Consider the following 115,343-nt stretch of genomic DNA (forward strand, 5'->3'; position numbering starts at 1 on the left):
AGCCCTCGGCGTTGTCCAGCGTCAGTACGAACGGCGGCAAGCCCTCGCGCATCAGCAGGTAGCTGACAATCAGCGACCCACTGCGGTGATTGCCTTCGACGAACAACTGCGGCCTGCTGAGGACTCGCACGTAGACACCGGCGGCGCGCTTCCACACCGATTCACTGTGGTGCCTGCAGTACCAGCCGTATAAATCCTTGATGCCACCCTCGACATTGTTGAAAAAATGCTCTTCGGTGGCCGCCAGGTGTTGGGCGTATTCCTGCCGGCGAACCGGGTCTTTGCCGCAGAGCACGGTGGCATTGATCTCCAGCATCAGGTTCAGTTGCTGGAGGTCGAACAGGTCAATACCGCGCGCAACATAGTCGTCAATCAGGGCGTAGCCTTCAAGCACATTCTGCAGCACTTCGTCTGTCAGCGGGTCGCGTGGCTCGGTAAAGTCCCGGCTAAGCTGGGCAAAACGGTTCTGTACCTCGCGCAGTGCGCGTTCAATCGCGGCCAGATCAAGACGATGCGTTGCAGACATTGGCAATCCTGAAAAACGCTGCATGAGTCGGTCAGCTGAACTTGCCGCTGATGTAGTCCCCGGTCATTTGTTCGCGTGGGTTCTCGAAAATCTGCGTGGTGGCGCCCATTTCAACCAGATAGCCGGTGCGCGTGCCCTGGGAGATATCCACCGAGAAAAACGCGGTGGTATCGGCCACACGAATCGCCTGCTGCATGTTGTGGGTCACCAGCGCGATGGTGTAGTCCTTCTTCAACTCGACCATCAGTTCTTCAACCCGGCGCGTGGCAATCGGGTCCAGTGCCGAGCAAGGCTCATCCAGCAGCAACACTTCCGGCTCGGTGGCAATGGCGCGGGCGATGCACAGGCGTTGCTGTTGGCCGCCGGAGAGCGACAGGCCGCTGACCTTGAGCTTGTCCTTGACCTCATCCCACAGCGCGGCGCCTTGCAGCGCGTGCTTGACGCGGTCGCCCAGGTCGCCCTTGTAACGGTTGAGACGCAGGCCAAAGGCCACGTTGTCAAAAATGCTCATCGAAAACGGGTTGGGCTGCTGGAAAACCATGCCGATGTAACGGCGCACGACTACAGGGTCAACGCCCTTGCCGTACACGTCCTGGCCGAGGAAATGCACATGGCCCTCGAAACGGAAGCCCTTCACCAGGTCGTTCATGCGGTTGAGGCTGCGCAATACAGTCGATTTGCCGCAGCCGGACGGGCCAATGAAACCGGTGATCTTGTTTTTCTCGATCGGCACATGGCTGTCACGCACCGCCATGAAGTTGCCGTAGAAAATCTTGTCCAGCTTGCAGTCCATGACCACAGGCGACTGGGTGATAAACGGAGCGGCTATTTGCGCGGATGACATGTTCAAAATTCAGGTGCTCCCGTTCTTAGTACTTGGGCTTGCCGAAAATACGGCTCACGATATTCACGACCAGTACGATCATTACCAGCACCAACGAGGCCGCCCAGGCGAGCTCCAGCTGGTTGTCGAAGGGCATGCCGGAGAAGTTGTAAATCAGCACGGCCAGGGAGGCCGTCGGATTCATGACTGCCAGGCTGCCGTCGTGGTAGATCCAGTAGTTGCTGAACAGCGCGGTGAACAACAGCGGTGCGGTTTCGCCGGCGGCGCGTGCCACGGCGAGCATCACGCCCGTGAGGATCGCGGGCATGCCGGTGGGCAAGACGATTTTCCAGATCACCTGCGAACGGGTGCAGCCCATCCCGTAGGCGGCATCCTTCATGATCTTGGGCACCATCTTCATCGACTCTTCGGCCGTCAGCACCACGATAGGCAGCATCAGCACGGCCAACGCCACGCCACCCGCCGGTGCCGAGTACGTGCCGGTGGTCATCACCACCAGGGCGTAGGCAAACACACCCGCCAGAATCGACGGCAAGCCGGTGAGCATTTTCGCGGCAAAGCGCGAGGCGTTTGCCAGCTTGCTGTCCGGCCCCAGTTCAGCCAGGAAAATCGCCGCCATAATGCCAACCGGCACTGCGATGGCGGCCGCGATACCGACCATGACGAAGGTGCCCGCCATGGCATTGCCGAAACCACCGCCGGTCTCGAAACCGGTGGGCGGCAATTCGGTGAACACTTCCAGGCTCAAGCGTGCACCGCCACGGGTGATCAGCATGTAGAGCACGGAAATCAGCGGCACGCTGGCCAGCAACGCCCCGAACCACACCAGGGTAGTCAGGACCAGGCTGCGCAGGGCACGGCCTTCGAACCGGCGCTGCAGGCTGGGCATGGCGGTGATAGGCGAAGAAAGGTCAGTCATTGTTTAGTCCCCCGCTGGGCGTAGACCATGATCATCGAACCCATGACGTTCACCAGCAACGTGATGAACATCAGCACCAGTGCGGCGTACATCAGCACTTCGATCTCGTTCGGGCCGGCTTCGGGGAAGTTCAGCGCCAACAAGGCCGCCAGCGTGTTGGCCGGTGCAAACAGCGACAGAGAAATGTTGTTGGCGTTACCGACCAACATGGCCAGTGCCATGGTTTCACCCAAGGCGCGGCCCAGGCCCAGCACCAGCGAACCGAAGATGCCGGTCGCGGCGGATGGCACCATTACCTTGAGAATCGCTTCCCAGTGGGTGGTACCCATGCCATAGGCGGCTTGCTTGGTTTTCATCGGCACACCCGTGAGGGCGTCCTGGGAGACGGCAGCGATGGTCGGTAAAATCATGATGGCCAACACCAGGGCTGCCGGAAGCAAGCCCGGCCCGCTCAAGGAGGTGCCGAAAAACGGGATCCAGCCGAGCTCGCTGTTCAACCACGCGGTCAGCGGGCGAATCGCCGGGATCACCACATAGATCCCCCACAGGCCGTAAACGACGCTGGGGATCGCGGCGAGCAATTCGACGATGGTGCGAAACACTGCAGCAAGCTTGGCGGGCAAAAAGTCCTGAGTCAGGAAGATCGCCATGCTGACGCCAAAAAAACCGGCGATCAGCAACGCGATGAAGGCGCTGTACAGCGTGCCCCAAATCGCCGGCAGAATGCCGTATTTACCTTGGTTAACGTCCCAGACGCTGCCGAAGAGCACATCAAAGCCGTGCTTTTCCATGCCTGGAAGTGCCTTGCGCCCTACTTCGAAGACCAGCGCGAATACCAGCGCCAGCACCAGCACCACGCCTATGCGTGCAAGTGCACGGAAGGTGCGGTCAACCAGGAAGTCCTTCGTGGACGGCGGCTGGCACGCAGAATCCGGGTTATCCGGTACGACAAAAGGTGTGTTCATGGGCTAATTCCGGAACAAGGGGGGAACGCTCCCGGCAAGGATGAAACCCTCACCGAGAGCGGCCTGGCGAGCCTTACTTAATGTTGGCGGACGCTTTACGAACTTGTTCGACCACCGATGGCGGCAGCGGGATGTAGCCCATCGAATCAGCGATTTTCTGACCTTCAGTCAAGCTGTACTCGACCATTTCACGCATGGCCTTGGCTTTGGCTGGGTTGCCGTTGTCCTTGCGGAAGATCATCCAGGTGTAGGACGTGATCGGGTAGGACTTGGCGCCATCCGGATCCGGCAGCCAGGCCACCAGGCTTTCCGGCATTTTCACCGCAGCCAGGGCTTCGGCGCCGCTTTCGGCGTTCGGTACCACGTACTTGCCGGCCTTGTTCTGCAGTTGGGCAAAGTCAACCTTGGCCAGCTTGGCGAAGCCGTACTCGATGTAGCCGATTGCGCCTGGGGTCTGGCGTACGGTGGCGGTCACACCATCGTTCTTCGGCGACTTGATGAATTTGTCGCTGGCGGGCCAGTTAACGGTGTTGCCTTCGCCCAAGTCCTTCTGGAACTCAGCGTTGATCGCCGCCAGGTGCTTGGTGAAGACGGCGGTGGTGCCGCTGGAGTCTGCTCGCACCACGACGGTGATCGGCATGTCAGGCAGTTTCAGGCCTGGGTTGGCGGCAACGATCTTTGGATCGTTCCACTTGGTGATCTTGCCCAGGAAAATGTTCGAGTACACATCGCGAGGCAATTTGAGTTCTTTAGGATTGCCCGGCAGGTTAAACGCCAGCACGATTTCACCCGCGGTCATCGGCAGCAGTTGCACGCCTTCGGCCACCTTGGCGATGTCTTCGTCTTTCATGGCCGAGTCGCTGGCGGCGAAATCGACGGTCTTGTTCAGGAAGTCCTGTACACCCGCACCGCTCCCCTTGGACTGGTAGTCAACCGTGACACCTTCGGTTTTCTTGCTGAAATCCTTGAACCAGGTGAGGTAGATCGGCGCTGGGAAACTCGCACCGGAACCGGTCAGGCGGATGCTTTCGGCGGCAAACACCGAGGTGGCACTGAGAGAAACCGCAACGGCGAGTGCAGCAGACTTCATCAGACGTTTCATTAAGGAAAATCCTTGTGATTTCGGGCTCGGCAACTCTGCAACAATCTTGTTACGGTTTTATGAACGTGCAGTGGCAAAACGCCCAGTTGTCCCCCTCTCCCGCCACAACACCGCATTTTGTGGTCATTGGTTCGTAACAAAATGCGACTAAGACTTTGCCATCCCCCACGACGCGAGTTCCGCCATGTCCTCACTAGAAGACACCTTGATACAGCGCATCCACCGTGAATTGCTCGATCACAGTGACGAAGAGCTGGAACTGGAATTATCCGAAGATGGCCATGACCTGAACGCGCTGTTTGATGAGCACGTCGGTGAAGGAAGCGAAAAAGCCGCACGCCGCATTTATTTCAGCGAACTGTTCCGCCTGCAAGGCGAACTGGTGAAATTGCAGAGCTGGGTGGTCAAGACCGGCCACAAGGTGGTGATCCTGTTCGAAGGACGGGATGCCGCCGGCAAGGGTGGCGTGATCAAGCGCATCACCCAGCGCCTGAACCCGAGGGTCTGCCGAGTGGCTGCGCTGCCGGCGCCCAATGACCGTGAACAGACGCAGTGGTACTTCCAGCGCTACGTCTCACACCTGCCGGCCGCCGGCGAAATCGTGCTGTTCGACCGCAGCTGGTACAACCGCGCCGGTGTCGAGCAAGTCATGGGTTTTTGCAACGAGGACCAGTACGAAGAGTTCTTCCGCACCGTTCCGGAGTTCGAACGGATGCTCGCCCGCTCCGGTATCCAACTGATCAAATACTGGTTTTCGATCTCCGACCAGGAACAGCACCTGCGTTTTCTCAGTCGCATTCACGACCCGCTCAAGCAATGGAAGCTCAGCCCCATGGACCTTGAGTCGCGTCGGCGCTGGGAAGCGTATACGAAGGCCAAGGAAATCATGCTCGAACGCACCCACATCGCCGAAGCGCCGTGGTGGGTGGTACAAGCCGATGACAAGAAGAAAGCCCGACTCAACTGCATCCACCACTTGCTCGGGCAGATGCCGTATGAAGAAGTCGAGCTGCCGGTGATCGAACTGCCGCAGCGCGTGAGGCAGGAGGATTATTCGCGCAGCCCGACGCCGCCGGAACTCATCGTGCCGCAGCTTTACTAGCTCAGTTGCTCACACAAGAAAGGCACACTGGCGAGCCTTGACGTGGGGTGAAAAGCCAGCACCCGCGTGGCAACCAGCAGGTAAGCAATCTCCTCGGAAGACATGAACGCTATGCCTCCGAGGATTTCAAAGGCGCGCGTGCTGATGCGATTGATCGCCTCCTGCACGGCAAAGCGGGTGGCTTGCGCGCGCGCCAAGTCGCTGCGTAGAAATCGATTCTGGTCGATCGCAATCGCCAGGCCACGAATCGCCATGGTGGCGCCCTGCAGATCAATGAGCAGCAGGGCCCGATCATCCTGGGAGCCTTTGTTGGACGCCAATGCACGCGACGCCAGCGCGGACGCCATGCCCAGGTATGACGCCGAAGCGAGTAATTGGAACCAGATAGCAAACAGGTGCTCACCGGTACCCTGTTGAACGTCGTCCAACTGGTTATCCACGGCCTTGCTGAAGTACATCATGGGCTCCGGCACCAACAGATTATTGAAGATGACTTCATTGCTGTCTGCCGCCTGCAAATGCGCTACCGACCAGAATGGTTTGCGTTGGATACTCGGGTCGTCCGCCAAGCCCATACCGATGCCGATATGGGTCTGACCCTCAGGGTCAAGGTAGTTGACGCCAAACGTGATCACGTCGAAGTGATGCGTCATCGTGCAAGGCTTCTTACTGCCATTCACCACATAACCCGCGGCTGTTTTTTCAACGGACAGCGTCGATTCCAGGATATTGGCCTGCGCCCGCCCTTCGGCAAACCCCGAGGCCACCAACAGGTTGTCGCGTGCAATAATACTGAGCAGCCCCTGGATATCTGGAAAGAACTGGCTGGCTGCCATCATGCCGGCGACCGTGTGGTGGTGCATGGTCATCATCACCGCCAATGAAGGGCAATGGGCGCCGACCCATGTAAGCACTTGCGCCAGTTTTGTTGCACTCACGCCCTCACCGCCAAGTTCCTTTGCGATCGTAAGCCCTGGACGACCGAGGGTTCGAAACAGCGTCGCCAGTTGTTTGGACTCTCCCCGCTCAAGTTCAATAAGCGACGCTGCTTCGAGCACAGTCACCAACTCGGGAATCCACTCGAATGCGGCGGCTCTTTCTTCTTTCAAACACATACCCATTGAATCCTTTAAATAGCAGCCACGTATCAAAACGATTTTTGCGGTTTCAAATAATGCCGCGCATAACGGCTGTCCAACTTCGACAACGGCAACAACATAAAGAAGTCCGCCACGTTAAACTCTTTATCCCACGCCGGTTCACCACATACCCAGCCTCCGCTGCGCAAATAGCCTTTGAGCAAGGGCGGCAGGCGAGGCACATGCCCGGGCTCATACTCATAAACAGGAAAAGGCTCATGGGGGGCGACGCGATAGTCAGCAGGCGCCATCTGCTCCGGCGTAAAGCCCCGAAACAACGCTGCGGCATTGTGGCCACCGTCCGACAGGCTCACACTCGCGCAGCCCATCAAATGATCACAGTCCTCACGCACCATGTAACGCGCCAGGCCCGACCACAACATCATGATGACGCTGCCACTCCGGTACTCCGGGTGGACACAGGCGTGCCCCGCTTCAACGGTTCTGGTGCGTAAAGACTCCAGCCCACTGAGGTCGAACTCTTTCTCCGAATAGTAATGTCCCATGCGCCGTGCAGCGGTCGGGTTCATCAAGCGATAGGTACCTACCACGGCTGAAGTCTTAGTGTCTCGAACCACTAAGTGGTCGCAATAGGCATCGAACTCGTCGATGTTCAATGCTTCAGAATTAGCGAGTTCAGACAACTGGAACGCTTCGGAAAAAACACGATAACGCAGGCGTTGCACCTCACGTATTTCTTCCTGCGTAGTGGCAATACTAACTACTAACTCTGCACGTTGGGGTTGTACACTTGCATATTCATCACTCAACACCAACTGAGGTTGCATACATGTTCCTTTAGGTCGCCACACTGCAAACAGGCCAATAGTGAGCAAGACACTAACATGCAATTTTATATCGACAGCGTAAGGAAACTCCGAAAAAAGTAGCGATCTTTTAACGGCATTATCTTTTTAACCCAACCATTATTTAAACCCGGACTTGTTCGAATTTTCACCGTGATTTCAGGCCGCGCGGTCCCCTGTGACGAGCACGCTCGCCACAGGTAATTGCGCAGGCGTTACAGCGGGGAACTGCTGACCACACGCAGCGCCAGCCCCTCATACGCATCCAGCGTAATGCTGAACTCGCCTTCCGCCGTCAAATCCCCCTCGACCCGTTCGTTGATGATGTCCACCACCATCCCCGCAGCGATATCCGGCAGGTGCAGGGTCTCGGTGATCGGCGTGGCGCCGAAGTTCAACGCAGTGATTTGCGTGCCTTTGCCGGCCGGCAATTCGTGGACCATCACCAACAGCCCTGGGTTTTGCACTTCCGGCACCTGGATCTGGCGGCTGGCGGCGATGTCGTAGGCCCGGCGTACCGCAAGGATTTTCTGCAGTTGCGAGGCGAAGGACTCAGGGTCCTGCAATTGGCTGTTGAGGCTGCCATACAAGCTTTTCGAGCGCGGCATATGGCCGGCGGATAATTCTGCGTCCGGGTTCAGGTCCACCAGGTCATAGGCGCCGCGATGAATCCAGCGCGTGTCGCCATCCTGCATCAAATGCTCGACCTCTTCGGCGGCCAGCGGCAGCGCGCCCACCAAGTCCCAGCCCGACAAGGCAAACACACCAGGCTGCATGGCGTTGTACATCACCAACAGCAAATGGATCTGGCGAATCTGCAGAATATCCGCCGCCGTAATGGCCTCCAGATCTCGAATCCCCAGCGCCGCCGTGATGATGCTGGCGGTGGTGCAGGACACGCCATTGGTCACAAACTTGAGGTTGTAGGGGGCATGTTCGCCGGTCAGGCGTTCGTACATCTGTTCGCGAATGTGCTCGCGCAGGATATTGCCGGGGAAGGTCTGGCCCTGGTACAGGAAGGTGTCATGGGCGTGCAGGGTCCAGAAGTGCACCAATTCCAGGGTCAATTCATCGTGATTCTGCAACGCATGGATCAGCGAACCGGGATCGATGCCCTGGCGGTGCATTTCGCGCAGCATCAGGCGCAAGAACTCGGCGTCGCCCATCAGCAGTGCATGCTGGTACGCCGGGCGGGTGATGAAGTCGTAGGACAGATCGGCACCGCCGTGAGACATGGACGCAATGTCATCCACGGTGAGGTTCAACTCCTGGAAGCTGAAGCCACCGGCTTTGCGAATCGCCCCGCCCAGCAGTTGGTTCCCGGTGATCGACAGCGGATGGCTCTCGGACCAGGCCGTGCCGTCCAGCTTGCGTTCCACGCCGAGAAACCCGTTGGCGTCCAGGCGCAGGATCTTCGCCCCCATCACGTCGATGGCATGCAGGGCATCGCCGATGATCATCTGCTGCGCGGCGAAGGTCGGGTCCAACCAATTCAGCGACGGTTGGCCTTCCTTGAAGTAATGCAGGTACACCCAGCGGCGCGGCTTGCCATCCACGCCCAGCACCACGTTTGTGGCGCTCCAGTCGGTTTCCTTGACGCCGGGTTCAAAGAAGATCACGCGCTGCAACTGGCCGACGATGTAGTGTTTGTCACGCAACGCATCCACCTGGACGGGGCTGAGGTTCTGCGCATCGCGGCCCTCTGCGACGTCAGGAAGCAATGGCCAATCTTCTTCGCGGATCTCCACCATATGGTAAAGGCCGGGATAGTCCTCGTACGCCATCTCGGCCAGGCGAAAATCCGCGCCCTTGCCGGTATGGGACGGGATTACGTCGTCGATGATCACCGCATTGTGCGCCGCCGCCATGCGCGTCAACGCCTGCAATTGCGCTTCGGTGCCCAGTTGCGGGTCGATCTCGAAACTGATGCGGTCGAAATTGCCGTCGATGGTGGGCGTGTGCTCCGTGCCGTTCAGGCCGCCGGATTTTTTCAACGGGCCGTTATGGATGCCTTGAATGCCGATCTTCGACAAGGCATGCCACAGCGCTTCATCCCCCAGCGCCTCCAACACCGTGCCGCCTTCACGGGTCACAATCGACGCCGGGTAGGCGGTAAACCACACGGACGACAAGGCCGAGGCATCCCGTGGCCGCGTGTGCGCATAGGGTTGCTGCCACAACCGGCCCTGGCCCGAATAGAGCTTGGCCCGCTGGCGTGCCGCGTGCAGCATCGATTGTTCCACCAGCCAGTTCACATGGTTGTTTTCAGCCGCCGTCATAAGCCTGATACCTGTCGTCGTGAAGCATTACTCGTGAACATATGAGGGTTGTGCGGGCCATTCGTTGCATTGCGCTGGCCGCACTGACACAAAGCAACCACCGTTCGGGCTTGCTGTGGTGAGCAGGCTTGCCCTGCGCCGGGCTGCGAAGCAGCCCCTTGGGTCGGCGGTGAACCCGTTGAGGGACAAGCCCCCCTCACCACAGGCAGCCTGCACACAGTTGGATGTTCATTAACACCCCAGCAGGTAGGTGCTCAGGTCTCCCGATACTGCCTTGGCGTAAACCCCGTCGAGGCCTTGAACTGGCGAGTAAAAGCACTGTGGTCGGTGTACCCGCACTGCAGCGCCACCTCGGTGATCGGCATGTCGGTGTGCAACAAGCGGTGGGCATGCTCCAACCGCACCTTCTGGATCATCTGCCGGGGCGTGAGGTGGAACACGCGTTTGCAGTAGCGCTCCAGTTGCGCCACGGAAATGCCTGCGATGCGCGTCAGCTCACCCAGGGTGACGCGGCGGTTGAAATGCGCGCGGATGTGCGCGTCGACGGCCGCCAGGCGTTGGTAGGCCGGGTGACTTTCGCTGGCGGTTTGCAGGTCCACCGAGATGCCCGCCAGGCCGATGATTGCGCCCATGTGGTTGTACAGCGGCCACTTGTGGGTCAGGCACCAACCCGGTTCACGGGTGCCATAGAGGTGCAATTCCAGCTGGTCCTCCAGTACAAACCCCTGCTCCAGCACGCGCTGATCCTGTTCGGTGTAACCCGGCCCCAGTTGCGCGGGGAACACTTCAGCACTGGTCTTGCCCAGCAACGGTTGCAGGTGCTTGAGGCCACAGCGCTGCACCAGGGTGTGGTTGGCGAGCACATAACGGGCCTCGGTGTCCTTGATGAAAATCGCCGCATTGGGGATCACATCGAGCATCGGCAGTAACTGCGCCACGCCGGTCAATAGCTGCTCGATGCTGTGGGGCCGATTGGCCTCAGGCCCTTGGCAAAGGGTCGCAAACGCGCTCTGCATCATGACGGTTGATCCCCACTGACGGCCTCGACGCGTAGCAGATTGCCCGATGCCCGAGGCGCTGTCGAGCGGTGCAAACTGTGCTGATTTCGTCATCGTTGTCGGCAAAAAACATCAATCGCGCCGCCGTTCATGAGTTCACTGTAGGGGCACTGCATGCCTATCCAATAACTCACAAGAAGGCGACGCTATGTCAGGTCAAGGCAAGTTCAAGAAGCAACTTTCATTGATGGACCTCACCTTTATCGGGCTGGGCGCCATCTTTGGTTCGGGCTGGCTGTTTGCGGCCAGTCACGTCTCCGCCATTGCAGGTCCTGCAGGCATCATTTCCTGGCTGATCGGTGGTTTCGCGGTGCTGCTGCTGGGCATCGTGTACTGCGAACTGGGCGCCGCATTGCCGCGCGCCGGCGGCGTGGTGCGCTACCCGGTCTATTCCCACGGCCCACTGCTGGGCTACCTCATGGGTTTTATCACGCTGATTGCGTTCTCCAGCCTGGTGGCCATCGAGGTGGTCGCCTCGCGCCAATACGCTGCGGCGTGGTTTCCCGAGCTGACCAAAGCCGGTTCCAGCGACCCGACCACCCTCGGCTGGCTGGTGCAGTTCGCCCTGCTGTGCCTGTTCTTTATCCTCAATTACCGCAGCGTGAAAACCTTCGCCATCGCCAATAACCTGGTGAGCGTGTTCAAGTTCATTGTGCCGTTGCTGGTGATTGGCGTGCTCTTCACCTTCTTCAAGCCGGCGAATTTCCAGGTGCAGGGTTTCGCGCCGTTTGGTCTGTCAGGCATCGAGATGGCGGTGTCGGCCGGCGGCGTGATTTTCGCCTACCTGGGGCTCACGCCGATCATCTCGGTGGCCAGCGAAGTGAAGAACCCGCAACGCACCATTCCGATTGCGTTGATCCTTTCGGTACTGCTCTCGACCGCCATCTACGTGTTGCTGCAAACCGCATTCCTCGGTGGCGTGCCCACGGAAATGCTTGCCGATGGCTGGGCCGGGATCAGCAAACAACTGGCGCTGCCCTATCGGGATATCGCCCTGGCGCTGGGCGTGGGTTGGCTGGCGTACCTGGTGGTGGCCGACGCGGTGATCTCCCCCAGCGGCTGCGGCAACATCTACATGAATGCCACCCCACGTGTGGTGTATGGCTGGGCGCAGACAGGCACGTTCTTCAAGATTTTCACGCGTATCGATGAGAAATCCGGCATCCCCCGCCCGGCGCTGTGGCTGACCTTTGGCTTGTCGGTGTTCTGGACCCTGCCGTTCCCGTCCTGGGAAGCGCTGATCAATGTGGTGTCCGCCGCGTTGATCCTCAGCTATGCGGTCGCCCCGGTCACCGTCGCGGCACTGCGACGCAATGCACCGCAAATGGCGCGCCCGTTCCGGGTCAAGGGCATGGCGGTGCTCGGCCCTCTGTCGTTCATCATCGCCGCGTTGATCGTGTATTGGTCGGGCTGGAGTACGGTTTCCTGGCTGCTCGGCCTACAAATCCTGATGTTCGGGGTGTACCTGCTGTGCGCGCGCTGGGTGCCGACCGCGCACCTCAACCTCAAGCAGCAAGTGCGCTCATCCGCGTGGCTGATCGGCTTCTATGCGGTGACCCTTTTGCTCTCCAAGCTCGGCAGCTTTGGCGGTATCGGCGTACTCGCCCACCCGTTTGACACCCTCGTCGTCGCGGTCTGCGCGCTGGGCATTTACTACTGGGGCGCAGCCACTGGCGTGCCGGCCCATCTGGTGCGCCTGGAACACGAAGCCGATGAAAGCGAAGCGGTCGACGAGCCCCTCGACCGCGCCCCGTTGACCCCGGCCACCCACTGATTCTGGAGCGTTTTATGAAGCGATTGCATGTGATCGACTCCCACACCGGCGGCGAACCTACGCGCCTGGTGATGAACGGTTTCCCCACGCTCATCGGCAACACCCTGGCTGAGCAGCTGAATAACCTGCGCAGCGAGCATGATAAATGGCGCCGTGCCTGCATTCTGGAACCGCGTGGTAACGATGTTCTGGTCGGCGCGCTGTACTGCGAGCCGGTCACGCCGGGCGCCGTCTGCGGCGTGATCTTCTTCAATAACGCCGGCTACCTGGGCATGTGCGGGCACGGCACGATTGGCCTGGTCGCCTCCTTGCACCATGTGGGTCGCATCGCACCCGGCGTGCATCGCATCGACACGCCTGTCGGCTTGGTAGAGGCGACATTGCACGAAGACGGCGCCGTGACCCTGGGCAACGTGCCCGCTTACCGCCATCGCCACCAAGTGCCGGTGGAGGTGCCGGGCCACGGGGTGGTGCTGGGCGATATCGCCTGGGGCGGCAACTGGTTTTTCCTGGTGTCCGAACACGGCCAGCGCTTGCAGATGGACAACGTCGATGCCCTCACCGACTACACCTGGGCGATGCTCAAGGCCCTTGAAGACCAAGGTATCCACGGTGCCGACGGCGCGCTGATCGACCATATCGAGCTGTTCGCCGACGACGACCACGCTGACAGCCGCAATTTCGTCATGTGCCCCGGCAAAGCCTACGACCGCTCACCGTGCGGCACCGGCACCAGCGCCAAGCTGGCCTGCCTGGCCGCCGATGGAACACTTGCGCCCGGAGCAACCTGGACACAAGCGAGCATCACCGGCAGCCAGTTCGAGGGCCGCTATGAGTGGGGCGGCGAACGCGTGCGCCCCTTCATCACCGGCCGCGCCTACATGACCGCCGACAGCACCTTGCTGATCGACGAACAGGACCCTTTCGCCTGGGGCATCTGAGCCCGGGCCACCTTTAACTGAACGATTGCAGGAGTTAGCACAATGAGCGACAACATCTTCACCGGCTGCATCCCCGCCCTGATGACCCCGTGCACGCCCGCGCGTAAGCCGGACTTCGATGCCCTGGTTGCCAAGGGCCGCGAGTTGATCGATATCGGCATGAGCGCCGTGGTGTATTGCGGTTCCATGGGCGACTGGCCGTTGCTCACCGAGGCCGAGCGCCAGGAAGGCGTGGCGCGGCTGGTGGCGGCCGGCGTGCCGACCATCGTCGGTACGGGTGCGGTCAACAGCCGTGAGGCAGTGGCCCACGCGGCCCACGCCGCCAAGGTCGGCGCCCATGGCCTGATGGTGATTCCGCGCGTCTTGTCCCGTGGTGCCTCGGCCACCGCGCAAAAGGCGCACTTCTCGGCGATTCTCAAGGCCGCGCCGAACCTGCCGGCCGTGATCTACAACAGCCCGTATTACGGCTTCGCCACCCGCGCCGAGCTGTTCTTCGAACTGCGTCGCGAACACCCGAACCTGATCGGCTTCAAGGAGTTCGGCGGCGGTGCCGACCTGCGCTATGCCGCCGAACACATCACCTCCCAGGACGATAACGTGACCCTGATGGTCGGTGTCGACACCCAGGTGGTGCACGGCTTCGTCAACTGTAACGCCACGGGTGCGATCACCGGCATCGGCAACGCACTGCCGCGGGAAGTCCTGCAACTGGTGGCACTGAGCAAAAAAGCCGCCAAGGGCGACGCCAAGGCCCGCCGCCAGGCACGTGAACTGGAAGCCGCGCTCGCGGTGCTGTCGTCGTTCGATGAAGGCTGCGACCTGGTGTTGTACTACAAACACCTGATGGTGCTTAACGGCGATAAGGAGTACGCCCTGCACTTCAACGAGACCGATAAGCTCAGCGACGCTCAGCGCCGTTACGCAGAAACGCAGTACGTGCTGTTCCGGCAATGGTACGCCCATTGGTCGGCGGAACAGCACGTCGCCTGAGCCCTTGCGTGCCGCTGCGGCGCTCGCAGCGGCCACCCTCTTTTTTCCAGGACGATTCCATGACTCTGACAGGCAAGATGCTGATCGGTCAGCACGCCACTGGCGGCAATCGCGAGCCTATCCGGGCGATCAATCCCGCCACCGACACAGCCTTGGAGCCGGCCTACCTGGGCGGCGACGGCGAACAGGTCGCGCAGGCGTGCGCCTTGGCGTGGGCCGCGTTTGATGGGTACCGCGAGACATCGCTGGAGGCGCGCGCAACGCTGCTTGAAGCCATCGCCGCGCAGATCGAAACATTGGGCGATGAGCTGATCGACCGCGCCGTTGCCGAAACCGGCCTGCCCCGCGCGCGCATTCAAGGCGAACGCGGGCGCACCTGCGGGCAACTGCGCACGTTCGCCCGCACCGTCCGCGCCGGGGAATGGCTGGATGTGCGGGTCGATACCGCGCAACCGCAGCGCCAGCCGCTGCCCCGGCCAGACCTGCGTCAGCGCCACATCGCGTTGGGCCCGGTGGCCGTGTTTGGCGCGAGCAACTTTCCGCTGGCGTTTTCCGTGGCCGGAGGCGACACCGCCTCGGCGTTGGCGGCCGGGTGCCCCGTAATCATCAAGGCCCATGGTGCTCACCCTGGCACCAGCGAACGGGTGGGCCGGGCGGTGGCCCAGGCGGTCAAAGCATGTGGGCTGCCGGAGGGGGTGTTTTCGCTGTTGTACGGTTCGGGCCGCGAGGTCGGCATTGCGCTGGTCACCGACCCGCGTATCAAGGCCGTCGGCTTTACCGGTTCTCGCAGCGGCGGCCTTGCGCTGATCCAAGCGGCGCAGGCGCGGCCGGAGCCGATTCCGGTGTATGCGGAAATGAGTTCGATCAACCCGGTGTACCTGTTCCCGGCGGCGTTGGCAGCCAGGGCTGAGGCGTTGGCCGAAGGTTTTGTCGCTTCGTTGACCCAAGGCGCCGGGCAATTCTGCACCAACCCTGGACTGGTGATTGGGGTACAAGGGCCGGCTTTGGATCGCTTTATCAAGGCTGCGGGTGAACGGCTGCCGACCTGTGCAGCACAGACCATGCTGACACCGGGGATTGCCAGTGCCTACGCTTCAGGTGTGGCGGCAATGACGGAACATGCCAAGATCGCCGCCAAGGGGCTGGCGGCAGAAGGTCCCAACCAAGGCCAGGCGCATCTGTTCGTGACGCAGGCACAGGCTTTTTTGGCCAATGAACACCTGCAAGCCGAGGTCTTTGGCGCCGCATCCTTGATAGTCGTCTGCGCCGATGCCGAGGAAGTCCGCCAGGTTTCCGAGCATCTCGAAGGCCAACTCACGGCCACTCTGCACCTGGACGAAACCGATTTGCCAGACGCCAAGGCCCTGTTGCCAGTGCTTGAGCGCAAGGCCGGCCGCCTGCTGGTCAACGGCTGGCCGACCGGCGTGGAAGTGTGTGATGCCATGGTCCACGGCGGCCCCTTCCCAGCCACCTCGGATTCGCGCAGCACGTCGGTGGGCACGGCGGCGATCCAGCGTTTTTTACGCCCCGTGTGTTATCAGGATTTCCCCGATGCGTTGCTGCCCGCCGCGCTCCAGCACAGCAACCCTTTGCTGCTGCGACGCTTGCTTGACGGCCAGAGGGAGGCATAGGCGATGTCCGATCCCGATATCGTAGTGGTCGGCGCCGGTATTGTCGGCGTCGCCTGCGCGCTGCAACTGGCGCGCCTCGGTCGGCACGTGGTGGTGGTTGACCCGCAGGCACCCGGCAGGGGCGCCTCCTATGGCAACGCCGGGCACCTGGCCACCGAACAGGTGTTCCCGATTGCCGACGTGTCGATCCTCAAGCGCTTGCCCGGCATGCTGCTGGACCCCATGGGCCCGTTGCGCCTGGATTGGAAATACCTGCCTCGCGCCCTGCCCTGGTTCCTGCGCCTGCTGTGGAACCTGCGTCCGGCGAGCTATCAGCGCACGGTCGCGGGTATACGCACGCTCAATGAAGGCAGCCTGGGCGCCTGGCAGCGCTTGCTGCACAGCATCGGGCGCCCGCAGTTGCTGCGCGAGGATGGCTCGCTGTTGGTGTTTGAACAGGCCGACTCCCGCCCGGCCCTCGAGGCCCTGCAACGGCGCATGCAGCAACAGCAAGTGCCCGTGGTGTTCTGGTCTGGCGATGCCATTCGCCAGGCCGCGCCGCAACTGAGCGAGCACCTCCAGGGCGGGCTGTTTTTCCCCGGCACCGGGCACTTCATCGACCCTTACCACGTGGTGTGCGAACTGGTCCAGGCCGCCAAGGCCCAAGGCGTGCAATTCCTTCAGCGCGAGGTGAAGGACGCACGCCTTGAGGAACATGGCGTCTCACTGACCACCGATCAGGGCCCCTTGAGCGCCCGCCAGGTACTCATCGCCTGCGGTGCCCACTCGGCCAAACTCACCGCCGCGCTCACCGGCAAAAAAATCCCGCTGGACACAGAACGCGGCTACCACCTGATGCTGCCCCACGAGCAGCATCGCCTGCCATTCGCCGTCACCTCCCTGGAGCGAAAATTCATCATGACCCCCATGACCGACGGCCTGCGCCTGGCCGGCACCGTCGAATTCGCCGGCCTCGACCGCCCGCCGAACATGCAACGCGCCTGGCAACTGCATCGGCTGAGCAAGGGGTTGTTCCGCGATGATTTGAATACACGGGATGCCACCCCGTGGATGGGGTTTCGGCCGTCGTTACCGGATTCGCTGCCGATTATTGATCGGGTGTGTGAAGGGAGAGTGTTGCTTGCGTTTGGGCATCAGCATTTGGGGCTGACGCAGGCGGCGGTGACGGCGGAGATGGTGCGAGAGTTGGCGGGCAAGGATCAAGTGCAGTCACTCACGCCTTATCGTCTGGACCGATTCTGACAACAGCACACGCAGCCTATGTAGTGAGCGGGCTTGCCCCGCGCCGGGCTGCGCAGCGGCCCCAAAACCAGACGGTGAGGAGCACCTGACACACCGCGTTTTGTATTGATTGGGGCTGCTGCGCAGCCCAGCGCGGGGCAAGCCCGCTCACTACAGGAGGAGTCGAGTGCAATCACTTCACCAACCGCTTCTCCTTAGAGGGGCGATATCCGAAATACGAGCTATAGCACTTGCTGAAATGACTCGGCGAAACAAACCCGCACGCCACCAACACCTCCACCTGTGACAGCTCGGTGTGCTGCAACAGCCGCCGCGCTTCGGTCACGCGCAGTTCCATGTAGTAGCGCTGCGGTGTCGTGCCCAGTTGTTCCTTGAATAGGCGCTCCAGCTGGCGCCGGGAGCGGCCGGCGTAGACGGCCAGTTGGTCCAGTTCCAGGGGTTCTTCGAGGTTGGCGTCCATCAGCTTCACCACCTCACGCAGGGGCGCGCTGACGCTGACGTTTTCGGTGGGTTTGATCCGCCGGTAACGTGACTCTTCGAAAGCCAGGATGTCTTCGATGCCTTCGACCAGTGCCTTGTCGTGCAGCCCCTTGATCCAGTCCAACGCCATGTGGAACGCGCCGGAGGGGCTTGAAGCCGTGAGGCGGTCGCGGTCGATCACGTAGGGTTCGCTGGTAACGTGCGCAGCCTTGGACACTTCGGCCAGGGCTGGGCGGTGTTCAGGGTGGATGGCGCAGCGATAGCCTTGCAACAAACCGGCGCGGCCGAGGAACCAGGCGCCATTCCACAGACCGGCGAGGCCGATACCGTGCTCGGCGGCGGTACGCAGCAGGTGGATGAGGTCTTCACTGGCCTTGAGTTCAGTACGGAAACCGCCGCAGACCACCAACAGTTCCAGGTCTTGCAGGGCCGCCCCATCAAGGCGCGCGTCGGGGCGGATTACCAGGCCCAGGTCGCTGATGACTTCGCCATCGTCCAAACCGAAGGTGCGCGAGGCGAACAGTTCGGGGCGCAGCAGGTTGGCGGTGACCACCGTGTCGAGGGTCTGGGTAAATGCGGGCAAGGAGAAGTGTTCGAGCAACAGGAAGCCAACGCGAGTGACCGAGGCCGGCTGCTGGGTTTCATTGAGGTAGCGCAGGTTTTTGCCTTTCATGCCACCGCTGAATTGACGTCTTTCCATCGAGGGTTTGCCCACTCTTATTGTTGATGCAATGTGCACCATCTTAGGGGCAAACACGTGAGTTGTCTCAGGCGCTGATCTTGAGCAAACCACAACCACATAAAGCCCGCAGCAGAACAGTGGCAACGGCATCTGATACGGTTTTTTCTTCGCTATCTGCGTCTGTATCGAAACACTGTTTGGGCGGACAATAGCGACATTCCTACCCCCTTCCCTTCGGAGGCCTTATGACCAAGATGGCACTTTTCCTGTTCGGCTTTTTGGTGTTGACCATCGGCATCGGCCTGCTGGCGACCATCTCCCCCGTGTGACGCTCAACCGGCAAAAAACATCGGGTACAGCGACAGCACCAGCAGCCCCGCCATCGACACATTGAAGACCCTCAACCAGCGCGGCTCACGCAACACGTTGCGCAAGCCGCTGCCACACCCGACCCACACACACACGCTGGGCAAGTTGACCACCGCGAACACCAGTGCAATCACCAGCACATTGGTGACGTAGCCTTCGGCCGGCGTATAGGTGGTGATAGCGCCCAACGCCATGATCCAGGCCTTGGGGTTCACCCACTGGAACGCCGCCGCGCCGAGGAACGTCATCGGCTTGCCCTGCGCATCATCGCTGTCGGACATACCGCCCGCCGTCGCGATCTTCCACGCCAGGTACAACAGGTACGCCGCGCCGACGTAGCGCAACACCGTGTACGCCCATGGGAACAGCTTGAACACCTCGCCCAACCCCAGGCCCACCGAGATCACCAGCAGCATGAACCCTATACTGATCCCCAGCGCATGGGGCATCGACCGGCGGAACCCGAAGTTCACGCCAGAGGCGAGCAGCATGGTGTTATTGGGGCCTGGCGTGATCGAGGACACGAAGGCGAACAGTACAAAGGCTGACAACAGGCTGGTAGACATGAACATGACGCGGCATCCGAACACAGGTGATAGGCCTGTGACAGTAAAGGCTTATGGACCGCCCTGACCCGTACAGCCACAGTACGATTAAGGCATACACTTTTTTGCCAAAGCTTTCACAAACCTTTCACAGATGGGCGCCTATGGTAAATCCAGCTCCTAATGAACATCCTTTTAGCCCGCGCTCCCCACGCGGGCTTTTCTTTGCCTGGGATTTTTCACGCGGGGATAAACGCCTCTGCCCAAACTGCGATTGGCAGGCAAAAAAAAGGCAAGCCATTCACCATGGCTTGCCGCTATTTTTGCCTGTCCGTTAACGCGGACCGCCACCACCGCCTGGGCCACCTGGGCCACCGCCCTGACCATGTCCGCCACCATGACCACCACCGCCACCTCCCGGTGGCATGAATACCCAGCAGCCCGACAAGGTCGACAACAACGCGACAACCACAGCCGCCTTGGTTAGATAACTCAACTTCATGACCACACTCTCTTACTTGACGAGATTAACTTCTCGCTGGATAGGACAGTGCGAACCGAAAGGCGTCACGGCTATCGTGTAACGCGATGGTAGGGTTTGTATGCGTGACGGTACAACGTGAAGACCGCTCCAGGGTTACCTCAACCCTTTGCGCAGACCTGGCAACCGTGAGGTCGAGTCAAAGTACGCAAATCAATTACCATGAGCCTTCATTCATGGAAACGATTTCCACAAGACTCGCCGGGGCCGACCAATGAGAGACCTACCTCCAACCGCCACGCTGCGCGCTTTCGAAGTTGCCACCCGGCACGCGACCTTCACCTCGGCTTCAGAGGAGTTGCATGTAACCCAGAGCGCCGTCAGTCATCAGTTGAAGCACCTCGAAGACCTCTGGGGCCTGCAGCTGTTCCAGCGTGGCAAGTCGTTGCGGTTGACCCCCGCCGGTGCGGCCCTGGCGCCCATCGTGCGCGAGTTTTTCATGGACCTGGAGGCCACACTGTCTGACCTCAGGGAACAAAAAGGCAGGGTCCGGCTCAAGGTCAGCGCCACCTACTCCTTCGCCCTGAAATGGTTGCTCCCGAGGTTGCCGAGCTTGTCGCAACAGCATCCGGAGATTCTGATAACGCTGGAGACCAGCGACAAAGCAATCACGTTTTCCAGCGCAGATTCAGACGTGGCGATCCGCCTGGGCAACGGTAATTACCCCGGCCTGCACTCGGAGTTCATGCTCAGGGAGCAGATATTTCCGGTGGCCAGCCCTGACCTGCTCAACCGCTTTGGCACCCCGCAGGAGCCCGCCGAGCTGTTGCGTTACCCGCTGCTGACGCGCGACGGCGCAGACTTGGTGCCCAAGTGGGAAGCCTGGTTTGAACACGTCGGCGTCGGGAGTTGCGCGCTCAACGAAAGCGTCAGGTTTGCTGATACCAACATGACCATTGAGGCGGCATTACTGGGCCATGGCATTGCTTTGGCCCGTAGCGGCCACGTCGAAGCTGAAATCAACGACGGTCGCCTGGTGAGGCTGTTTGAGGTGCCGTTCGCTTCACCGGTCGCCTACTTTTTTGTCTGCCCCAAAGGGATCGAATCCCAGCCTCACATCATCAGTTTCCGTCACTGGCTGCTGGCCGAATCAATCCAAGCCCAGCAGCGCTATCGATAAAGCATGAATAATCACTCATGCCAGGATGAGCGGACTTCGCTTTCAGGCCCAGCCATAATGTTACTTAATATGGCGCATGCCTTTTCCTATCGTTCTACTCATCCTCTTCGCCGCGCTCCTGCATGCCAGCTGGAACGCGCTGTTGCGCGCCGGCAACGACCGGCTGTGGTCAATGACCGTGATGTGCCTGGCGGTGGCCGTCGCCAGCACGGTCATTGCCTTGTTCCTCACGCCGCCCGCCGCCGCCAGCTGGCCGTACGCGGTCCTGTCGGGCGTGTTGCACGTCGGTTACAACCTGTTCCTGGTGCGCAGCTACAAAGTCGGCGACCTTGGGAAAACCTACCCGATTGCCCGTGGTTCCTCGCCCATTCTGATCACCCTGTTCGCCTTCGCATTCGCCGACGAGACGGTCAGCGCAGGCGCGCTGATAGGCATCGTATTGGTGTCAGGCGGCATCATTTCACTGGCGTTCAAACAGCGCAGGCTGGCCGTCCCCAGCCTGCCTTACGCCTTGGGCACGGGCGTTTTCATTGCGGCCTACAGCGTGACGGACGGCATCGGCGCAAGGCTGTCCGACGCGCCGTTGGCCTATACCGCGTGGATGTGTGCGCTCTGGGGCATCATGATGCCCCTGGTTTACGTTGGCCTGCGCGGCACGCGCAGCCTGCTCACGCCGCGCCCAGGTTTCATCACGGCCTTCCTGGGTGGGCTGGTCTCCCTGCTGGCCTATGGCATCGTTATCTATGCCATGTCAGAGGCGCCGATGGGCGCCGTGTCGGCGTTGCGCGAAACCAGCGTAGTGTTCGCGGCGTTGATCGGTTATTACTTCCTGGGCGAGTCACTGACTGTCCGAAAAGTCCTCGCGTGCGTGGTCATTGCGACCGGCACGATCCTTATCGGCTGAACACTCAGCCCTCCTAAAAGGCGCAAGCAATGGATACTGTCTCTTCAGCCCCCCTCATTTTGATCACAGGCGGCAGCCGAGGTGTCGGCGCGGCAACGGCGCGGCTGGCGGCTGCGCAAGGCTACGATGTGGCAATCAGCTTCGTCAGCAACGAGGCCGCCGCCCTCGGCGTGGTGGCCGATGTGCAAGCATTGGGGCGACGCGCCCTGGCCATTCGCGCCGACAGTGCAGACCCAGAACAGGTCGCCCACCTGTTCGCCGCCATTGACGAGACGTTTGGACGTATCGACGTGCTGGTCAACAACGCCGCCATCATTGCGCCTCAATCGCGCTTCGAAGACCTCGACTTCGCCCGTATGCAACGCATTTTCGCAATCAATGCCATCGGCCCGATGCTGTGCGCACAGCACGCCGTGAAACGCATGTCGCTGCGCCACAACGGCAAGGGCGGCAGCGTAATCAACGTATCCTCGGGCGCCGCCCGGCTTGGCAGTCCGAACGAATATGTCGACTACGCCGCCTCCAAGGGTGCCCTGGAGACATTCACCATCGGGCTGTCCAAGGAAGTCGCGCGCGAAGGCATACGCGTCAACTGCGTACGCCCGGGGCACATCTACACCGACATGCACGCCAGCGGCGGCGAACCTGGCCGCGTGGATCGCGTCAAGGACAGCATTCCAATGGGCCGGGGCGGAGAACCCGAAGAAGTGGCGCGGGCCGTGCTTTGGCTGGCCAGTTCAGAGGCGTCGTTTATCACCGGGACCTTTCTGGATGTGACTGGGGGGAAGTAACCTGTAACACGGGTGTCGGAAAGAGATTGATGGGGGGAATAGATGGACGATTTGATACAAGGGCTCGATGGGCCCAGGACTGCACAGCAGGAATTGTTCTACGACCTGGAAGATGCGGCGGCGGTGATTGGGTGGTCGGTGGTTGAATTGACGGCGATGGCGGGTAGCGACAGAACGCCGGATGAGGCCGTGGCGTTGATGAAAATATGCGCGTTGTTGGCCGTGCAGCAGAAAAAAATGAAGGCTTATGCGAGTGAGGTTAAGGAACAACGGATCGTGAGAGCGTAAAGCGGATGGATTTACTTTCAGGAGAGTCGACACCCTCACCTGCTTGCGCTCGTGCTTAGAAAAAATCTGGCAATCAATAAGTAAACGTATAACCCCTGACCATTAAACCCCATAGACGCTAGCTATGGGGTTTCCATGAGTGGTGGTCCGCTATCGACTCAGTCAGCGCCTTTCTGCATACCCAACGGCAACGACGCCACGATCTCAGCACGGCACGTTTCGAGTATTTCATCCGCCAGAGCAGAGTCATCCGGGCACGCCCGCGACAACATCACTGCGCCGATTGCATGCGCCAGCAGGTCGATCATTTTTGCGCGAACGTCTTGCTTCGTCGTATCCGGACCCGCCGGGTAATTTTCCTCGAGTGCTGCGAGGGTGCTCTCTACGCCGCTGGCGAAGGTCGCCTTTAACTCATCTGACTGGCGAGCAGCATCGCCACACAGCGCCGCCATGGTGCACCCGCCGCTCCTGCCGTCTCTGTGCTCGCGCGACACATACATGTTGACGAACCCCGTAACGTCGAGGTGGCAGGTATTGGCCAGGGATTGCGAAAGGCTGTTTTCAGCGGCCTCGGCCATCAAGTCTGCTTTGGAACCGAAGTGTTTGTAGAACCCTCCCTGGGTAAAACCGGCAGTCGCCATCAGCTCTGCCACCCCGACGCCATCGTAGCCACGCTCACGAAACAGCGCTGACGCCGTCTCCACAATATGAGCCCGGTTGGCGATGGATTGCGTTTTGGTGATCTTCATTTTGCGCTCCTGTGCCTCCTGAACAATGGCCTGACTATACTCTGATGTCGGTCATAATCAAAAATATTGACATCTTTGATTATGATCGACATCATAAATCCCGTACTGCAAGCCTCTGCCACTGCGGCGCAGGTCGCCGTCATTGATCAACGAGTATGGAATCGATATGAACGACAAGACCTTGTTTGAACCCTACACGCTCGGCTCACTGACGCTTTCCAACAGAATCGTAATGGCACCGCTGACGCGGAACCGTGCGGGCGCGGGCTTTGTTCCGAGCGAGCACGCTGCGACCTATTACAGCCAGAGAGCCTCTGCAGGCCTGTTGATTTCCGAGGCCACGCAGATCTCACAGCAGGGCCAGGGTTATCAAGACACCCCCGGGATTTATACGCAGGCACAGATAGACGGATGGCGTTCTGTCACAGAAGCCGTTCACGCGAAGGGCGGACGTATTTTCCTGCAACTGTGGCATGTGGGGCGTGTGTCCCATACCGACCTTCAGGAAAATGGCACAGCACCGGTGGCGCCCTCTGCGCTCCGTGCAGCGACGAAGGTGTTCGTCAACCATCGTTTCGTGGATGTTTCTGAACCTCGGGCGCTCGACATCAGCGAACTGCCCGGCATCGTGGGCGACTTTCGTCGCGCCGCGTTAAACGCAATTGCGGCTGGTTTTGATGGTGTAGAAATCCATGGTGCGAACGGCTATTTACTTGACCAGTTCCTCAAGGACGGCGCGAATGTGCGCACGGATGCCTACGGTGGCTCGGTTGAAAATCGTGCGCGCTTGTTGCTGGAGGTTGCGGCGGCGGTAGTGAGCGAAATCGGTGCTGAGCGCACGGGCATCCGCCTATCGCCAGTGTCGCCGGCCAATGGGGTGTCCAGCACCGACCCGCAAACCCAATTCGATTACCTCGTCGATCAACTCAACGCCCTCGGCCTGGCTTACCTGCATGTGGTCGAAGGTGCCACTGGCGGGCCTCGCGACGTGGCGCCCTTCGACTTCGGCGCCTTACGCCAACGCTTCAATAACACCTACATCGCCAACAATGGCTACGACCTGAACCTGGCCACGTCGACACTGACTGAAGACAAAGCCGACCTCATTGCCTTCGGCCGTCCGTTCATTGGCAACCCTGATTTGGTAGAGCGACTCCAGACCGATACGGCTTTATCCGCCTTTGACCCGGCCACCCTGTATGGCGGCGGCGCCGCGGGCTACATCGACTACCCGCCACTGACTGAAAGCGGCCAACGCCACCCCTGAACGTCACCTTTGCGAACGTTCCCGCCCTACATCCACAACAGAGAATCAAGCCATGAGCCTCCCTAACACCGTCCTCATCACCGGCGCCTCGACGGGCATCGGCGCCACCTATGCCGAGCGCTTCGCGCAACGCGGCCACGACCTCATCCTGGTCGCCCGCGACAAAAATCGACTGGAGGCGCTGGCAGCGCAACTGCGCGATAAACACAAGGTCGCCATCGAGGTACTTCAGGCTGACTTGACCCACAGCAGCGACCTGGCGGCTGTCGAAACGCGCCTGCGCGAGGATGCCAGCATTGGCATCCTGGTAAACAATGCGGGTGCCGCGCAATCCGGCAGCTTTATCGAACAGTCCACCGACAGCGTTGCTCAACTGGTGACGCTCAACACGACCGCGCTGGTGCGGCTGGCCAGCGCCATCGCCCCTCGCCTGGCCCAGGTCGGGGACGGCGCGATTATCAACATAGGTTCAGTGGTGGGCCTGGCGCCGGAGTTCGGCATGACGGTCTACGGCGCGACCAAGGCCTTTGTACTGTTTCTATCCCAAGGCATGAGCCTGGAATTGACGCCCAAAGGCGTCTACGTGCAAGCCGTCTTGCCAGCCGCCACGCGTACCGAGATCTGGGAACGTGCAGGCATCGACATCAATACCCTGACTGACGTGATGGAGGTCGGCGATCTGGTCGATGCGGCGCTGGTGGGTTTTGATCGTCGCGAGCCCGTGACGATTCCTCCCTTGCAGGATGCCGCCCGCTGGGATGCCTTGCAGGCTGCACGTCAGGGTTTACTGGCGCAGATTCGACAATCCGATGTCGCCGAGCGATACACCGCCACTGCATAAATACGACCCATATCAAGGGGCTGCCATGCCTAATGCCAGTCGTTTAAGGGTGAGCACCGTACCTGTGGCGAGGGAGCTTGCTCCCGCTGGGTCGCGAAGCGGCCCCAGCTGTTGGTTTCAAAAGACTGGGACTGCTGCGCAGTCCAGCGGGAGCAAGCTCCCTCGCCACGGGTTACTTTTCGCTCTTGCAGCTTCTTAGCTGACTGGCATTAGGCTGCCATGCCCCTTTTTCATACCAAATCTTGACGCGGATCCCTGAATAACAGAGGCGGTCAAGTTCCATTGAACGCCATGAGAGCTGAATCAAAATGAAGGCATTCTCGATCGACCGTTACGGCAAAAAGAATGGACGCATCAGCGAAATGCCCGCCCCTGAAGTGGGCGCCCATGACGTGCTTGTTCAGGTGCATGCCACAAGCGTCAACCTGCTCGACGCGAAGATCAGGACGGGCGAATTCAAACTGATCCTGCCGTACTCATTCCCGCTGATATTGGGTAATGACCTGGCGGGGGTGGTGGTCCGCGTAGGAGCCTCCGTGCGGCGCTTCAAGCCGGGTGATGAGGTGTACGCACGCCCTCCTCAGGCGCGCATAGGCACCTTCGCGGAACTGATTGCGGTAGATGAAAACGCACTGGCATTGAAACCTGAAAACCTCAGCATGGAAGAGGCCGCCGCCCTCCCGCTGGTTGCGTTGACGGCGTGGCAAGTGCTGGTTGACAGCGCCAGGCTGAAACAGGGTCAGAAGGTCTTCATCCAGGCGGGCTCCGGCGGCGTAGGCAGCGTCGCCATCCAGCTCGCCAAGCATCTGGGTGCCTTTGTCGCGACGACCACCAGCACAGCTAACGTGGAGTGGGTCAAGGCACTCGGGGCAGACGTCGTGATTGACTACAAGACGCAAAAGTTTGAACAAGTTCTCCAGGATTACGACGTCGTAATAAACAGCCTGGGCGCGGATGAACTGGAAAAATCGCTGAGCATTCTGAAGCCGGGAGGCCAACTGATATCCATCTCCGGGCCACCGACGCCGGCGTTTGCCCAAGCGCAAAAGTTGCCCTGGGTACTGGGCCTGGTGATGCGTCTGTTGAGCAGCGGTATCCGCAGGAAAGCGCGAAACAAGAAAGTCAGTTATGCGTTCGTATTTATGCGTGCCAGTGGCGCGCAGCTGGACAAGATAACGGCGCTGGTTGAGTCCGGCAGTATCAAACCGGTGATCGACCGCACATTTACCTTCGACTCGACCGCCGACGCCTTGAGCTATGTCGAACAAGGAAGATCCAAGGGCAAAGTCGTCATAAAAGTCAAATAACTATCGCCTCCTCTTCGTCCACGAAAGACGTTTTGATTGAGCCGCACACTTGGAGCAGCAAATGAGTACATCTTCCGAAAGAACCGCGATCGTGACCGGCGCCTCATCGGGCATTGGTCGCGCGACCGCTGAGGCGCTGGTACGGGCGGGATACACGGTGTTCGGCACGAGCCGCAAGGCCACCGACACGCCAACCCAGGTGACCATGCTCGTCTGTGATGTGACCGATGACGACGCTGTCAGCGCCCTCGTTTCCACTGTACTTGCGCGGACCGGGCGGATCGACCTTCTGGTCAACAATGCTGGCGTCGGCCTGCTGGGTGGCGCGGAAGAGTTCTCGATCTCGCAGGTGCAGGCACTGTTCGACGTCAACCTGTTCGGCGTAATCCGCATGACCCATGCGGTATTACCGTCAATGCGGGCAAAGGGCCAGGGACGCATCATCAATATCGGATCGATCTTGGGGTTAGTGCCCGCGCCCTACTCCGCTCATTACTCAGCGGTCAAACACGCGCTCGAGGGCTATTCGGAATCCCTTGATCACGAGGTGCGCGCCTTCAATATCCGAGTCTCGATTATCGAGCCGGCATTCGTAAGAACCGTCTTCGATCAGAACAGCATAGAACCGGACTCACCGCTGAAGGAGTACGACCAGGCGCGCGCCGGGTTCAAGGCGCTGCTGGCCGATGTGATGCCCAACGCCGATCGTCCAGAAGTCGTAGCGACGGTAGTCGTAGAAGCGGCGAGCGATATTCACCCCAAGCTTCGCTACACGGCCGGGAAGGCAGCGAAACAAATCAGCCTGCTGCGCCGCTTCGCTCCCGCCGGGGTGTTTGATAAGAGCTTGCGCAAGCAATTCCGGTTGCCGGTTTGAATCCTGGGTCTCATGACGCACCTGCGAAACCTGTGTAGTCGAGGCAGCCGACGCCCTTGCTAGTACATTTCGCCCTCCGCCAAGGCGCAAGGTACGGCAGCGCTTCTCAAATCCCAGGCAATATAGAGCCCCGTAGATCATTGACCTACTGGGTTTTAAGAGTGGAGGCAGAGGTCGGAATCGAACCAGCGTAGCCGGATTTGCAATCCAAAGGTGAGAGGAGTGTTGGGCAAGGACTGGCGGGTACTTGGTGTACCAAAACCACAGCCATGTCGCTAGGCCACAGACCGCCCCCCCTCAGGAAGGTTACGCTTGGAGTTTTGGGACTGTTTTTGGGCCTTGTCGCCATGCTTGCAAGGTGTCTAGAAAACCCGGGGCGATTCAGTACGATAGGCAGAAAACGGCCAAAAGCAGACGCTTATATTCGGGCTGGATTCGACCATAGTAGACATTCGATGCAGCGAATAGAGCGAGTTCCGGTCACAGAATTCTAACCTCCACTGGGACATTGCGACTCTTGGCAGTAAAGCTCTGCGGATGAACAGTTGCACCTCACCCAGAGGCCGAATTTTTCTTCACGATCGTGAATTCCCAAGCGCGATGTCTTTTTGATATCATGAAGGTCACTCGAATTCGAGCTTTATGAAAGTATAAAAGTCAAAACTAAAAGGGATTTTATATGCTGCGGGAAATTGACGATGTAGAAGCTATTTTTTATTGCACGGAAGATGAGGGTGACTTTTTTGATAGAAAAGCTTTCGCAATACAGCCTGCAAAAATACAGAAAATTGTAGTAGCGTTTGCTAACTCCGACGGTGGAGACGTTCTTATCGGTATCGCAGATGAAAAAACCGATGCTAATCCACTTAAACGTTGGGTCGGAGCTGACTCGCGCGAAGCTTTCAATCAACACATAGAGTCAATAGTATCTCTAAATCCTTCTGTGGATTTTAGATTTACTTTCCTGAAACGAAAATCCATGTCCAGAGCTTACGTTCTTAAAGTCACTGTAAATAAGGGACTAAAAGTTCACGAGACAGCGGATAAAATAGTTTATGTAAGAAAGGGGGCGCAATCACTTCCAGTTAAGGGCAGCATTAAGCTGATGGAGTTAGCGCACGCTAAAGGCACCATTTCCGCTGAGGACATGGATGTGGTGACCGCCAAAGTAGACGATATCGAAAAGAGCGCCGCGCTATCAGGTTACCTATATCAGTTACCGGTAACAAACAAGGATCCTTTAGACTTTTTATTGCAAGAGCATCTTATCCATGACGATTCCTGGATTCCAAAAGCATCATCGGTTCTTTTATTTGCTGACAACCCTTCTTCGATGATGGCGCACCAGTGTGCAATTAGAATTGTTAGGTACGACACAAGGGAGGATGAAATTGATCGGGATGCTTTGACCTCGGATAACGTTAGCGTAGAGGCCTCGCTCTATCAGCAAATATTGCAATCTTTCGAGATTATTAAGGGATTTCTTCAAAAGTGTTTTGCTTGGACGCTTGAGGGATATCAGCCAATATCGTTTCCCGACGAAACCATTTGGGAAATTCTGGTAAACTCGGTTATTCACCGAGACTACTCCATATCTGACAATGTTCTAGTCAGTATATTTAATAACAGGATTGAATTTAAAAGTCCTGGTCGGCTGCCAGGGCTGGTAACTGTCGACAATATTCTTGACAATCGCTCATCAAGAAACCCTAAAATTGTACGCTTGCTGTCTAAGTATAGCGCCATGCCAAACAAAGACTTAGGTGAGGGTATGAATACTGCCTTCCAGAAAATGAATGGATGGGGATTAGTTAATCCCGTAGTTCAAGAGTCTGGAAATTACGTTGTGGTAACTCTGTATTACAGAACCAACAAGCCAGTCGAAGAGTTGGTATTAGGCTTCATCGATAATCACGGTTCGATCAGCAATGCTCAACTACGCGATCTCGCCGGCATTCTATCTTCAGAGCAAGCAACGTCCGTGTTTTCTGGAATGCGGGAGAAAAGCCTCATTCAGCGGCTAGATGGATCAACGGGTACTAAAGTTCGTTGGATTCGCCATATTTCATAGTTATATTTACCCTCGGCTTGCCCTGTATGAAGTACCAGAGAACAAGGCTATCTGGCAGCGTCGTGGTGCTATGCAAATACCATCGTTACCACGTTTCGTCACTAGCTGTATGAAGTGTGCTCCCACTTGGATCTTAATGCCACCATCCGCGTGATAGGGTTGCTAGGCATAGAGTTCACTATATAGGCGAGGATCGAGAGTGATTACTTCGAACTCCCTACTTATTCTTCTATGGTATGGGGCATACGATACATAGGCAAGAAATTTTGCGAAATCAGCAGACTTTGCCCTGACGACCGCTGACCTAAGGTCTGAATAACTTCACAATAAAATCAATACATAATGCACCAAGGTACATGTCTTTGAGTGTTTAACTTTTGAGAGGCGGGAAACTATGGAAAGTGCACCAGCAGAACAGCATACAACAGACAATCTATTTTATTGCAAGGTCGATACGTTCCGTGCAAGCAAAGATTATTTGCAAGGAGGCTTATGCGTAAGATTCATAGGTATAGAAGTAGCGAGCCAAAATACTTTTAATCATGAAGAGGGAGTCGAGACATTTATTATGGATGTTGATCTCTGGAAATTTGCAGAGATTCTTCACAAACGAAAATCGAATAGAGATACTCGGGATTTTATATATGCTTTCGAGGGTCTTTCAGAGCAACACAATCGTTGGTATTTATTACGTATAAATCCAAGTAATTATGCACTCAACTACTTTTACTCAACATTCTCGGAGGATCCACCTAGATATTTTGAAATAAAGGAGCTTGGAGTGGTTGGGGATCCAGGGTTGGACGTCAGGCCACCAAGCCAATCACTTTTCTCGATAAGAGCATCTATGATCTCGTCCGGGAAATGGGTTGTGAATAATCCGGAAACCCTTTTATTGGATCTGCGCTTGGAGGATAAATATTTCGGCGGCAACTTCGTATTAGAGTCATTTCATGTGGGCCAGGGAATGTGCTCAATAGTTCACAATGGCACGTGGGGGATGCTTCTTGATATGGGGGCAGGAAAGCCGGTTCTTAGGCCTAAATACCCTAAATTGAGTAACGATCTACACCTTGTGACGGATAAATTGGACGAACTAAACCTCCTGATTTCGCACTTTGACTCGGATCACTGGAGGATTCTAGCGTGGGATACGAAACTGAGGAATAAAATTAAAAAAATCTATGTTCCTTCCGGAGATAGGCCACCAGTTTTCAATGATAAAATTATTAAGAAAAAAATTGTTCAAGTAAGTAACACCTTTATAAGGCTTGCAGTAAACGTGTTCCTTCGAATTTATAGAAGCGATCCTAGCCAACTAGACAGCAATGGCCAATGCTTGGTTACTACTTTCTACAAAGACGGCAAGCTTGCCTTAGCCCCTGGTGATTACGCTTATCATCGGTTCGCTACCGATGCCAATACGAGTATTCAGGAACTGCTCAGCGAGGTCTATAGTGCGGTAATTGTTCCTCATCACGGGGATTTAGCAAGTGCTAGGTCCGTTGTTGACTGCGTGCCCGGATCTCCCGCGTTCTTTTCTGCCGGGACACATCAGGGATATAACCACCCGACTACAGTCTCTGTGAACGAGCATCTTCTGAAAAACTTCATCGCTATTGAGAAAAACACAGAAGAAAATATAGTGCGTAAGCTTTTGATGTGAGCACGGCGGGGTTGATTATATCGAATGCGAATAGGTGATTATCGACTTTATACCGAACGAGATTCGGGAAGGCAGAATAAGTCGAGCGTCCGCTTCTGATCCAGGCTGTGTGAAAACGCGCTAAACACCTCGAAAACTGAGAGTCGCGAACGTTGCCTTTGGAATCAGCGGGCGGAAGAGCGAATTAGCTTAGTCAGTGACATAGAAGTTCGTAATGCCGTTTGGGCCGCATCGGTGGCCCAAACGGCTACTAACTGGCGAGCCAGGCGGCTGGATTCACGCCCTGATCGCCTCAAGCAGTGCTGCAATGCCGAAGATGCTCATCATTCGCTTGAGGTTGTAGGCGAGCACATGAAGGCTCATCTCAGTGCTCACCCTCGGCAAGGTTTTGGTCAGGAAGTGGGTACTTCCCATCCAGTATTTGAGCGTTCCAAAAGGATGTTCAACGGTCTGTCGACGAACCCTCATCATCGCTGGATCATGTTCTAGCCGAACCTGCATCGCGTCGACTACCGCCTCATGTTCCCAGCGCTTCACACGGCGCTCCTTACCCGTCGTACATTGCTTTTGCATTGAGCAGGACTGGCAGCCCGAGAAGTAGTAACAATGCAATAACATGCCGTCTTCCATCGACGAATCCCGCCTGGTTAGTAACTGCCCCGCAGGGCATCGATACTCGTCCGACGCAATAAGATAAATGAAATCCTGCTTGCCGAATCTGCCTTCGGCTTTGCTGCCAGATGTGAGGGGTTTCGGTACGAAGGTAGTGATGCCGGCTTGCTCGCAAGCAAGGATTTCCAGACCTTTGTAATAGCCTCGGTCGGCCACCACCGTTAGCAATTCAGCCTCGATTTCTTCACGCGCTTGGTTCGCCATATTGCTCAGTTGCCCACGATCATTACCAACGTTGGTCACCTCATGGGCAACGATCAGATGGTGTTTGTCGTCGACAGCTCTTTGTACGTTGTAGGTGCCTCGGCCGCTCGTGGCCATTGAGCGTGCATCTGGGTCTGTGAGGGAGATCTGCTGGTCTGGACTTTCGTGGAGCTGCGCCTCGATTTCCTTGAGTTTCTGCATCTGCTTTTTCAGTGTTTCTATCTTTTCTTTAAGCCGCTCTGCTTTGGCCTCGGCCACTTCGGGCGTGGCCCGATCCGCCGAATCCATCGCCGCCAGATAGCGATCAATGCTCTGCTCAATCTGCTGCATGCGTACCTTCACCTTGCCCTGAGTGAAGTTGCGGTCGCGATTATTGACGGCTTTGAATTTGCTGCCGTCGATGGCGATGATCGACTGAGAGAAGAGATTGAGGTTGCGGCAAAGAACTACGAACTGGCGGCATACGCTGCGAATGGCTTTTCCGTTGTCTTTGCGAAAGTCGGCAATGGTTTTGAAGTCCGGAGCCAAACGCCCCGTTAGCCACATCAACTCGACGTTGCGCTCGGCCTCACGCTCAAGTCGGCGGCTGGACTGAATCCGATTGAGATAGCCGCAGATATAGATCTTCAGCAACACCGCTGGGTGGTAGGCCGGACGACCCGTTGCGGCAGGATCGACGCCCTCAAAACCAAGTGCGCCGAGGTCGAGTTCATCGACGAAAACGTCGACCACTCGCACTGGATTTTCTTCGGCTACATAATCGTCCAAGCACTCCGGCAGCAGCGTCACCTGCGTCCGAGTCTCACCCTCAATGAATCGTTTCATGATCGCCCCCGATACGATCTAGACGAACAAAAGCTTAGATCATCCTCGGCGTATTCCGACTTTTGGCCTTAAAGCAAAGCTCGCTTTCATCTGGATTGAAGACGTTACCGGAGGGGATTGGTCAGATATTGGCAAGCTGGGGAACAATGGATTTACCCATGCAATTGACTGCCGCAAAGTATTTACGGCCGCTTGAATGAGACAACCTTGCGTGGCATTCGCAACAATACTCGTCACGGTATTGGCCATCAGGTTTGAAAAATAGCTTGGCCTCGTTGAGGTCGGTTATTAAAAATCCTTCAGATTTCAAAATCTGTTCAAAACGATCACGTAGTGAAGAGAGGGCGGTGGGAAGGTGGGGATGACTGAGAAGCTCCTTCGGGTATGGGGTCGCACTCAGTAGATCCACCGTCGCGATCGATTCCCCGGTCGCTTTGAGGGCTTGCAACAGATGTGGGTGTACGTAAGACAGACTGCTCGCAGCGTGATGCGCAATACTTTGACAGACACTACTGAGGCGGCGACGGGAAGGCATTCATTCTTCCTGATTTGGTTTGCGAACTGCGTCGAGCTGCTGGATTCTTAGAGACCATATGGTGCCTCAAAACCTGGTCGAATGCCCCCATGGCCGAATCGTTCTAAAAATGTGTTTTCACACAGCCTGGGCCGTTAGTGGACGCTCAGGCTCTTTAGTCTCAAGCACAATCCCACGTCCAATCGGAGAGGGGCATAACGATAACGGCGTCTTAAATTTCCCGAAAAAAGGTAGGGATGCGGAAGCGATCCGAAAAGTTGCGGAAGCGATGACCAAACCGTAGACAATAAAAAACCCCGTAGACGTTAATCTACGGGGTTTCTAAGAGTGGAGGCCGAGGTCGGAATCGAACCGGCGTAGGCGGATTTGCAATCCGCTGCATAACCATTTTGCTACTCGGCCTCAAACGATCAGTGCCCCAACTGCTAGCACTCACCGCATAAAAACTTGAGTGGGCTGTATAACCCTGCCTCTACTCTAACTCATTGAATACATTGAAGTTTTTAATGCTTCGTTGCGTTCGATGGGCGCCATTATGTACGTATTTACCAACGCGTGCAACCCCTTGATTTCAAAAATATTTCGTAATGCCATCAAGGGGTTGCGCGTCTGCCCTACTCCTTGATGCGCAGTTGCTGGTACTGCGGGTCGGCCTTGATTTGGGCTTCGGTGAACGGCAGCGGGCTGAGTTTTTTCTGGGAGAACGCTTGGGTCTGGTCGTTGGAATGCGCGGAGGCTGGGTTCGTGGACTCGGAGAACGCAAGTACGCCTTGGGCATGCGGGCCCTGGTCGTCGAAGGTAACGATTTGCAGGTAGCTGCTGCCGCTGACCACTTCGCGCTTGCCGTCGGCGCGGGGCACGGTTTGCATGGCGTTGTAGATCCCCAGTTCCTGCGGGCCACCGTGGATTGGGGTTTGGCCGGAGACTTGGATATCGCCCCATGTGCTGTCGGCAGTCAGGCCCAGTTTTTCGACCTCGGCAGTGGAGGCCAGCATGGCTTCGCGCAGCGCTTTCGCCACGGGTGCGCGGTCGATCGCCAGGCCGCGTGGGGTGGTGAGCGGCTGGGTCGGGTCGAAGGCGACGCGCCAGGCGTCGGGGATTTGCTGCAGCTGTTGCACCAGGTTGATGAAGTGCACCAGGCCTATGCCGCTGTCGAGGTTGGCGCGTTGGTCCCAGTTTTTCAGGCTGGAGCACAGGGGTTGCAGGACGTTGGCGTCGGCGCCGAGGTGCTTGGCGCAGAAATCGAGCAGGTCGGGCATGACTTGGCCGGCCAGGTACACCTCGTTGTCCATCACCATGTTTTGCAGGTCGGTGACGCTGATCGGTTTTTGCAGGGATTGCAGGCGCTGCAGGGCAAAACGCGCGCGCGGGCCAAGGCCGATGTGGTCCTGGCTGATTACCGGGGAGAAGCCCGTGAGCGGCGCCTTCGGGTTGGCCAGCCACGCCGAGTCGTTGGAATGCTGGACGTAGTCGGTGCGTTGCAGTTGCGGCAATTGGTCGGCCGCGAAGATCCCAGGCTGGGCCGCGCGCGGGTCGATGTCCCAGGCGCAGGCGCTGTGTGCACCGTCGAGCAGGATCAGTTGCAGGCCGGCACGCGGGTCGCTGCACTGCGCCAGTTTGGCCGCGCTGACGTTGGGCACCACCGACTGGTTCATGTACAGGCTCTGGCCCTGGTCATCCGCGGCCAGGGTGTTGACCCACGGGATGCCTTGCAGGGTGTGCACCGAGGTTTTCAGTTCATTGAGGCTGGCGGCGCGGTTCATCGCGTACCACTGTTGCAGCACGCGGTCATTGCCCAGGTTGGCGTCGCGCAGGCTGAAGGCGTAGTGGCTGTCCCAGTCGAGCTTGCCCGGCCATTGCACCACCGGGCCGAATGGCGAGCTATAGACGGTGTGCGACTGGTCCTTGAGGCTGCCATCCGCTTGCTTGACCTGTACGTTCACCGTGGTTTTATCCAGCGGCACCGACTTACCATCAAGCATATAGCGCGTGGCGTCCTTGGGATCCAGGGTCAGGCGGTACAGCGTGAAGTGCTTGGACGTATCCACCGTATGGGTCCACGCCACATGCTGGTTAAAGCCGATATTGATGACCGGCAGGCCCGGCAACGCAGCGCCCATCACATCCAGCTGACCGGGGATGGTCAGGTGCATCTGATAAAAACGCATGCCGCCTACCCACGGGAAATGCGGGTTCGCCAATAGCATGCCGCGCCCGTTGAACGAGCGGTCACGTCCCACCGCCACCGCGTTACTGCCGCGATCGAAGGCGAAGCGCTGCTGGTTGGCGGCAGCCAGCTCAAAAGCCTTCGCGTTGCGCGTCACAGAGGCTGTCGCTTGAGGTGGCGTCGCGCCGACCAGGGCTTCGGCGAATTGCCCCACGCCCCCCTCTACCAGCAACCTACGGGTCAATTTGACCAAGTCCTCAGCCACCAATGGCCGCACCCAGGCCGCCTGGCACTGTGCCGGAGCGCCCTGCTCTTTCAGGTAACGGTTGTAGCCGGCCACATAGCCTTCGATACGCTGCTGGATCTGCGGGCTCTGCGCTTTCCAGAACGCGGCGACCGCATCCGGCGGGTTGAGCCAGTTGAAGAACACATCGCTGGCCAGGTTGTTGCGCTCTTCCAGGGTCGCCTGTTCGGGGCCGAAGAACCGGGCACGCTGCCCATTCACCGTGACGACTTCATTGGCCAGCAGGCACAGGTTGTCCTGGGCGTAAGCGTAGCCAATGCCGAAGCCCAAGCCACGCTCATCATTGGCGCGGATATGCGGCACGCCGTAACTGGTACGACGGATATCCGCAGACGCTTGCGTCACCTGCTCCCGCGCCGTGGCAGCCAGGCTCAACCCCAGCAATACCCCGGCCACACACACCCTGGACAACCCATTGGAAATAATCACGCAGACTCCACCGTCAGATTTAACCGCCTCACAAGGGGCAATAACCCCACCGTAAGAACGCAAACCAGCGGGAATAATTTAGCGTGGAGGGAGAGTTAGTTGGGGCCGCGCGGATGTGACAAAACGGATACCGACGAAATTTCTACATCCTTCACTTCATGATTTCGCTCGCTCGTTCGTCTTATTAACTAAGAGCGCTCATTTTTTCCTGATCAGGCTCTGAAAAGGAGTTTTTGCATGTACAACCCGCAAGTGCCCACGGATGGACATTCATCGGCTGCCGAGGCCAATTTCGGCAGCGGTACACAGGCATTCGGCAAAGTGCCCGAACAGCAAGGCAACCAGCGTATCCGCCATTTGCTCAAGTGTTTTGGCTTGCGCACCAGCCTGATCCGGCTGAAGGTCATCGACGCCCTGCTCACCGCCGCCGACAACCAGCGCACCCTGGGTGTGCGCGGCGTACACAGCCATTTATTGGAGCTGGGTATCCCGCTGTCGTTTCTCAGCGTGCGCGAGGTGCTCAAGCGCCTGTGCAGCGAGGGCGTGATCACCCTCAATGCGGATAAAAGCTACAGCCTCCATGAAGAGGCTGCCAAGGTGCTCGAAGGTCGCGCCTGATGGGCGCCCTGTCGCTTAGAGCTTGACCTTGCGGCGCATGATGCCGTTGATCACCACCACGACCACTGCGACGGCAATGGCGATGGTCTGGAATGTCTTCTCGCTGATAACCCCGGTGTTCTGCAAATAGGACAGGCCAAACATCGTCGCCAGTACGGCCAGGGCAATCAGAATCGAGTACTTCAAACGCTGCTTTTGTGTCATGACGGGTTCCTGAACTTGAAGAATAGAGCCGGTGTGAATCGCCGGACCTGCGCGGCAGATAAGCGCCAGCACGTCAGGCAGGCGCTTATGGTACAGGCGATGAAAAACTTTGGCTCGACCAATCAGCCCGCATCCACCTCACGCCGTAACCCGGTGCCGGGCTGGGCGCAAAGTGCTACCAGCCAATCCACAAACACCCGTACCCGCTGGGACAATTGGCGATGCGGCGGGTACAACGCCGACAGTGCCATGGTTGGCACCTTCACCTGGGGTAATACTTCCACTAAAGATCCCTCGGCCAATTGACGCATCGCGTGATAATGCGGCGCCTGGATCAAGCCGAACCCGGCCTCACACGCGGCGAAATAGCCGTCGGAACTGTTCACCGCCAAGCCCTTCGACAGGTTCAACGTGTGCAAGTGGCCGCCGACCTGGAACTCCAGGCCAAACCGTTTGCCACTCGCGCTGGAGACGTATTCGACCATCTGATGGTTGGCCAGGTCATCAAGCGACGCGGGCACTCCCCTGCGCGCCAGATACTCCGGACTCGCCAGGGTCAGTTGATCCATCATCGCCAACGGCCGCGCCACCAGCGACTCGTCCAGCGCAAGGCCGCCACGCAGCACGCAATCCACACCCTCACGGATCAGGTTCACCGGGCGGTCGTTAAGGCCGACCTCCAGTTCGATCTGTGGGTAGCGCGCGGTGAACGCGGGCAACGCAGGGATCACGATCAACCTTCCGATTCCCGAGGGCATGTCCACGCTCAACGTGCCGCGTGGGTTCTGTCGCAGGGTGGAAAAGACCGCCTCGGTTTCTTCCAGGTCGGTCAGCAGTTGCACGCATCGTTGGTAATACGCCGCACCGTCCAGCGTCGGGCTGACTTGCCGCGTGGTGCGTTGCAACAGTTGCACGCCCAAGTGCGCTTCCAGCTGCTTGATCAGCACGGTCACCGACGCGCGCGGCAGTTGCAGGCTGTCGGCGGCCTTGGCGAAGCCACGCAGTTCGACGATGCGTGTGAACACGCGCATTGCGTTGAAACGGTCCAAAGGCAGCTCCTCGAACTGATTATTCAGATAATACGAATAGTGATAGTGCTTTTAGCCGGTTTATCCCGATTTTGTCGAGCGTGACAATGCAGGCCTTCCCACCCAAGGCGCTGAAACCATGCACACACGTCAACTCGGAACAAACGGCCCGCTCGTCTCCGCCATCGGCCTCGGCTGCATGGGCATGAGCGATTTCTACACACCCGGCAGCGACACCCGCGAAGCCACCGCGACCCTGCACCGTGCGCTGGAGTTGGGCATCAACTTTCTCGACACCGCCGACATCTACGGCCCGCACACCAATGAACAACTGATTGGCCAAGCCATCGCCGGCAAACGTGACCAGGTGTTCCTGGCCAGCAAGTTCGGGATTGTGCGCGACCCGGCACACCCGGCGCAGCGTGGCGTGAACGGCCGCCCCGACTACATCCGCGAGGCTATCAACGGCACGCTGCGACGCCTGGGCGTGGAGACCCTCGATCTGTATTACCAGCACCGTATCGACCCGGACGTCGCCATCGAAGAAACCGTCGGTGCCATGGCCGAATTGGTCCAGCAGGGCAAAGTGCGCTACCTGGGCTTGAGCGAAGCCTCGGCCGCGACGCTTGAACGCGCGCACAAGGTGCACCCGATCAGCGCGTTGCAAAGCGAGTACTCGCTGTGGAGCCGCGACCAGGAACACAACGGCTGCCTCGCCGCCTGCCGGCGCCTGGGCATCGCGTTCGTGCCTTACAGCCCGCTGGGCCGTGGTTTTCTAACCGGTGCGCTGAAAAACCCGGATGACTTCGGTGCCGATGACTACCGTCGGTTCAGCCCGCGCTTCCAGGGTGAGAACTTTGGCAAAAACCTCGAACTGGTGAAGCAGGTACAAACGCTGGCAGCCGACAAAGGCGTGAGCGCCGGACAACTCGCGCTGGCCTGGGTGTTGGCGCAGGGTGACTTCATCATTCCGATCCCCGGCACCAAGCAGCGCAGGTATCTGGAAGAAAACGCGGCGGCGGTGTCGATCAGCCTCAGCCAGGCAGAGCTCGCGGCACTGGAGGCGATCTTCCCCATCGAGGCAACCGCAGGCTTGCGTTACCCCGAGGCGGTAATGGCCATGTTGGATATCTGAATAAAATGCCAGTCAGTTAAGGGTAAGCACCGTACCTGTGGCGAGGGAGCTTGCTCCCGCTGGGTCGCGAAGCGGCCCCAGCTCTTTGTTTCAAAAGACTGGGACTGCTACGCAGTCCAGCGGGAGCAAGCTCCCTCGCCACGGGTTACTTTTCGCTCTTGCTGCTTCTTAACTGACTGGCATTACACTCACCCGGCGCTCTTTTTTCTTGCACGACCGTACCTAAAGCTCCGCCTTCCCAAGCCGATAGCCCTACGAAGCTCTAACAAAGCCGCGTCGACAATAAACGCTTCGTAAGGACGACCTCATGCCCCCACTGCGCTCTATCCAAGCCCGCTATACCCTGTTCCTGGTGCTGTTCGTCCTGGTGTTATTTGTGTTGACCGTGGTGGGCATCGGCCAGCTGGTCGCGCCCACGCTGCGACAGACAGAAGAACAGGTGGTGCTCAACCGCATCGCCGAGGTCGCCGAGCAGATTCAGGGCGAACTGAACAAGGTTCAGTCCCAACAACGCACCATCACCCAGACCATCCCACTGCTCGACAGCGATGCCATCGACAAGGTCCTGCCCGGCCTGGTCGACCAGTATGGCGAGCTGAAAGTCTTCGGGGGCGGGATCTGGCCGTTGCCCAACCAGCGCACACCGGGGCGTAACAAACACAGCACGTTCTGGCACCGAGATGCCTCGGGCAAGCTGGCGGTGAATACGTTCTGGAACAGCGACCCCGCGCCCAACTATTACGACCAGAGCTGGTACAAAGGTGGCTTGGCCTCGCCGCGCGGTCAATGTGCCTGGGCGGCCGCCTACAAGGACGACGCCAGCCAGGAGCCGCGCACCAACTGCGCCATGGCCATCCAGCGCGACGGCGTGCCTTATGGTGTCGCGACCATCGACGTGACCCTGGGCTTCTTCAATGACCTGGTGGCCAGCAAAGAGAAAGACATCGGCGGGCAAATGCTGATCGTCGAAGGTGACGGCAAGATCATCAGCAACAGCACCCGCATCAGCGGTCCGGTGGTGCTGAAGAACATCAGCGAACTCACCGGCACTTCGGCGTTTGCGGCCCAGGTCAGCAAAGCCCTGGCCCACCGCGACCAAGCGCTGCAACGCAACGAGTTCGACAACCAGGGCGTGGCCAGCACTTTTTACATGCGCCCTATCGGTGGCACGCCATGGTTCCTCGCCACCGCCCTGCCCACCTCACTGATTACCGCCCAGCGTGATGACGTGCTGGGCACCCTGGCCTTGCTGCAAATCCCTATGGTCCTGCTGCTGGTGCTGCTCGCCGCGTATGCGATCCGCCAACTGGTGCAGCGCATGAAGTCGCTGAAAACCAATATCGACGCACTGTCCGCCGGCGATGCCGACCTGACCCGACGCATCACCATCCGCGCCGAAGACGAATTGGGCGCCATCGGCCACTCGGTGAACCGCTTTATTGTCTACCTGCAGAACATGATCGGCGAAGTCACCCAAGCCACCGGCGCTATGTCGTCAAGCCTTGAGCAACTGCAGCGGACGTCGGCGCACACCAACCAGATCCTGGTACGGCATGCCTCGGAAACCGACCAGACCGTCACCGCCATCACCGAAATGAGCTCCACCGCCGACACCGTTGCGCAAAACGCCGCCGAAACCGCAGCGTTCACCCAGCGCGCCAACGAACACGCCGACCGTTCCCGCGTGGTCGTCGGTGAAGCCTCCAACAGTGTCAGCGCGTTGATCGGCGAAGTGTCCAGTGCGACCCACAGCGTGGAAAACATGCGCCAGGATGCCGCGCGCATCACCGAAACCCTCGGTGTGATCGGCGCAATCGCCGGCCAGACCAACCTGCTCGCCCTCAACGCCGCGATTGAAGCGGCGCGTGCCGGTGAGCAAGGCCGTGGTTTTGCGGTGGTGGCCGATGAAGTCCGCGCGCTGGCCGCACGCACGCAGGCCAGCACGTCGCAGATCAACGAAATGCTCACCCGCCTGACGGCAGGCGTGAGTTCCTCGGTCGCCGCGATGGAAAACACCCAGGCCAGCTGCCAGTCGGCCGCGGATGCCACGGCGCGGGTGAACACCGGGCTGGATGAAATGGCCGGCTCGGTCAGCCACATCAATAACCTCAGCACCCAGATCGCCACGGCCGCCGAGCAGCAAAGCGCGGTGACCGAGGAGATCAACCGCAGCATGGTGCAGATCCGACAAATGGTCGAAGAGTTGGTGCAGAGCGGCCATGCCACTGAAACCAATACTCAAAGCCTGCTGGACGCGAATGGTCGGGTGATTGCGTTGATGGGTCGATTCAAGGTGCAGTGATAAACGGCTGAAACACTCCCGTGCAATGTGCGGGAGTGGGACTATTCTGACAGTTCAAGGTGATTACTACTGCCACACAGGAGGTGTGCCATGCGCGCAGCCGAGCAGTCGGTCCGCTTGGAGCGGATCAGTCAGGAACGCTTTATCCAGGCCCCCATCGACGCCGTTTATGACTACGTGACCCAACCGGATCGCTGGCACGAATGGCACCCCACCTCCCTCAGCGCCGATACGGGCACCACCGGTTCTCTCCCGCCCGGCGCACGTTTCACCGAGTTCATCGATTTGCTGGGTGTGCGTGTGCCCTTGAGTTACCGCGTGCAGATCGCGCGGCGCCCCGGCGAATTCAAGACCGTGTTCACTTCCCTGGCCGTCGACGGCTCGATTCACTACTTCCTGTTGCCCCATCAAGGCGGCACGCTGTTCAAACGTGTATTGACCTATGAAACCGAATTGCAATTGGCCACCTTGCATGAACGCATGATTGAACTGTCGGCAGTGGCCCTCGGCCAGCTCAAACATCGCCTGGAAAACCCACCTCTCGTATAATTTGGAAACATTACCGCCACACACACCCCTCGGTGGAAGCTGGCTTGCCTGCGCTGACGTCGTCATGATCGCCTGCATCCTGACGACGTTCACCGACCAACGAGCCCCACCATGAAAACCCGATTGCGATTGGCCCTGCTTTCAACCCTCTTCACCGCCACCCTGGCCCAGGCTGCCGACCTGATCCCTATTGACGTGCACCGCGACGCCAACTGCGGTTGCTGCAAAAAATGGATCAGCCATCTGGAAAGCAACGGTTTCAAGGTCAATGACCACGTCGAAACCGACATGAGTGCGGTCAAACAACGCCTGGGCGTGGCGCCGCGCCTGGGCTCCTGCCATACCGCCGTGATCGACGGCAAATTCGTCGAAGGCCATGTGCCTGCCGAACAGGTGCTGGCCTTGCGCAAACGCAACGACCTGCTGGGCGTCGCCGCGCCGGGCATGCCCATGGGCTCGCCCGGCATGGAGGTGGAAGGCCGCAGCGAGGCCTATCAAGTCATCGGCCTGACCCGTGAAGGCAAAGATGTGGTGGTGGCGCAATACCCGGCACAATGATCGCGGGCTACCTGGGGTTGTTTTTCGCGGCGTTTGGCGCCGCGACATTATTACCCCTGCAATCGGAAGCGGTATTGGTCGGCCTGCTCCTCAGCGGCCATTACAGCCTGTGGCTGTTGCTGGGCATTGCCACGTTGGGCAATGTGCTGGGCTCAGTGGTGAACTGGTGGCTGGGCCGCTGGGTGGAGCACTTCAAGCAACGGCGCTGGTTTCCCATCAACGACAAGCAACTGGAAAAAGCCCGCAACCATTACGAGCGCTGGGGGCATTGGACGTTGCTGCTCAGTTGGCTGCCGATCATTGGCGACCCGCTGACACTGGTGGCCGGGGTGATGCGCGAGCCACTGTGGCGATTCCTGCTACTGGTGACCCTGGCCAAAGGCCTGCGTTATGGCGTGCTCGCGGCGATCACCTTGCAGTGGGTGTTAATCCCCACTTAATCGTCTCGCAACAGCATCCGAATACCCTTCTCGGAGCCCAGCCAATGCCTCTGATCCGCGCTTTTTGTATCGCCGGCCTGCTCACAGCCACTGCCGCCCCGGTGTTCGCCGCGACCTACGGTCCCGAACTGCAAGGCTTCGAATACCCCTATCCGCTCAAGCATTTCGCGTTTCAATCCCAGGGCAAGTCCTTGCAAATGGGCTATATGGACGTCCCCGCCAAAGGTCAGGCCAACGGTCGCAGCGTGGTGCTGATGCACGGCAAGAACTTCTGCGGCGCCACCTGGGAAGGTTCGATCAAGGCCTTGAGCGACGCCGGCTACCGGGTGATCGCGCCGGACCAGATCGGTTTCTGCAGTTCCAGCAAGCCCGATCATTACCAGTACAGCTTCCAGCAACTGGCGCTTAACACCCACCAACTGCTGGAAAAGCTCGGCATTCAAAAGGCCACCCTCCTCGGCCATTCCACCGGCGGCATGCTCGCCACGCGCTACGCCCTCATGTACCCCGAGCAAACCGAACAGCTGGCGATGGTCAACCCGATCGGCCTGGAAGACTGGAAAGCGTTGGGCGTGCCCTCGCTCAGCGTTGACCAGTGGTATGAGCGGGAGCTGAAGGTCAGCGCCGAAGGCATTCGCAACTACCAACTCAACACCTATTATGTCGGGCGCTGGAAGCCGGAGTACGAGCGGTGGGTGGACATGTACGCCGGCCTGAGCAACGGCCCCGGGCATACGCAGGTGGCATGGAACTCGGCGTTGATTTACGACATGATCTTCACCCAGCCGGTGTACTACGAGTTCAAGGACCTGCAGATGCCCACGCTGCTGTTGATCGGCACGTCGGACAACACCGCCATCGGCAAAGACATCGCGCCGCCGGCGGTCAAGGCCAAGCTTGGCGACTATGCCGTGCTGGGCAAACAAGCGGCCAAGCTGATCCCCCATGCAACCCTGGTGGAATTCCCGGGCCTTGGGCACGCACCGCAAATGGAAGAACCCGCCCAGTTTCACAAAGCACTGTTGCAGGGCCTTAACGCCCTTTAGTCCAACCTTTTTCGAGGCACTCGTGAATGTCGGTACAGATCGCAGTCATTGATGATTGGCAGAATGTGGCCAGTGGCGTGGTGGATTGGTCGGTCCTTGCGGCCGTGGGCCAAGTGCATTTCCTGCACGATTACCCGGCGGATACCGCCACCATGATCGAGCGCTTGCAGGGCTTCGAGGTCATTTGTGTGATGCGCGAGCGTTCTACCTTCGACAAAGCCCTGCTGCAAGGCCTGCCCGCGCTTAAATTGCTGGTGACCGGCGGCATGCGCAACGCCGCGATCGACATTCCCGCGGCCAAGGCCTTGGGTATCCAGGTCTGTGGCACCGACAGCTATAAACACGCGGCGCCGGAATTGACCTGGGCGTTGATCATGGCTTCCACGCGTGACCTGGTGGCTGAAGCCCATTCGCTGCGCGCCGGCCACTGGCAGATCGGCCTGGGCGGCGATCTGTATGGCAAGACCCTGGGGATTCTCGGGCTGGGCAGTATCGGCCAGAAAGTCGCGCAGTTTGCCCAGGTGTTCGGCATGCGTGTCATTGCCTGGAGTGAAAACCTCACCCCGGAACGGGCCGCCGAGTCAGGCGTGACGTGGGTCAGCAAGCAAGCCTTGTTCGAACAGGCGGACATTCTCACCGTGCACCTGGTGCTCAGTGACCGCACCCGTGGCTTGGTGGACACGCAAGCGCTGGGCTGGATGAAGCCCAGCGCGCGCCTGGTCAACACCGCGCGCGGGCCGATCGTGGATGAGCAGGCGCTGGTGCAGGCCCTCGAAAACGGCCGCCTGGCCGGTGCGGCGCTGGACGTGTTTGCCCAAGAGCCGCTGCCCGCGGATCATCCCTTCCGCCGTTTGCCAAAGGTACTGGCCACCCCGCACGTGGGCTACGTGAGCGAGCAGAATTACCGGCAGTTCTACGCGCAAATGATCGAAGACATTCAAGCCTGGGCGAACGGCGCGCCCATTCGCACCCTCGGCTAACGCACCAATGTAGTGAGTGGGCTTGCCCCACGCTGGGGCGCGAAGCGGCCCCAAAACCAAACACCTCGGTGGCACTCATTGCACAGAGTACGCCCTAGCAAGGAGCGCTTCGCACTCCGGCGCGGGCGGTGCGACGATTCGACAAGCCCGCTCACTACAACCCCTTGCCCACTACAAGTGGCATAACGTTAAAAGTATTTTGTCCTACAAAATCTTCTCGAAAACCCTACAGGCTCTAGGATATGTCCTAGACTGATGACCGATGGGTCCGTTTCAAAACAAAAGCCCCGCGAAAAAATCGAAACTTTACAACTCTGCCATAGGTCAGGTTTAGGGTAAGGCGCGCACATGCGGTTCATACCAGATGCCGTCTATCCATTCTTTTTGAGCTAACCGTGCAACTGGCATACGCCTTGCCCCAACTATTCAAAGGGCGTTATGCGCTTGCGCCTGGCCGCAGGATGCGGTCATCGGAGCTAGTGGCAGCGGGCCATTAGCCGACCAACACGTGGAGAGAACTATGATCAGTGCCGCTGCAAGTATTCAGGGAGAGCGTGTTAGTCAGCCAGTTGGCGGGTCGACCTCTTTGGTTGACCTCAACACGGTGCGGCCGGTCCCGAGTCACAATCCCAATCGCAAGAAAGTGCTGTTTGTCACCTCCGAATTCGCCGATCTGGTGAAAACCGGCGGCCTGGGCGATGTGTCCGCTGCCCTGCCCCGCGCCATGGCTCACCTGCACGACGTGCGGGTGCTGATCCCTGGCTATCCGCAGGTGATGGAGAGCGACAACCCGATCCATATCATCGGTGAACTGGGCGGCCACGCTGCGCTGCCGCCGTGCAAGATCGGGCGGATGGACCTCAAGGACGGCCTGGTCATCTATGTACTGATCTGCCCCGAACTCTACGAGCGTGAAGGTACGCCCTACGGCGCCAACAACGGCCGCGACTGGCCGGACAACCATATTCGTTTCGCCCGCCTGGGCCTGGCCGCCGCCGACATGGCCGCCAACCTGGCGCAGATCCACTGGTGCCCGGACCTGGTGCACGCCCACGACTGGCCCGCTGGCCTGGCGCCGGCCTATATGCACTGGCGTGGGTCACGCACCCCGACCCTGTTCACCATCCATAACCTGGCGTATCAGGGCGTCGTCAGCCTGGCTTCCACGCCGGAGCTGGGCATTCCACCCCACGCCTTACAACAGGAAGGCATGGAGTTCTACGGCAAGATGTCGTTTCTCAAGGCTGGGATGGCGTATTCCAGCCATATCACCACCGTGAGCGCCACCTACGCCCAGGAAATCACCACGCCTGAATTCGGCTGCGGCCTGGATGGCTTTTTGGCCAGCAAGACCCAGCAAGGCTTGCTCAGCGGCATCCCCAACGGCATCGAAGACAGCTGGGAAACCTCCACCGACCCCCACCTGACGCACAACTTCAATATTGGCGATTGGGAAGGCAAGGCGGTGAACGCCGCGCAGGTGCGCAACCTGTTCGGCCTCCACGACTCGACAGGGCCGCTGTTCGCCGTGGTCTCGCGCCTGGTCTTCCAGAAAGGCCTGGACCTTACCGAAGCCGTTGCCAGCTTTATCGTCGAACAAGGCGGCCAGATCGCGATTATCGGCCGGGGTGAGCCGGAAGAAGAAAACGCCATGCGTGAACTGGCGCTGCGCTTCCCAGGCCAGATCGGCGTGCGCATCGGCTTCAACGAGACCGACGCCCGGCGCATGTTCGCCGGCAGCGATTTCCTGCTGATGCCGTCGCGTTACGAGCCCTGCGGCCTGAGCCAGATGTACGCCCAGCGCTTCGGTTCGCTGCCCGTCGCACGTAACACCGGTGGCTTGGCTGACACCATTGAAAACGGTGTCACCGGCTTCCTGTTCAATGAATCCACGGTCGACAGCTACAAAGAAGCCTTGAGCCGCGCGTTCAAGGTGTTTGCCTTCCCTGGCTTGCTCAACGCCATGCGCTGCCGGGCGATGACCCAACCGTTCAACTGGAGCCAGGCCGTGGAACCCTACGCCGAACTGTATGAGCAACTGGTGGCTAAGGCACTGGGGAAATCCGCTAAATAACCAAAGGGAGGTTTTTATAGATGCCGTTACGGACTCTGGAAACCTGGCCCCACGGCGCAATCATGCTGGACGCGCAACACACGCGTTTCGCCTTGTGGGCGCCAGACGCGTTTTATGTCAGCGTTGAATTGGAAAACGGCAAGTCCGTCGCCATGCTGCCCCAGGCAGAAGGCTGGTTTGAAACCGAAATAGCGTGCCCGGCGGGCACGCGCTACCGCTTCAATATCGATGGGGAGATGGACGTACCCGATCCCGCCTCCAGGGCGCAGGCCTCGGATGTGCACGGTTGGAGCGTAGTGGTCGACTCACTTGCTTATCAATGGCGTCACAGCAATTGGCAAGGCCGTCCCTGGCACGAGGCAGTCATCTATGAGCTGCACGTCGGTGCCATGGGGGGTTATGCCGGCATTGAGAAACACCTGCCACGCCTGGCCGAGCTGGGCGTTACCGCAATTGAATTGATGCCGTTGGCGCAATTCCCCGGCGATCGCAACTGGGGCTACGACGGGGTCCTGCCCTATGCACCCCAAGCCTCCTACGGCACCCCCGAACAGCTCAAGCACCTGATCGACAGCGCCCACGAACATGGCCTGGCGGTGATTCTCGACGTGGTCTACAACCACTTCGGGCCCGACGGCAATTACCTGGGCCAGTACGCCAAGGGGTTCTTCCAGGAAGACGTGCACACGCCATGGGGCGCCGGCATCGATTTCAACCGGCGTGAAGTGCGGGACTTCTTCCTCGATAACGCATTGATGTGGTTGCTCGAATACCGCTTCGACGGCCTGCGCCTGGACGCGGTACACGCCATCGATAACCCGGAGTTCCTGAAGGAACTGGCGCACCGCGTGCGCGAGCAGGTGGACACAGGCCGCCATGTCTGGCTGATGCTCGAAAACGAGCTCAACCAGGCCGGGCTCCTGCAGCACGATTTCAACGCGCAATGGAATGATGATTTCCATAATGTGTTGCACGTGCTGTTGACCGGCGAAACCGATGCGTATTACAGCGACTTCGCCCAAGACCCGACCGCTAAATTGGCCCGCTGCCTGGGCGAAGGCTTTATCTACCAAGGCCATACAACCCGGCATGGCCATGTGCGTGGCGAACCGAGTGGGCATTTGCCACCGAGCGCGTTCGTGGCGTTCCTGCAAAACCATGACCAGATCGGCAACCGTGCCCTGGGCGAGCGCCTGCATCAGCTCTGCTCGCCGCAGGCCTTGAAGGCGGCGACCGCCCTGCTGCTGCTGTCGCCGATGATCCCGCTGATGTTCATGGGTGATGAGGTCAACGCCAGCGAGCCTTTCCTGTTTTTCACCGATCACCATGGCGAGCTGGCCGAAGCGGTGCGTGAAGGTCGACGCAATGAATTCAAGGATTTCGCCGCGTTCCAGGACCCGGAGCGGCGCGAACGCATTCCCGATCCCAATGCCCTGCCGACCTTTTTGCAAACCACGCCCAGCTTCGACGAGAACGAACACACCCAGCTCTATCGCCAACTGCTGAGCCTGCGCCACCGACATCTCGTGCCGCACCTGCCCGGCAGTGTCGCGCTGGGCGCTCAGGTCCTGGCCGATCACGCCGTCAGCGCCCGTTGGCGCCTGGGTAACGGCAGTGTGCTGCGGATTGACCTCAACTTGAGCGCCGTGCCGCTGGATCACCCCGCCACGGAGCGGGTCCTTTTTGAAACGCCTGCCAACGCCGGCGCAACCCTGCCGCCGTACAGCGCACGCGTCACCCTATCCCCTGTTGGAGAGCACCCTTGAGTGAAGCGAACCTGGAAATCCTCGCCAGCCGAGCGGGCCTGGCCGTCGATTGGATCGACGCAAACGGCCGCCCGCAACGTGTAACACCCGACGCCCTGCGCGCCGTTCTCAAAGGCCTGGGCCACCCGGCCGACAGTGACGCAGAGATCGACGCCAGCCTGCTTGAACTGGAGCGGGTGCAACAAGACAAACACCTGCCGCCCTTACTGACCATCGACAGTGGTGACGGCCTCGACCTGGCGCGCTACTTCGAACCGGACACCCTGTGCCGGGTCAGCCTGGAAGACGGCGACACCCTGGAACTGCGGCTCGATGGCAACGCCGTCCTGCCAGGCGTCATTGCCCTGGGTTATCACCAAGTGCATATCGCCGATCAGGTCTTCACCCTGGCCGTCGCCCCCACGCATTGCTACAGCGTCGCCGAAGCGGTCGATACCCAACCGGCCCGCGCCTGGGGCCTCAGCGCGCAATTGTATGGCCTGCGCCGCCTGGGCGACGGCGGTTTTGGCGATACCCTGGCCTTGGAGCACCTGGCTCGCTCGGCGGCCGAGCGCGGCGCCGATGCCCTGGCCATCAGCCCGATGCATGCGATGTTCAGCGCCGACACCGGGCGCTACAGCCCGTATTCGCCATCGAGCCGCTTGTTCCTCAACAGTTTGTACGCCTCCCCGGGCTGCATCCTGGGTGAACGCGAAGTGCGCAACGCGATCAAGTCCCTAGGACTGGAGGATGAACTGCACGCGCTGGAGCAACACACCTTGATCGACTGGCCCGCCGCTGCCAAGGCCAAGCAACGCCTGTTGCGTGCACTTTATGAAGACTTCCGTCACGGCCAGCACCCACAACACGCCGACTTCCTCAGTTTCCGCCAGGCCGGTGGCGAGGCGCTGGAAAACCATTGCCGCTTCGAAGCCGTGCAAGCGGCTCGCGCAGCGGCGGGTGAATCACTCGACTGGCGCCACTGGCCCGAAGACTGGCGCAGCCCGCAGAGCCCGGCACTGGCGCAGTTCGCCGAAGACAATCGCGACGAGATCGGCTACTTCGCCTTCAGCCAATGGCTGATCGCCCGTTGCCTTGAGCGCGCGCAACAAGCTGCGCGCGGCAGCGGCATGGGCGTGGGCTTGATCGCCGACCTCGCCGTGGGCGCCGACGGCGGTGGCAGCCAGGCCTGGAGCCGCCAGGATGAATTGCTGGCAGACCTGACTGTCGGTGCGCCGCCCGACATTCTCAACCGTGCCGGCCAGGGCTGGGGGATTTCCGCCTTCTCGCCCGAAGGTCTCAAGCGCAATGGTTTTCGCGCCTTTATCGAAATGCTGCGCGCCAACTTTGCCCATGCCGGCGGCTTGCGCATCGACCATGTGATGGGCCTGCAACGCCTGTGGGTGATCCCCATGGACGCCTCGCCGCGCGAAGGCGCCTACCTGTATTACCCGGTGGATGACCTGTTGCGGCTGTTGGCGCTGGAGTCCCACCGTCACCAGGCCATTGTGCTCGGTGAAGACTTGGGCACGGTGCCGGATGGCCTGCGTGAAAAACTCATCGCGCGCTCGATCCTGGGCATGCGTGTGTTGCTGTTCGAGCAAAACCACGAGGGCCGGTTCACGCCGATCCTCGACTGGCCGGACAACGCCCTGGCCACCACCAGCACCCATGATTTGCCGACCCTGAACGGTTGGTGGCACAGCCGCGATATCGACTGGAACATCCAGCTCGGCCTGATCGACGCGCCCACGGTGGAGCAATGGAGTGAACACCGCCTGCGCGAACGCCAGGCACTGCGCCAGGCCTTGAGCCAGGACCCGCAGAACTTTGTCGAAGAAATCCGCAATGAAACCGACCATATGATCGACGCCAGTGCGCGCTACCTCGGCCACACCCGCGCGCCCTTGGTGCTGTTGCCGTTGGAGGATGCCCTCGGGGTGGAGGAACAAGCCAACCTGCCCGGCACCACCGACACCCATCCCAATTGGCGTCGCCGCCTGCCGGGCGAGGCGTCCAGCCTGCTCGACAATGCCGGTGCCGCCCGCCGCCTCGAGCTGTTGGCCGTCGCGCGCAACCAAGCCTATGAGCGTGACCGATGAACGCACTGCCCCTGCGCGCGACCCAGCGCCTGCAACTCCATAAAGGTTTTACCCTCGATGATGCGGTGCCCCTGGTGCCGTATTTCGCCCAGTTGGGCATCAGTCACCTGTATGCCTCACCGCTGCTCAGCGCCCGTGCCGGGTCCATGCACGGCTACGATGTGGTCGACCCCACCAGCGTCAACCCGGAGCTGGGCGGCGAACCCGCCCTGCGCCGCCTGGTCGCCGCGCTGCGTGAACACAAGATGGGCCTGATCCTCGATATCGTTTCCAACCACATGGCCGTGGGCGGCGCCGACAACCCTTGGTGGCTGGACCTACTGGAATGGGGGCGACTGAGCCCCTACAGCGAGTTCTTCGATATTCAATGGCACTCGCCCGACCCGCTGCTCAAGGGCCAATTGCTGATGCCGTTCCTCGGCAGCGACTACGGCGAAGCCCTGCAAGCCGGCACCCTGACGTTGCAGTTCGACGCCCCCCACGGCGCGTTCTACGTTGAGCATTACGAACACCGCTTCCCGATCTGTCCAAAAGACTACGCGGCGATCCTGGGCACCGAGGCGCCGCTCAAGCCCCTGGCCGAGCGCTTCACCGCCCTCGCCCATCAGGAAGACGCCTACCACGAGGCGGCGTGGCTCAAACAGGCCCTGGCCGAACGCGCCACCGAGGTGCTGCCGGCCATCGAGCAGCGGCTGACCACCTTCGACGGGCGCCAGCCCGAAGGCTTCAAGCGCCTGCATCAACTGCTGGAACAACAGGCCTACCGCCTGGCCAGCTGGCGCACGGCGGCGGATGACATCAACTGGCGGCGCTTCTTCGATGTCAACGAACTCGGCGGCCTGCGCGTAGAGCGTACCGCGGTGTTCGAAGCCACCCATGGCAAGATCTTCGAACTGATCAGCGAAGGCTTGGTGGATGGCCTGCGCATCGACCATATCGACGGCCTGGCCGACCCGCGCGGGTATTGCCGCAAGCTGCGCCGTCGCGTGGATTCGCTGGCGCCGGAGCGGCACTTGCCGATCTTCGTCGAGAAGATCCTCGGCGAGGGCGAAACCCTGCGTGAAGACTGGCAAGTGGACGGCACCACCGGCTACGAATTCATGAACCAGTTGTCGCTGCTGCAACACCAGCCGGACGGCTTCGAACCGTTGGCCGAGCTGTGGACACGCCACAGCGAACGGCCTGCGGCGTTTATCGAGGAAGCGCGGCTGGCACGCCAGCAGATCCTCAATGGCTCCCTCGGCGGTGACTTTGAAAGCGTGGCCCAGGCCCTGCTGCAAGTGGCGCGCGACGACGTGATGACCCGCGACCTGACCCTCGGGGCCATCCGCCGGGCCTTGCAGGAACTGATCGTGCACTTCCCCGTGTACCGCACCTACATCAGCGCCCGTGGCCGTAGCGCCGCCGACGACAAGGTGTTCCAGCAGGCCATGGACGGCGCGCGCACGACCTTGGGCGAAGGCGACTGGCCGGTACTTGAGCACCTGGAAAATTGGCTCGGCGGCCAGCCTTGGCGCAATCGCCCGGTGGGCCGTGAGCGCAAGATCCTCAAGCATGCCTGCGTGCGCTTCCAGCAACTGACCTCGCCCGCCGCCGCTAAAGCGGTGGAAGACACCGCGTTCTATCGTTCGGCGGTGCTGCTGTCGCGCAACGACGTGGGCTTCAGCACCGAACAGTTCAGTGCGCCCTTGGCCGACTTCCATGCGGTCAACCAGCACCGTTTGCAGACCTTTCCCGACAACCTGCTGGCCACCGCCACCCACGACCACAAGCGCGGCGAAGATACCCGCGCGCGCTTGGCCGTGCTGAGTGAGTGCGCGCCGTGGTACGTCGAACAGGTCGAGCATTGGCGCAGCCTCGCCGCGCCGCTGCGGGTTGACGCGAATACGCCGTCGGCCGGCGATGAATTAATCCTCTATCAAGCACTGCTGGGCAGTTGGCCGCTGGACCAGGACGCCGACTTCGAGGGTTACCAGCAACGCCTGTGGCAATGGCAGCAAAAAGCCCTGCGCGAAGCCAAGTTGCAGAGCAGCTGGAGCGCGCCCAACGAAGCATATGAGCAAGGCGTCGAAGCCTTCCTCTCGCGGCTGCTGCTCACTGATGAGGGGCGCGAACTGCGCACCGCGATTGGCAACGCCGCCCAGGTGATCGCCCCGGCCGGCGCGCTCAATGGCCTGGCGCAATCCTTGCTTCGCATCACCGTACCGGGTGTGCCGGACCTGTACCAGGGCGACGAGTTCTGGGACTTCAGCCTGGTGGATCCGGACAACCGCCGCCCGGTGGATTTCAACGCACGGCAACAGGCGCTGGATACTCCGCCGGACCTCGGTGAACTGTTGTTCAACTGGCGCGACGGGCGCATCAAACAGGCGATGATTGCTCAGGTGCTGGGCTTGCGTAAAGCCCATCCCGAACTGTTCCGCAGCGGCGCATATACACCGCTGGAAGTGGTCGGCACGCACGCCGAGCGGGTTGTCGCTTTCGCCCGCGAGTATCAGGGCAAATACGTGCTGGTGGTGGTGCCACGCTGGTCGCACGCGCTGCTTGAAAACGGTGTGCACCCTCAGGTCAATGCGCGGGTTTGGGGCGATACACGGGTGAAATTACCGTTCGCCGTGACAACTCAAAACTGGAAGGGACTTTTTCATACAGGCGCAGTCACACCAAACAAGGAGCTGTTGATCAGCACTGCCCTGGGGGATTTCCCGGTCAATGTCTTTATCAATCCTGATGATCAAGAAAGCTGAAATTTTCTGCGAGGAGCATTGTGATGAGTACTGAAGACAAACGCATACGCGAACTGGCACATCAGATCTGGGAGTCTGAGGGCAAACCCCACGGCGATGACGCGCGACACTGGGAGATGGCGCGCAAGCTGGCGGAAGCCGAAGCGCTGACGCCGAGCAAGCCCAAGCCCACTGCCAAGCCCAAGGCAAGCGCACCCAAGCCCCCGCCAAAAGCCAAGCCGGCCGCACCGGCCGCCAGTAAGCCAGCACCACCGGCGGCGAAGAAACCACCTGCGCCGAAAAAGCCCAAGCCTTGAACCCGAGCCTCTTGCCGGCGCCGTCGGCAAGGGGTGATTTCATTTTCCATATTGTCAGCTGAAATTTCGTCAGCACGGCCGCACTCGGCCTGAAAAAAGACCTTTGCAGGAGCAACACAATGAGCAAACCCGACAAAACCCCACCGACGCCGGACAACGAACCGTCGCGGATCCGTGAAGGTTTGCCCTTCCCGCTTGGCGCGACCTGGGATGGCCTGGGCGTCAACTTTGCACTGTTTTCGGCCAACGCCACCAAAGTGGAGTTGTGCCTGTTCGATGATTCCGGCGAGGTCGAGCTGGAACGCATCGAACTACCGGAATACACCGACGAAACCTTCCACGGCTATCTGCCCGACGCCCACCCTGGGCTGATTTACGGCTACCGCGTGTACGGTGCGTATGACCCGGCCAACGGCCACCGTTTCAACCACAACAAATTGCTGATCGACCCCTATGCCAAACAGCTGGTGGGCGAACTCAAATGGTCCGAGGCGCTGTTCGGCTACACCATCGGCCACCCAGATGACGACCTGAGCTTCGACGAACGCGACAGCGCGCCCTTCGTGCCTAAGTGCAAGGTGATCGACCCGGCCCACACCTGGGGCAACGATCAGCCGGTAAGGGTGCCGTGGGACCGTACGATCATCTACGAAACCCACCTGCGCGGCATCAGCATGCGTCACCCTTCCGTCGGCGAGTCCGTGCGCGGCACCTGCGCCGGGCTGATGGAAGATGACGTGCTCAAGCACATCCGCCAGCTGGGTATTTCGTCGGTAGAACTGCTGCCGGTGCACGCCTTTGTCAATGACCAGCACCTGCTGGAAAAAGGCATGACCAACTACTGGGGTTACAACAGCATCGCGTTTTTTGCTCCCGACCCACGCTACCTGGCCAGCGGCAAAATTGCTGAGTTCAAGGAGATGGTCGCGCACCTGCACGAAGCCAAGCTCGAAGTGATCCTGGACGTGGTCTACAACCACACCGCCGAGGGCAACGAGCGCGGTCCGACCCTGTCGATGCGCGGTATCGACAACGCTTCGTACTACCGCCTGATGCCGGATGACAAGCGTTTCTACATCAATGATTCCGGTACCGGTAACACCCTGGACCTGAGCCACCCGTGCGTGTTGCAAATGGTCACCGACTCGCTGCGTTACTGGGCGACCGAGATGCACGTCGACGGTTTCCGCTTCGACCTGGCGACCATCCTTGGCCGCTACCGCGACGGGTTTGACGAGCGCCACAGTTTCCTCGTGGCCTGCCGCCAGGACCCGGTACTGCGTCAGTTGAAGATGATCGCCGAGCCCTGGGACTGCGGCCCCGGCGGATACCAGGTGGGCAACTTCCCACCGGGTTGGGTGGAATGGAACGACCGCTTCCGCGACACCGTGCGTGCATTCTGGAAAGGCGACGACAGCCAGTTGGCCGACTTTGCCGCCCGCATGACCGCTTCCGGCGAGATGTTCAACCACCGTGGGCGCCGCCCTTACAGCTCGGTGAACTTCATCACCGCCCATGACGGGTTCACCCTGCACGACCTGGTGTCGTACAACGACAAGCACAACGAAGCCAACGACGAGAACAACCAGGACGGCAGCAACAACAACCTGTCGTGGAACCACGGTGTCGAAGGCCCGACGGACGATCCGGAAATCAACGCGCTGCGCCTGCGGCAGATGCGTAACTTCTTCGCCACGCTGCTGCTGTCCCAAGGCACGCCGATGCTGGTGGCCGGTGACGAATTTGCGCGTACTCAGCACGGCAATAACAACGCCTACTGCCAGGACAGCGAGATCGGTTGGATCAACTGGGACCTGGACGAAGATGGCAAGGCGCTGCTCAAGTTCGTCAAGCGCCTGATCAAGCTGCGCCTGGCCTATCCGATCCTGCGTCGCGGGCGCTTCCTGGTCGGCGACTACAACGAAGACATCGGTGTGAAGGACGTCACCTGGCTGGCGCCGGATGGCAACGAGATGACCACCGAACAGTGGCAAGACAGCAACGGCCGCTGCCTGGGCATGCTGATGGATGGCCGCGCCCAAGAGACCGGGATTCGCCGCCCTGGCGCCGATGCCACCTTGTTGCTGGTGGTCAACGCGCACCACGACATGGTCAATTTCCGCCTGCCGTCGGTGCCCCAAGGTGAATTCTGGACCTGCATGCTCGACACCAACGAGCCGGCCGTGCGCGGCCAGGAACGCTTTGACTTTGATCACGAGTACGCGGTGACCGGCCGCTCGCTGCTGCTGTTCGAACTGCAGCGTGACGACGAGGTGTGAGATGGCTTTGCATGGATTCCTTCAGGGCTACCGGGGCTATGCGGACACGCAAGCCCTGGGCGCGGCCCTGAAGGCGCTTCAGGAGGAAGGCCTGGACCAACTGCCCTTGCCGGGCAGCGGCCAGACACTGGCGCGGTTCAGCCGCTTGGCGCAGGTGGCAGGCCATGACCTGCGCCTGTGCAAGCTGTTCGAAGGCCACACCGATGCCTTGGCGATTATTGCCGAGCTCAACAGCCCCTTGCCGCCCTTGGGCAGCACATGGGGCATGTGGGCGGCCGAGCCGCCAACGGCCAAGGTGCGTGTGCTGCAAGAGGGTCATCGCCTCAGGGTACAAGGGCGTAAAGCCTGGTGCTCCGGCGCGGCGGTGGTCAGCCATGGGTTGATGACCGCCTGGGATGAAGAAGATCGGCAGCAGTTGGTAGCGGTGCACATGGATCAACCCGGCATCACCGTCACTGACGAGGGCTGGAACGCGGTGGGCATGGCCGCCACCGGCAGTGTGGAGATTGTGTTTGACGGGGCGTGGGGGCTGGCCGTTGGTGGACCGGGCGACTACCTCGCCCGCCCCGGTTTCTGGCAAGGCGGCATCGGTATCGCCGCCTGTTGGTACGGCGCGGCGCAACGGCTGGCGGAAGTCTTGCGCGAACATTGCGGCAAGCGCCCCGAGCCGCACGCCCTCGCCCACCTCGGCGCCGTCGACAGCGTATTGAACAGCGCTGCCTGCGTACTGCGCGCCAGCGCCGAACAGATCGACCGCGCACCCAAGGCCGACGCCAGGGAACTGGCTCAGCAGACCCGTGCCTGCATCGAAGACGCCGTTGAGCAAGTGATGCACCACGTCGGCCGCGCGGTCGGCGCGGGGCCTTTCTGCAAGGACCCGCATTTTGCCCAATTGATGGCGGACTTGCCGGTGTATATGCGTCAGAGCCATGCCGAGCGCGACTTGGCAGGCCTCGGAGCATTGGTCGCAGACGACTCCACAGGGAGGTGGCAGTTATGAAACCCAACCCGATTGTGGGCCAGGGCACGCCGCTGCATCACTGGCAGGCCTCAGCGAAAATGGCCGAGCTGCCCCACATCAGCGTCGAACAATTGGTTCCCGAAGGGCATCGTGCCGTGATCATCGCGCCCCATCCGGATGATGAAGTGCTGGGGTGCGGCGGGTTGATGCAGGGATTGGCGGCGCTGGGCCGGCCGATCCAGCTGATTTCGGTGACCGATGGCAGCGCCAGTCACCCCGGTTCGCAGCGCTGGTCGGTGGAACGCCTGAGCGTGGTGCGCCCTCAAGAGTCCGCCCAGGCCCTGCATCGCCTCGGCTTGCCACTGCACAGCCTGAAATGGCTGCGCGCAGGGTTTGCCGACAGCCAGGTGGCCGCTCGCGAAGCGGAACTCGCCGCGTTTATCCAGCGCTACCTCAAGCCCACCGATGTGGTGTTCACCACCTGGCGCGAAGACGGCCATTGCGACCATGAGGCCGTCGGCCGTGCCAGCGCCAAGGCTGCCCAGGCGGTAGGCGCCACCCTGTATGAGTTGCCGGTGTGGACCTGGCACTGGGCAACCCCGGAAAACAGCCTGGTGCCCTGGCACCGCGCGCGCAAGATCCCGCTGACCTGCGAAGCCGTGGCCCGTAAGCGCCACGCCATCCATGCGTTCGCCAGCCAACTGGAAGGCGACCCGCAGATCGGCCTGGCGCCCGTGCTCGCGCCCTATGTGGTGGAGCGCCTGTTGCAACCCTTTGAAGTGGTATTCGTATGAGTGTGGCTACGCCTTACTTCGACCAACTGTTCGCCGAAAACGACGACCCCTGGGCCTTTCGCCAACGCTGGTACGAACGACGCAAACGCGCGATGACCTTGGCTATGCTCACGCGGCCTCGCTATGCCTCGGTGTTTGAACCGGGTTGCGCCAATGGCGAACTGAGTTTCGAGCTGGCCGCCCGCTGTGATCGCCTGTTGTGTTGCGACACTGCCTCGGCGGCCGTGGCCCTTGCGCGCAGTCGCTTGCTCGGCTTCCCCCATGCCGAGGTGCAGCAGAGCCGTTTGCCCGAGCAGTGGCCCACCGGCCGGTTCGAGCTGATCGTGCTGAGCGAGTTGTGCTACTACCTGGATGCCGAAGACCTCTGCCGGTTGATCGATCGCGCCCGCGCGTCGTTGACCGCCGACGGCCAGTTACTGGCCTGCCATTGGCGTCCACCTATCGCAGGCTGCCCGCAAACCGCCGAAGAGGTGCATGCCTTGCTGCAGCAACGATTGGCGATGCCGCAGGTGGCCAGCTATCACGAACATGACTTTCTGCTCGACCTGTGGAGCTGCGATGGCACCTCGGTCGCTACCCTTGAGGGCCTGCGATGATCGGCATTCTGATCCCGGTACATAACGAAGAGGCGTTGCTGGGCGACTGCCTGAAAGCGGCACTGATCGCCGCGGCCCACCCTGGCCTGTTGAGCGAAGCGGTGACTATCCTGGTCGTGCTCGACAGTTGCAGCGATGGCAGTGCCGCGATTGCACAGGCCTACCCGGTGCAGTGCCTGGAAGCCCAGGCGCGCAATGTGGGCCATGTGCGGGGTGTGGGCGCACGTCACCTGCTCAATCAAGGTGCGCGCTGGATCTCCTGCACCGACGCCGACAGCCGGGTGGCGCCCGATTGGCTGGTGGCCCAATTGGCACTGGGAGTGGACGCGGTATGCGGCACCGTGACCGTGGATGCCTGGAGTGAAGATTTCGACCCTGCGGCGCAGATTCGCTATCACCAAGGCTATGAGGCCCGGGACGGTCATCGGCACATCCACGGTGCCAACCTGGGGGTAAGCGCCGGCGCTTATATTCGCGCCGGGGGTTTCGACCCCCTGCCGTGCCATGAGGATGTCCAATTGGTGCGCAACCTTGAGTTGTGCGGCGCCTCTATCGCGTGGAGCCACACCCCGCAAGTGATCACCAGTGCGCGCCTGGACGCTCGTGCACAAGGCGGTTTCGGCGACTATTTGAAGACCCTGATGCACGCCACTTAAAAAAACGACGTTACAAAATGTGAAACCCGGCAATCCTTGTCTATGCTGAGGACGCCTTGCTGGCATTCCTGGAGTGGAATGCCATGCCATCACCGCGGCGGAGCCTGCGGTGAATAAAAGAGCGTCGTCCCGTCAACGGGGCACGACCCAGCATCAACCGACAAGGATGTGACACCCATGAAGCTTGCTTCCTTAAGCGACGGCCGTAGCGGCCCTGCTCAAATCTGGAACAGCGCCCCACAGCTGGCGCAAATCCCGCCCATTACCCCTTCCGCTTTAGTGCCGCGCGGCGCACGCGTGGTGATTGTCGCCCCTCACCCCGGCGACGAAGTATTGGCCTGCGGCGGCTTGCTGCAGTTACTCAGCACGCGGGAACATCCGCTGCAACTGATCTCCATCACCGACGGCAGCGCCAGTCATCCAGGTTCCAACGTGTGGCCAGCCAGCCGCCTCAGCGTGATCCGCCCCCAGGAAAGTGCCGAGGCCCTGCGCCGCCTGGGCATGCCGCTGCACAGCCTGAAGTGGATCCGCGGCGGCTTTTGCGATAACGCCCTCGCCGCCCGCGAACCGCAGCTGAGCCCTTTCATTGCGCGCTACCTGCAACCGGGTGATGTGGTGTTCAGCACCTGGCGCAATGACGGCAATGAGGACCACGACGCCGTCGGCCGTGCCAGCGCCAAGGCCTGCAGCCTGGTCGGCGCGCAGGTGTACGAACTGCCGATCTGGGCCTGGCACTGGCCTGCCCGCGAAGGGGCGATCATCCCCTGGCAACGCGCGCGCAAGGTGCGCCTGGACACCTGGAGCGTGGCGCGCAAACTCCATGCCGCCCATGCCTACGCCAGCCAACTGGCCGGTGACCCGGAGATCGGCCTGCCACCGATGCTGGCCCAGGTGTTGCTGGAAAGAATGCGCGAGCCGTATGAGATCGTGCTTACGTAGGCTCCCCACTCGTCTACACCTGTCAGTTCTGACAGTAGCGCCCTGCGCGATGTGTGGCTAGGGTGCAAAACAGGCTGCACAGGTTGAGGTGCAGTCGAGAAAGCCATGCCAACCCTTTGCACTGGCCGGTGTTTTCAGAACTGGGTAATCCGCTGTCCCTGCTCCGTATCGCGCATCACGTTGTCATGGTCTGGCCCGTACCTGCCTTTGCAGGTGCCGGGGCACCTTCCCCTCAAGTGAGGACGGATCATGCGCATGCGGACACTCTCGTGGTTGTACCTGATCGTCATGGCGGCGGTGCCTGGCGCCTCTAATGCGGCGTGCACCCTCAACACCACGGCCGGCGATGACACCTCTACCTGTGATAGCGCCACGGCTCCTGGGTTTGCCGACACGGGAGGCAACAACACCCTCACTGTCACGCAGACGGGCCGGATTACCGGCAATGTCACCTTTGGCGCCGGCAATGATCTGGTGGATGTGAACGGACCCAGTGCCGGGATTGATGGGAACCTCGACCAGGGCGACGGCGCCAATATCTTCAGGCTCAACCTGGGGAACATAACGGGGTCCGTGACCCAGGGCGCGGGCACGGACGTGGCACAGATTTCGGGTGGCCAAGCCGGTGCGGTGCGCCAGGGAACGGGTATCGATAATTTTTCCATGAGCGGCGGCACCGTTGCCCTGCTGGAGCAGGGCGACGGCCTGGACGACTTCTTCATGAGTGGCGGAACGATCACCGGGGCGTTCGAGGACGGTGACCGTGCCAGGATGACCGGCGGCAGCATCGGGCGCGTCGATATGAAACTCGACGACAATATTTTTGATATGTCGGGAGGCCGCATCATTGGCAACCTGGTGACCGGCTTCGGCAACGACACCGTGCTGATTTCAGGCACGGCGTTCGTGGGCGGCAATATCAGTGTCAGCGGCGGTAACGATCAAGTGACCGTTTCGGGTGGCGAGGTCAATGGCCAGATACTGCTCAGTTTCGGCAACGACGCCTTCATCTGGACGGGCGGCAATCTGCATTCATCCGTGCTGATGGGCGCCGGGGACGACAGCGCACGCCTCCAGAACCTGACGGGTTCTCAAGTGGCCGCCGCGCAACTGCTGGAGGGTGGCCTGGGCAACGACACGCTGACCCTGGACACCACCACCGTCGGGAATCCGCAACTGTTGACGCAATGGGAAACCATTCAGCTGGACAACGCTTCAACGCTGACGTTGGGAGGCACGCTCAAGCTGGGTGACAGTGGGACAGGCACCGGCACCCTGGGGCTGGATGGCACAAGTCGGCTGCTGGTCAACACGGGCGTGATCGAAGCTTTTACCGCCGGCCAGTGGGTTGCCGTCAACAACAGCGGCCTGATCGATATGACCACCGGCAGCGCCAGCGCCCGCGATACCTTGACCATCAACGGCAACTACACCGGCAACAGCGGGCGACTGGCCCTGCAAAGCGTTTTGGCCGGCGACGGTTCACCCAGCGACAAACTGGTGATCAACCAGGGCACGCTAGGGGGCACCACGGCAATCAGCGTGACCAACCTGGGCGGCGCAGGCGCAGCGACGTTGCAGGATGGTATCCAAGTGGTGCAGGTACTCAACGGCGCCACTGGCAGTGCCGCTGCCTTTCGCCTGGCAGGCCCGGTGTCCGCAGGGGCGTTCGACTATCGCCTGTTCAAGGGCGGTGTCACGGCGGGCACGGCCGATAACTATTACCTGCGCTCCAGCGTCCCGGTACAGCCCACCGACCCCATCATTATCGTGCCCTTGCCGGGCCCCGGTGAGGAGCCCCTGCCCCCCAACCCAGGCGTTGAACCGATCCCCCTCTACCGCAAAGAAGTGCCGATCTACGCGGTGCTGTTTCCGGCTGCGGACCAGATCGTGCGCGCCATGCTGGGGACCTATCACGAACGCCTGGGCGACCAGGGCCAGCAACTGGCCGGCAACAGCCCAGTGGGCTGGGGTCGATTCTATGGCAGCAGCAGTCGCCAAGGCTTCGCCGGGACTGTCAGGCCAACGCTGGACAGCAGCGTCCAGGGTTTTCAAGTGGGACGTGATGTCTACGCCGACACCGACGACGGTGGCCGCACCCAGCGCGCCGGGGTGTTTGTGGGCCATAGCACGCTCAAAGGCAACGTCAAAGGCTTCAGCGGCGGCTGGCAAGGCAGGGACGCCGGCAAAACTACCTTGCGCGGCGACAGCCTGGGGGTTTACTGGACGCTGATCGGTGCCCATCAGGCCTATGCGGACCTGGTGCTGATGGGCACCCGCTTTAATGGCAACAACGAGTCGGATCGCGGCGTGAAGATGAAGACCCGTGGACATAACGTGACGGCATCCGTGGAAGTCGGCTGGCCACTCCAGGTCACCCGGACCTGGACCGTCGAACCCCAGGCTCAGTTGATCGTTGGCAAGACCCGGCTCGACAGCCAGAACGACGGTATTTCCGACGTTAAGTATGACGCCGATACCGGCGTCACCACGCGCCTGGGTGTACGTCTGCGCGGCGACTACAAGGTCGGTGGCCTGCCCTTGCAACCCTATGTGCGCGCAAACGTATGGCACGCCCGTGCCGGGGACAATAGCGTGATTTACAACCAGGCCACCCGTATCGACACCGAACAAAAAGCCGCGACGATGGAGGTCAGCCTGGGGGCCACGCTACAGGTCGCTCAAGGTGTGAGCCTGTACGGCGAAGTCGGTTACAACCGCAATCTGGATAGCAACACCTATAACGGCCGCGAAGGCACAGTGGGTGTAAGGGTGGCGTTCTAGGTGTGTATCGACCCACGCGCAAAGGCCCGAGGCGTTTGCCAAGGCGATCATTGGCGCGGGTCACCTGTGACCGAATCGGCAGCCTTCATCCAATGGGCACCCCGATAGCGCGAGAGCTGGTAGGCAATTCCCAGCCAGATGAACCAAGCTGGCATCACATACAGCGCCAGGCGTGTGTCCGGCCGCAACGCCAACAGGCCGAGTACAAACAGCAGAAACGCCAGGGAAAACCAGGCCATCGGTACACCGCCGGGCATCTTGTAGAGGGATTTGGCGTGCAGGTCCGGGCGTTTTTTGCGGTAGGCGATGTAGGACGCGAGGATGGTCGACCAGGTAAAGATCACCAGGATCGCCGACACCGTCGACACGATGGTGAAGGCGGTCATCACCTCCGGCACCACAAACAGCAACACCAGCCCCAAGAGCATCAGCAAGGTGGTGAATGCCAGGCTGATAAACGGCACGCTGCTGCTCGACAGGCGCCGGAAGATCCCCGGTGCGTCGCCCAGGTCGGCCAACCCGAACAACATGCGGCTGGCGGAAAACACCCCGCTGTTGGCCGAGGATGCCGCCGAGGTGAGTACCACGAAATTGACGATGCCCGCGGCGGCGGGGAAGCCTGCCACCAGGAACAACTCCACAAACGGACTCTTGCTTGGCGAGACCTGCTGCCATGAAGTCACCGCGATGATGCACGCCAGGGCCAGCACGTAGAACAGGATGATACGCAACGGGATCGAGTTGATCGCCTTCGGTAAGGTGCGCTCCGGTGCACGGGTTTCGGCGGCGGCGGTGCCGATCAGCTCGGTGCCGGCGAAGGAAAAGATCGCCATCTGGAACCCGGCAAAAAAGCCGAACAGGCCATTGGGAAACGCCGCCTGTTTATCCAGCAAATGGGTCAACGAAGCGGTAACGCCGGTGGGCGAGACAAACGAGCTGGCGATCAGCACCACACTGACGCCGATCAAGGTCACCACGGCGATGATCTTGATGATGGCAAACCAGAACTCCACTTCGCCAAACAGCTTGACCGTCAATACGTTCAACGCGAACAGCGTGAGCAGCATGCCCACGGCGGGCATCCACGCCGGCACATGGGGAAACCAGTACTGGAAGAACCCGCCCACGACCACCGCATCCCCCACCACGGCCACGCTCCAGCTCAGCCAGTACGACCAGCCCAGGAAGAACGCCGCACGCGGCCCCAGGTACGCGCCGGCAAAGTCGGCGAAGCTCTTGAAGTTGAGGTTGGAGAGCAGCAGCTCGCCCATGGCGCGCATCACGAAATACACGAAGAGCCCGATGATCATGTAGATCAGGATGATCGAGGTGCCGGACAGCGCGATGATCTTGCCGGAGCCCATGAACAGGCCGGTGCCGATCGCACCGCCCATGGCCATCAACTGGATATGGCGGTTGTTCAGGGTGCGTTGCAACGCAGGCTTTTCATAAAGCCCAGACGTGGATGTTTTCATCACAAAACCTCTTGTTATGTTTTTGAGTTTTGGCAGAAGAAAAGACGACAGGGTGTTGTTATTGGGATTTGCTTTCGAAACCGTGCAGCACGTTGACGGCATTGATGCCGATCTCATCGACCATGTAGCCGCCTTCCATCACGAACAGCGTGGGCACGCCGACGCTGGCGATGATTTCGCCCATGCCGAGGAAGTCCTGGCTGTCGAGAAGGAAATGGCTGATGGGGTCGTCCTTGAAGGTGTCGACGCCAAGGGAGATCACCAGCACTTCGGGCGCAAAACGGCGCAGTTGCTCGCAAGCGTCGATCAGGGCGGTTTGGTAGTGGGCCCAGGTGGTGTTTTTCGGCAACGGGTAATTCAGGTTGAAGCCCTCCCCCACACCTACGCCGCGCTCATCACGGGCACCGGAAAAATACGGGTAGGACACTGCCGGTTCGCCGTGCAGGGAGATGAACATTACGTCCGAGCGGTCGTAGAAAATATTCTGCGTGCCGTTGCCATGGTGAAAATCCACATCCAGCACGGCCATGCGCTTCGCGCCTTGGGTGATGGCGTGCTGCGCGGCAATGGCGGCGTTGTTGAGGTAGCAGTAACCGCCCATGTATTCGCGGGCCGCGTGATGGCCCGGTGGGCGACACAGGGCGAAGGCGCTGTAGTGGCCCTCATCGAGCAGCGCCAGTCCGGTCAGGGCGATGTCCGCGCTGGTCTTTACCGCCTCCCAGGTGGTGCTGGTGATCGGTGAACCGGCGTCCATGGCGAAGAACCCCAGCTTGCCGTCAATGAAGTCCGGCACCCGTTGATTGGCCAGGTCGCGTACTGGCCACACCAGGGGCAATGCGTCATGACTACGGCCGATGGCGGTCCATTCATCCCAGGCGGTTTCAAGGAACGTGACGTAGCGTTCGCTGTGGGCGGCGACGTAACAGGCCCGGTCAAAGCGGCGTGGCGTGATGATATCGCCCAGGCCAACCTGCCTGACGCGGTCACGCACGGTATCGGCACGGCTTGGTTGCTCGAACGAGGGCTTGAGCACGCCGTCCTTCAGTTCGGTGCCATGGTGCAAACGGTGGTCTTCACTAAATACAGTCAACATGTGGGGGCATCCGCCAGTAAAAGACAGGGTCTATTTTGTTCTGGCGACGCCGGGCATTCTTTGCTTTTACTTCTGCCACTGGTAGTTTTATCGGGTGTTTTTACCCTTGCGATTGCCCTATATGAAAAATAAAACCAAACAGGTCGTTCTTGATGACACCGATCTCGCCATCCTCGCCCTGCTGCAAGCAGACGCCAGTATTTCCAACGCGCAATTGAGTGAGCGGCTATCCCTGAGCCTCACACCCTGCTGGCGCCGCCGCAAACGCCTGGAAGAAGAAGGCGTGATCAAGGACTACCAGGCCAACCTGGATCGCAAGATGCTCGGGCTGGATATCCTGGCATTCGTGCATGTGCGTTTCGCGATCCATACCGACCATGCGCCCGACGCCTTCGAGGCAGTGGTGAGGGAGCTGCCACAGGTGTTGTCGTGCCATAAGATCACCGGCGATGCCGATTACCTGTTGCAGGTGCTGGCGGAGGATCTGGACAGCTACAGCGAGTTTGTCGAGAGCGTGTTGCGGCGCCAGTTAGGGATTGCGTCGATTCAGTCGAGCCTGGCGTTGAGGGAGGTAAAGGCGACGAGTCGCGTGGCCATTTCAAAGCGTGAATGAGGGGCATACAGGGGGTGCGGTGTGGCTAAATGCCGCCACCCAGATGTGAAAAATTCGTTAACTAATTCTCCCCTAAGGCTTTTTCCTACAGACTCAATCTGCCAGACTGATGCGAATAATTATCAACATCTTTATTATTCGCCACGGACGGCATTCGGGGAGAGTCAGTTTCATGTCTGTGCAACATCACGGCGGCAAAGGTTTTTCACCCAGTTTGATGGCGTTGGCGGTCTGTCTTGCTGCTTCACACGCGGCCTTCGCCGCTGAGGCTGAAAAAGCCGCAACACTGGAGCTGGGTGCCACCCAGATCAGCAGTGAACAGTTGGGCCAGACCACCGAAGGCACACAGTCTTACACCACCGGCGAGATGGCCACTGCGACCAAGCTCCCCTTGACCATGCGCGAGACGCCCCAGGCGGTCACGGTGATCACCCGTCAGCGCATGGATGACCAGGCCATGACCAGCGTCAACGACGTGGTCAAGAACACCCCCGGCCTGTTCCTCAGCCAATCCAGCGGCCCCGGTCGGCAGACGTACAGTTCGCGCGGCTTCGACATCGACAACATGATGTTTGATGGCATTCCCAGCGCCTATTCTGGCTACGCCAACAGTGTGCAACCCAACCTGGCGATGTTTGACCGCGTGGAAGTGATTCGCGGCGCCACAGGCCTGGTCACCGGCGCCGGCAACCCTTCGGCGGCAATCAATTTTGTGCGCAAGCGCCCCACTGCTACGCCCCAGGTGTCGATCACCGGTGCCGCCGGCAGCTGGGACGATTATCGAGGTGAATTCGACGCCTCAAGCGCCTTGAATGACAGCGGCACCTTGCGCGGCCGCGTGGTGGGTTCCTACCGCGACGCCAATAGTTTCCGCAAAGGGGAAGAAAGCGACCACGGCCTGTTCTACGCCATTGGTGAGGCCGACCTCAGCGAAAACACCACCGCCACCCTGGGCTTCTCGCGCCAGGAAGACCAGACCAACTTCTTCTGGGGTGGCTTGCCCATCGGCACCGACGGCCGCCACCTGAACCTGCCCCGCTCCACCAACCCAGGCTCTGACTGGGAAAACAAAAAACTGACCATCGACACGGTATTTGGTGACATCGAGCATCGCTTCGACAATGGCTGGAAACTCCACGTCGCGGGTTCGTCGTCACAGTTGGACGGGGTATTCACCGGTACCTACCAATCCCGCTACCAGACCACGCTCGCGCGCACTGCCTACCAATCGCACCAGGACGACAAGCAATACGGTCTGGACACCTTCTTCAGCGGCCCGGTCGACGCCTTCGGCCGCACCCATGAAGTGGTCGTCGGCACCAGCAAACGCATCTACGACGCGACGTCCAAGGAATACAGCCCTTACGACACCAACTATCCGCTCAACGGGGCAAAGCCGGACTTCGTGCGCGACGGCAAAGGCCACAGCATCACCACTCAGGATGGCGTGTACCTGACCACACGGCTGAACCTGGCGGACCCGCTCAAGGTAATCCTCGGGGCACGCGTGGATTGGTACGACTACGACGATCGTCAGGGCGACGGCGACTACAAAGTCACCCGTAACCTCACGCGCTACGCGGGCGTTATCTATGACCTGAATGATCAATACTCGGTCTATGCCAGCTACACCGACATCTTCACACCGCAGACAAATCGAGACTTTTCGGACAAACCGTTGGAGCCCATCGTCGGCGAAAACTACGAAGTCGGTATCAAGGGCGAATACTTCAACGGAGCACTCAACGCCAGCCTGGCCGTGTTCCAGATCGACCAGAAAAACCGCGCAACGCTGCCGGACAGCCAAGTCGGATGCCCGATCACGGCCTGTTATGAAGCCTCGGGCCTGGTACGCAGCCAAGGGATCGACCTTGAACTGCAAGGCGCGCTCACTGAGAACTGGCAAGTTGGCGGCGGCTTCACCTACACCCGTGCGCATTACATCAAAGACACCAAGCCGGCCAATGACAACCAGCGCTTCGACACCGACACTCCGGAGCGTCTGTTCAAGCTCACCACGTCCTACCGCTTCCAGGGCCCGCTGGAAAAACTGCGTATCGGTGGCAACATCTACTGGCAGAGCCGCATGTACAACGACGTGGTCCTTGCCAACAGCACGACCTATCGCCTGGAACAAGGCAGCTACGCGGTTGCGGACGTCATGGCCGGTTACCAGGTGAACAAGCACCTGGACCTGCAACTTAACGTGAACAACATTTTCGACCGCACCTACTACTCGGCAATCGCCACCAGCCCGATCTGGGGATCCACCGACACCTACGGCAACCCGCGCAGCTTTGGCGTCACGGCCAAATACAGCTTCTGATCACAGCCCGATAAACGGCTACCCACCCGGGTAGCCGCTCCTCAAGTCCCTCCTCCTGTTGCCGATAACCGTTTTGCATCGTTCAATCCAATAAAAACCAAGCACACCCAATTCGCGCCACCCTGCCCCTCGTTTTGTTTCGGCCGGACCACATGGAGTAAGTGTGAATGCCCATCCGCACGCGTTTTTTCGAGCACTACCGCAAGGCCGACCGCATCATGCTGGCGCTGATCTGGCTGATGTTCCTGTTCTCACTGGGCCTGGCGTTCTGGCATGACACGTTGATTCAAGCGGCCATCGTCGGCGGCGGCACCAGCGTGGTGCTGACCGCGCTCTACCGCGCCATCGGTGGCACCCGTGTGATGCGTTGCGCCCTCGGCGCGGGCTTGATGGTCATGGCGGCGCTGCACATCAACCAGGCGCAGGGCGTGATCGAAGCGCACTTCGGGATCTTCGCACTGTTGGCAGTGCTGACGTTTTATCGCGATTGGCTGCCGATCCTGGTCGCAGCAGCCACTATCGCCGTGCACCACGTGGTGTTCCATGCGCTGCAACATCAAGGCTTCCCGGTATTCGTGATGGATCATCACGGCGGTTGGGCCATGGTGTTTGTCCATGCGTTCTATGTCGTGATGGAAACCGTCGCCCTCCTCTACCTGGCCGTGCACAGCCAGGCTGAAGCGGTCGAGAGCCAGGAGATGCTGGAAAAAATGCTGGCGGTTACTTCCCAGCTGACGGTCGAAACCGCCGAAGGTGACGCGGGCAAGGTGCACGTCTCCCTCGCCAAGCGTTTCGACCACTTCCTGCAGCAGCTTACCGGCCTGATCGACGGCGTCGCCCGTGACTCCCATGGCCTCGGCCAACTCGGCCAGGAACTGGCCAGCGCCAGCGGCACACTGGAAAAAGGCGCACGGCACCAACTGGCGGAAATCACCCAGATGACCGGCTCGATGCAGCGCATGGAAGACGCCATGGGCCACATCGCCGTGCACGTGGAGCAAGCGGTGGATCACGCCGGCAAGGCCAGCCAACAGATCCTGCGCGGCCAGGAAAGCGTCGGCCGCGCCCAACAGGAAATCACCCAGTTGGCCTCACGCCTCAACGGCACCCATGAGACGGTACAAGGCCTGGCCGTGCAGGCCGAACAGATCGGCACTGTGCTAGAAGTCATCAGCAGCATCGCCAACCAAACCAACCTGCTCGCCCTCAACGCTGCCATCGAGGCCGCCCGCGCCGGCGAGCAAGGCCGTGGTTTTGCCGTGGTCGCCGACGAAGTCCGCAGCCTGGCGCAACGCACTGCGGTGTCCACCCAGGAAATCAAAACCATCATCGAGGGTTTGCAGCACGGGAGCCGCCAAGCCGTCGAAGCCATGCACGACAGCCGCCAAGGCGTGGAGCGGTGCGTGGAAGACAGCCAGGTAGCGGTCGAAATGTTGCGCGCGGTGGGCAATGACATCGCGCACATCGACGACCTGAATGGCCGGATCGTGACCACCACACGCGAGCAGACCTCGGCAAACCTGGAGATTGTCGGCCGACTGCAGTCGGTGCAAAGCATTGCGCAAAACACCGCCGACGATGTTGAAACCCTGGCCAGAAGCAGTGAGCGGTTACCGCCGATTGCGGTGCGGTTGGATGCGCTGGGGCGACGGTTTCATCCATGATTTTTAGCGCGGTTCAACCCTCGGCAACGACCTCGCGCACGAAGTCTTCGTAGGTGCGCAACGGGTGCCCAATGAGGGCCTCAAGCATTTCGACCGTGCCTTCAACGGCGTGCATGCCAAAGGTCTGGATACCCGCCATCATCAGGCGCATGTCATACGCCAGCCAGCTGGGGCCGTAAGAAGCCAGCTGTGCTTCGAACGCGGCCAAGTCATCCCCGCCGTAGGCGATCTCGCGGCCTAGCGCCGCACCCCAGGTCTTCGCCACGGAGGCACCGGTGAGCGCTTGCGGCCCAACCAATTCCAGCGTTACACGACCCAGCGCCGAGGGCGCTGTGTCGCGTCGCAGCAGTTCTGCGACCGCGACATCAGCGATATCGCGCGCGTCAATCATCGACACGCCCGCCGCGCCGATCGGCATCGGGTATACCGAGTAGGCCTGAATAGCCTGTTGCACCAGGCGGTCGTTTTGCATGAAGTAAGCCGGACGCAAGACCGTTACAGGCATGTCGAGGCGCTCGATCATGCGCTCAACCGTCTGCTTGCCGGTGAAGTGCGGGACGTTGGTGAATGTGTCGGCATGAATCACCGACAAATAAACGATGCGTTCGATACCCGCCTCACGCGCCAGGTTCAACGTGATCAGGGCTTGAGTGACCTCGTCGGGCGTCACGGCATTGAGCAGGAACAGGGTACGCACCGACGCGAGTGCAACGCGCATCGACGCGACGTCGGTGAGGTCTGCGACAACTTCAGTGACGCCGGCGGGAAATTCACGCTTGCCCGCTTGGCGCACAAGGGCTTTGACCTCGGCGCCCGCGTCAGCCAGGCCTTGAGTGATCAGTGAACCAAGGGTGCCCGTGGCGCCAATAACCAGAATGCTCATGTTTGAAACTCCTGCAGTGGGTTTAGAGTGGATCAGCGAGTGAAATCCGCAACAACCTTGCCCGTCCGTGAAACGGTGCGATTGCGTGCGAGTGCATCGGGATATCGGAGAAGCCGACGACGTCGTCCTGCGGCAACACCGTTGGAGACTGCTCATTGGAAATGCCTCATGGCGTGTCCCGATGACGAGACAGTAATTCGTTGCACTTCCAAAACGAAGACCACAAAATCCAGACACCTCGTTTCACATATGGAACACCCATGAACCTGAACGCGCTGATTGATTTCACCCTCGTCGCCACGCATTCGGGGCTGGGCAAGGCCAGCCGCGCGAGCGGTATTTCCAAAGCCACCTTGTCGCGCCGAATCAGCGACCTTGAAGAACAACTGGGCGTGAGGCTGATCGAGCGCAGCGCACGTGGCCTGAAACTCACCGAAGCCGGTGAGGCGCTGATGTCTCGAACTGAAGGCCCGCTGAGTGAAGTGACCGACGCCATGACCGCCGCGCGCGAAGGCGTTTCAACACCGCGCGGACGTCTACGGGTCGCGGCCCCGATTCTTTTCTCGCAGCTGGCGATGGGGCGTATCGGCGCCGAGTTCTGTGCGGCCTATCCGGAGGTGTTTATCGAGGTGGTGTCGGAAGATCGACGGGTGGATCTGGTGGAGGAACAATTTGATGTCGCCATTCGAATCAACCCAAGCCCGGACAGCAGCCTGGTCGGACGGTGCTTCGCCAAGGACCGGCTGATCGTGGTGGCGGCGCCTGAACTGCTCAGGCCGATGCCCGGCGCGATCCGATCCGTGCCCGCGATTGTGACGTCGACTTTCCAGCCCACACACTGGCGTCTTGACGGCGGGCAGTTGGTCTTGGAGCCGGTCCCGACCATGCAGTTCTCTTCGCTGTTGATGGTCCGCGATGCCGCTGTCGCCGGTGGCGGTGCGGCGCTCATCCCACAGTCCATCGCCTGGAATCAGCTTGCCCGCGGTGAGTTGGTTCAGTGGGGAACGGTGTCGGGTGTAGAGCCGGCGCTTTGGGTCTTACACACCTCCAGGCGGCTTGCGGCGCCGAAGGTTCGCGCATTCGTCGACTTCATGTGTGATCACTATTCAGACATGTCGCTTGTTCTGAGGGGATAGGACTGATTAAACGCCGAGGGCGGGTGGTCTGGCCCGTAGACATACGATAACCACCGACGAAAGCAGGGTAAATGCTCGCCATGGGCCGAAAATCATCCTTCAATGAAAACGCTCGGCGAACCGCAAAAACTCAGAGTGGTAGCCGTTATATAAACGCATGCCCTTGCTCCTTCGCCTCAAACGCGCTACAAATCCCACCCTCAAGTTGTACGACAACCTAAAAATAAATCGCCATCCTCGACGATGGTGCCCAATGCTCGAGCCTCATCATGACTGCCGCTGCCACCACGCAAACCACACCCGCCCCCTTCTCCCGCCCCATCGCCGTGTTGATTCTGCTGTGCATGGGCTGTGCCTTTGCCGGCAACCACATTGCGGCGCGCGTAGCCTTCGATGATGGCGCGGGTGTGTTGCTGGCTATTCTGATGCGTTCGGGCGGCACCTTGCTGGTACTGGCCGTGCTGGTGCTGTGGCAACGCCAAAACCTGCGCCTGCCGGCCGGGGCATGGCGCTGGCAAGTGCTGCTGGGACTGCTTATCGCCACCCAAAGCCTGTGCCTCTACTCCGCCGTCGCCCGCGTGCCGGTGGCGCTGGCGTTGCTGGTGGGCAACGTGTTCCCGATCTTGCTCGCCCTGCTCACCTGGGCATTCGGCGGCCCACGCCCGACGGCGCGCACCGCCTTGCTGATGGGCTTGATTCTGGTCGGCCTGGTGTTTGTCCTGGACGTACCCGGCCGCCTTTCAAGCAGTGCCGAGATCGGCCCGCAATGGCTGCTCGGCGTCAGCCTGGCATTCTGCGCCGCCTTCGTGTTCGCCTGCGCGCTGTGGATCACCGATCACAAGTTGTCCCAGGTTCGCGGTTCAGTGCGCAGCCTGCTGACGATCTTCATCGTGTTCAGCAGCGTCAACCTCGCGGGCCTCAGCGGTGCCCTTCCGGGCGGCCTGAACCCACCGGCAACCAGTACCGGCTGGCTGGCGCTCGCGACGTTGGTGGTGCTGTATGGCACCGGTTTTATCGTGCTGTTCATGTCGGTCCCACGCCTGGACATGCCGCGCAATGCGCCGGTCATGAACATTGAGCCGCTGGCGACGTTGTTGATGGGCTGGATCGTGCTCGATCAAATGCTCAATGCCGGGCAGATGCTCGGCGGCGTCATCGTGGTCACCGGGATTGTGCTGCTGACTTACCGCAAATCTGCCCGCTAGCGATAAATCCCCGCCTGACCTGGCCCAATTCCTGCTCCTTCACTCCCACCCAGTCGCTACTGGCTATGCGGACGACTCTTTTGAGCCCGGCCGCCCACCCGCCTTCCCCGGATAATCCAGCATCCCCGACCCCCTTCCGAGGCCTTCCCCATGACGAGCCCCTCCACCGAACAGGTAAGCCCCCAAACCCTGCGCAAGGTCATCATCGCCGCCGGCATCGGTAACTTCGTCGAGTGGTTTGACTTCGCCGTCTACGGTTTCCTCGCCACCACCATCGCCCAACAATTCTTCCCCAGCGGCGACGCCAGTGCGGCGTTGCTCAAAACCTTCGCGGTGTTCGCCGTCGCCTTCGCCTTCCGGCCCTTGGGCGGGATTTTCTTCGGCATGCTCGGCGACCGCATCGGGCGCAAACGTACCCTGGCCATGACGATCCTGCTGATGGCCGGCGCCACCACCTTGATCGGCCTGCTCCCCACCTACGCCGCCATCGGCGTCGCGGCGCCGATTCTGTTGTCGCTGATCCGTTGCGCCCAAGGATTCTCCGCCGGGGGCGAATATGCCGGGGCCTGTGCGTACCTGATGGAACACGCACCCAGTGACAAGCGCGCCTGGTACGGCAGCTTCGTGCCCGTCTCGACATTTTCCGCCTTCGCCGCCGCCGCCGTGGTGGCGTACGCCCTTGAAGCGTCGTTATCGGCCGAAGCGATGGGCAGCTGGGGCTGGCGCCTGCCGTTCCTGATCGCCGCGCCGCTCGGGCTGGTGGGGCTTTACCTACGTTGGAAGCTGGATGAGACACCGGCCTTCCAGGCAGTGAAGCAGGAGCATGCGGTCGCCCACTCGCCACTCAAGGAAACCTTGCGCAACCATGGTGCGGCGATCTGCTGCCTGGGCGCTTTTGTGTCACTGACGGCGTTGTCGTTTTATATGTTTACCACCTACTTCGCGACCTATCTGCAAGTGGCGGGCGGGCTGAGTCGGGCGATGGCGTTGCTGGTGTCGCTGATCGCGCTGATCTTCGCTGCGGCGATTTGCCCGCTGGCGGGGTTGTATTCGGACCGGGTGGGGCGTCGGGTCACGGTGATGACCGCGTGCGTGTTGCTGATCGTGGTGGTGTACCCATCGTTCCTGATGGCCAGTTCCGGCTCGTTTGCAGCGTCCATTGTCGGCGTCATGTTGCTGGCGGTGGGCGCCGTGTTGTGCGGCGTGGTCACGGCAGCGCTGCTGTCGGAGACCTTCCCGACACGCACGCGGTACACCGCCTCGGCAATCACTTACAACATGGCGTACACGATCTTCGGCGGTACCGCGCCGCTGATAGCGACGTGGTTGATCAGCACCACGGGCAGCAACCTGTCACCGGCGTTTTATCTGATAGCGGTGGCATTGCTCGCACTGGCGGGTGGTTTGGCGTTGCCGGAAACGTCGAGGATTTCCCTGCACGACGTGGGCACGGAGGAAAAAGGTGCGGCACTGTCGCTGTCGCGTTAGGTTCATACCTATAGGCGCGAGGCTGCGACACCCTGGCGGTCATTCGCGACCATCACTACTGGGTGCGTTCAGAGGCGGTGTTCGAAATCATTGCGCAACTGCCTGCCACGTGGCGTGCATTGCTGCTGTTGCGCTTTATCCCGCGCGAGCTGAGGGATTGGGCTTACGACCGCGTGGCGCGCAACCGCTATCGACTTTTTGGGAAGTCCGACAGCTGCCTGTTGCCACATCCGGATCATGATCAGCGCTTTCTGAAAGGCCGGCTATGAACCACTGCGCAGCCGGTCAAGCACCTCATCAAACGCCACTGTATTTCCTCCCTTGATTCTGTGTCCGACTGCATCATCGGCATTTTGGGCGCACCCGGACGCTCACGTTCATGACGGCGGTTGCTTACGTTACACTCGCGGTTCCGAACATCAGCCAAGGAGACAGGCATGAGCATTCGCGGCAAAGACCGACAAATCGACAACATCGAATTCAACGTGGGCGATATTGCCCGTAGCAAAGCCTTCTACGGCGGCGCATTCGGTTGGACATTCGTCGACTATGGCCCCAGTTACACCGAATTCAGCGACGGCCGCCTGAGCGGAGGCTTCACCACCGGGGAGCCCGTTAGACCGGGTGGCCCGCTGGTGATTTTGTATGCGGATGATCTTGATGATACGCAACAGAGGCTCAAAGCCCTGGGTGCCGTTATCACCCGCGAGACGTTTACGTTCCCCGGTGGAAGTCGGTTTCACTTTACGGACCTGGATGGGTATGAATTGGCGGTCTGGACGGTGCAACAGTAGGCTTGGGAACGCGTGATCAATATCGACAGCAGATTGAAGGGTCCGCCATGCACCCAGCTCTTCACACCGCAGCGAATGGTCATCTAACCCTGGGCCTCAACGAATTGCCTGACGCTTATTGGCTTTCGCTGGTCGACACCTTAGTCAAACACCATGGGTTCCGACAGGTGGGATCTCCCGTCGTCGGCCTTGACACAACAATTCACCCAAGTTTCCATTGCGCTGAGTTTAGCCTCGCCGCTGGCTGGGATATTTGGTTTGGGCACTATTTACTTTCAGAATCAGCGGCAGGTGATGTGTTTCTGCAACAGCTATTCAACCAGTTGAAAACCTGACCGGCTCACTGATGCATCACGATCTTTTTTGGATCAGTCAGCGCCAAGCTATTTCCTGCCCGCTATGGAGAGATCGATGAGAGTCATATTTGCGTTGCTATTGATGTTGAGTGGGTACGCCTACGCCGGTTGCGGCAACATCAGCGACGACAATCAACGCGCCTATTGCAATGCCAAAATCAATGGACAAAGCTGCGGCAACATCCGCGACGATAACCTGCGGGCCACCTGCAATGCTGAAATGAACGGGCAAAGTTGCGGCAACATCAGTGACGACAATCAACGCGCCTATTGCAATGCCAAAATCAACGGACAAAGCTGCGGCAACATCCGCGACGATAACCTGCGGGCCACCTGCAATGCTGAAATGAACGGGCAAAGTTGCGGCAACATCAGTGACGACAATCAACGCGCTTACTGCAATGCCACGATCAACGGTCAAAGCTGCGGGAATATTCGAGACAGCAACTTACGTAATCAGTGTGAGGCCCTGAAGCATTAATCGACGACTAGCGCGGGCCCGGTTGTTTTACATCGACACCCTCGAACCTGGCCGTGCTCATCACTGACCAGGATAACCGCCGGCCTCCACGAACAGCTTACGAAGCTTCCTCTGGGCGGCCTCTGAAAGACGCGCATGATAGCGTCGGAACTCTTCCTCAGCCGCGTCGGGCTTGCCGTTCATGGCCAATACAAAGGCATACGCAAGCGGATGCTGCGCGTAGTTGTAGAAACCCAGCCCGCCTGTCGACAGGTGCTGCCTGACCCGCTCGAAAGCGCCAGGCAGGTCGGTGATCGAACGCGCTGCGTTCCAGAACGACTCAGCCTTTGGAATGGCGGCCCTGAGGATATCGGGTGCGCACTTCGCGATAGTTTCAGGCCCGTAGTGATAGGAAATATCAAACGCGCGATCGCGTACATCGAACGTCAGATCAGGTCGCGCAGACTTCGCAGTCCTGTGCCATTTGAAGTCATTTCCGCAAAGATGCGGGACGAAATCCAATGACACCCCCCAGGACGGTGCCAGCGCGCCACCTTTCCACTGCGCCAGGCGAAAGACCTGGCGAATCGGAGCGTCAGCGCTGCGAAGCCAAGACAGCGGGCTTTGAACCTCGAAACCCAGCGGCTGTAGCAGGGACTCTACGGTGGGCGAAACGATCGCGTGGATTTGATCTATTCGCATTATTTCAAACGCTGTTCCTTGCATCGTCGACTCCATACTCAAAAGTAAACCCGCGCCAGCGATTCAGGTCGCAGGTTCGAACTCGAATCAAGGGGCGCAGTTTTCTTCATCGACACACGGGAATCAAGGCCCCGAGACTTTTCGGTTAGATATCCTCACTGATTCCCGCCTGCGCAAACCCGGAGCCGCCATGGACCACCCTTCCTACCTGGCCGGTGTCGGCCGTCTGCTGGCGTTCGCCGGCATGATCGCCCTCGCCTCGGCTGTTTTTGCGGTGGTGTTGCAGGCGTCGGATTTGTTGTTCTACGGCATAAAGATCTTGGGGGCAGCGTATCTGTTTTATCTGGCGTTTCAGTTGTGGCGGGCAAGCCCGATGATGATCAATATGATTTTTTCTGATGGACTGCTTTCGGCCAAAAGCGGTCTGTCATGAACTTGAGCATAGAGCTCATTATAGGGCTCGACAAAATTAAATTGAATTAAGTATAGAGTGCTTTTTGTTTTGAGTATGGCGTTGGAGTAAATATCCAGCCAGAATTAAAAAACCACTCAAATAGATATGCACAGACAGTGCAGGCAATTCGATTGGACTGCTAGAGTTGCAATTTAGCACTTTAGTATCACAACGCCATTTAACACTTGAACTATTGCCATCCAGCGGCCCATAGTGCCAATGCGCCAGATTCTTGGCTGCGCCGTAAGAATAATAAAAATCTCCTGGAGAGTTAGCATGTTAAATTCATGGTCGGTGCGGACAAGATTGCTGTTGGGTTTTGGCTTGCTTGTAGTGATTACGTTTATGATCTCTGCATTTTCTGTCATTAGTTTAAATGAATCAAATCTACGCTTCTCAAGTTATGTTGATGGTTTGGATAAGCGCATGGGTCTGATGAACGATTTGTTGCTCGCTGCGCAGCAACGTGCTATTTCAGCACGCAACCTTGTACTGGTCACCTCTGCAGTTGACCGACAAGCTGAAGCGGACGCCATAAATACCGAACATCAAAAAGTTAAAAAGCTTTTGTCGGAACTTGTAGCGGGCGTCAATGTGCTACCCACATCCGCCGAGGATAATAACGCCCGGAGTTTAGTTGCTGAGATCGAGAAAATTGAGAAAATTTATGGCCCTGTCGCTTTAGAGATTACGCGGTTAGCCATGAGTGGCGACGATAAAGCGGCCATTGATATGATGAACAGTGAATGCTTGCCACTTCTAAAGAAACTAGTAACCAGCGTTATGAATTACAAGAGCTTTAACTCAAGTCTTGCGCAGACTAGCATCAGTGACTCGCAGAACGAATATAAAAACACTCGTAACTTTCTGATGTTCTTCTGCGCACTGGCAATTACCATAGGGGTCGTACTGACCACTCTGATAGTTCGTGGTTTATCACGTGCTCTTGGTGCAGAGCCGACTGTCTTGTCCACCATCGCTCAGCGCGTCGCCAGTGGTGACTTGCGCCCGATTCTTGAAGCGAAAATGTCAGTGGCCGGTAGTGTGCTGTCGTCCTTAGGTGAAATGCAGGCACGCCTGAGCCTGCTTATTAGTCAAGTTAATACGTCATCGTCCGTCATTTCTGATGCCGCCGTTGACCTTTCAGCTGCGACAGAGCAGACCCGCATCGGCGTAGGAAATCAGAGAATTGAAATCGACCAAGTCGCCACCGCGATCCACGAAATGGTAGCAACCACCCTTGAAGTTGCGCGCAACTCCGAAGAAGCAGCCCATGCGGCACAAAACGCTAACCTTCAAGCGCAGACCGGCGGCACCATGGCAAAAGACGCAATAGCCCAAATCAAACGCTTGGCCTCTGAGGTGTCGAAATCTGCGGCCGCTATGGCACAACTCAAAATAGAGAGCCTAAATATAGGTGGGGTATTGCAAGTTATAACGTCGGTCGCAGATCAAACCAACTTATTGGCGCTGAATGCCGCTATCGAAGCTGCGAGGGCGGGCGATGCGGGTCGAGGGTTTGCGGTGGTAGCAGATGAGGTGAGAACGCTTGCCAAACGGACTCAGGGCGCAACCCTGGAAATTGGCGCTCTGACCGCCAATCTGCAAAAAATAGCCGAAGAAGCTGCTGGGATGATGGAAGTATGTCGCGGTTTGACTGATGAAACCGTCATACAAGTTTCAAACACCGGGAGTTCGGTTGAAACCATCGTGGGGATGATTGACAACATCCAGCAAATGGTCAGGCAAATCGCAACCGCCGGTGAGGAACAAAGTTGTGTGGCAGAAGAAATTAACCGCAGTGTTACTTCAGTCCGTAATATTGCGGATGATTCAGCTTTGTCGTGCGAGAAAACTGCCAGCTCAAGTAATGAGTTGGCAGAACTCGGAGCCGTGCTACAGCGGCAAATAGGTAAATTTACGGTTTGATGAGCTTATTGATATTGCGTTTGCGGAGTGAGGAGCGCTCGATTGATTCACGCTCAGAATTATTTTTACAGATCACCGCAACCCAATCCATCAGAACGATATGTATAGCTTCTCGACCATGTAATAAGTAGCATACCGCCCAGCAGATAGAGGGTTCAGCGACGCCGCTACGTAGATTATTTACATGCTGATTAAGTGATCCTGACTGGGTGCCTGAGGAAATTCGAGAAATGATCGAGTGGGAGAATCTTGACTCAGCATCTGAAATCGCCCGAAAAGTTATCGAGTGCGACGCCAGACTGGCTATTCAGACAACGGCTCCCGATCAAGTGATCAGTGATGGGGTTTCGATAACTGTATCCACGTTGGGCATGGCAGTTGATCCGTCCGACCCCAATATTTTTGAAGTGCTGACTTTATTGGGTCGTAAGGTGAATGGGGTCATTCAAGAAACTGTAAACGGCGGAGTAACGCTTTCCTAGCCAGTTTCACCGTTGTCCTGAACTGGCCTGCCATTCGCCGAGTACCGCTAACGATGAGAGAGTGACAATTGTTGGCCGTTTGGCGCTGAGGCCGCCTACAGTCATTAGCTGCTGCTGGTATCAAGCGCTCAACCTATCTAGCCCCTGCATCGATTCACGTTTACTATATTTCCAACTCGTATTGCTGCGGCTGCTGAACCCGGTACTCACGAGGATATAACGATGAAAAGAACCCACGCCTGGAGACGTATGCACGCCCGTAAATGCAGAGGCGACAATACGGTTCGTCCGCTGGATTCAAGACAGAAAAGAATTGGAAACTGATGTGCATTCGTGCAGCCAAACTTTACAGAGCACACCCACTCGGGATGAGCTATCCCATCCGCACAACCCGCCAACTACTGGATCAAGAGTGACTAATCTCCTGTTCGTCTGTAGCCGTAACCAATGGCGTAGTCCTACTGCGGAAGCGATCTGGCGCCGTCGTCCAGGCTTTAATGCCCGTTCAGCAGGAACCAGTCCAAATGCACGTAAACCTATCAGCCCAGCGGATATTCGCTGGGCTGATGTGATCTTTGTCATGGAACGCAAACACCTTAATCGTCTTCAGGTTGAATACGCCCGCCTTCTTGAACACAAACGGCTCCACTCTCTCGATATTCCCGATGATTACCGCTACATGGATCCTGAACTGGTGGGCATGCTTGAAGACATTGTGACGTCCTACCTCACCACGTAGGCTTCATGCGGGAACGACTGTCGCAGGAATGGTCGCGGATAGGCCGGCGGGCCGATCTAGACCTTCTATTGCGTTTAAAGATCAAGTTCACACCCATTAGCTGCCATTCGAGACGGGCCACTAACGGCCAATACCGCCCAGTGGGTGACCAGCAAAATCGAAGACGAACCACAAAGACCTGCGGTAACTAAGCCCGATCTATTCGCCCGGAGTAGCAACCCTGCTTGGCATTGTGAACGTGAATGTAACTAACCTCTGGATTGGCAAACATCCGGGTAACGACAGGTTCTATTGCTAGTCCATCAGCGACGTCGGCGTCGAGCATCATCCCATCATCAGTGAAAGCGCGAAGTGATAGCAGGCGGATTCGCATAGACTCGGGTACCTGATCGACTGCGTCATAAGCGTGCGTGGCCCACTCCCGTATGAAGATCGCGTGTGAGGCACGGTATGGCGTCTTGGCTGGCTGACAGACATGGTTGAGTAACAGCACACTCTGACCTAGCTCCGCATCCTTCATTTCGATACGGTCGGGAAAGCCTGGGTTGCTGTCGACGATGTAACGCTTTATCCCGAGAGACGCAAGCTCTTGGTCGGGCAATCCAAACAGTGACTGAAATGGCTCCGGGGAAAGGCCAGTTATACGAAACACCATCGTCGAACTCCTATTGGTTTGGCGTGCTATCAGACTGGAATTCGTACAGTGCTTACTATCCGATTCTTGCTGCTTTATTCAAGCCGCCGCGACCGGCTGTTTGGGTAAAAGCTGGCATTTCGAATGTCGCTTGATTTGGCGGGATTTCACTGTAAAAAGGCTGCGGACTTTCACGAACCACCCGCATCAAAAAGGTCACAGGGAATGAGATCGATGGAAAATAACCCTCCACAGTTCACTCGTATTCCGCTGGCAGCCATCGGCGTCGGGTTGGGCCTTGCCGTAGCCGTCTACACCACGGGAAAAGGCCCCTTCTTCCTAGAGAACTTTGCATGCACCTGGTTACCGCAAGTGGCAGTGCTTTGCATAGCGCTGCTGTGCAAAGCGTCACGAGAATCGCTGGGAGGAATGGCGACTGCCATGGGGCTGTACTTGTTCCTTTTCCACCTCTGGGTCACAGACTCCATGGGGTGGCTTTTCTACTTATTCAGCTTTCCAGGCATCCTCATCGGAGCATTGCTTAGCGTTGTTTTCGGCCCCTCGCGGAAGGTGTTCAAGGCACTGGTAGCGTTTGCGTGGGTGGTACTCGGTATAGCGGGAAATTTGGCGATTCTGGTTTTTACGCTCAGATAAGACGCCTAGCAGCGACTGGAAGTGGGTCATTATTTTATGAACGAAGGTTGGCAAAACGACGATTACTTCATCGTCCTCACGCAGGATGAAAGCTTGGCTGCGATGAAAGCCTACCGATTTGATCATTACCTGCCGGGTTACACGCTACTGGGCCTAAAAAGTTGGGACGACTTTATCGTCATCAACGCTTGCCGAGTAATGTTTACGGTACCAACTTTGCCGCTCGACGCGTCCTGTGTTGCGCCGTTTGCGCTGCCCCAGCCGATTTCGCTGGAGCCTGACGAGCAGTTCGCAGGGAAGATCAAATGGCATGTGAAGCCGTTGGTTTGCGGGGGCGATCCAACAGACAAAACGAACGTGGCCTGGATCACTCATGAACAACATGCTGAACTTGTCGTCTGGTGGAACGAACAGTACAAGCGCGCCGGAGCGCAGCCTTTTAGCGACTGATCTTTAAGCCAACATCGTGTGATTTTGAAGGTCAGCTAAAGGTCGGTAGCTGCGCTGCCACTTGCATCGCTCATAGCATGCGCCCGATGCATCCTCGATCAGCCAAAAGGATTCACGCCGAATCCGGGACGATGAATGAAACCAATCGAGATTCAACAGATTACGCACCTGCCGGCGGACATTCTTACTTTGGAGAAAGAGGCCGTTGCAGAAGGTTTCCGGCTTCTTACGCGCCTGATTTCGGAGTGGCATTCTGGAACGAATCGCTTCAACGCACCCGGTGAATGTCTCATGGCAGCGTATTCGAACCAGCAAGTGATAGGAATCGGAGGGCTAACAGTTGATCCCTATAACAAGCCCGATACCGCAAGGCTGCGGCGAGTGTACGTGGCACCTGCGGCAAGGCATCAACATGTCGGTCAGGCGCTGGTAAACGCATTGGTTGCACACGCAACTCTTCACTTTCAGAAGGTGCGTCTTTCCACCGATACTTCTAGAGGCGACGCGTTTTATTTGCGCTGCGGCTTCAGTCGAACAGAAGATGTCCATGCCACCCACATCATGGAGTTGGTCAATGCCTGATCAGGCAGCTTTCGGCTCAGAAGGAACCACTCGGATGCCTCTAGAAAATCAGGGGCGATTCAAACGAGCTTAAGGCATTTCAATCTAGATTTTTCTGACTATGGTAAAGGGTGAGTAATGGATATTCTAAAAAAAGAGTGTATTGCCAGTGTAACGTTGTTTGATTTGCGCCTTTCTGAAGGGGAGCTAATGATTTATGCAGATTGCATGCGCATTATCAAAGAGCGCCTTTGCGATTCGGAAATAGCTTCTCTAACAGTTTGCGAATCTAAAGAGGAGCTAACTCACTTCTTGGAAGATATGTTGAATGCGCTAAAATTAGTTGAAAGGCAAGAGTACATTCCAGATAGGTTTAAGTAGTTTTTAAGTCTGTGTCCTTTTCAATTTTGTCTCTACAGCTGGGTAAGTTGAGTGTCTTTCTGTGGACAGGTGAAAGGCCGCTCATGGCAGATCGCAGTCGGAGGTGACAGGCAGCTATCCCCCAAGAGCCACCGCTCGCAACCGACAGTTTCCTTGGTGAAGCAGTCAACCGTCGATCAATCTTGCGGAGCTTGGCCAGTCGTTTTTCCAATGTTTGCGAGAAAAATCCTGGTATCTCGATTAGAACGCAGATGAACCACGCTGCAAGCTGATGGCGCTGTTGCCAAGAGTTGTTGCATCTTCGCTCGCGCTGATTTTTTCGTCTGCCACATGAATCTAAAAAACTCCGGCAGGTTCGCCAGCCGTTCGGGGCAGTTCTCCGGCAAGTCAGGCCGAGACTTACCACGTTGGAGCAGTGTTCTGCGCAGTACGCGCAAGAATCGAAGCGTCGCCGAACGATCAATCCATATTAGAAGATCTGCACGGGCCATCCGGTTGTCCCAAGTGACTGAATGGCCACCTTCGAATATCCAACAATCACGGGCCTCGACGTCGAGACAAAGCCGCGTCTTCTCATCCCGGCTTCGCTCGATCCAACCTGGCTGCCAGTGGATAGTGTCGATATGAACGACCGGCAACCCCGTACGCTGACCAAGCTTACGCGCCAAAGTGCTTTTGCCAGACCCAGGTTGACCAACAATCATCACCCGTTGCATCGGAGCTCCTTCTGGCTATGCACGCTGATTTTTTGGGGTGGCGATTTTACGCCAATGCCTATCTCCGTCAACAAAAGCGAGGCAACTTTCGCCCGGGAGACTTCAGTCGTTTGGAGGGCATGGGTTGGATGAACTGTGCCAGTGCGCTGCGGCGTCGAGATGAACATGTTTCTGCTTTCGAGGTAAAAAGGGCGTATCGAGCGTGCCCAGCGCTATTGAAACCCAGTTGGCAAACTCACCTTGAGATCGTGACCAGAACAAGGCCGAACCGCACTGCGCGCAGAACTCGCGTGATACCTTCTCTGAAGAAGCATAGGTTTTGATATGCATAGCGCCGCTAAGTATTTGCAGCGCGCTACGCGGAACGCTGCCGTACGAAGCAAATGCGGCTCCATGACCTTTGCGACACTGGCTGCAATGACAATGACTCACCGCTTTGGGTGTGGTGGACAGCTCATAACTGACGGCCGCACATAAACAGCTTCCTTGATACATCTCTGTCATACGCTCTTCCATGCATGCAAAGACCCCAGCGTAACCTTCCCAATCTAATCAGTCGACCGAGCGCTACAGGCCTAAAGCGTCTCCGGTTCGCAGCGAACGGAGTTGAGAGATTCATGACCGGCTCGTAAGCTGAATCCCTTTAATGACGGCTGCCTTTAGATGGAAAACAATATGTCGCTGCAGATCGAGCGGGCAGCTTATGACGAGTTCATCCGGCTGTGGAGCCAAGGACGCTTCAAGCAACAGCGGTTGGGCCAAGCCTTTTATAATCACTTCAAACTACACAGGCTCAACGATCAAGATTCATTGCACACACTCTACGAAGCGGATGGTGAGAAAGCCTCACGGCTAATTTTGCGCCTTTTCCTTCTGCACTAATCGGCAGTTTTTGACCGTTTACTGCATGTGGTGACCGGCAGAAATCGACCCATTACTGTCGTTCATACAGGTCCAATCCGCCGTATCAGATAATGCCCATCTCTTCAGCCCAACTATCGACTCCAAGCTTTTTAGCCGTCTCAACTAAACAGTTCCTTTCCGCATCGGAGGCATCGTTCAGTTCAGCAGCAATTGCCTCAAGCGCCGCCACGTCATTATCGTTTTCAAAAGGATGCCGGCCGTCAATATGTTTGCAGGCAAGGACCAATGCGCGCGCGATGGCTTCCATGTAGATCTCCAACACTCAAGTAACGGTTATAGACGTAGTAAAGAGGCATAGCATCCAAAAAACGGAATGCCTTTCGGTCTGGCGTGGTGAGCGCGCCGAACACGACCTCCGGCCTAGCAGTAAATCCAGCTGATCGTCATCACGCCTCATCGCAGGATTGCCCACGCAATGTTGAGAGCGGGCTGGCAAATCAGAATGGCTGTCGCGAGCAACGTGCCATAAGCCCGCCTGGTTCCTGGCGCCGGGTGATGAATGAATTGTCACATCCCCGATCTTGGCTGGATAGAACCCTGCTTGGGGGCATTTTGGGATAAGCGCCTCCAATGCAATTCGAGCCTTCACGCGTGGCTTTGCTATCGTGCAGCAACTGGCCGTCTAAACTCCACACACCCATTCTCACGTGGAGACCCATCATGACCCGCAAAAACACCCTCTGCCTCTGGTACAACGGCACCGCCCTGGAGGCTGCGACCTTCTATGCCAAGACATTCCCGGACAGCCAGGTAAACGCTGTCCACCTGGCCCCCGGCGATTTTCCGGCCGGCAAACAGGGCGACGTATTGACCGTGGACTTCACCGTCCTGGGCCTCCCTTGCATCGGCCTTAACGGCGGGCCAATCTTCTCCCATACCGAGGCGTTTTCGTTTCAGGTGGCCACCGATGACCAGGCCGAAACCGACCGCTATTGGGACGCCATCGTCGGCAACGGCGGCCAGGAAAGCGCCTGCGGCTGGTGCAAGGACAAATGGGGGGTGTCGTGGCAGATCAGCCCACGCGTACTGACTGACGCAGTGACTCACCCCGACCCGGCGACCGCCAAGCGTGCCTTCGAGGCGATGATGACCATGAAAAAGATCGATATCGCCGCCATTGAGGCAGCGGTCGCTGCAGGTTAAGGCAACGCCTCAAGCATCGCCTTGGCCGCCAGTGCATGAACCTTGCGGGTGGGGTGCCATTCGTCCCAGTAGTAATGGGTATCGGGGTCGGCACACACCGGCTTCACCTCCGGGTAGGTGGCTTGGCACGGTGTGTCGAGGTCGGTGAAACCCTTTTCCGCCGGGTTGGCGCGCAGTGTGTCGCTAAAGGCCAGATGATCGAAGTAGCTGACCTTCGCCGTCCCGATCTGCGCCAGCACTGCAGGGAGTTTCTGCGCGAGCAACTGCTGGTACTTTTTCGCATTGTCGACCTGATTGCCCTGCACCACGGCGGGCACATGGCTCAGGTCCGTGGTGCCCACGACCATGATGTGCCTGGCTCCCGCTGTAACCAACTGCTCGGTGGCGCTGCGGATATTCGCCAGGCTGGCTTCGCTCAAGGCCTCGACCGTTTCAGGATGGGCGAAGTCGGCCCATTCAAAAAAATCGTTGGCCGAAATGAAGATGAAATACAGCGCCTTGGGGTCGGCCTTGTCGCCCTTGGCGACCTGCAAATGCTCAGCGACCTGCCCCAGTAGGCCGGTGTCGCGGGATGGCATCATCCACGCGTAGTAGTTGCCATGGCCACTTTTGGCTCCTCCCACCGCATAGTCGGTCAGGGGAACGTTCAATGCCTGTGCCAGGCCTTCGACGGCGGTGGGGCCATTGCTCCAGCGCCCCTTCCAGTACAGGGGGCCTGGCAGCGCCTGGGCCTCCTTGACCTTCTGCGCGGCAAGCCGGGTGGTGAGTGCTGCACCCGCGCCATTGTCGGAGTAGCTGTCGCCGAAGGCATACAGATGATCGTAGTTCGAAACGCCAAAGGCGGTCGAGGCGGACAAGGTCAGCAGAGCGGCCAAACACGCACGTAGGATCATCGAGGTTCTCCCGGAATATCTGCACAGCCTACCGCCTCACTACGACCACGGCAGAACGATTGCGACCTGCACATATCCGGCGGCGGCCACGCCACGGCTGTACAGGGGCGGCCATCCTCGTTAGGCTTGCGGCCCGCAACATCCGGTTAAAGATTCAACTTTATCCGCCGTCACCCTTACATCCCTGAATGGACTCAACGAGGCTCTCGTGCGCTTTATCACTCCCCTTTTGCTGATCGGTGGCTTCGCCACCTTGGCCGGTTGCGCCACCCAACAAAAACAGATCGATCAAATCTTCACCCAGGCGCTCACTCAGCCCTTGGTGGAAAACAGCATTGTGCGCGAAGGCGACTCGCTGAGCTTTGAGCTGCTGATGCCCGCCCTCCCCAATGGCGTGCGTCGTACCCTGCAAATGGAAGCGGCGTGTTCTTCACCGAAGGTGCATCTGTTGTACATGGATGCTGTCCGACGCATGTACCCAGGCAGCATTGGCCGCTATGCAACAGCACAGACATTGTCGCCGCAACTGTACGCGACCCTGGCCGCCAACCAGACCTTCGTACGCGCCTGTGCCGAAACACCGAAGCCGGACTGGCGCCTGGTGCAGACCAACGAACGTGACAACCAGGTCCTGATCGATGCCAACAGCATCAAGACCGTCAACGGCGAAACGCGCTTCTGGGCTGCCTTCGATAACCCGACGGTGCTCAATGACCTGCCCTACAACGCCCCGTATGCGCAAAAACGCGAACACTTTTCGGTGGCGTGCAAAGCCGGTACTTACCTGCAACTGGCCGGCTACGACATGGATGCCAACAACCGCGTCAGCGACGGTCGTGTCGACAGTTTCCCCACGCCGCAGAACATCGTCGGCAGCAATGCCGACTATGAGTTGCTGTTCAATAAAGTCTGCGTCAACCCGGAAAAAATCGCCGCACTGCCGGCGTTCAAGCCCCGCATGAAAGCACCGACCACCATTGCCCTGACGTCCGTGCAGCCTGCCGTGCTGGCGGCCATCACGCAACTGAACCTGGACAAGCCCACCCGTTCGTTCAAATACGTACAGTTTGTCGGCACCAGCAACTACCGTGGTAAGGCCAGTGATAACAAAAGTACCCAGTTCATCAGCCAGGATGCGCCGAGCGGTCAACTGGCCCTGGCCACCCGTGGCGACGGCTATGAGAGCCAGGCCGTGAGCTGGCGCAACCTGTTCAACCTGGTGTCGAAAGCCACCTACGGCGGTTCAGGCATGGCCGAAAGCTCGACGCTGACCCAACTGAGCTTCACCGGCAACTGGAAGGCCCTGCCCGTGGGTGAGACAGTGACCTATGCAAGCACACGTTCCAGCCTCAACAGCCTGATCGGCAGCAGCACAAACTCACAAACCACCCGTTGCCAGGTCGAGCGTGAACTGCAAGCCAGCGAACTCAACGCGAAACTGTCGGGCACCGCCAAGGCCTTGTCCTGCCGCGTCGACGACGACAAGTACAAGCGCGTCAGCCACCTGTACTTCCTGACCGACTACGCCTACTTCCTTGAGTCGAGCACCGACAAAAACGAGTTTTTCTACTCCGACTCACGTATCGATAAATTCGAATAAGCCCCGTTGACACACTCTGTAATATTCCATGAAGATGGAGGCCTTATTCAGGGTGTGTCAGCCAATGTCTGCAATGTCCTCCGTTAACCTGTGCGCCATTGGCTTGATTGCCAAGGCGCAAGGTTGCGTTGCACACACCCTCAAATCGAAGAAACAGTCGCTCATGTGACCGGGGCGCGCTGTCCCGTCAGATGAGCTGACAGGACATTGAGCGCGACGGTCTACCCACCTTGCACAATTGCCTCTGCCCTTCTGACGGTGACTCCAGCGGTCAATCATCAGGAGAAAGTGCATGTCAACGTTTCAAGGTATCTGGGTTCCCGTGGTCACGCCGTTCCACCACGGCGCTATCGACTTTAACGGCCTGCACCGGCTGGTCAGTCACCTGCAGGACAAGCACGTGTCCGGGATCATGGTGTGCACCACCACCGGGGAAGCGGCGTCGCTGAGCCGTCAGGAGCAACTGGCCGTGCTGGATGCGGTGTTGCAGTGGGTGCCCGCGCACCGTGTGGTGATGGGCCTGGCAGGCAATAACCAGGTCGAGTTGCTGCAGTTCCAGCGTGAAGTGCTGCAACGCCCGGTGGCCGGGTTACTGGTGCCGGCGCCGAGTTACATCCGCCCCTCCCAGGCGGGCCTGGAAGCGTTCTTCCGTACCGTGGCCGATGCGTCCAGCGTGCCGATCATTCTCTACGACATTCCCTACCGTACCGGCGTGACTTTCGACCAGGCGACCCTGCTCAACATCGTTGCCCATGAGCGCATCGTGGCGATCAAGGATTGCGGTGGCAACCTGGGCAATACCCTCGCGCTGCTGGCCAGCGGTGAGGTGGACGTACTGTGCGGCGAAGACGTACAGATGTTCAACGCGTTGTGCCTCGGCGCGACCGGAGCCATTGCGGCCTCGGCACATATTCAGACGCACGCGTTTGTGGCGCTGTGCCAGCAGGTACGCGACAACCAGTTGGCCGAAGCGCGAGCGACATTCTTTCAGTTGCTGCCGCTGATCAACACACTGTTCATGGAGCCCAACCCGGCGCCGGTCAAGGCCGCGCTGGCCCTGCAAGGCTTGATCGGCGGCGAATTGCGCGCGCCGATGCAGGCCGCCACTACCGCCGTTGTCACGCGCTTACAGCAGGTGCTGAACCCGCCCGGCTAATGCGCCAAAAACAGTCAGCCAACGGACCGTCCGGTTGCGACCGGACCGATCCCGGCCTATCGTCGAACCCACGCTTTGCGCTTTTGCTGTCCATCCCATGCGTATTCAGGTGACGACATGCCCAGCCCTTCCCGCCCCGCCGTCCTCGAACTGATCGGCAACACGCCACTGGTGCGCGTCAGCCGTTTCGACACCGGTCTGTGCACGCTGTTTCTCAAACTGGAATCCCAAAACCCCGGCGGCTCCATCAAGGACCGCATCGGCCTGGCCATGATCGACGCCGCCGAGCGTGACGGCCGCCTGCGCCCCGGCGGCACCATCATCGAAGCCACCGCCGGCAACACCGGCCTGGGCCTGGCACTGGTCGGCCGGGCCAAAGGCTACCGGGTGGTGCTGGTGGTGCCCGACAAGATGTCCACGGAAAAAGTGTTGCACCTCAAGGCCATGGGCGCCGAGGTGCACATCACCCGCTCCGATGTGGGCAAAGGCCACCCCGAGTATTACCAGGACGTGGCTGCACGCCTGGCCAAGGACATCCCGGAGTCCTTCTTCGCCGACCAGTTCAACAACCCGGCCAACCCTCTGGCCCACGAGACCAGCACCGCGCCGGAGATCTGGGCACAAACCCAGCATGATCTGGACGCGATCGTGGTGGGCGTCGGCTCGGCCGGCACACTCACCGGCCTGACGCGGTTCTTCAAGCGCGTACAACCCGAACTGGCCATGGTACTTGCCGATCCCGTGGGTTCGGTGATGGCCGAGTACAGCCGCAGCGGCCAGTTGGAGACGCCAGGCTCGTGGGCGGTGGAAGGCATTGGCGAGGACTTCATCCCCTCGATTGCCGACCTGTCCAGCGTGCGCCACGCGTATTCCATCAGCGATGAAGAAAGCTTCGATCACGCCCGCCAGTTACTCAAGGCCGAGGGCATTCTCGGCGGGTCGTCCACCGGCACCCTGCTCGCCGCCGCGCTGCGTTACTGCCGCGAACAGACCACACCCAAGCGCGTGGTCACGTTTGTGTGCGACACGGGTACACGCTACCTGTCGAAGGTCTACAACGACCAATGGATGAACGACGCGGGCCTGCTGCACTACAAGCACTACGGCGACCTGCGCGACCTGATCGCGCGGCGCTTCGAAGACGGCCGAGTCATCAGCGTGAGCCCTGACGACAGCCTGCTCACCGCATTCCAGCGCATGCGCCTGGCGGATGTCTCGCAACTGCCGGTATTGGTGGACGGCCGTGAGTTGGTGGGGGTGATCGATGAATCCGACATCCTGCTGGGCCTGCACCAGGACGCCGCGCATTTCAACATGAGGGTCGCCAGCGCCATGACCAATACCCTGCAAACCCTGGCCCCCAACGCCAGCCTGGCGGAGCTTCAGGCGGAGCTGGATCGCGGCCTGGTCGCCATTATTGCCGATGCTTCGGGCTTTCACGGCCTGATCACCCGCGTCGACCTGCTCAACCACCTACGGAGATCCCTTGCATGAGTCAGTCCGATAAAAGCGCGTTTGCCACCCGCGTGATCCACGCCGGGCAATTTCCCGACCCGACCACCGGCGCGCTGATGCCACCGATCTACGCCAACTCCACCTACCTGCAAGACAGCCCCGGTGTGCACAAGGGCTTCGACTACGGCCGCTCCCACAACCCCACGCGGTTTGCCCTGGAGCGCTGCGTGGCCGACCTCGAAGGCGGCAGCCAGGCGTTTGCCTTCGCATCCGGGCTGGCGGCGATCTCGACGGTGCTGGAGCTGTTGGATGCCGGCGCCCACATCGTCTCCGGCAATGACCTGTACGGCGGCACCTTCCGCCTGTTCGACAAGGTGCGCCAACGCAGCGCCGGGCACCGCTTCAGCTTTGTCGACCTGAGTGATGTGTCGGCATTTGAAGCGAGCTTGCAGGACGACACCCGCATGGTCTGGGTCGAGACCCCCAGTAACCCGCTGCTGAGTCTCACTGACCTCAGCGCCATTGCCCGCATCTGCCGCAATCGAGGCATTATCTGTGTGGCCGACAACACCTTCGCCAGCCCGTGGATCCAGCGCCCGCTGGAGCTGGGTTTTGACGTGGTGGTGCACTCTACGACCAAGTACCTCAACGGCCACTCCGATGTGATCGGCGGTATTGCCATTGTCGGCGATAACCCCGAACTGGCCGAACGCCTGGGTTTCCTGCAGAACTCGATCGGCGCCATCGCCGGCCCCTTCGATGCCTTCCTCACCCTGCGCGGCGTGAAAACCCTGGCGCTGCGCATGGAGCGCCATTGCAGCAACGCCCTCGACCTGGCCACCTGGCTGGAGCAGCAACCGCAAGTGGCGCGGGTTTACTACCCAGGCCTCACGTCCCACCCGCAGCACGCACTGGCGCGCCAACAGATGCGCGGCTTTGGCGGAATGATCTCGATTGACCTGAACAGCGACCTGGCCGGCGCCACGCGCTTCCTGGAAAACGTCAAGATCTTCGCCCTGGCCGAAAGCCTCGGCGGCGTGGAAAGCCTGATCGAGCACCCAGCGATCATGACCCATGCGAGCATCCCGGCGGCCACGCGGGCGCAGTTGGGGATTGGCGATGGGTTGGTGCGGTTGTCGGTGGGGGTTGAGGATGTGGAAGACCTGCGCGCCGACCTGGCGCAGGCGTTGGCAGGCATCTAAACAGGTTGGATTGGTTTGTGTGGTGAGCGCGCTCTTGTGGTGCTCTTGTGGTGAGCAGGCTTGCCCCGCGCTGGGCTGCGCAGCAGCCCCATGGGCCGACTGCGTATTTCAAGTTATATCGGCGCGGAGGGTGTTAGGCCTGCTTCGCAGGCCAGCGCGGGGCAAGCCCGCTCACCACAAGAGCCCGCTCACCACTCCAAGAGCCCGATCACCTAAAACAGCCGATCACCACACACACAAGCCCTCCCACCTACAACAGCCGCTCACCACAACAAGCCAGCTCCTGCAGGGCCAAGTATCAGCCGGTGGTGATGGTGGCACGTGCCGCATGCAGCTTCTTGTAGCTCTCGATCAAACGTTGATGCCGGTCCAACCCCTCCAGCTTCATGCTGGTCGGCGTCAGGCCATGGAAGCGCACATCGCCGTTCACCGAACCAACCACAGCATCCATCCGCTCATCGCCGAACATGCGGCGGAAGTTAGCTTCGTAATCCGCCAGGTCCAGGTCGTCGTCCAGTTCCATCTCCAGCACCGCATTCATTGCCTGGTAAAACAGGCCACGCTCGGCGGTGTTGTCGTTGTACTGCAGGAACATCTCCACACACTCCTTGGCCTCTTCATATTGCTGCAAGGCCAGGAAGATCAGCAGCTTCAATTCCAGGATGGTCAGTTGGCCCCAGGCGGTGTTGTCGTCGAACTCGATGCCGATCAGGGTGGTGATATCGGTGTAGTCGTCCAGCTCGCTCTCTATCAGGCGCTCGACCAACGCCTGCAACGCCTCCTCGTTGAGGCTGTGCAGGTTGAGGATGTCCTCGCGGAAGAACAGCGCCTTGTTGGTGTTGTCCCAGATCAGGTCATCCACCGGGTAGATTTCCGAGTAGTCCGGCACCAGGATGCGGCACGCGGTAGCGCCGAGGTGTTCGTACACCGCCATGTAGGATTCTTTACCCATGCCTTCAAGGATACCGAACAGGGTCGCGGCCTCCTGGGCATTCGAGTCTTCGCCTGCGCCCGTGAAGTCCCACTCGACGAATTCGTAGTCCGACTGGGCGCTGAAGAAGCGCCACGACACCACGCCGCTGGAGTCGATGAAGTGCTCGACGAAGTTGTTCGGTTCGGTCACCGCCTGGCCTTCGAAGGTCGGCTGCGGCAAGTCGTTCAGGCCTTCGAAACTGCGGCCTTGCAGCAGTTCGGTAAGGCTGCGTTCCAGCGCCACTTCCAGGCTTGGGTGCGCGCCGAAGGAGGCGAATACGCCGCCGGTACGCGGGTTCATCAGGGTCACGCACATCACCGGGAATTCACCGCCCAGGGACGCGTCTTTCACCAAGACAGGGAAACCCTGGGCTTCCAGGCCCTGGATACCGGCGAGGATGCCTGGGTACTTGGCCAGCACCTCGGCCGGTACGTCCGGCAAGGCGAATTCGCCTTCGATGATTTCACGCTTCACGGCGCGCTCGAAGATCTCCGACAGGCACTGCACCTGGGCTTCGGCCAGGGTGTTCCCCGCGCTCATGCCATTGCTGAGGTAGAGGTTTTCGATCAGGTTGGACGGGAAGTACACCACCTCACCGTCCGACTGGCGCACGAACGGCAGCGAAACGATGCCGCGTTCCTCATTGCCGGAGTTGGTGTCGAACAGGTGCGAACCGCGCAGCTCGCCTTCGCGGTTGTAGACCTTCAGGCAGTAGGCGTCGAGGATTTCCTTGGGCAGTTCGTCGTTGGGGCCCGGCTGGAACCAGCGCTCATCCGGGTAATGCACGAACGGCGCATTCGCCAGTTCTTCACCCCAGAACTGGTCGTTGTAGAAGAAGTTGCAGTTAAGCCGCTCGATGAACTCGCCCAGTGCCGACGCCAAGGCGCCCTCTTTGGTCGCGCCCTTGCCGTTGGTGAAGCACATCGGCGAGTGCGCATCTCGGATATGCAGCGACCACACGTTAGGCACGATATTGCGCCACGAAGCGATCTCGATCTTCATGCCCAGTCCGGCCAGAATGCCGGACATGTTGGCGATGGTCTGCTCCAGTGGCAGGTCTTTGCCGGCGATGTAGGTGCCGCCGTCGGAGGTCGAACCGGGCATCAACAAGGCCTGGGCATCGGCGTCCAGGTTCTCGACTTCCTCGATGACGAACGCCGGCCCGGCCTGCACCACTTTTTTGACCGTGCAACGGTCGATGGAACGCAGGATGCCCTGGCGGTCCTTGTCGGAGATGTCCGCCGGCAACTCGACCTGAATCTTGAAGATCTGGTTATAGCGGTTTTCCGGGTCGACGATGTTGTTCTGCGACAGGCGAATATTGTCGGTGGGGATATTGCGCGTCTGGCAATACAACTTCACGAAGTACGCCGCGCACAAGGCCGACGACGCCAGGAAGTAATCGAACGGCCCCGGTGCCGAGCCGTCGCCTTTATAGCGAATCGGCTGGTCGGCAATCACCGTGAAGTCATCGAACTTGGCTTCAAGTCGGAGGTTGTCGAGAAAGTTGACCTTGATTTCCATGGGGGCACACCAGAATAACGGACTAAACAAAAATGGCCGCCATTATGAGGTTTTTCATCGGGAAGTTTCAGGCTTTTGACCAGTGGCGGGCCAATTGACCCATGTGGATTAACTTTTTTGCAGGTGGCGCCGATGAACTGAGGGCAATCAGGGAGTAGTCGAAATGCGCAATAACCAGCCCGTAACACAGCGTGAGATTTCCCTCGCGCCTTCGCAAAAACTCATCTCCGCCACAGATGTCCGAGGTGTCATCACTTACTGCAACGACGCCTTTGTCGAGATCAGTGGCTTTGAACGCGCCGACCTGATCGGCGCCCCGCAGAATATCGTACGTCACCCGGATGTGCCGCCCGCGGTGTTTGCGCACATGTGGGGTGCGCTCAAACAAGGCCTGCCCTGGATGGGCATCGTCAAGAACCGCTCGAAAAATGGCGACCACTATTGGGTCAACGCCTATGTCACGCCGATCTTCGAGGGCAGCAAGGTGGTGGGTTACGAGTCGGTGCGGGTCAAGCCCACTGCCGATGAAATCCGCCGTGCCCAGGCCCTGTACCAACGCATCAGCCAGGGCAAGCCGGGCGTACCGCGCCTGGATGCCTGGCTGCCGGCCGCGATCAGTTGCGTGCCGTACGTGGCGACCGGATTGGCCGGCAGCGTCGCGGGGTTATTCCTCAGTGCACCCATCGCCATCGCGGTGGCTGTTGCGGTCGCCGTGCCGGTGGGTGTGCTCTGCTCGCGCTGGCGCCAAGGCAGCACGTTGCGTCTGTTGCAAGGTGTGGAGCCTTCGACGTCGGATGCCTTGATCGCGCAGATGTACAGCGATGCACGCGGCCCACAGGCCCGTCTGGAAACCGCGTTCCTCAGCCAGGACGCGCGCCTGAAAACCTGCCTCACCCGCCTGCAGGACAGTGCCGAACAGTTGAGCGCCCTGGCCGGGCAATCCGATCAGCTGGCCACCGCCAGCTCCAAGGGTCTGGACCGCCAGCGCGTCGAAACCGAACAGGTCTCGGCCGCGGTCAACCAGATGGCCGCTACCACCCAGGAAGTCGCCAGCCACGTTCAACGTACCGCCGACGCCACTCAGCAAGCCAACGTACTGACTGGGCGCGGCCGTGAAGTGGCGCGTGATACCCGCGAAGCCATCGAACGCCTGTCCGCAGTGGTCGGCGAAACTGGAGCCACCGTGGCGCGATTGGCCAAGGACAGTGACGAAATCGGCAGCGTAGTGGATGTGATCAAGGGCATTGCCGACCAGACCAACTTGCTGGCCCTGAACGCCGCCATCGAAGCCGCACGGGCCGGCGAGCAAGGCCGTGGTTTTGCCGTGGTCGCCGACGAAGTGCGCCAACTGGCACAGCGTACGTCCCAGTCCACCACCCAGATCCACGCGCTGATTACCCAGCTGCAGGCGTCTTCAAACAACGCGGTGCAAAGCATGGAGCACGGCCAACGCCAGGCCCAGGAAGGCGTGGCCTGGGTGATGGAGGCCGACCAGGCGCTGGTAGGCATCAGCGAGGCCGTGTCCCATATCACCGAAATGACCACCCAGATCGCCGCCGCCACCGAAGAGCAAAGCGCGGTCGCCGAGGAGATCAGCCGCAACATCACCACCATCGCCGAACTGGCCGACCAGACCTCGATGCAAGCCCATCAATCCACGGACTTGAGCAAGGAGCTGACGAATACCGCGGCCACCCAATATGCGTTGGTCGAGCGGTTCAATCGCTGACAGTGAGCACCGTTGAGAAGCAACGCTCGACGGTGCAACGCTTTAGGCCAATCAGCCGGTTTCAAGTCATGGCTGCTTACGGTACTTCCCCGTCAAGTAATCCAGGCTGTCGGGCGCCGAGTTGTGTTCAATGACCGCGAAGTTCTTTACCAGTTGGATGTGGTACGGGCCTGCCCGTTTGGACGCCAGGGGGTCACGCACGATAATCAGGTTTTCGGTTTCCATCGGCACAGTGTGATGCGCGGTCACGATGGCTTTGGAGGTGCCGGTGGCTTTGAGTGTGAGGGTGAATTGCGCGAGTTCCCGGCCCTCGGCATCGCGTTCGGGCAAGATAGTCAGGTCCAGGTCGCCATCGCGGTCGAGGAAGTCATCACGCATCTGGTAATGGCCACTGCGTTGGTCACGCGCGACTTCGCTGAGTTTGTCGTACTCCGGTTCGCGGTCCTCACGCTGCAATTGAATCTCCAGTTCAGGCTTGTTGCCCTTGCCGCCAGCGACCCAGCTACCGCTGTAGCGATAAGGCTCGACGGTTTCCTGGGTTATGCGCCAGATCCCGGTCTGGTGGCCGTCATCGGTGTATTCGAAGAGGTAGTCGAACGCCTTGCCGTCATACTCGCCCTGCTCGCCCACCAGTTTGATCGGCTTGCCACTGCCACTTTTGGTGTAACGCACTTCACCGATCAGCACCGCACCTTGCTGCTGGTACCAGAGTTGCACCGGGATCTTGCCGTTGAGGGTGCCGACCAGGTACTGAGGGTCTTCATTGACGGGGCCTTCGAGGCGCGGTGTCTCCTGCCATTTACCGTCTTTCCACTCGCCAGTGGTGCGCAGCATGTAGCCGCGGGGCATGCTCGAGTTTTCTCCATCCTCGGTAGGCGGGACTTCTTGTTGGGTGTAGGAATCCAGCCGCACCAACTCACCGTCGCGCATGTGCAAACGGCTGGAACGTGTCCAGCAGCAGCCACGGTCGGTTTGCGAATGGATGATGCCGTCCTTCGCGACTGAAAACATCCCGCCGAAGGTTTCATTCGCCAGGTCGGTCAATGGACGGTTCAGTACCCATTGGGTTTTAACCGGGTCTTGCAGATACACATCGTAGTGGTACTGCAAGCTCTCATTGGCATCTTCACCATTACGAATCGCCAGGTCCTGGCGCCCATCCCCGTTGATATCGGCGAAGGACAACAAGCCGTACTCGCCCACCAGATGGTCAGCGCGTGTCGCGCCATTGCGATCCTGCGGCACGTTACCGGCCGGGGTCTGCAACTGTTGCAGGGTTTCGAGGGTGGTTCTGTCACGCACGGTGATCAGGGCGCGAGCCAGTTGCTGCACGTCTTGCGGCACGTCCGGGAACACTGCTTCGACCAGGAATTTGCCACTGGGATCGTTGACCGAGAACGAGCGCGGCTCGGCCATGGCCGGTGCGGCAAAGGTTATCGAAAGGAACACACCGCGCACTAACGAACGCATTCAGAGCATCCTTGCTGAAATTCGGGGCGACAGTGTAATGGCAAACGGCGGCTGCTTCGCATAAATCCCTGTTTGGGTCTACGCATGGGCTGATATGTTTCGCGTCACGCCAGCAAAAGGATGTGCAAACATGCCCTACACACCCCCTCAAACGGCTTCAGTCGTTTTGGTCCAGGCTCAACAAAGCGATGTGGACGACCTTGTAACCATTCGAATCGAGGCTATGCGCGAAAGCCTGGAGCGTGTTGGGCGCTTTGATCCAGTGCGCGCGAGGGAGCGGTTTCTGAATGGGTTTGAAGCCCACAACACACGCTACATCGAGGTTTCTGGAGAGCGGGTAGGTTTCGTAGTCGTCAAGCAATACCACAATGAACTCTTGCTCGATCATTTGTACGTTAGACCGAGCATGCAAGGATCAGGCATCGGCGCTGCTGTTCTCACGCAGATCTTCAACGAAGCCGATGCAACTGAGCGCCCTATTAAAGTGGGGGCACTCAAAGACAGTGCCTCGAATCACTTTTATACCCGCCATGGTTTCAAGTTCGTCGAAAGCAGCGAATTCGACAATTTTTATGTTCGTCAGAGCGTTTCGCCGGCTCAATAAAGCAGTCACCGGGACGGAACAGTTTCCCAAAAAGTCCGTGCGTTCTTAACGTCCAGAAATTGGCGCAAGGTGTAGACGGCATACACATTGCGCCCATGAGTAGGGTTATCGGGCAAGACCCGCACGAGCTTGCCTGACCGCAAGTCATCAATGGCCGAGCACCCAGCCAACAGGCCGATACCGGCGCCATCGCACAGGGCAACCGCCATGACCTCCCTAATCAAAAGGATTTGTCCGGGCGCCTGTGGCCGGCCGAGGATGTGCATGCGCTGTCGTTGAGTAACCTGGCAATGGATTACGCCGAGGTTGTCACGGCCGACGAGATCCTGGCTCATGGTTGAGCGCACCTGTCACCGGTAGGGTGCGGCTGACGCGCGCGCCTGCAGATACGCCGTCAACAACAGCGTGGTCTGTTGCTCCAGCGCAGCTTCAACAGCCGGCGACGCATTACCTTCCAGCACGGTGCGCACCGGGCCGACGCCCACTTGCACGAAAACCTTGCCGTGGGTGAACTGACATTGACGGACGCAGTGTTTACCGAACTGAACGCAGTCGCGAGCTGAAAGCGTCAGACGTTCAATAGGTGTGCAATGGCCTTGCGCAGCGCTCCATGTGGGTCTTCTGCGTAAGGCAGCGCGTTTTCCCAATCATAAAACCAGACGGGCATCCTGCGTTTGTCGTCCGGTTCCGAGGCGTAGCGCGGGAAAAGATGGCAGTGTAACTCTGGCTCTGAATTGCCCAGGATCTCGTAGTTCATACGCACTGCGCCGGTGGCCTGCAACACAGCATCGCCGAGGCGCGCCATGTCGAGCAGGTAGGCGGTCCGGGCCAGTGCTACGCGTTCCGTGATAAGCGCCATGCCGTGTCCTTGATGAGGATGAATTCAGGCGGGATATTAACCGTGAAACGCGCCAGCATGACCAGCACGGGATTTAGCCAGGGCATGCCATTTTCAGAACGGCACAGACCCAATGTGGGAGCGGGCTTGCTCGCGAAGACGGACTATCAGTCACCTAATACATTGACTGATCGACCGCTTTCGCGAGCAAACCCGCCCCCACAGCGGAAAGAAATCCATGCAAATGGCCAGCCTTTTCCAACCTAGCGGGGCTGCGCCACCATCGCTCGCCACGCCTGGACGCTGGCGCGCTCATTCACCTTGGCTTGCCACGCATGCAGTGCCTCACATTCCTGCGGTATCGGCAGTTCCACCAGCGCGGCGAAGATCAGGCCGCCCAGTACGGCAATGTCCGCCATGGAAAACGCATCGCCCGCTACGTACGCCCGTGTTTTGAGGAGGCCATCAAAGTAGCGCATGCCCCTCACCGCCTTGTCGCGCATACGCATGCCCCATTCGGCATTCTGGTAAAGCTCGACCTCTGGTCCAAGCCCAGGCGTGGCGTGATGGAAATACACGCTGACCGCGTCCATCAGCTCAATTTCCGCACGTTTGGTCAGCATATGGATCAGGCCTTGCTCAACGGGAGTTTTACCGGTGAGGGTCGGGGTTCCTTCAAGGACGTCCAGGTACTGAGTGATCGCGGTGCATTCAGCGATCAACGTGCCGTCTGGAAGCTCCAGCACCGGCAGGGTGCCGGAGTAATTCAGGGCGAGAAATGCAGGCTGTTTGTGCTCGCCCTTCCAGAGGTTGACCGAGACGAACTCGATGCTCGGCAGCAGGCGTTTCTCGGCCAAGGCGATCCGTACGCGTGCCGGATAAGGGCCGCTGTACCAGTCATAGATCTTCATCAGCGGGTGGGAGGATGCGTCGGAGTGTGTCGGTTGGAACGTCATGATGGAGTCGCCTACCTGTCAAGTGGTAGGCAAACAGTGGGCGTTTGTTTTTCGCCTGTCAAGCGTTACCTACCAGTTGGCAGGTAAAACCTTATGGGCGTAGAATCCGCCCATCCCACCCCACGACTGAGGAATCCCTACGTGAGTGAAAACGCGCGTGAAGCCATCTTGGAAGCCGCCAAAGCCGCGGCTCAGCATTACGGCTACAGCGGCATCAACTTTCGCAGCATCGGCGAAACGGTGGGGATCAAGAACGCCAGTATCTATTACCACTTCCCGAGCAAAGCCGAGCTCGGCGCGGCCGTCGCCAAGCGCTATTGGGAAAACACCGCCAGTGCCCTCGAGGCCATACGCCTGGAAAACCCGGATCCGCTGGAGTGCATGCAAATCTACCCCAGCATCTTTCGCCAATCCCTCGAGGACGGTAATCGGTTATGCCTGTCCAGCTTTATGGCGGCCGAATACCAGGACCTGCCCGAGGCCGTCAAGAAAGAGATCCTGGCGTTTGCCGATATCAACGTGGCTTGGCTGGCGGCCCTGCTCGCTGAGATCCAACCCGGCGATGCCGAAAGCTGCGAGCGCCGCGCCCGCGCCATCTACACCGCCATTGCCGGTGCACAGTTGATTGCCCGCACGCGCGCCGATCTGCGTTTGTACGACGAACTGGTGCAGAGCTATCGGGACGCGGGGCTCATACCGACCTGACCGGCCGGAGCACGCCACCGACGACATCCACTGACAACGCTGTTGGCGCAACAACAGTGCTTGGACAGCTTGTGCGGAATCAACACAACCAAACTCTTCATAAAACACTCGTATCCAATTGAAATAAAAGCATTTAACGCTATGGCATGACGCGTGCAAACGCCTTCGCATCAACCCGAAGGATGCCCCCATGCCTCAAACACTGCCCCAGGCGCTGTTGCTTCAAGCCCACACCCGAGGCTCGGCGATTGCCTTGCGCTACAAGCATCTGGGCATCTGGCACACGCGCAGCTGGAGCGAACTGGCGCACGAGGTTAACCGGCTCGCCGCGGCCCTGCAGGCGCGCAATTTCCGTCAGCACGATGATCTGTTGATCATCAGCCAAGCGCGTCCCGAAGCGCTGCTGTTGGCGCTGGCGGCGCAATGGCTGGGGGGCAGCGTCACGCTGCTGGACCCGGACCGCGACAACCGTGCGCTGCTCGCCGGGCTGCGGCCGCGCTTCGTGCTGGCGCAAGACCTGCAATCGCTGCAACACCTGCGTGAAGGCGCAGTGGTGATGTACCTCGACGGACGTGGGCTGAGTCAGCAGCAAAGCGCCGAGTTGATCGCCTATACCGACTTAAGCGCGGACACGCCCGCCCCCGTCTGCGCCACGCAACCGGGCGATACTGCGTTCGTCTTTCATGCCGACACCCCGCTGCGCTTGACTCACACGCAGTTGCTGGCGGGCGCTCGCACGCTGGTCCAGCGGGAACAACTGAGCGCGGAAGAGGAGGCATTGGCCGCACGGGTATTCGCCGCCAGCGGGCAAGCGCGTTACCTGCTTGCCCCCTGGCTGCACACCGGGTTTTGCCTCAATTTTCCCGAGGCTCTGGCCACGCGTGACACCGACCGCCGAGAGCTCGGCCCCACGTTAGTGCTCGGCACCCGCGAATCCTACGCCCGCCTGGAACAGTGGGTACAAGAGCGCCTGCCCATGCCGAGCACTCTCAGCCACCACGTGTACCGCTGGGCCATGCAGCCGAGCTCATCCCCCGCTCGCCACTGGCTGGGCCACTGGTTGGTGCGGCGTCCCTTGCGGGATGTGCTGGGCATGAGCCGCCTGCGTGTACCGCTGCTGGTCGGGCCGCCGCTGAGCCCGGAAACGGCGGCGTTCTTCTGCGCCTTGGGGATTCGACCCGGCCACTGGCAAGAGCCCTCCCCCCGCCACGAAACCACCGATCACTTGCTGTCTCAGCCTGTCTGACGAGCCCGCCATGCACTCACCCACTCAATCGGTATTACTGCGGCTCGATGACATCTCCCTGTCGTTCAAGGGTATCAAGGCCATCACCTCCATCAGTTTCGACGTCAAAGCCGGCGACATCTGCGGGCTGATCGGCCCCAACGGCGCGGGTAAAAGCTCGCTGCTCAATGTGATCAACGGGGTCTACCACCCCCAGAGCGGCACTGTCCACTACGCGGGCCAGACGCGACGGCGTATGCGCGCGCACCAGGCGGCCGAAGGCGGGATTGCGCGGACCTTCCAGAACATCGCGCTGTTCAAGGGCATGAGTGTGCTCGACAACGTACTCACCGGGCGCAACCTCAAGCGCCGCAGCAGTTGGATCGAACAGATGCTGCGCCTGGGCCGCGCGCCCAGCGAGGACGACACGCACCGCCTGCACGCGGAAAAGGTGATTGCCTTTCTGCAGATCCATCCCTGGCGCCATGTGCTGGTAGGCACCCTGCCCTATGGCCTGCAAAAGCGTGTCGAACTGGCCCGCGCCCTGGCGTCCGAGCCCACCCTGCTACTGCTGGATGAACCCATGGCCGGCATGAACGCGCAGGAGAAAGCGCAGATGAGTCAGTTCATCCGGGACATCAACCGCGAGTTCGGCACCACCGTGGTGTTGATCGAACACGATATCGGCGTGGTCATGGGCCTGTGCGACCACGTGGTGGTCCTCGACTACGGTCGCAAGATTGGCGACGGCACCCCGGAGCAGGTGCGCGCCAACCCCGATGTCATCGCCGCTTACCTGGGGACTTGAGCATGGAATTTTTCTTCGAAGTGCTGATCGGCGGGCTGCTGGCGGGCGTGATGTATTCCCTGGTGGCGATTGGTTTTGTGCTGATCTACAAAGCCTCGGGCGTGTTCAACTTTGCCCAGGGCGCCATGGTGCTGTTCGCCGCGCTGACATTTGTCAGCCTGCTGGAACGCGGCTTCCCCTTCGCCTGGGCGTTCCTGCTCACCCTGGCAAGCATGGTGGTGCTGGCGCTGCTGATCGAAAAAGTGGTGCTGCGCCCTTTGGTCAATCGCCCGCCGATCATCCTGTTTATGGCCACCCTTGGGCTGTCTTACCTGATCGAAGGGTTCGCCCAGTTCCTCTGGGGCGCACAGGTGCATGGGCTGGACCTCGGCATCGCCGACGAGCCGCTGGAAATCCGCGGCATGCTGCTCTCGCAATTCGACCTGTTTGCCGCCGGCACCGCCGCCGTGCTGGTGATCGCCCTGTCGCTGCTGTTCAACAAGACGCGGGTGGGTCTGTCGTTGCGTGCGGTGGCGGATGACCCGCTGGCCTCCATGGCCGTGGGTATCCGGCTGCCGCGTATCTGGGCGCTGGTGTGGGCGGTGGCGGGGTTTGTCGGCCTGGTGGCCGGGTTGCTCTGGGGCGCGCGCCTGGGGGTGCAGTTCTCGCTGTCGCTGGTGGTGCTCAAGGCATTGCCGGTGTTGATCATCGGCGGTTTCTCTTCCATCGGCGGCGCGATTGTCGGCGGTTTGATCATCGGCGCAAGCGAGAAAATCGCCGAGATCTACCTCGGCCCGATCATCGGCAGCGGCATTGAAAACTGGGTGCCGTACGTCCTTGCCTTGCTGTTCCTGCTGGTGCGGCCTGCCGGCTTATTCGGCGAGCGCGCCATCGAACGGGTCTGATTGTCCTTGAGGAAATGCCTGCATGCTGTATCAAGAAGTCGGTCAAATCAGCACCTCCTACGCGGCCGAGCGCCGTACCTTCCGTCTGCGCCAGGACCGCATCGGGCTGTGGCTGCTGCTGGGCTTTGCGTTTTTTGCGCTGCCGTGGCTGGGCAATGACTACTGGTTCAGCGCCATTCTGGTGCCGCTGCTGGTGCTGTCGCTGGCGGGGCTTGGGCTCAACCTGCTGACGGGCTACGCCGGGCAACTCTCATTGGGCTCGGCAGCGTTCATGGCCGTGGGCGCGTTCGCCGCCTACAACCTGCACCTGCGCGTGCCCGGTTTGCCGCTGCTGGTCAGCTTTGCCCTGGGGGGTGTGATCGCGGCGCTGGTGGCGGTGCTCTTCGGGCTGCCGAGCCTGCGTATCAAGGGGTTTTACTTGCTGGTGGCGACCCTGGCCGCGCAGTTCGTGGTGGAGTGGGTGCTCACCCGCTTCAGCTGGTTCACCGACGACAACGCTTCCGGAGTGATCACCTCGCCACCGCTGCTGGTTGCCGGGCTGGATTTCAGCTCACCCCGAGGCCGCTATGTACTGACGTTGACCCTAGTGGCGGCGCTGTTCTGGCTGGGCAAAAACCTGGTCCGCAGCGAGCTTGGCCGCAACTGGATGGCGGTACGCGACATGGACACCGCCGCCGCCGTCATCGGTATTCGCCTGTTGAAAACCAAGCTGCTGGCGTTTGCGATCAGCGGCTTTTACTTGGGCGTCGCGGGCTCACTGTGGGCCTTCGCTTACCTGGGTACCGTCGAGCCTCACGGCTTCGACCTGAGCCGCTCCTTCCAGGTCTTGTTCATCATCATTATCGGCGGCCTGGGCAGCGTGCTCGGCAACTTCCTGGGGGCGGCGTTCATCGTGTTGTTCCCGATCCTGCTGGGCAACCTCTTCGCCCTGCTGCCCGCCGGGCTGATGGACGCGGGCCAACTGGAGAACATCCAGAAGATGCTCTTCGGCGCGCTGATCATCGCTTTTTTGATCAAGGAACCGGAGGGGCTGGCCCGCCTGTGGCAGCGCTTTCGTCAACGGGCCAGGGTGTGGCCGCTGCGTTACTGAACTCAATAACCTCCCAGGAATGACCTCCATGACACACCGCTTATCGCTGCGCCACCTGGCCTTGGGCCTGGCCCTGATCACCGGCACGCTCTCGGCCGGCGCCCAGGCTGCCAACGAACAATACTTCCCGTTGCAGAGCTACCGGGTCGGCCCGTACGCCGCCGGCGGCACCGGTTTCTTCGGCGGGTTTATCGACTACCTGCAATACATCAACGCCAAGGGCGGGGTTAACGGCGTCAAGCTGACCTGGAGTGAATGCGAGACCGAGTACGTGGTGGAGAAAGGCGTCGAATGCTACGAACGCCTCAAGGGCGGACTCAACGGCGCCCCGGCCGCCGCGACCAACCCGCTGTCTGTGGGCATCGCCTACGCCACCTTGGAACGTTCCACCGCCGACAAATTGCCGCTGATCACCATCAACCACGGCCGTACCGACTCCACCGATGGCAGCGTGTTCCCCTATGTATTTCCGCTGCAGCTCAATCCGTACTCGGAAGTTTCGGCGATCATCAACTACATCGGCCAACGCGAAGGGGGCGCGGACAAGCTCAAGGGCAAGAAAATTGCGGTGCTGTACCACGGCTCGCCGTACGGCAAGGAAACCAATGGCGTACTGGAAACCCTGGCAAAAAATGCCGGCTTCGAATTGACCCTGCTCGAAGTGCCGCACCCCGGTAACGAACAGCAATCGCAGTGGCTGAATATCCGCCGCCTCAAACCCGACTGGGTGATCCTGCGCGGCTGGGGCGTGATGAACCCGGTGGCGCTGAAATCCGCGCAAAAAGTCGGCTACCCGGCCGATCACATCATCGGCAATATCTGGAGCAACTCGGAGGAAGACGTGGTGCCCGCCGGTGCCGCCGCCAAGGGCTTTATCTCGATCACCACGCACCCTTCCGGCACCGACTTTCCGGTCTTGCAAGGCATCAAGCAAAGCGTGGTGGACGCCGGCAAAGGCAACCTGGCCGACCCCAAGCGCTTTGGCACCGTGTATTACAACCTGGGCGTGGTCAACGGCATTCTCAACGTCGAAGCGCTGCGCCTGGCCCAGGAAAAATACGGCCACCAACCGCTCACCGGCGAACAAGTGCGCTGGGGGTTCGAACACCTGAACCTCGACGATGCGCGGCTGCAGGCACTCGGCGCCAAAGGCCTGGTGCAACCGCTGAAACTCTCCTGCGCCGACCACGAAGGCGGCGGCGCCGTGCGCTTCCAGCAATGGGATGGCCAGCGCTGGAACCTGATCAGCGACTGGGTACAGGCCGACCGCGCACTGTTGCGGCCGATCATCGAAGCCTCTGCCGCGCAGTACGCCAAGGAAAAAGGCATCACCCCGCGTGATTGCAGCAAAGAGCAGTAAGCATCTATCGGATGCAACACAGTTCAAATGTGGGAAGGGGCTTGCTCCCGATGGCGGTGGATCAGCCAATGAATCTGTTGACCGGCAGTCCGCTATCGGGAGCAAGCCCCCTCCCACATTTTGACCTCAGTGTGTCAGATCACGCTGACTCATGACGCCACGGCGCTGGCCGCCTGATCAGCGACTAGGTGCAGCAGTAAGCTCTATCGGATGCAACACAGTTCAAATGTGGGAGGGGGCTTGCTCCCGATGGCGGTGGATCAGCCAATGAATCTGTTGACCGGCACTCCGCCATCGGGGGCAAGCCCCCTCCCACATTTTGACCTCGGTGTGTCAGCCCACGCTGACTCATGACGCGACGGCGCTGGCCGCCTGATCAGCGACTAGGTGCAGCAGTAAGCTCTATCGGATGCAACACAGGTCATATGTGGGAGGGGGCTTGCTCCCGATGGCGGTGGATCAGCCAATGAATCTGTTGACCGGCAGTCCGCTATCGGGAGCAAGCCCCCTCCCACATTTTGACCTGGGTGTGTCAGCCCACGCTGACTTCCACCACGCCAGCATTCAACCGCACCGGCCACACTCGCAGGCGCTGCTCCGGTGCCTCCAGGCATTGGCCGTCGTGCAAACGGTAATGCTGCTTGTAGATCGGTGCGGCCACCACCAGGTCGCCCTTGATGCTGCCGACCAAGCCACGACCGATCACATTCGCGCCGGATTGCGGGTCGTGGTTGTCGATGGCGTACAGCGTCTGGTCCTGCGCACCGGGCAGGTAGAACAGCGCGACTTGGGCGCCGTCCAACCACACCACCACCCCGGAATTGCTCACCAGGTCGGCCTCGCTGCACACACTTTTCCAAGTGGCCAGGGTGCGTTGAGTATCAGGCTGGCTCATCAGGCAATCTCCTCGATGACGGGAATCAGGTTGAGTTCAGCGGCCATGATCGGCCGGCGCTGGCCGCGTTCCTGGACGAAGTGGATGTCCGGGTCGGGGCGTTTGTCGTTGACGAAGGTGCGGAAACGCTTGAGTTTTTCCGGGTCCTTGAGGGCGTTGGCCCACTCGCATTCATAGCGGTCGACCACCCGTTGCATCTGCGCTTCCAGCTCGGCACCCAGGCCCAGGCTGTCGTCCAGGATCACATCCTTGAGGAAATCCAGGCCGCCTTCCAGGCTTTCGCGCCATACCGAGGTGCGCTGCAACTTGTCGGCGGTGCGGATGTAGAACATCAGGAAACGGTCGATGTAGCGGATCAGCGTGGCGTCATCCAGGTCGGTGGCGAACAGCTCCGCATGACGTGGGCGCATGCCGCCGTTGCCGGCGATGTAGAGGTTCCAGCCCTTCTCGGTGGCGATCACGCCCACGTCTTTGCTCTGGGCTTCGGCGCACTCGCGGGTGCAGCCGGACACCGCGAACTTGAGCTTGTGCGGCGAGCGCAGGCCCTTGTAGCGGTCCTCGATCAGCAGCGCCATTTTCACGCTGTCTTGCACGCCGTAACGGCACCAGGTACTGCCCACGCAGGACTTCACCGTGCGCGTGGATTTGCCATACGCATGCCCGGTCTCGAAACCGGCCGCGATCAATTCGGCCCAGATATCCGGCAGCTCGTGCAGTTGCGCGCCAAACAGGTCGATGCGCTGGCCGCCGGTGATCTTGGTGTAGAGGTCGTATTTCTTCGCCACCTCGCCGATCACGATAAGTTTGTCCGCAGTGATCTCGCCGCCCGGAATGCGAGGCACCACCGAGTAGGTGCCGTTCTTCTGCATGTTGGCCATGAACGTATCGTTGGTGTCCTGCAGCGGCACCAGGGAGGCGTCCATGATCGGTTGGTTCCAGCACGACGCCAGGATCGAACCCACCGCCGGCTTGCACACGTCGCAACCGGTGTGGCCACGGCCGTGTTTGGCCAGCAGTTCTTCGAAGGTGATGATGCCTTCCACGCGCACCAGGGCATACAGTTCCTGCCGGGTGTGGGCGAAGTGTTCGCACAGGCTCTTGTCGACGCTGACACCCCGGGCGATCAGCTCATGCTCGAACACTTGCTTGAGCAACCCCGCGCAGCCGCCGCAACCAGTGCAGGCCTTGGTCTGGGATTTGAGCAGGCCGAGGTCGCTGCAGCCGCTGTCGATGGCCGAGCAGATCGAGCCTTTGGTCACGTTGTGGCAGGAGCACACCGTGGCCGACTCCGGCAACGCACCAGGGCCGAGGGTCGGCGCACCGCTGGAGGATGGCAGGATCAGGCTGGCCGGCTCGGACGGCAGCGCGATGCTGTTCTGCATGTATTGCAGCAAGGTGTCGTAGTAGCTGTTATCGCCCACCAAAACAGCACCGATCACGTGCTTGCCCGAGGCATCCACCACCAGCCGGCGGTAGCTGGCGCTGGCCTCGTCGATAAATTGATAACTGCGCGCGCCGGGCGTGTGGGCGTGGGCGTCGCCGATGGAGCCCACGTCCACGCCGAGCAACTTGAGTTTGGTCGACATGTCCGCGCCCACAAACGGCTCGGCGGTTTGCTCGCAGAGCAGCGCGGCAACCCCACGGGCCATCTGGTAGCCCGGCGCGACCAGGCCGAACAGGCTGCCGTTCCAGGAGGCGCATTCGCCAATCGCGTAAATGTTCGGGTCGCAGCTCAGGCACTCGTCGTTGATCACCACGCCGCCACGCGGACCGATCTCCAGGCCGGCCTGGCGAGCCAGTGCGTCCTGGGCGCGGATGCCGGCGGAAAACACGATCAGGTCGGTTTCGAGGAACTCGTCATTGGCAAAATTCATGCGATAGCGGTACTGCTCGCCGGCGCTGATTGACTGAGTCGCACGCGACAAATGCACCCCCACGCCCAACCGCTCGATCTGCGCCTTGAGCGCCAGGCCGCCAAAATCGTCCAGTTGCACCGGCATCAAGCGCGGCGCGAACTCTACCACGTGCGCTTCAAGGCCCAGGCTCTTCAGCGCGTTGGCGGCTTCCAGGCCCAGCAGGCCACCGCCCACTACCACACCGCGCCGCGCATTGGCGGCGGCCTTACGGATGGCATCCAGGTCTTCAAGGGTGCGGTACACCAGGCGCGAATCGCCTTCGGCGCCCTCGATGGGCGGCACGAACGGATAGGAACCGGTCGCCAGCACCAGCTTGTCATAGGCCACGCAACCGTCGGCGGTGATCACCTCGCAGCGGGCGCGGTCGATCTCCAATACCGGCACGCCCAGGTGCAACGTCACCCCCGGCGTCTGGTACAGCGAAGCGTCTGAGAGTGCCAGCGACTCAGCATCGCGGCCGGTGAAATACTCGGACAGATGCACCCGGTCATAGGCACGCATCGGCTCCTCGCTGAACACATGCAAGCGGTAGTGATCCAGCACGCCGCGTTCGATCAATTGCGCCACACAGTGGTGGCCGACCATGCCATTGCCGACGACGATCAGGGTTTTGAGACTGTTCATATAAATCACCCGACAAAGCTCATCACGGTTTAAAAAAGCAAAAAAAAACGCCTGAAACCTTTCGGTTCCAGGCGTCTTTGCCTGTTCTTATGCGGGTTCGGATCGGGCGACTGCGCCGGATACACCGCTATTGCCCATGGTGTCGATCGTCGTTGACCGAGGTGGGTTGAGAGGGAGCTTGCAGGGTCTGTGCCAACCGAAGACAAGGCCTGCGTTCACGGCATCACAACGTAATCAGCGGTTTTTTACGCGCGCTTTCAGCGCCTCCAACTGGTGCGCCCCGCGTCATAAAAGTGCACCCACCCGCTTCCTGTGGCGAGGGAGCTTGCTCCCGCTGGGCTGCGTAGCGGCCCCAACATCCTGGGAGCGCTGCGCACACCAGCGGGAGCAAGCTCCCTCGCCACAATGATCTCGGTCCTCCTCAGAATGGGTGTTTCAGGCCGATAAAAAACCTGGCGCGTGACTTGCTAGGAACACTTCAACCAGGCAATCAACGCTGATTGCCCTCTCACGACAAAGGCGCCGTGTAATCCCCGTTTTTTCAACGGAGGGTTACAAGGCGCCTTTTTTGTTTACGGGGTTACGGATGGCAAACCAAAACGTGCGCAGTGTGTGTCCTTATTGTGGCGTGGGCTGCGGCATCGTCATGCAGGTCGAGCAGAATAAAGTGGTCAAGGTGATCGGCGATAAGGCCCACCCCACCAACTTCGGCCGCCTGTGCACCAAGGGCACCACCTGCGGGCAAGCCATCGCCGAGTCCGGGCGCATGGAGAACGCCTATGTGCGCCAGGCGCGTGAGCATGACCCGGTGCGCATCGCCATGGACAAGGCCATCCGTGAAACCGCAGGCCGCCTGCGCCAGATCCTCGACACCCACGGGCCGGATGCGTTGGCGTTCTACGTGTCGGGCCAGATGTCGCTGGAGTCCCAATACCTGATCAACAAATTGGCCAAGGGCTTCGTGCGCACCGCCAATATCGAGTCCAACTCACGCTTGTGCATGGCCAGCGCCGGCAGCGGCTACAAACTGTCCCTCGGCTCCGACGGCCCGCCAGGCTCCTATGAAGACTTCGACCGCGCCGACCTGTTCTTCGTGATCGGCGCGAACATGGCCGACTGTCACCCGATCCTGTTCCTGCGCATGATGGACCGGGTCAAGGCCGGGGCGAAGTTGATCGTGGTCGACCCTCGGCGCAGCGCTACGGCGGACAAGGCCAACCTGTTCCTGCCCATCAAACCCGGCACCGACCTCGCCCTGCTCAACGGCCTGTTGCACCTGCTGGTCAAAAACGGCCATACCGACCCGGCCTTTATTGCCGCGTTTACCGAGGGCTGGGAGGCCATGCCCGCGTTCCTGGAGGACTACTCGCCAGAACGGGTGGCGGCGATCACCGGCCTTGCCGAAGCCGATATCCGCCAAGCCGCCGACTGGATCGGCCAGGCCGCCGAGTGGATGAGCTGCTGGACCATGGGCCTTAACCAGAGCACCCACGGCACCTGGAATACCAACGCCCTGTGCAACCTGCACCTGGCCACCGGCGCCATTTGCCGTCCGGGCAGCGGGCCGTTTTCCCTCACCGGTCAACCCAACGCCATGGGCGGGCGCGAAATGGGCTACATGGGCCCCGGCCTGCCGGGGCAACGCTCGGTACTGGTCGAGGCCGACCGCGTGTTTATCGAGGACCTGTGGCAGATCCCCCACGACAGCCTGCCGCGACAGGCCGGTAGCGGCACCGTGGCGATGTTCGAACAGATGGCCGCCGGGCAGATCAAGGCCTGCTGGATCATCTGCACCAATCCCGTCGCCAGCGTGCCCAACCGCCAAACCGTGATCAATGGCCTGCAGACCGCCGAGCTGGTGATCACCCAGGACGCGTTCCTCGACACCGAGACCAACCGCTACGCCGACATCCTGCTGCCCGGCGCGCTGTGGGCTGAGGCCGAGGGCGTGATGATCAACTCCGAGCGCAACCTGACCCTGATGCAAAAAGCCGTCGACGCCCCCGGCGAGACCCTGCCCGACTGGCAGATCATCGCCAGGGTTGCGTGTGAGATGGGCTTTGCCGAGGCGTTCACCTATGCCTGCGCCGCCGACGTATTTGAAGAAATCAAACGCGCCTGGAACCCCAATACCGGCTACGACATCCGTGGCGCGAGTTACTCGCGCCTGCGTGAACAGCCGCTGCAATGGCCCTGCGCATCCACTGAGGCCGCGCACCGCAACCCGATCCGCTACCGCACCAACGGCACCCTCGCGTTCGCCACCGATAACGGCAAGGCGCAGTTCCTCGCCCGCCCCCATATGCCGCCCGCCGAGATGCCCGATGACACCTTCCCCTTCGTGCTCAACACCGGCCGCGTGCAGCACCAATGGCACACCCTGACCAAGACCGGCAAAGTCGCCACGTTGAACAAACTCAACCCTGGCCCCTTCGTCGAGCTGCACCCGGAAGACGCCGCCCGCCTGGGCATCCAGGACAAGGACCGGGTTGAAGTACGCTCCCAGCGCGGCCACGCCGTGCTGCCCGCCGTGGTCACCGACCGTGTGCGGCCAGGCAACTGTTTTGCGCCGTTTCATTGGAACGATGTGTTCGGCGAACACCTGGCGATCAATGCGGTGACCAACGATGCGGTGGACCCGATTTCCTTGCAGCCCGAGTTCAAGTTCTGCGCCGTCGCCCTGGCCCGGGTCGAACTGATCGACCACCAGTTCCTGGACCTCCCTTCCCCCGTAGCAGAGGATTGCACCATGTCGCGCCTCGACGCCTTCGCCGACCTCGCCGGCATCCGTCACGTATCGCCACCGCCCCTGAGCGACAGTGAGCGCACCTACCTCGCCGGCTTCCTCAGCGGCCTGCAATCCAACGCCGCGCGCCAGGCTGTCGGCGTACCGACAATGCCCGCGAATGCCCCCCTGGCCGACGCATCCCGGCTGTGGCTGAACGGCGTGCTCGGCGGGTTGTTCAGCCATACGGAAGCCCTCGCCGCGCCCTCCCCGGCCGTCACCTTGCTGTGGGCATCGCAAACCGGCAACGCCGAAGCCCTGGCCGAACGATTCGCCAAGCGCCTGCGCGAGGCGGGCATCACGGTGGAGCTGAGCGCGATGTCAGACTTCCCCGCAAGCAAACTGGCGAGCACCCACACCCTGGCGCTGATCAGCAGCACCTTTGGCGACGGCGACCCGCCGGACAATGGCGAAGGCTTCTGGCACAGCCTCAGCACCGCCGAGACGCGCCTGGAGTCGCTGCGCTTTGCGGTGCTGGCCTTGGGCGATCCGAACTACGACCAGTTCTGCAACCATGGCAAACAGCTCGATCAGCGCCTGTTGGAACTGGGCGCAACCCGCCTGTTGGAACGCGTCGATTGCGACACCGAATTCGAAGCCCTGGCCGATGCCTGGCTGGTGCGCTTCCAACAGACCCTCCACCCGACAAAGCCCGTAGCACTCGCCGCACCGGCCACGCCTGCCGGCAAGACCAAGCTGTACGGCTCACGCCTGCTGCTCAACCGGCACCTGAACCCGCAAAGCCCGCACAAGGAGACCCGCCAGTTCGCCCTGGACCTGGCCGACTCCGGGCTGACTTATGAAGCCGGTGACGCGTTGGGCGTGCGGCCGCGCAACTGCCCCGAACTGGTCAGCGAACTGCTCGACCTTACCCGCCTGAGCCCCAGTGCCAGCGTGAACATCGACACTTTCGGCGATGTGCCCCTGCAACAGGCGCTCACCCAGCATTTCGAAATCGCCCGGCCCAGCAGCGATACCTTGACCTTCATCGCCGAGCGCAGCGCCAACCCTGGCCTCAAGCACCTGCTCAACCCCGAGCACAAGGCCCAATTGAATGACTGGTTGTGGGGCCGGCAACTGGCGGACGTGCTGCAGGAATACCCGATCGAGTGCTCGGCGGACGAACTGCTGGGCACGCTCAAGCGCCTGCAACCGCGTTTGTATTCGATCGCCTCGAGTGCCAAGGCGTACCCGCAGCAAGTGCACCTCACCGTGGCCGCCGTGCGCTATGGCAAACGCAAAGGCGTGTCCTCGACCTTCCTGGCCGACCGTGTCGGCGACGGAGAAGTGCCGTTGTTCGTGCAGCCGTCCAAGCACTTCCGCACCCCCAGCGACGGCGAGGTGCCGATGATCATGATCGGCCCCGGCACCGGCGTCGCACCGTTCCGCGCCTTCTTGCAGGAACGCCGAGCGCTGGGCCATCAGGGGCGCAACTGGCTGTTCTTCGGTGAACAGCACGCGGCCAGCGACTTCTATTATCAGGACGAACTGCAAGGCATGCAGCGCGACGGCCTGCTCACCCACTTGAGCCTGGCGTTCTCCCGCGATCAGGCGCAGAAGGTCTACGTGCAGGACCGCATCCGCGAACAGGGCGCCGAACTGTGGCG

99 protein-coding genes, 1 tRNA gene and 4 pseudogenes (2 of these 104 cut by a window edge) are annotated in these 115,343 nt (G+C 59.8%); 70 read left to right on the forward strand and 34 right to left on the reverse strand.

The features are described 5' to 3' along the window. The 5 genes from ACI512_RS20300 to pstS all read right to left on the reverse strand — a co-directional run. Positions 1–526 carry the 5' portion of a hypothetical protein gene (locus tag ACI512_RS20300; RefSeq protein ID WP_102061400.1) on the reverse strand. 173 nt of this gene lie to the left of the window's left edge, so only the first 526 of its 699 coding nucleotides appear in the window; its start codon is at positions 524–526; its stop codon lies beyond the left edge, outside the window. Positions 527–557: 31 nt separating this feature from the next. Further along, entirely contained in the window at positions 558–1,319 is a 762-nt protein-coding gene (gene pstB, locus ACI512_RS20305; RefSeq protein WP_217649954.1) for a phosphate ABC transporter ATP-binding protein PstB, read from the reverse strand. A gap of 76 nt (positions 1,320–1,395) precedes the next feature. Beyond that, complete coding sequence (gene pstA / locus ACI512_RS20310; RefSeq protein WP_012724477.1) at positions 1,396–2,289, reverse strand: phosphate ABC transporter permease PstA; 894 nt, start codon at positions 2,287–2,289, stop codon at positions 1,396–1,398. After that, positions 2,286–3,254: a phosphate ABC transporter permease subunit PstC gene (gene pstC, locus ACI512_RS20315; protein WP_405121290.1), complete on the reverse strand. Its 969-nt coding sequence runs from the start codon at positions 3,252–3,254 to the stop codon at positions 2,286–2,288. Before pstC ends, pstA begins: the two co-directional genes overlap by 4 nt. Before the next feature lie 73 nt (positions 3,255–3,327). Continuing rightward, positions 3,328–4,356 (reverse strand): phosphate ABC transporter substrate-binding protein PstS, encoded by a 1,029-nt coding sequence (gene pstS, locus ACI512_RS20320; RefSeq protein WP_064053502.1) that lies wholly within the window; start codon positions 4,354–4,356, stop codon positions 3,328–3,330. A 184-nt stretch (positions 4,357–4,540) separates the two neighbouring features. On the opposite strand from pstS, the gene ppk2 reads away from it, so the two are divergent. Next, positions 4,541–5,458: a polyphosphate kinase 2 gene (gene ppk2, locus ACI512_RS20325; protein WP_236380641.1), complete on the forward strand. Its 918-nt coding sequence runs from the start codon at positions 4,541–4,543 to the stop codon at positions 5,456–5,458. Here the strand turns inward: ppk2 and ACI512_RS20330 are convergent. The 4 genes from ACI512_RS20330 to ACI512_RS20345 form a co-directional block, all read right to left on the reverse strand. Beyond that, positions 5,455–6,396 carry an acyl-CoA dehydrogenase family protein gene (locus tag ACI512_RS20330; protein WP_236380642.1) on the reverse strand — a complete coding sequence of 314 codons (942 nt, stop codon included), beginning with the start codon at positions 6,394–6,396 and terminating at the stop codon, positions 5,455–5,457. The genes ppk2 and ACI512_RS20330 overlap by 4 nt on opposite strands. Positions 6,397–6,605: 209 nt before the next feature. Then, positions 6,606–7,385 (reverse strand): GNAT family N-acetyltransferase, encoded by a 780-nt coding sequence (locus ACI512_RS20335; RefSeq protein ID WP_231808911.1) that lies wholly within the window; start codon positions 7,383–7,385, stop codon positions 6,606–6,608. Between the two features lie 233 nt (positions 7,386–7,618). Continuing rightward, entirely contained in the window at positions 7,619–9,682 is a 2,064-nt protein-coding gene (treS, locus tag ACI512_RS20340; RefSeq protein ID WP_405121291.1) for a maltose alpha-D-glucosyltransferase, read from the reverse strand. A 254-nt stretch (positions 9,683–9,936) separates the two neighbouring features. Continuing rightward, a complete protein-coding gene (locus tag ACI512_RS20345; protein WP_236380645.1) occupies positions 9,937–10,701 on the reverse strand; it encodes an AraC family transcriptional regulator in 765 nt (254 codons plus the stop codon). A 187-nt stretch (positions 10,702–10,888) separates the two neighbouring features. Between ACI512_RS20345 and ACI512_RS20350 the strand changes: the two genes are divergently transcribed. The 5 genes from ACI512_RS20350 to ACI512_RS20370 are packed head-to-tail and all read left to right on the forward strand — an operon-like array spanning position 10,889 to position 17,318. Further along, positions 10,889–12,514 (forward strand): APC family permease, encoded by a 1,626-nt coding sequence (locus tag ACI512_RS20350; protein ID WP_236380646.1) that lies wholly within the window; start codon positions 10,889–10,891, stop codon positions 12,512–12,514. Positions 12,515–12,528: 14 nt separating this feature from the next. Beyond that, entirely contained in the window at positions 12,529–13,455 is a 927-nt protein-coding gene (locus tag ACI512_RS20355; protein WP_236380648.1) for a 4-hydroxyproline epimerase, read from the forward strand. A 42-nt stretch (positions 13,456–13,497) separates the two neighbouring features. After that, positions 13,498–14,445 (forward strand): dihydrodipicolinate synthase family protein, encoded by a 948-nt coding sequence (locus ACI512_RS20360; protein WP_236380649.1) that lies wholly within the window; start codon positions 13,498–13,500, stop codon positions 14,443–14,445. Positions 14,446–14,504: 59 nt separating this feature from the next. Beyond that, positions 14,505–16,076 carry an aldehyde dehydrogenase (NADP(+)) gene (locus tag ACI512_RS20365; RefSeq protein WP_236380650.1) on the forward strand — a complete coding sequence of 524 codons (1,572 nt, stop codon included), beginning with the start codon at positions 14,505–14,507 and terminating at the stop codon, positions 16,074–16,076. 3 nt (positions 16,077–16,079) lie between these two features. Beyond that, on the forward strand, positions 16,080–17,318 hold the full coding sequence (locus tag ACI512_RS20370) for an FAD-binding oxidoreductase (RefSeq protein ID WP_236380652.1): 1,239 nt from the start codon (positions 16,080–16,082) through the stop codon (positions 17,316–17,318). A gap of 172 nt (positions 17,319–17,490) precedes the next feature. On the opposite strand, the gene ACI512_RS20375 is transcribed toward ACI512_RS20370, so the two are convergent. Then, a complete protein-coding gene (locus tag ACI512_RS20375; RefSeq protein WP_043205407.1) occupies positions 17,491–18,471 on the reverse strand; it encodes a GlxA family transcriptional regulator in 981 nt (326 codons plus the stop codon). 341 nt (positions 18,472–18,812) lie between these two features. After that, the gene (locus tag ACI512_RS20380) at positions 18,813–19,421 is read right to left on the reverse strand and encodes a LysE family translocator (RefSeq protein ID WP_236380654.1); all 609 of its coding nucleotides are present in this window, start codon (positions 19,419–19,421) and stop codon (positions 18,813–18,815) included. Between the two features lie 728 nt (positions 19,422–20,149). On the opposite strand from ACI512_RS20380, the gene gcvA reads away from it, so the two are divergent. The 4 genes from gcvA (at position 20,150) to ACI512_RS20400 (ending at position 23,038) form a co-directional block, all read left to right on the forward strand. Continuing rightward, positions 20,150–21,055: a transcriptional regulator GcvA gene (gene gcvA / locus ACI512_RS20385; protein ID WP_236380658.1), complete on the forward strand. Its 906-nt coding sequence runs from the start codon at positions 20,150–20,152 to the stop codon at positions 21,053–21,055. A 76-nt stretch (positions 21,056–21,131) separates the two neighbouring features. Next, positions 21,132–21,959, forward strand: a complete 828-nt coding sequence (locus ACI512_RS20390) for a DMT family transporter (protein WP_236380661.1) — start codon at positions 21,132–21,134, stop codon at positions 21,957–21,959. 29 nt (positions 21,960–21,988) lie between these two features. After that, positions 21,989–22,750 carry an SDR family oxidoreductase gene (locus tag ACI512_RS20395; protein WP_236380664.1) on the forward strand — a complete coding sequence of 254 codons (762 nt, stop codon included), beginning with the start codon at positions 21,989–21,991 and terminating at the stop codon, positions 22,748–22,750. Between the two features lie 42 nt (positions 22,751–22,792). Then, positions 22,793–23,038 carry a hypothetical protein gene (locus ACI512_RS20400; RefSeq protein ID WP_236380666.1) on the forward strand — a complete coding sequence of 82 codons (246 nt, stop codon included), beginning with the start codon at positions 22,793–22,795 and terminating at the stop codon, positions 23,036–23,038. Between the two features lie 158 nt (positions 23,039–23,196). Here the strand turns inward: ACI512_RS20400 and ACI512_RS20405 are convergent, their stop codons facing one another. Continuing rightward, complete coding sequence (locus tag ACI512_RS20405; RefSeq protein ID WP_012724495.1) at positions 23,197–23,787, reverse strand: TetR/AcrR family transcriptional regulator; 591 nt, start codon at positions 23,785–23,787, stop codon at positions 23,197–23,199. Positions 23,788–23,953: 166 nt separating this feature from the next. Between ACI512_RS20405 and ACI512_RS20410 the strand changes: the two genes are divergently transcribed. The 6 genes from ACI512_RS20410 (at position 23,954) to ACI512_RS20435 (ending at position 31,813) form a co-directional block, all read left to right on the forward strand. Beyond that, positions 23,954–25,054 carry an alkene reductase gene (locus tag ACI512_RS20410; RefSeq protein ID WP_236380669.1) on the forward strand — a complete coding sequence of 367 codons (1,101 nt, stop codon included), beginning with the start codon at positions 23,954–23,956 and terminating at the stop codon, positions 25,052–25,054. A gap of 52 nt (positions 25,055–25,106) precedes the next feature. After that, complete coding sequence (locus ACI512_RS20415) at positions 25,107–25,895, forward strand: SDR family oxidoreductase (RefSeq protein ID WP_236380672.1); 789 nt, start codon at positions 25,107–25,109, stop codon at positions 25,893–25,895. 308 nt (positions 25,896–26,203) lie between these two features. Then, positions 26,204–27,202, forward strand: a complete 999-nt coding sequence (locus ACI512_RS20420; RefSeq protein WP_236380676.1) for an NADP-dependent oxidoreductase — start codon at positions 26,204–26,206, stop codon at positions 27,200–27,202. 61 nt (positions 27,203–27,263) lie between these two features. Then, on the forward strand, positions 27,264–28,076 hold the full coding sequence (locus tag ACI512_RS20425) for an oxidoreductase (protein WP_236380679.1): 813 nt from the start codon (positions 27,264–27,266) through the stop codon (positions 28,074–28,076). A 679-nt stretch (positions 28,077–28,755) separates the two neighbouring features. Continuing rightward, the gene (locus ACI512_RS20430; protein ID WP_405121292.1) at positions 28,756–30,147 is read left to right on the forward strand and encodes an RNA-binding domain-containing protein; all 1,392 of its coding nucleotides are present in this window, start codon (positions 28,756–28,758) and stop codon (positions 30,145–30,147) included. 394 nt (positions 30,148–30,541) lie between these two features. Continuing rightward, the gene (locus ACI512_RS20435) at positions 30,542–31,813 is read left to right on the forward strand and encodes a hypothetical protein (RefSeq protein ID WP_405121293.1); all 1,272 of its coding nucleotides are present in this window, start codon (positions 30,542–30,544) and stop codon (positions 31,811–31,813) included. A 276-nt stretch (positions 31,814–32,089) separates the two neighbouring features. Here ACI512_RS20435 and ACI512_RS20440 read toward each other — a convergent pair whose 3' ends face one another. The 4 genes from ACI512_RS20440 to ACI512_RS20455 all read right to left on the reverse strand — a co-directional run bounded on the left by ACI512_RS20440 (position 32,090) and on the right by ACI512_RS20455 (position 36,949). Continuing rightward, the gene (locus ACI512_RS20440) at positions 32,090–33,514 is read right to left on the reverse strand and encodes an IS1182 family transposase (protein WP_405121294.1); all 1,425 of its coding nucleotides are present in this window, start codon (positions 33,512–33,514) and stop codon (positions 32,090–32,092) included. Positions 33,515–33,635: 121 nt separating this feature from the next. Beyond that, the gene (locus tag ACI512_RS20445; protein WP_152748571.1) at positions 33,636–34,049 is read right to left on the reverse strand and encodes a hypothetical protein; all 414 of its coding nucleotides are present in this window, start codon (positions 34,047–34,049) and stop codon (positions 33,636–33,638) included. A gap of 328 nt (positions 34,050–34,377) precedes the next feature. Next, positions 34,378–34,451, reverse strand: a tRNA-Cys gene (locus ACI512_RS20450). A gap of 212 nt (positions 34,452–34,663) precedes the next feature. Beyond that, a complete protein-coding gene (locus ACI512_RS20455) occupies positions 34,664–36,949 on the reverse strand; it encodes an acylase (RefSeq protein ID WP_236383486.1) in 2,286 nt (761 codons plus the stop codon). 237 nt (positions 36,950–37,186) lie between these two features. On the opposite strand from ACI512_RS20455, the gene ACI512_RS20460 reads away from it, so the two are divergent. Then, positions 37,187–37,567, forward strand: a complete 381-nt coding sequence (locus tag ACI512_RS20460; RefSeq protein WP_236383485.1) for a fe2+ zn2+ uptake regulation protein — start codon at positions 37,187–37,189, stop codon at positions 37,565–37,567. A gap of 15 nt (positions 37,568–37,582) precedes the next feature. Here the strand turns inward: ACI512_RS20460 and ACI512_RS20465 are convergent, their stop codons facing one another. Both ACI512_RS20465 and ACI512_RS20470 read right to left on the reverse strand, forming a co-directional pair. Then, the gene (locus ACI512_RS20465) at positions 37,583–37,771 is read right to left on the reverse strand and encodes a hypothetical protein (RefSeq protein ID WP_010210250.1); all 189 of its coding nucleotides are present in this window, start codon (positions 37,769–37,771) and stop codon (positions 37,583–37,585) included. A 122-nt stretch (positions 37,772–37,893) separates the two neighbouring features. Then, positions 37,894–38,820, reverse strand: coding sequence for a LysR family transcriptional regulator (locus ACI512_RS20470; protein WP_236383483.1), 927 nt, complete (start codon positions 38,818–38,820; stop codon positions 37,894–37,896). A 118-nt stretch (positions 38,821–38,938) separates the two neighbouring features. On the opposite strand from ACI512_RS20470, the gene ACI512_RS20475 reads away from it, so the two are divergent. The 19 genes from ACI512_RS20475 (at position 38,939) to ACI512_RS20565 (ending at position 63,782) form a co-directional block, all read left to right on the forward strand. Further along, positions 38,939–39,934, forward strand: coding sequence for an aldo/keto reductase (locus ACI512_RS20475; RefSeq protein WP_236383481.1), 996 nt, complete (start codon positions 38,939–38,941; stop codon positions 39,932–39,934). Between the two features lie 307 nt (positions 39,935–40,241). Then, positions 40,242–42,236 (forward strand): methyl-accepting chemotaxis protein, encoded by a 1,995-nt coding sequence (locus tag ACI512_RS20480; protein ID WP_012724516.1) that lies wholly within the window; start codon positions 40,242–40,244, stop codon positions 42,234–42,236. 90 nt (positions 42,237–42,326) lie between these two features. Then, positions 42,327–42,785 carry an SRPBCC family protein gene (locus ACI512_RS20485; protein WP_064053481.1) on the forward strand — a complete coding sequence of 153 codons (459 nt, stop codon included), beginning with the start codon at positions 42,327–42,329 and terminating at the stop codon, positions 42,783–42,785. Positions 42,786–42,896: 111 nt separating this feature from the next. Then, positions 42,897–43,343: a DUF411 domain-containing protein gene (locus ACI512_RS20490; protein ID WP_012724518.1), complete on the forward strand. Its 447-nt coding sequence runs from the start codon at positions 42,897–42,899 to the stop codon at positions 43,341–43,343. After that, positions 43,340–43,783, forward strand: coding sequence for a YqaA family protein (locus ACI512_RS20495; protein ID WP_012724519.1), 444 nt, complete (start codon positions 43,340–43,342; stop codon positions 43,781–43,783). Before ACI512_RS20490 ends, ACI512_RS20495 begins: the two co-directional genes overlap by 4 nt. A gap of 44 nt (positions 43,784–43,827) precedes the next feature. Beyond that, positions 43,828–44,829 (forward strand): alpha/beta hydrolase, encoded by a 1,002-nt coding sequence (locus ACI512_RS20500; RefSeq protein ID WP_320399153.1) that lies wholly within the window; start codon positions 43,828–43,830, stop codon positions 44,827–44,829. 26 nt (positions 44,830–44,855) lie between these two features. After that, positions 44,856–45,809 carry a D-2-hydroxyacid dehydrogenase family protein gene (locus ACI512_RS20505; protein ID WP_236383067.1) on the forward strand — a complete coding sequence of 318 codons (954 nt, stop codon included), beginning with the start codon at positions 44,856–44,858 and terminating at the stop codon, positions 45,807–45,809. Positions 45,810–46,329: 520 nt separating this feature from the next. Continuing rightward, entirely contained in the window at positions 46,330–47,883 is a 1,554-nt protein-coding gene (gene glgA, locus ACI512_RS20510) for a glycogen synthase GlgA (protein ID WP_080567197.1), read from the forward strand. Positions 47,884–47,903: 20 nt separating this feature from the next. Next, entirely contained in the window at positions 47,904–49,649 is a 1,746-nt protein-coding gene (gene treZ, locus ACI512_RS20515; RefSeq protein ID WP_236383068.1) for a malto-oligosyltrehalose trehalohydrolase, read from the forward strand. After that, complete coding sequence (gene malQ, locus ACI512_RS20520) at positions 49,646–51,730, forward strand: 4-alpha-glucanotransferase (protein WP_236383074.1); 2,085 nt, start codon at positions 49,646–49,648, stop codon at positions 51,728–51,730. The genes treZ and malQ overlap by 4 nt, the downstream gene beginning before the upstream one ends. Continuing rightward, positions 51,727–54,477: a malto-oligosyltrehalose synthase gene (locus ACI512_RS20525; RefSeq protein WP_405121295.1), complete on the forward strand. Its 2,751-nt coding sequence runs from the start codon at positions 51,727–51,729 to the stop codon at positions 54,475–54,477. The genes malQ and ACI512_RS20525 overlap by 4 nt, the downstream gene beginning before the upstream one ends. A gap of 23 nt (positions 54,478–54,500) precedes the next feature. Beyond that, positions 54,501–54,773: a DUF2934 domain-containing protein gene (locus ACI512_RS20530; RefSeq protein WP_236381584.1), complete on the forward strand. Its 273-nt coding sequence runs from the start codon at positions 54,501–54,503 to the stop codon at positions 54,771–54,773. A gap of 119 nt (positions 54,774–54,892) precedes the next feature. Next, positions 54,893–57,052: a glycogen debranching protein GlgX gene (gene glgX, locus ACI512_RS20535; protein WP_012724526.1), complete on the forward strand. Its 2,160-nt coding sequence runs from the start codon at positions 54,893–54,895 to the stop codon at positions 57,050–57,052. A gap of 1 nt (position 57,053) precedes the next feature. Then, the gene (locus ACI512_RS20540) at positions 57,054–58,052 is read left to right on the forward strand and encodes an acyl-CoA dehydrogenase (protein ID WP_405121296.1); all 999 of its coding nucleotides are present in this window, start codon (positions 57,054–57,056) and stop codon (positions 58,050–58,052) included. Then, positions 58,049–58,807 (forward strand): PIG-L deacetylase family protein, encoded by a 759-nt coding sequence (locus ACI512_RS20545; RefSeq protein ID WP_012724528.1) that lies wholly within the window; start codon positions 58,049–58,051, stop codon positions 58,805–58,807. The genes ACI512_RS20540 and ACI512_RS20545 overlap by 4 nt, the downstream gene beginning before the upstream one ends. Next, positions 58,804–59,403, forward strand: a complete 600-nt coding sequence (locus ACI512_RS20550) for an SAM-dependent methyltransferase (protein ID WP_012724529.1) — start codon at positions 58,804–58,806, stop codon at positions 59,401–59,403. The genes ACI512_RS20545 and ACI512_RS20550 overlap by 4 nt, the downstream gene beginning before the upstream one ends. Continuing rightward, positions 59,400–60,059 carry a glycosyltransferase family 2 protein gene (locus ACI512_RS20555; protein ID WP_236381574.1) on the forward strand — a complete coding sequence of 220 codons (660 nt, stop codon included), beginning with the start codon at positions 59,400–59,402 and terminating at the stop codon, positions 60,057–60,059. Before ACI512_RS20550 ends, ACI512_RS20555 begins: the two co-directional genes overlap by 4 nt. Before the next feature lie 177 nt (positions 60,060–60,236). After that, a complete protein-coding gene (locus tag ACI512_RS20560) occupies positions 60,237–60,998 on the forward strand; it encodes a PIG-L deacetylase family protein (protein ID WP_236381573.1) in 762 nt (253 codons plus the stop codon). A 249-nt stretch (positions 60,999–61,247) separates the two neighbouring features. Further along, positions 61,248–63,782, forward strand: a complete 2,535-nt coding sequence (locus ACI512_RS20565) for an autotransporter outer membrane beta-barrel domain-containing protein (RefSeq protein ID WP_236381571.1) — start codon at positions 61,248–61,250, stop codon at positions 63,780–63,782. 47 nt (positions 63,783–63,829) lie between these two features. On the opposite strand, the gene ACI512_RS20570 is transcribed toward ACI512_RS20565, so the two are convergent. Together ACI512_RS20570 and ACI512_RS20575 are read right to left on the reverse strand one after the other, a co-directional pair. After that, positions 63,830–65,257 carry an amino acid permease gene (locus ACI512_RS20570; RefSeq protein ID WP_046036156.1) on the reverse strand — a complete coding sequence of 476 codons (1,428 nt, stop codon included), beginning with the start codon at positions 65,255–65,257 and terminating at the stop codon, positions 63,830–63,832. 58 nt (positions 65,258–65,315) lie between these two features. After that, a complete protein-coding gene (locus ACI512_RS20575; RefSeq protein ID WP_236381563.1) occupies positions 65,316–66,350 on the reverse strand; it encodes a histone deacetylase family protein in 1,035 nt (344 codons plus the stop codon). A gap of 121 nt (positions 66,351–66,471) precedes the next feature. On the opposite strand from ACI512_RS20575, the gene ACI512_RS20580 reads away from it, so the two are divergent. The 3 genes from ACI512_RS20580 to ACI512_RS20590 all read left to right on the forward strand — a co-directional run bounded on the left by ACI512_RS20580 (position 66,472) and on the right by ACI512_RS20590 (position 70,953). Then, the gene (locus ACI512_RS20580) at positions 66,472–66,963 is read left to right on the forward strand and encodes an Lrp/AsnC family transcriptional regulator (RefSeq protein ID WP_064053466.1); all 492 of its coding nucleotides are present in this window, start codon (positions 66,472–66,474) and stop codon (positions 66,961–66,963) included. 172 nt (positions 66,964–67,135) lie between these two features. Then, complete coding sequence (locus tag ACI512_RS20585) at positions 67,136–69,289, forward strand: TonB-dependent siderophore receptor (protein ID WP_236381561.1); 2,154 nt, start codon at positions 67,136–67,138, stop codon at positions 69,287–69,289. Positions 69,290–69,456: 167 nt separating this feature from the next. Next, on the forward strand, positions 69,457–70,953 hold the full coding sequence (locus ACI512_RS20590) for a methyl-accepting chemotaxis protein (protein ID WP_046036159.1): 1,497 nt from the start codon (positions 69,457–69,459) through the stop codon (positions 70,951–70,953). A gap of 13 nt (positions 70,954–70,966) precedes the next feature. Here ACI512_RS20590 and ACI512_RS20595 read toward each other — a convergent pair whose 3' ends face one another. Then, positions 70,967–71,836 carry an SDR family oxidoreductase gene (locus tag ACI512_RS20595; RefSeq protein WP_236381559.1) on the reverse strand — a complete coding sequence of 290 codons (870 nt, stop codon included), beginning with the start codon at positions 71,834–71,836 and terminating at the stop codon, positions 70,967–70,969. A gap of 260 nt (positions 71,837–72,096) precedes the next feature. Here ACI512_RS20595 and ACI512_RS20600 point away from each other — a divergent pair, with 260 nt between their 5' ends. The 7 genes and pseudogenes from ACI512_RS20600 to ACI512_RS20630 all read left to right on the forward strand — a co-directional run bounded on the left by ACI512_RS20600 (position 72,097) and on the right by ACI512_RS20630 (position 77,296). After that, positions 72,097–72,972 (forward strand): LysR family transcriptional regulator, encoded by an 876-nt coding sequence (locus tag ACI512_RS20600; RefSeq protein ID WP_064053463.1) that lies wholly within the window; start codon positions 72,097–72,099, stop codon positions 72,970–72,972. A gap of 269 nt (positions 72,973–73,241) precedes the next feature. Beyond that, entirely contained in the window at positions 73,242–74,177 is a 936-nt protein-coding gene (locus ACI512_RS20605) for a DMT family transporter (RefSeq protein ID WP_284738874.1), read from the forward strand. Positions 74,178–74,327: 150 nt separating this feature from the next. Continuing rightward, positions 74,328–75,665 (forward strand): MFS transporter, encoded by a 1,338-nt coding sequence (locus ACI512_RS20610; RefSeq protein WP_236383340.1) that lies wholly within the window; start codon positions 74,328–74,330, stop codon positions 75,663–75,665. A 26-nt stretch (positions 75,666–75,691) separates the two neighbouring features. After that, positions 75,692–75,934: pseudogene (locus ACI512_RS20615) on the forward strand (thiol-disulfide oxidoreductase DCC family protein); the annotation flags it as partial. 168 nt (positions 75,935–76,102) lie between these two features. Next, positions 76,103–76,459, forward strand: coding sequence for a VOC family protein (locus tag ACI512_RS20620; protein WP_046036163.1), 357 nt, complete (start codon positions 76,103–76,105; stop codon positions 76,457–76,459). A gap of 47 nt (positions 76,460–76,506) precedes the next feature. Continuing rightward, positions 76,507–76,794 (forward strand): hypothetical protein, encoded by a 288-nt coding sequence (locus ACI512_RS20625; RefSeq protein ID WP_043205424.1) that lies wholly within the window; start codon positions 76,507–76,509, stop codon positions 76,792–76,794. A 76-nt stretch (positions 76,795–76,870) separates the two neighbouring features. Continuing rightward, on the forward strand, positions 76,871–77,296 hold the full coding sequence (locus ACI512_RS20630; protein ID WP_236383337.1) for a hypothetical protein: 426 nt from the start codon (positions 76,871–76,873) through the stop codon (positions 77,294–77,296). Between the two features lie 60 nt (positions 77,297–77,356). Here ACI512_RS20630 and ACI512_RS20635 read toward each other — a convergent pair whose 3' ends face one another. Further along, complete coding sequence (locus tag ACI512_RS20635; protein ID WP_236383336.1) at positions 77,357–78,001, reverse strand: hypothetical protein; 645 nt, start codon at positions 77,999–78,001, stop codon at positions 77,357–77,359. Positions 78,002–78,179: 178 nt separating this feature from the next. Here ACI512_RS20635 and ACI512_RS20640 point away from each other — a divergent pair. From ACI512_RS20640 to ACI512_RS20655, 4 genes and pseudogenes are all read left to right on the forward strand, one after another. Next, positions 78,180–78,350: pseudogene (locus ACI512_RS20640) on the forward strand (LysE family translocator); the annotation flags it as partial. A 357-nt stretch (positions 78,351–78,707) separates the two neighbouring features. After that, positions 78,708–80,360 (forward strand): methyl-accepting chemotaxis protein, encoded by a 1,653-nt coding sequence (locus ACI512_RS20645; RefSeq protein WP_250948693.1) that lies wholly within the window; start codon positions 78,708–78,710, stop codon positions 80,358–80,360. Positions 80,361–80,590: 230 nt separating this feature from the next. Continuing rightward, positions 80,591–80,842: a hypothetical protein gene (locus ACI512_RS20650; RefSeq protein WP_231807426.1), complete on the forward strand. Its 252-nt coding sequence runs from the start codon at positions 80,591–80,593 to the stop codon at positions 80,840–80,842. 412 nt (positions 80,843–81,254) lie between these two features. Then, the gene (locus tag ACI512_RS20655) at positions 81,255–81,581 is read left to right on the forward strand and encodes a low molecular weight protein tyrosine phosphatase family protein (protein ID WP_236383334.1); all 327 of its coding nucleotides are present in this window, start codon (positions 81,255–81,257) and stop codon (positions 81,579–81,581) included. A 187-nt stretch (positions 81,582–81,768) separates the two neighbouring features. On the opposite strand, the gene ACI512_RS20660 is transcribed toward ACI512_RS20655, so the two are convergent. Next, entirely contained in the window at positions 81,769–82,236 is a 468-nt protein-coding gene (locus ACI512_RS20660; RefSeq protein ID WP_064053454.1) for a DUF1203 domain-containing protein, read from the reverse strand. A gap of 213 nt (positions 82,237–82,449) precedes the next feature. On the opposite strand from ACI512_RS20660, the gene ACI512_RS20665 reads away from it, so the two are divergent. The 4 genes from ACI512_RS20665 to ACI512_RS20680 all read left to right on the forward strand — a co-directional run bounded on the left by ACI512_RS20665 (position 82,450) and on the right by ACI512_RS20680 (position 84,261). Next, on the forward strand, positions 82,450–82,869 hold the full coding sequence (locus ACI512_RS20665; protein ID WP_236383332.1) for a hypothetical protein: 420 nt from the start codon (positions 82,450–82,452) through the stop codon (positions 82,867–82,869). A gap of 36 nt (positions 82,870–82,905) precedes the next feature. After that, entirely contained in the window at positions 82,906–83,319 is a 414-nt protein-coding gene (locus ACI512_RS20670) for a hypothetical protein (protein WP_236383330.1), read from the forward strand. A 135-nt stretch (positions 83,320–83,454) separates the two neighbouring features. Next, positions 83,455–83,901 carry a GNAT family N-acetyltransferase gene (locus ACI512_RS20675; RefSeq protein ID WP_405121297.1) on the forward strand — a complete coding sequence of 149 codons (447 nt, stop codon included), beginning with the start codon at positions 83,455–83,457 and terminating at the stop codon, positions 83,899–83,901. 117 nt (positions 83,902–84,018) lie between these two features. Then, on the forward strand, positions 84,019–84,261 hold the full coding sequence (locus tag ACI512_RS20680) for a hypothetical protein (protein ID WP_064053451.1): 243 nt from the start codon (positions 84,019–84,021) through the stop codon (positions 84,259–84,261). 176 nt (positions 84,262–84,437) lie between these two features. Here ACI512_RS20680 and ACI512_RS20685 read toward each other — a convergent pair whose 3' ends face one another. Next, the gene (locus ACI512_RS20685) at positions 84,438–84,977 is read right to left on the reverse strand and encodes an AAA family ATPase (protein WP_405121298.1); all 540 of its coding nucleotides are present in this window, start codon (positions 84,975–84,977) and stop codon (positions 84,438–84,440) included. A 102-nt stretch (positions 84,978–85,079) separates the two neighbouring features. Continuing rightward, positions 85,080–85,481 carry a GFA family protein gene (locus ACI512_RS20690; RefSeq protein WP_236383690.1) on the reverse strand — a complete coding sequence of 134 codons (402 nt, stop codon included), beginning with the start codon at positions 85,479–85,481 and terminating at the stop codon, positions 85,080–85,082. A gap of 159 nt (positions 85,482–85,640) precedes the next feature. On the opposite strand from ACI512_RS20690, the gene ACI512_RS20695 reads away from it, so the two are divergent. Beyond that, positions 85,641–85,859: a hypothetical protein gene (locus ACI512_RS20695; protein ID WP_064053449.1), complete on the forward strand. Its 219-nt coding sequence runs from the start codon at positions 85,641–85,643 to the stop codon at positions 85,857–85,859. 85 nt (positions 85,860–85,944) lie between these two features. Here ACI512_RS20695 and ACI512_RS20700 read toward each other — a convergent pair whose 3' ends face one another. Further along, positions 85,945–86,148: a hypothetical protein gene (locus ACI512_RS20700; protein ID WP_236383689.1), complete on the reverse strand. Its 204-nt coding sequence runs from the start codon at positions 86,146–86,148 to the stop codon at positions 85,945–85,947. A gap of 413 nt (positions 86,149–86,561) precedes the next feature. On the opposite strand from ACI512_RS20700, the gene ACI512_RS20705 reads away from it, so the two are divergent. After that, positions 86,562–87,044 (forward strand): VOC family protein, encoded by a 483-nt coding sequence (locus ACI512_RS20705; RefSeq protein WP_046036171.1) that lies wholly within the window; start codon positions 86,562–86,564, stop codon positions 87,042–87,044. Here the strand turns inward: ACI512_RS20705 and ACI512_RS20710 are convergent. Then, complete coding sequence (locus ACI512_RS20710) at positions 87,041–87,937, reverse strand: SGNH/GDSL hydrolase family protein (RefSeq protein WP_236383688.1); 897 nt, start codon at positions 87,935–87,937, stop codon at positions 87,041–87,043. The two genes, ACI512_RS20705 and ACI512_RS20710, sit on opposite strands and share 4 nt — an antisense overlap. A gap of 208 nt (positions 87,938–88,145) precedes the next feature. Between ACI512_RS20710 and ACI512_RS20715 the strand changes: the two genes are divergently transcribed. From ACI512_RS20715 to ACI512_RS20730, 4 genes are all read left to right on the forward strand, one after another. Further along, positions 88,146–89,537 (forward strand): hypothetical protein, encoded by a 1,392-nt coding sequence (locus ACI512_RS20715; protein ID WP_236383687.1) that lies wholly within the window; start codon positions 88,146–88,148, stop codon positions 89,535–89,537. Positions 89,538–89,829: 292 nt separating this feature from the next. Continuing rightward, positions 89,830–90,693 carry a 4-hydroxy-tetrahydrodipicolinate synthase gene (gene dapA / locus ACI512_RS20720; RefSeq protein ID WP_236383686.1) on the forward strand — a complete coding sequence of 288 codons (864 nt, stop codon included), beginning with the start codon at positions 89,830–89,832 and terminating at the stop codon, positions 90,691–90,693. Positions 90,694–90,810: 117 nt separating this feature from the next. Beyond that, positions 90,811–92,187, forward strand: a complete 1,377-nt coding sequence (locus ACI512_RS20725; protein ID WP_046036175.1) for a cystathionine beta-synthase — start codon at positions 90,811–90,813, stop codon at positions 92,185–92,187. Then, positions 92,184–93,350: a cystathionine gamma-synthase gene (locus ACI512_RS20730; protein WP_405121299.1), complete on the forward strand. Its 1,167-nt coding sequence runs from the start codon at positions 92,184–92,186 to the stop codon at positions 93,348–93,350. Before ACI512_RS20725 ends, ACI512_RS20730 begins: the two co-directional genes overlap by 4 nt. A gap of 298 nt (positions 93,351–93,648) precedes the next feature. On the opposite strand, the gene ACI512_RS20735 is transcribed toward ACI512_RS20730, so the two are convergent. Next, positions 93,649–95,847 (reverse strand): OsmC domain/YcaO domain-containing protein, encoded by a 2,199-nt coding sequence (locus ACI512_RS20735; protein ID WP_236383425.1) that lies wholly within the window; start codon positions 95,845–95,847, stop codon positions 93,649–93,651. 223 nt (positions 95,848–96,070) lie between these two features. Here ACI512_RS20735 and ACI512_RS20740 point away from each other — a divergent pair, with 223 nt between their 5' ends. After that, on the forward strand, positions 96,071–97,576 hold the full coding sequence (locus ACI512_RS20740) for a methyl-accepting chemotaxis protein (protein WP_405121902.1): 1,506 nt from the start codon (positions 96,071–96,073) through the stop codon (positions 97,574–97,576). Between the two features lie 66 nt (positions 97,577–97,642). Here the strand turns inward: ACI512_RS20740 and ACI512_RS20745 are convergent, their stop codons facing one another. After that, positions 97,643–99,046: an XAC2610-related protein gene (locus ACI512_RS20745; protein WP_236383422.1), complete on the reverse strand. Its 1,404-nt coding sequence runs from the start codon at positions 99,044–99,046 to the stop codon at positions 97,643–97,645. Positions 99,047–99,176: 130 nt separating this feature from the next. On the opposite strand from ACI512_RS20745, the gene ACI512_RS20750 reads away from it, so the two are divergent. Both ACI512_RS20750 and ACI512_RS20755 read left to right on the forward strand, forming a co-directional pair. After that, entirely contained in the window at positions 99,177–99,650 is a 474-nt protein-coding gene (locus ACI512_RS20750) for a GNAT family N-acetyltransferase (RefSeq protein WP_236383421.1), read from the forward strand. A 218-nt stretch (positions 99,651–99,868) separates the two neighbouring features. Then, positions 99,869–99,991 (forward strand): annotated as a pseudogene (locus tag ACI512_RS20755) (cysteine hydrolase); the annotation flags it as partial. 9 nt (positions 99,992–100,000) lie between these two features. Here the strand turns inward: ACI512_RS20755 and ACI512_RS20760 are convergent. The 3 genes and pseudogenes from ACI512_RS20760 to ACI512_RS20770 all read right to left on the reverse strand — a co-directional run bounded on the left by ACI512_RS20760 (position 100,001) and on the right by ACI512_RS20770 (position 101,444). Beyond that, on the reverse strand, positions 100,001–100,141 hold the full coding sequence (locus ACI512_RS20760; protein WP_236383419.1) for a hypothetical protein: 141 nt from the start codon (positions 100,139–100,141) through the stop codon (positions 100,001–100,003). Positions 100,142–100,218: 77 nt separating this feature from the next. Beyond that, positions 100,219–100,485: pseudogene (locus ACI512_RS20765) on the reverse strand (hypothetical protein); the annotation flags it as partial. A 266-nt stretch (positions 100,486–100,751) separates the two neighbouring features. Then, complete coding sequence (locus tag ACI512_RS20770) at positions 100,752–101,444, reverse strand: glutathione S-transferase (RefSeq protein WP_236383417.1); 693 nt, start codon at positions 101,442–101,444, stop codon at positions 100,752–100,754. A gap of 141 nt (positions 101,445–101,585) precedes the next feature. Here ACI512_RS20770 and ACI512_RS20775 point away from each other — a divergent pair, with 141 nt between their 5' ends. From ACI512_RS20775 to ACI512_RS20800, 6 genes are all read left to right on the forward strand, one after another. Further along, a complete protein-coding gene (locus ACI512_RS20775) occupies positions 101,586–102,149 on the forward strand; it encodes a TetR/AcrR family transcriptional regulator (RefSeq protein ID WP_250948681.1) in 564 nt (187 codons plus the stop codon). 190 nt (positions 102,150–102,339) lie between these two features. Continuing rightward, positions 102,340–103,395, forward strand: coding sequence for an AMP-binding protein (locus ACI512_RS20780; RefSeq protein WP_236383733.1), 1,056 nt, complete (start codon positions 102,340–102,342; stop codon positions 103,393–103,395). A gap of 10 nt (positions 103,396–103,405) precedes the next feature. After that, on the forward strand, positions 103,406–104,182 hold the full coding sequence (locus ACI512_RS20785) for an ABC transporter ATP-binding protein (RefSeq protein WP_012724576.1): 777 nt from the start codon (positions 103,406–103,408) through the stop codon (positions 104,180–104,182). Between the two features lie 2 nt (positions 104,183–104,184). Further along, positions 104,185–105,066 (forward strand): branched-chain amino acid ABC transporter permease, encoded by an 882-nt coding sequence (locus ACI512_RS20790; RefSeq protein ID WP_012724577.1) that lies wholly within the window; start codon positions 104,185–104,187, stop codon positions 105,064–105,066. Between the two features lie 22 nt (positions 105,067–105,088). Further along, positions 105,089–106,156, forward strand: a complete 1,068-nt coding sequence (locus ACI512_RS20795; RefSeq protein ID WP_405121300.1) for a branched-chain amino acid ABC transporter permease — start codon at positions 105,089–105,091, stop codon at positions 106,154–106,156. 28 nt (positions 106,157–106,184) lie between these two features. Further along, complete coding sequence (locus ACI512_RS20800; RefSeq protein ID WP_236383731.1) at positions 106,185–107,516, forward strand: ABC transporter substrate-binding protein; 1,332 nt, start codon at positions 106,185–106,187, stop codon at positions 107,514–107,516. Positions 107,517–108,048: 532 nt separating this feature from the next. Here ACI512_RS20800 and nirD read toward each other — a convergent pair. Further along, on the reverse strand, positions 108,049–108,411 hold the full coding sequence (gene nirD, locus ACI512_RS20805) for a nitrite reductase small subunit NirD (RefSeq protein ID WP_236381458.1): 363 nt from the start codon (positions 108,409–108,411) through the stop codon (positions 108,049–108,051). After that, positions 108,411–110,951 carry a nitrite reductase large subunit NirB gene (gene nirB / locus ACI512_RS20810; protein ID WP_405121301.1) on the reverse strand — a complete coding sequence of 847 codons (2,541 nt, stop codon included), beginning with the start codon at positions 110,949–110,951 and terminating at the stop codon, positions 108,411–108,413. Before nirB ends, nirD begins: the two co-directional genes overlap by 1 nt. 586 nt (positions 110,952–111,537) lie before the next feature. Here nirB and ACI512_RS20815 point away from each other — a divergent pair. Beyond that, positions 111,538–115,343, forward strand: partial view of a molybdopterin-dependent oxidoreductase gene (locus tag ACI512_RS20815; protein ID WP_405121302.1) — the 5' portion only. Its footprint extends 178 nt past the window's final position; 3,806 of the gene's 3,984 nt are visible here — the first part of the coding sequence; it begins with the start codon at positions 111,538–111,540; the stop codon falls past the right edge of the window.

Source organism: Pseudomonas petroselini, from assembly GCF_045037875.1.
GTDB classification, from domain to species: Bacteria; Pseudomonadota; Gammaproteobacteria; order Pseudomonadales; family Pseudomonadaceae; genus Aquipseudomonas; species Aquipseudomonas petroselini.

What these genes read in the sequence shown, in the direction of transcription:
- pstB (WP_217649954.1), bottom strand. Translation starts at nt 1,319, where the DNA reads ATGGACTGCAAGCTGGACAAGATTTTCTACGGCAACTTCATGGCGGTG.
- pstA (WP_012724477.1), bottom strand. Translation starts at nt 2,289, where the DNA reads ATGACTGACCTTTCTTCGCCTATCACCGCCATGCCCAGCCTGCAGCGC.
- pstC (WP_405121290.1), bottom strand. Translation starts at nt 3,254, where the DNA reads ATGAACACACCTTTTGTCGTACCGGATAACCCGGATTCTGCGTGCCAG.
- pstS (WP_064053502.1), bottom strand. Translation starts at nt 4,356, where the DNA reads ATGAAACGTCTGATGAAGTCTGCTGCACTCGCCGTTGCGGTTTCTCTC.
- ppk2 (WP_236380641.1), top strand. Translation starts at nt 4,541, where the DNA reads ATGTCCTCACTAGAAGACACCTTGATACAGCGCATCCACCGTGAATTG.
- ACI512_RS20335 (WP_231808911.1), bottom strand. Translation starts at nt 7,385, where the DNA reads ATGCAACCTCAGTTGGTGTTGAGTGATGAATATGCAAGTGTACAACCC.
- treS (WP_405121291.1), bottom strand. Translation starts at nt 9,682, where the DNA reads ATGACGGCGGCTGAAAACAACCATGTGAACTGGCTGGTGGAACAATCG.
- ACI512_RS20345 (WP_236380645.1), bottom strand. Translation starts at nt 10,701, where the DNA reads ATGATGCAGAGCGCGTTTGCGACCCTTTGCCAAGGGCCTGAGGCCAAT.
- ACI512_RS20350 (WP_236380646.1), top strand. Translation starts at nt 10,889, where the DNA reads ATGTCAGGTCAAGGCAAGTTCAAGAAGCAACTTTCATTGATGGACCTC.
- ACI512_RS20355 (WP_236380648.1), top strand. Translation starts at nt 12,529, where the DNA reads ATGAAGCGATTGCATGTGATCGACTCCCACACCGGCGGCGAACCTACG.
- ACI512_RS20360 (WP_236380649.1), top strand. Translation starts at nt 13,498, where the DNA reads ATGAGCGACAACATCTTCACCGGCTGCATCCCCGCCCTGATGACCCCG.
- ACI512_RS20365 (WP_236380650.1), top strand. Translation starts at nt 14,505, where the DNA reads ATGACTCTGACAGGCAAGATGCTGATCGGTCAGCACGCCACTGGCGGC.
- ACI512_RS20370 (WP_236380652.1), top strand. Translation starts at nt 16,080, where the DNA reads ATGTCCGATCCCGATATCGTAGTGGTCGGCGCCGGTATTGTCGGCGTC.
- ACI512_RS20375 (WP_043205407.1), bottom strand. Translation starts at nt 18,471, where the DNA reads ATGAAAGGCAAAAACCTGCGCTACCTCAATGAAACCCAGCAGCCGGCC.
- ACI512_RS20380 (WP_236380654.1), bottom strand. Translation starts at nt 19,421, where the DNA reads ATGTTCATGTCTACCAGCCTGTTGTCAGCCTTTGTACTGTTCGCCTTC.
- gcvA (WP_236380658.1), top strand. Translation starts at nt 20,150, where the DNA reads ATGAGAGACCTACCTCCAACCGCCACGCTGCGCGCTTTCGAAGTTGCC.
- ACI512_RS20390 (WP_236380661.1), top strand. Translation starts at nt 21,132, where the DNA reads ATGCCTTTTCCTATCGTTCTACTCATCCTCTTCGCCGCGCTCCTGCAT.
- ACI512_RS20395 (WP_236380664.1), top strand. Translation starts at nt 21,989, where the DNA reads ATGGATACTGTCTCTTCAGCCCCCCTCATTTTGATCACAGGCGGCAGC.
- ACI512_RS20400 (WP_236380666.1), top strand. Translation starts at nt 22,793, where the DNA reads ATGGACGATTTGATACAAGGGCTCGATGGGCCCAGGACTGCACAGCAG.
- ACI512_RS20405 (WP_012724495.1), bottom strand. Translation starts at nt 23,787, where the DNA reads ATGAAGATCACCAAAACGCAATCCATCGCCAACCGGGCTCATATTGTG.
- ACI512_RS20410 (WP_236380669.1), top strand. Translation starts at nt 23,954, where the DNA reads ATGAACGACAAGACCTTGTTTGAACCCTACACGCTCGGCTCACTGACG.
- ACI512_RS20415 (WP_236380672.1), top strand. Translation starts at nt 25,107, where the DNA reads ATGAGCCTCCCTAACACCGTCCTCATCACCGGCGCCTCGACGGGCATC.
- ACI512_RS20420 (WP_236380676.1), top strand. Translation starts at nt 26,204, where the DNA reads ATGAAGGCATTCTCGATCGACCGTTACGGCAAAAAGAATGGACGCATC.
- ACI512_RS20425 (WP_236380679.1), top strand. Translation starts at nt 27,264, where the DNA reads ATGAGTACATCTTCCGAAAGAACCGCGATCGTGACCGGCGCCTCATCG.
- ACI512_RS20430 (WP_405121292.1), top strand. Translation starts at nt 28,756, where the DNA reads ATGCTGCGGGAAATTGACGATGTAGAAGCTATTTTTTATTGCACGGAA.
- ACI512_RS20435 (WP_405121293.1), top strand. Translation starts at nt 30,542, where the DNA reads ATGGAAAGTGCACCAGCAGAACAGCATACAACAGACAATCTATTTTAT.
- ACI512_RS20440 (WP_405121294.1), bottom strand. Translation starts at nt 33,514, where the DNA reads ATGAAACGATTCATTGAGGGTGAGACTCGGACGCAGGTGACGCTGCTG.
- ACI512_RS20445 (WP_152748571.1), bottom strand. Translation starts at nt 34,049, where the DNA reads ATGCCTTCCCGTCGCCGCCTCAGTAGTGTCTGTCAAAGTATTGCGCAT.
- ACI512_RS20460 (WP_236383485.1), top strand. Translation starts at nt 37,187, where the DNA reads ATGTACAACCCGCAAGTGCCCACGGATGGACATTCATCGGCTGCCGAG.
- ACI512_RS20465 (WP_010210250.1), bottom strand. Translation starts at nt 37,771, where the DNA reads ATGACACAAAAGCAGCGTTTGAAGTACTCGATTCTGATTGCCCTGGCC.
- ACI512_RS20475 (WP_236383481.1), top strand. Translation starts at nt 38,939, where the DNA reads ATGCACACACGTCAACTCGGAACAAACGGCCCGCTCGTCTCCGCCATC.
- ACI512_RS20480 (WP_012724516.1), top strand. Translation starts at nt 40,242, where the DNA reads ATGCCCCCACTGCGCTCTATCCAAGCCCGCTATACCCTGTTCCTGGTG.
- ACI512_RS20485 (WP_064053481.1), top strand. Translation starts at nt 42,327, where the DNA reads ATGCGCGCAGCCGAGCAGTCGGTCCGCTTGGAGCGGATCAGTCAGGAA.
- ACI512_RS20490 (WP_012724518.1), top strand. Translation starts at nt 42,897, where the DNA reads ATGAAAACCCGATTGCGATTGGCCCTGCTTTCAACCCTCTTCACCGCC.
- ACI512_RS20495 (WP_012724519.1), top strand. Translation starts at nt 43,340, where the DNA reads ATGATCGCGGGCTACCTGGGGTTGTTTTTCGCGGCGTTTGGCGCCGCG.
- ACI512_RS20500 (WP_320399153.1), top strand. Translation starts at nt 43,828, where the DNA reads ATGCCTCTGATCCGCGCTTTTTGTATCGCCGGCCTGCTCACAGCCACT.
- ACI512_RS20505 (WP_236383067.1), top strand. Translation starts at nt 44,856, where the DNA reads ATGTCGGTACAGATCGCAGTCATTGATGATTGGCAGAATGTGGCCAGT.
- glgA (WP_080567197.1), top strand. Translation starts at nt 46,330, where the DNA reads ATGATCAGTGCCGCTGCAAGTATTCAGGGAGAGCGTGTTAGTCAGCCA.
- treZ (WP_236383068.1), top strand. Translation starts at nt 47,904, where the DNA reads ATGCCGTTACGGACTCTGGAAACCTGGCCCCACGGCGCAATCATGCTG.
- ACI512_RS20525 (WP_405121295.1), top strand. Translation starts at nt 51,727, where the DNA reads ATGAACGCACTGCCCCTGCGCGCGACCCAGCGCCTGCAACTCCATAAA.
- ACI512_RS20530 (WP_236381584.1), top strand. Translation starts at nt 54,501, where the DNA reads ATGAGTACTGAAGACAAACGCATACGCGAACTGGCACATCAGATCTGG.
- glgX (WP_012724526.1), top strand. Translation starts at nt 54,893, where the DNA reads ATGAGCAAACCCGACAAAACCCCACCGACGCCGGACAACGAACCGTCG.
- ACI512_RS20540 (WP_405121296.1), top strand. Translation starts at nt 57,054, where the DNA reads ATGGCTTTGCATGGATTCCTTCAGGGCTACCGGGGCTATGCGGACACG.
- ACI512_RS20545 (WP_012724528.1), top strand. Translation starts at nt 58,049, where the DNA reads ATGAAACCCAACCCGATTGTGGGCCAGGGCACGCCGCTGCATCACTGG.
- ACI512_RS20550 (WP_012724529.1), top strand. Translation starts at nt 58,804, where the DNA reads ATGAGTGTGGCTACGCCTTACTTCGACCAACTGTTCGCCGAAAACGAC.
- ACI512_RS20555 (WP_236381574.1), top strand. Translation starts at nt 59,400, where the DNA reads ATGATCGGCATTCTGATCCCGGTACATAACGAAGAGGCGTTGCTGGGC.
- ACI512_RS20560 (WP_236381573.1), top strand. Translation starts at nt 60,237, where the DNA reads ATGAAGCTTGCTTCCTTAAGCGACGGCCGTAGCGGCCCTGCTCAAATC.
- ACI512_RS20565 (WP_236381571.1), top strand. Translation starts at nt 61,248, where the DNA reads ATGCGCATGCGGACACTCTCGTGGTTGTACCTGATCGTCATGGCGGCG.
- ACI512_RS20570 (WP_046036156.1), bottom strand. Translation starts at nt 65,257, where the DNA reads ATGAAAACATCCACGTCTGGGCTTTATGAAAAGCCTGCGTTGCAACGC.
- ACI512_RS20575 (WP_236381563.1), bottom strand. Translation starts at nt 66,350, where the DNA reads ATGTTGACTGTATTTAGTGAAGACCACCGTTTGCACCATGGCACCGAA.
- ACI512_RS20580 (WP_064053466.1), top strand. Translation starts at nt 66,472, where the DNA reads ATGAAAAATAAAACCAAACAGGTCGTTCTTGATGACACCGATCTCGCC.
- ACI512_RS20585 (WP_236381561.1), top strand. Translation starts at nt 67,136, where the DNA reads ATGTCTGTGCAACATCACGGCGGCAAAGGTTTTTCACCCAGTTTGATG.
- ACI512_RS20590 (WP_046036159.1), top strand. Translation starts at nt 69,457, where the DNA reads ATGCCCATCCGCACGCGTTTTTTCGAGCACTACCGCAAGGCCGACCGC.
- ACI512_RS20595 (WP_236381559.1), bottom strand. Translation starts at nt 71,836, where the DNA reads ATGAGCATTCTGGTTATTGGCGCCACGGGCACCCTTGGTTCACTGATC.
- ACI512_RS20600 (WP_064053463.1), top strand. Translation starts at nt 72,097, where the DNA reads ATGAACCTGAACGCGCTGATTGATTTCACCCTCGTCGCCACGCATTCG.
- ACI512_RS20605 (WP_284738874.1), top strand. Translation starts at nt 73,242, where the DNA reads ATGACTGCCGCTGCCACCACGCAAACCACACCCGCCCCCTTCTCCCGC.
- ACI512_RS20610 (WP_236383340.1), top strand. Translation starts at nt 74,328, where the DNA reads ATGACGAGCCCCTCCACCGAACAGGTAAGCCCCCAAACCCTGCGCAAG.
- ACI512_RS20620 (WP_046036163.1), top strand. Translation starts at nt 76,103, where the DNA reads ATGAGCATTCGCGGCAAAGACCGACAAATCGACAACATCGAATTCAAC.
- ACI512_RS20625 (WP_043205424.1), top strand. Translation starts at nt 76,507, where the DNA reads ATGCACCCAGCTCTTCACACCGCAGCGAATGGTCATCTAACCCTGGGC.
- ACI512_RS20630 (WP_236383337.1), top strand. Translation starts at nt 76,871, where the DNA reads ATGAGAGTCATATTTGCGTTGCTATTGATGTTGAGTGGGTACGCCTAC.
- ACI512_RS20635 (WP_236383336.1), bottom strand. Translation starts at nt 78,001, where the DNA reads ATGCAAGGAACAGCGTTTGAAATAATGCGAATAGATCAAATCCACGCG.
- ACI512_RS20645 (WP_250948693.1), top strand. Translation starts at nt 78,708, where the DNA reads ATGTTAAATTCATGGTCGGTGCGGACAAGATTGCTGTTGGGTTTTGGC.
- ACI512_RS20650 (WP_231807426.1), top strand. Translation starts at nt 80,591, where the DNA reads ATGATCGAGTGGGAGAATCTTGACTCAGCATCTGAAATCGCCCGAAAA.
- ACI512_RS20660 (WP_064053454.1), bottom strand. Translation starts at nt 82,236, where the DNA reads ATGGTGTTTCGTATAACTGGCCTTTCCCCGGAGCCATTTCAGTCACTG.
- ACI512_RS20665 (WP_236383332.1), top strand. Translation starts at nt 82,450, where the DNA reads ATGGAAAATAACCCTCCACAGTTCACTCGTATTCCGCTGGCAGCCATC.
- ACI512_RS20670 (WP_236383330.1), top strand. Translation starts at nt 82,906, where the DNA reads ATGAACGAAGGTTGGCAAAACGACGATTACTTCATCGTCCTCACGCAG.
- ACI512_RS20675 (WP_405121297.1), top strand. Translation starts at nt 83,455, where the DNA reads ATGAAACCAATCGAGATTCAACAGATTACGCACCTGCCGGCGGACATT.
- ACI512_RS20680 (WP_064053451.1), top strand. Translation starts at nt 84,019, where the DNA reads ATGGATATTCTAAAAAAAGAGTGTATTGCCAGTGTAACGTTGTTTGAT.
- ACI512_RS20685 (WP_405121298.1), bottom strand. Translation starts at nt 84,977, where the DNA reads ATGCAACGGGTGATGATTGTTGGTCAACCTGGGTCTGGCAAAAGCACT.
- ACI512_RS20690 (WP_236383690.1), bottom strand. Translation starts at nt 85,481, where the DNA reads ATGACAGAGATGTATCAAGGAAGCTGTTTATGTGCGGCCGTCAGTTAT.
- ACI512_RS20695 (WP_064053449.1), top strand. Translation starts at nt 85,641, where the DNA reads ATGGAAAACAATATGTCGCTGCAGATCGAGCGGGCAGCTTATGACGAG.
- ACI512_RS20700 (WP_236383689.1), bottom strand. Translation starts at nt 86,148, where the DNA reads ATGGAAGCCATCGCGCGCGCATTGGTCCTTGCCTGCAAACATATTGAC.
- ACI512_RS20705 (WP_046036171.1), top strand. Translation starts at nt 86,562, where the DNA reads ATGACCCGCAAAAACACCCTCTGCCTCTGGTACAACGGCACCGCCCTG.
- ACI512_RS20710 (WP_236383688.1), bottom strand. Translation starts at nt 87,937, where the DNA reads ATGATCCTACGTGCGTGTTTGGCCGCTCTGCTGACCTTGTCCGCCTCG.
- dapA (WP_236383686.1), top strand. Translation starts at nt 89,830, where the DNA reads ATGTCAACGTTTCAAGGTATCTGGGTTCCCGTGGTCACGCCGTTCCAC.
- ACI512_RS20725 (WP_046036175.1), top strand. Translation starts at nt 90,811, where the DNA reads ATGCCCAGCCCTTCCCGCCCCGCCGTCCTCGAACTGATCGGCAACACG.
- ACI512_RS20730 (WP_405121299.1), top strand. Translation starts at nt 92,184, where the DNA reads ATGAGTCAGTCCGATAAAAGCGCGTTTGCCACCCGCGTGATCCACGCC.
- ACI512_RS20735 (WP_236383425.1), bottom strand. Translation starts at nt 95,847, where the DNA reads ATGGAAATCAAGGTCAACTTTCTCGACAACCTCCGACTTGAAGCCAAG.
- ACI512_RS20745 (WP_236383422.1), bottom strand. Translation starts at nt 99,046, where the DNA reads ATGCGTTCGTTAGTGCGCGGTGTGTTCCTTTCGATAACCTTTGCCGCA.
- ACI512_RS20750 (WP_236383421.1), top strand. Translation starts at nt 99,177, where the DNA reads ATGCCCTACACACCCCCTCAAACGGCTTCAGTCGTTTTGGTCCAGGCT.
- ACI512_RS20770 (WP_236383417.1), bottom strand. Translation starts at nt 101,444, where the DNA reads ATGACGTTCCAACCGACACACTCCGACGCATCCTCCCACCCGCTGATG.
- ACI512_RS20780 (WP_236383733.1), top strand. Translation starts at nt 102,340, where the DNA reads ATGCCTCAAACACTGCCCCAGGCGCTGTTGCTTCAAGCCCACACCCGA.
- ACI512_RS20785 (WP_012724576.1), top strand. Translation starts at nt 103,406, where the DNA reads ATGCACTCACCCACTCAATCGGTATTACTGCGGCTCGATGACATCTCC.
- ACI512_RS20790 (WP_012724577.1), top strand. Translation starts at nt 104,185, where the DNA reads ATGGAATTTTTCTTCGAAGTGCTGATCGGCGGGCTGCTGGCGGGCGTG.
- ACI512_RS20795 (WP_405121300.1), top strand. Translation starts at nt 105,089, where the DNA reads ATGCTGTATCAAGAAGTCGGTCAAATCAGCACCTCCTACGCGGCCGAG.
- ACI512_RS20800 (WP_236383731.1), top strand. Translation starts at nt 106,185, where the DNA reads ATGACACACCGCTTATCGCTGCGCCACCTGGCCTTGGGCCTGGCCCTG.
- nirD (WP_236381458.1), bottom strand. Translation starts at nt 108,411, where the DNA reads ATGAGCCAGCCTGATACTCAACGCACCCTGGCCACTTGGAAAAGTGTG.
- nirB (WP_405121301.1), bottom strand. Translation starts at nt 110,951, where the DNA reads ATGAACAGTCTCAAAACCCTGATCGTCGTCGGCAATGGCATGGTCGGC.